110 protein-coding genes and 3 tRNA genes (2 of these 113 running past the window's edge) are annotated in these 111,472 nt (G+C 65.3%); 54 read left to right on the top strand and 59 right to left on the bottom strand.

Features of this window, described 5'->3' with window-relative positions:
* On the bottom strand, positions 1–395 hold the 5' portion of the coding sequence (locus tag ACP15I_RS07310; RefSeq protein ID WP_424974540.1) for an outer membrane protein. It extends 202 nt beyond the left edge of the window; the window shows 395 of its 597 coding nt (coding positions 1–395); the start codon lies at positions 393–395; its stop codon lies beyond the left edge, outside the window.
* 295 nt (positions 396–690) lie between these two features.
* Between ACP15I_RS07310 and ACP15I_RS07305 the strand changes: the two genes are divergently transcribed.
* On the top strand, positions 691–1,446 hold the full coding sequence (locus ACP15I_RS07305; protein WP_424974539.1) for an SDR family NAD(P)-dependent oxidoreductase: 756 nt from the start codon (positions 691–693) through the stop codon (positions 1,444–1,446).
* A 51-nt stretch (positions 1,447–1,497) separates the two neighbouring features.
* Here ACP15I_RS07305 and msrB read toward each other — a convergent pair whose 3' ends face one another.
* Positions 1,498–1,890 carry a peptide-methionine (R)-S-oxide reductase MsrB gene (gene msrB / locus ACP15I_RS07300; RefSeq protein ID WP_424967630.1) on the bottom strand — a complete coding sequence of 131 codons (393 nt, stop codon included), beginning with the start codon at positions 1,888–1,890 and terminating at the stop codon, positions 1,498–1,500.
* A gap of 123 nt (positions 1,891–2,013) precedes the next feature.
* On the opposite strand from msrB, the gene ACP15I_RS07295 reads away from it, so the two are divergent.
* Positions 2,014–2,772: a GNAT family N-acetyltransferase gene (locus tag ACP15I_RS07295; RefSeq protein ID WP_424974538.1), complete on the top strand. Its 759-nt coding sequence runs from the start codon at positions 2,014–2,016 to the stop codon at positions 2,770–2,772.
* A 416-nt stretch (positions 2,773–3,188) separates the two neighbouring features.
* Here ACP15I_RS07295 and ACP15I_RS07290 read toward each other — a convergent pair whose 3' ends face one another.
* From ACP15I_RS07290 to purL, 6 genes are all read right to left on the bottom strand, one after another.
* Positions 3,189–4,628, bottom strand: a complete 1,440-nt coding sequence (locus ACP15I_RS07290; RefSeq protein ID WP_424974537.1) for an exopolysaccharide biosynthesis polyprenyl glycosylphosphotransferase — start codon at positions 4,626–4,628, stop codon at positions 3,189–3,191.
* A 191-nt stretch (positions 4,629–4,819) separates the two neighbouring features.
* A complete protein-coding gene (locus ACP15I_RS07285; protein ID WP_424974536.1) occupies positions 4,820–5,326 on the bottom strand; it encodes a GNAT family N-acetyltransferase in 507 nt (168 codons plus the stop codon).
* A 61-nt stretch (positions 5,327–5,387) separates the two neighbouring features.
* Positions 5,388–5,750: a Grx4 family monothiol glutaredoxin gene (gene grxD / locus ACP15I_RS07280; protein ID WP_424974535.1), complete on the bottom strand. Its 363-nt coding sequence runs from the start codon at positions 5,748–5,750 to the stop codon at positions 5,388–5,390.
* Positions 5,743–6,018 carry a hypothetical protein gene (locus ACP15I_RS07275; protein ID WP_424974534.1) on the bottom strand — a complete coding sequence of 92 codons (276 nt, stop codon included), beginning with the start codon at positions 6,016–6,018 and terminating at the stop codon, positions 5,743–5,745. The genes grxD and ACP15I_RS07275 overlap by 8 nt, the downstream gene beginning before the upstream one ends.
* Positions 6,018–6,254: a BolA/IbaG family iron-sulfur metabolism protein gene (locus ACP15I_RS07270; RefSeq protein WP_424967733.1), complete on the bottom strand. Its 237-nt coding sequence runs from the start codon at positions 6,252–6,254 to the stop codon at positions 6,018–6,020. Before ACP15I_RS07270 ends, ACP15I_RS07275 begins: the two co-directional genes overlap by 1 nt.
* A gap of 165 nt (positions 6,255–6,419) precedes the next feature.
* The gene (gene purL, locus ACP15I_RS07265; RefSeq protein WP_424974624.1) at positions 6,420–8,579 is read right to left on the bottom strand and encodes a phosphoribosylformylglycinamidine synthase subunit PurL; all 2,160 of its coding nucleotides are present in this window, start codon (positions 8,577–8,579) and stop codon (positions 6,420–6,422) included.
* A 256-nt stretch (positions 8,580–8,835) separates the two neighbouring features.
* Here purL and ACP15I_RS07260 point away from each other — a divergent pair, with 256 nt between their 5' ends.
* Positions 8,836–10,677, top strand: coding sequence for an ABC-F family ATP-binding cassette domain-containing protein (locus ACP15I_RS07260; RefSeq protein WP_424974533.1), 1,842 nt, complete (start codon positions 8,836–8,838; stop codon positions 10,675–10,677).
* Between the two features lie 81 nt (positions 10,678–10,758).
* Positions 10,759–11,592 (top strand): sulfotransferase family protein, encoded by an 834-nt coding sequence (locus ACP15I_RS07255; RefSeq protein WP_424974532.1) that lies wholly within the window; start codon positions 10,759–10,761, stop codon positions 11,590–11,592.
* A gap of 19 nt (positions 11,593–11,611) precedes the next feature.
* Here the strand turns inward: ACP15I_RS07255 and ACP15I_RS07250 are convergent, their stop codons facing one another.
* Positions 11,612–12,070 (bottom strand): outer membrane protein assembly factor BamE, encoded by a 459-nt coding sequence (locus ACP15I_RS07250; protein ID WP_424967622.1) that lies wholly within the window; start codon positions 12,068–12,070, stop codon positions 11,612–11,614.
* A gap of 214 nt (positions 12,071–12,284) precedes the next feature.
* On the opposite strand from ACP15I_RS07250, the gene ACP15I_RS07245 reads away from it, so the two are divergent.
* The 10 genes from ACP15I_RS07245 (at position 12,285) to ACP15I_RS07200 (ending at position 19,129) form a co-directional block, all read left to right on the top strand.
* A complete protein-coding gene (locus ACP15I_RS07245; protein ID WP_424974531.1) occupies positions 12,285–12,878 on the top strand; it encodes a YceD family protein in 594 nt (197 codons plus the stop codon).
* Between the two features lie 218 nt (positions 12,879–13,096).
* On the top strand, positions 13,097–13,303 hold the full coding sequence (gene rpmF / locus ACP15I_RS07240; RefSeq protein WP_424967620.1) for a 50S ribosomal protein L32: 207 nt from the start codon (positions 13,097–13,099) through the stop codon (positions 13,301–13,303).
* A 33-nt stretch (positions 13,304–13,336) separates the two neighbouring features.
* Positions 13,337–14,488: a phosphate acyltransferase PlsX gene (gene plsX, locus ACP15I_RS07235; RefSeq protein WP_424974530.1), complete on the top strand. Its 1,152-nt coding sequence runs from the start codon at positions 13,337–13,339 to the stop codon at positions 14,486–14,488.
* Positions 14,481–15,455, top strand: a complete 975-nt coding sequence (locus ACP15I_RS07230) for a beta-ketoacyl-ACP synthase III (protein WP_424974529.1) — start codon at positions 14,481–14,483, stop codon at positions 15,453–15,455. The genes plsX and ACP15I_RS07230 overlap by 8 nt, the downstream gene beginning before the upstream one ends.
* Positions 15,456–15,568: 113 nt before the next feature.
* Positions 15,569–15,874, top strand: a complete 306-nt coding sequence (gene ihfA / locus ACP15I_RS07225; RefSeq protein ID WP_424967617.1) for an integration host factor subunit alpha — start codon at positions 15,569–15,571, stop codon at positions 15,872–15,874.
* Positions 15,875–15,913: 39 nt separating this feature from the next.
* On the top strand, positions 15,914–16,561 hold the full coding sequence (locus ACP15I_RS07220; RefSeq protein WP_424974528.1) for a MerR family transcriptional regulator: 648 nt from the start codon (positions 15,914–15,916) through the stop codon (positions 16,559–16,561).
* 99 nt (positions 16,562–16,660) lie between these two features.
* Positions 16,661–16,737 (top strand) — tRNA-Pro (locus tag ACP15I_RS07215).
* Between the two features lie 57 nt (positions 16,738–16,794).
* Positions 16,795–17,898 carry a 2'-deoxycytidine 5'-triphosphate deaminase gene (locus tag ACP15I_RS07210; protein ID WP_424974527.1) on the top strand — a complete coding sequence of 368 codons (1,104 nt, stop codon included), beginning with the start codon at positions 16,795–16,797 and terminating at the stop codon, positions 17,896–17,898.
* Positions 17,899–17,931: 33 nt separating this feature from the next.
* Complete coding sequence (locus tag ACP15I_RS07205; protein ID WP_424974526.1) at positions 17,932–18,222, top strand: hypothetical protein; 291 nt, start codon at positions 17,932–17,934, stop codon at positions 18,220–18,222.
* A 349-nt stretch (positions 18,223–18,571) separates the two neighbouring features.
* On the top strand, positions 18,572–19,129 hold the full coding sequence (locus ACP15I_RS07200; RefSeq protein ID WP_424974525.1) for a hypothetical protein: 558 nt from the start codon (positions 18,572–18,574) through the stop codon (positions 19,127–19,129).
* A gap of 165 nt (positions 19,130–19,294) precedes the next feature.
* On the opposite strand, the gene scpB is transcribed toward ACP15I_RS07200, so the two are convergent.
* From scpB to ACP15I_RS07170, 6 genes are all read right to left on the bottom strand, one after another.
* Entirely contained in the window at positions 19,295–19,963 is a 669-nt protein-coding gene (scpB, locus tag ACP15I_RS07195) for an SMC-Scp complex subunit ScpB (protein WP_424974524.1), read from the bottom strand.
* Positions 19,963–20,757, bottom strand: coding sequence for a segregation and condensation protein A (locus ACP15I_RS07190; protein ID WP_424967611.1), 795 nt, complete (start codon positions 20,755–20,757; stop codon positions 19,963–19,965). Before ACP15I_RS07190 ends, scpB begins: the two co-directional genes overlap by 1 nt.
* Positions 20,758–20,781: 24 nt before the next feature.
* Complete coding sequence (locus ACP15I_RS07185) at positions 20,782–21,789, bottom strand: glycoside hydrolase family 3 N-terminal domain-containing protein (RefSeq protein WP_424974523.1); 1,008 nt, start codon at positions 21,787–21,789, stop codon at positions 20,782–20,784.
* Positions 21,786–22,715, bottom strand: a complete 930-nt coding sequence (locus ACP15I_RS07180; protein WP_424974522.1) for an SPOR domain-containing protein — start codon at positions 22,713–22,715, stop codon at positions 21,786–21,788. Before ACP15I_RS07180 ends, ACP15I_RS07185 begins: the two co-directional genes overlap by 4 nt.
* A gap of 80 nt (positions 22,716–22,795) precedes the next feature.
* Positions 22,796–24,541: an arginine--tRNA ligase gene (argS, locus tag ACP15I_RS07175; protein WP_424967608.1), complete on the bottom strand. Its 1,746-nt coding sequence runs from the start codon at positions 24,539–24,541 to the stop codon at positions 22,796–22,798.
* A 103-nt stretch (positions 24,542–24,644) separates the two neighbouring features.
* Entirely contained in the window at positions 24,645–25,808 is a 1,164-nt protein-coding gene (locus tag ACP15I_RS07170; protein ID WP_424974521.1) for a deoxyguanosinetriphosphate triphosphohydrolase, read from the bottom strand.
* Positions 25,809–25,893: 85 nt separating this feature from the next.
* Between ACP15I_RS07170 and ACP15I_RS07165 the strand changes: the two genes are divergently transcribed.
* Positions 25,894–26,220: a HesB/IscA family protein gene (locus tag ACP15I_RS07165; RefSeq protein ID WP_424974623.1), complete on the top strand. Its 327-nt coding sequence runs from the start codon at positions 25,894–25,896 to the stop codon at positions 26,218–26,220.
* A gap of 69 nt (positions 26,221–26,289) precedes the next feature.
* Here the strand turns inward: ACP15I_RS07165 and ACP15I_RS07160 are convergent, their stop codons facing one another.
* From ACP15I_RS07160 to ACP15I_RS07130, 7 genes are all read right to left on the bottom strand, one after another.
* Complete coding sequence (locus ACP15I_RS07160; RefSeq protein ID WP_424974520.1) at positions 26,290–26,985, bottom strand: DUF4167 domain-containing protein; 696 nt, start codon at positions 26,983–26,985, stop codon at positions 26,290–26,292.
* 257 nt (positions 26,986–27,242) lie between these two features.
* Positions 27,243–28,067, bottom strand: coding sequence for a peptide chain release factor N(5)-glutamine methyltransferase (gene prmC, locus ACP15I_RS07155; protein WP_424974519.1), 825 nt, complete (start codon positions 28,065–28,067; stop codon positions 27,243–27,245).
* Positions 28,064–29,119: a peptide chain release factor 1 gene (gene prfA, locus ACP15I_RS07150; RefSeq protein ID WP_424974518.1), complete on the bottom strand. Its 1,056-nt coding sequence runs from the start codon at positions 29,117–29,119 to the stop codon at positions 28,064–28,066. Before prfA ends, prmC begins: the two co-directional genes overlap by 4 nt.
* Positions 29,120–29,182: 63 nt before the next feature.
* Positions 29,183–29,641: a DUF1499 domain-containing protein gene (locus ACP15I_RS07145; protein WP_424974517.1), complete on the bottom strand. Its 459-nt coding sequence runs from the start codon at positions 29,639–29,641 to the stop codon at positions 29,183–29,185.
* Between the two features lie 64 nt (positions 29,642–29,705).
* The gene (gene speB / locus ACP15I_RS07140; RefSeq protein WP_424974516.1) at positions 29,706–30,668 is read right to left on the bottom strand and encodes an agmatinase; all 963 of its coding nucleotides are present in this window, start codon (positions 30,666–30,668) and stop codon (positions 29,706–29,708) included.
* A gap of 3 nt (positions 30,669–30,671) precedes the next feature.
* Positions 30,672–31,082 (bottom strand): cell division protein ZapA, encoded by a 411-nt coding sequence (locus ACP15I_RS07135; protein WP_424967601.1) that lies wholly within the window; start codon positions 31,080–31,082, stop codon positions 30,672–30,674.
* A 2-nt stretch (positions 31,083–31,084) separates the two neighbouring features.
* On the bottom strand, positions 31,085–31,525 hold the full coding sequence (locus ACP15I_RS07130) for a hypothetical protein (RefSeq protein ID WP_424974515.1): 441 nt from the start codon (positions 31,523–31,525) through the stop codon (positions 31,085–31,087).
* A gap of 328 nt (positions 31,526–31,853) precedes the next feature.
* Here ACP15I_RS07130 and tkt point away from each other — a divergent pair, with 328 nt between their 5' ends.
* Positions 31,854–33,869 (top strand): transketolase, encoded by a 2,016-nt coding sequence (gene tkt, locus ACP15I_RS07125; RefSeq protein ID WP_424974514.1) that lies wholly within the window; start codon positions 31,854–31,856, stop codon positions 33,867–33,869.
* Positions 33,870–33,941: 72 nt separating this feature from the next.
* On the opposite strand, the gene ACP15I_RS07120 is transcribed toward tkt, so the two are convergent.
* Complete coding sequence (locus ACP15I_RS07120) at positions 33,942–34,892, bottom strand: DUF808 domain-containing protein (RefSeq protein ID WP_424974513.1); 951 nt, start codon at positions 34,890–34,892, stop codon at positions 33,942–33,944.
* Between the two features lie 260 nt (positions 34,893–35,152).
* On the opposite strand from ACP15I_RS07120, the gene gap (ACP15I_RS07115) reads away from it, so the two are divergent.
* Together gap (ACP15I_RS07115) and gap (ACP15I_RS07110) are read left to right on the top strand one after the other, a co-directional pair.
* A complete protein-coding gene (gap, locus tag ACP15I_RS07115) occupies positions 35,153–36,154 on the top strand; it encodes a type I glyceraldehyde-3-phosphate dehydrogenase (protein WP_424967597.1) in 1,002 nt (333 codons plus the stop codon).
* Positions 36,155–36,368: 214 nt separating this feature from the next.
* The gene (gene gap, locus ACP15I_RS07110) at positions 36,369–37,370 is read left to right on the top strand and encodes a type I glyceraldehyde-3-phosphate dehydrogenase (protein WP_424974512.1); all 1,002 of its coding nucleotides are present in this window, start codon (positions 36,369–36,371) and stop codon (positions 37,368–37,370) included.
* On the opposite strand, the gene ACP15I_RS07105 is transcribed toward gap (ACP15I_RS07110), so the two are convergent.
* The gene (locus ACP15I_RS07105; protein WP_424974511.1) at positions 37,367–37,975 is read right to left on the bottom strand and encodes a GNAT family N-acetyltransferase; all 609 of its coding nucleotides are present in this window, start codon (positions 37,973–37,975) and stop codon (positions 37,367–37,369) included. The two genes, gap (ACP15I_RS07110) and ACP15I_RS07105, sit on opposite strands and share 4 nt — an antisense overlap.
* A gap of 195 nt (positions 37,976–38,170) precedes the next feature.
* On the opposite strand from ACP15I_RS07105, the gene ACP15I_RS07100 reads away from it, so the two are divergent.
* Complete coding sequence (locus ACP15I_RS07100) at positions 38,171–38,335, top strand: hypothetical protein (protein ID WP_424967594.1); 165 nt, start codon at positions 38,171–38,173, stop codon at positions 38,333–38,335.
* Here the strand turns inward: ACP15I_RS07100 and coaD are convergent.
* The 3 genes from coaD to ACP15I_RS07085 all read right to left on the bottom strand — a co-directional run bounded on the left by coaD (position 38,329) and on the right by ACP15I_RS07085 (position 40,309).
* Complete coding sequence (gene coaD, locus ACP15I_RS07095; protein WP_424967593.1) at positions 38,329–38,844, bottom strand: pantetheine-phosphate adenylyltransferase; 516 nt, start codon at positions 38,842–38,844, stop codon at positions 38,329–38,331. The genes ACP15I_RS07100 and coaD overlap by 7 nt on opposite strands.
* 83 nt (positions 38,845–38,927) lie before the next feature.
* Positions 38,928–39,362, bottom strand: a complete 435-nt coding sequence (locus ACP15I_RS07090) for a CBS domain-containing protein (RefSeq protein ID WP_424974510.1) — start codon at positions 39,360–39,362, stop codon at positions 38,928–38,930.
* Between the two features lie 53 nt (positions 39,363–39,415).
* A complete protein-coding gene (locus ACP15I_RS07085) occupies positions 39,416–40,309 on the bottom strand; it encodes a LysR family transcriptional regulator (protein ID WP_424974509.1) in 894 nt (297 codons plus the stop codon).
* A 98-nt stretch (positions 40,310–40,407) separates the two neighbouring features.
* Between ACP15I_RS07085 and ACP15I_RS07080 the strand changes: the two genes are divergently transcribed.
* Positions 40,408–41,907 carry a CoA-acylating methylmalonate-semialdehyde dehydrogenase gene (locus ACP15I_RS07080; RefSeq protein ID WP_424967590.1) on the top strand — a complete coding sequence of 500 codons (1,500 nt, stop codon included), beginning with the start codon at positions 40,408–40,410 and terminating at the stop codon, positions 41,905–41,907.
* A 139-nt stretch (positions 41,908–42,046) separates the two neighbouring features.
* Here ACP15I_RS07080 and ACP15I_RS07075 read toward each other — a convergent pair whose 3' ends face one another.
* Entirely contained in the window at positions 42,047–42,652 is a 606-nt protein-coding gene (locus ACP15I_RS07075; protein ID WP_424974508.1) for a VPLPA-CTERM sorting domain-containing protein, read from the bottom strand.
* A gap of 429 nt (positions 42,653–43,081) precedes the next feature.
* Here ACP15I_RS07075 and ACP15I_RS07070 point away from each other — a divergent pair, with 429 nt between their 5' ends.
* A complete protein-coding gene (locus ACP15I_RS07070) occupies positions 43,082–44,209 on the top strand; it encodes a carboxylate-amine ligase (protein WP_424974622.1) in 1,128 nt (375 codons plus the stop codon).
* Between the two features lie 38 nt (positions 44,210–44,247).
* Here the strand turns inward: ACP15I_RS07070 and ACP15I_RS07065 are convergent, their stop codons facing one another.
* A complete protein-coding gene (locus tag ACP15I_RS07065) occupies positions 44,248–44,850 on the bottom strand; it encodes a VPLPA-CTERM sorting domain-containing protein (protein WP_424974507.1) in 603 nt (200 codons plus the stop codon).
* A gap of 214 nt (positions 44,851–45,064) precedes the next feature.
* Here ACP15I_RS07065 and ACP15I_RS07060 point away from each other — a divergent pair, with 214 nt between their 5' ends.
* The 4 genes from ACP15I_RS07060 (at position 45,065) to mmsB (ending at position 48,415) form a co-directional block, all read left to right on the top strand.
* Complete coding sequence (locus tag ACP15I_RS07060; protein ID WP_424974506.1) at positions 45,065–45,262, top strand: hypothetical protein; 198 nt, start codon at positions 45,065–45,067, stop codon at positions 45,260–45,262.
* Between the two features lie 98 nt (positions 45,263–45,360).
* Complete coding sequence (locus tag ACP15I_RS07055; RefSeq protein WP_424974505.1) at positions 45,361–46,506, top strand: acyl-CoA dehydrogenase family protein; 1,146 nt, start codon at positions 45,361–45,363, stop codon at positions 46,504–46,506.
* Positions 46,503–47,546 carry an enoyl-CoA hydratase/isomerase family protein gene (locus ACP15I_RS07050; RefSeq protein WP_424974504.1) on the top strand — a complete coding sequence of 348 codons (1,044 nt, stop codon included), beginning with the start codon at positions 46,503–46,505 and terminating at the stop codon, positions 47,544–47,546. Before ACP15I_RS07055 ends, ACP15I_RS07050 begins: the two co-directional genes overlap by 4 nt.
* Positions 47,543–48,415, top strand: coding sequence for a 3-hydroxyisobutyrate dehydrogenase (gene mmsB / locus ACP15I_RS07045; RefSeq protein ID WP_424974503.1), 873 nt, complete (start codon positions 47,543–47,545; stop codon positions 48,413–48,415). The genes ACP15I_RS07050 and mmsB overlap by 4 nt, the downstream gene beginning before the upstream one ends.
* A 55-nt stretch (positions 48,416–48,470) precedes the next feature.
* Here mmsB and ACP15I_RS07040 read toward each other — a convergent pair whose 3' ends face one another.
* The 10 genes from ACP15I_RS07040 to ACP15I_RS06995 all read right to left on the bottom strand — a co-directional run bounded on the left by ACP15I_RS07040 (position 48,471) and on the right by ACP15I_RS06995 (position 57,910).
* Complete coding sequence (locus tag ACP15I_RS07040; RefSeq protein WP_424974502.1) at positions 48,471–49,247, bottom strand: enoyl-CoA hydratase-related protein; 777 nt, start codon at positions 49,245–49,247, stop codon at positions 48,471–48,473.
* 100 nt (positions 49,248–49,347) lie between these two features.
* Positions 49,348–49,755, bottom strand: coding sequence for a hypothetical protein (locus tag ACP15I_RS07035; protein ID WP_424974501.1), 408 nt, complete (start codon positions 49,753–49,755; stop codon positions 49,348–49,350).
* Entirely contained in the window at positions 49,748–49,954 is a 207-nt protein-coding gene (locus tag ACP15I_RS07030) for a hemolysin XhlA family protein (RefSeq protein WP_424967581.1), read from the bottom strand. Before ACP15I_RS07030 ends, ACP15I_RS07035 begins: the two co-directional genes overlap by 8 nt.
* Positions 49,951–50,466, bottom strand: coding sequence for a holin family protein (locus ACP15I_RS07025; protein WP_424974500.1), 516 nt, complete (start codon positions 50,464–50,466; stop codon positions 49,951–49,953). The genes ACP15I_RS07030 and ACP15I_RS07025 overlap by 4 nt, the downstream gene beginning before the upstream one ends.
* Complete coding sequence (locus ACP15I_RS07020; RefSeq protein WP_424974499.1) at positions 50,457–51,068, bottom strand: holin-associated N-acetylmuramidase; 612 nt, start codon at positions 51,066–51,068, stop codon at positions 50,457–50,459. The genes ACP15I_RS07025 and ACP15I_RS07020 overlap by 10 nt, the downstream gene beginning before the upstream one ends.
* Before the next feature lie 109 nt (positions 51,069–51,177).
* A complete protein-coding gene (gene ccmE, locus ACP15I_RS07015; RefSeq protein WP_424967578.1) occupies positions 51,178–51,657 on the bottom strand; it encodes a cytochrome c maturation protein CcmE in 480 nt (159 codons plus the stop codon).
* Positions 51,658–51,683: 26 nt separating this feature from the next.
* Complete coding sequence (gene argC / locus ACP15I_RS07010) at positions 51,684–52,709, bottom strand: N-acetyl-gamma-glutamyl-phosphate reductase (RefSeq protein WP_424974498.1); 1,026 nt, start codon at positions 52,707–52,709, stop codon at positions 51,684–51,686.
* 26 nt (positions 52,710–52,735) lie between these two features.
* A complete protein-coding gene (murI, locus tag ACP15I_RS07005; protein WP_424974497.1) occupies positions 52,736–53,566 on the bottom strand; it encodes a glutamate racemase in 831 nt (276 codons plus the stop codon).
* A complete protein-coding gene (locus ACP15I_RS07000) occupies positions 53,566–54,444 on the bottom strand; it encodes a lysophospholipid acyltransferase family protein (protein WP_424967575.1) in 879 nt (292 codons plus the stop codon). The genes murI and ACP15I_RS07000 overlap by 1 nt, the downstream gene beginning before the upstream one ends.
* Positions 54,445–54,502: 58 nt before the next feature.
* Entirely contained in the window at positions 54,503–57,910 is a 3,408-nt protein-coding gene (locus ACP15I_RS06995; protein ID WP_424974496.1) for an indolepyruvate ferredoxin oxidoreductase family protein, read from the bottom strand.
* Between the two features lie 154 nt (positions 57,911–58,064).
* On the opposite strand from ACP15I_RS06995, the gene ACP15I_RS06990 reads away from it, so the two are divergent.
* Positions 58,065–58,967 carry a LysR family transcriptional regulator gene (locus ACP15I_RS06990; protein ID WP_424967573.1) on the top strand — a complete coding sequence of 301 codons (903 nt, stop codon included), beginning with the start codon at positions 58,065–58,067 and terminating at the stop codon, positions 58,965–58,967.
* Between the two features lie 260 nt (positions 58,968–59,227).
* On the opposite strand, the gene ACP15I_RS06985 is transcribed toward ACP15I_RS06990, so the two are convergent.
* Both ACP15I_RS06985 and ACP15I_RS06980 read right to left on the bottom strand, forming a co-directional pair.
* The gene (locus tag ACP15I_RS06985; RefSeq protein WP_424974495.1) at positions 59,228–61,060 is read right to left on the bottom strand and encodes an ABCB family ABC transporter ATP-binding protein/permease; all 1,833 of its coding nucleotides are present in this window, start codon (positions 61,058–61,060) and stop codon (positions 59,228–59,230) included.
* Positions 61,061–61,102: 42 nt separating this feature from the next.
* Entirely contained in the window at positions 61,103–62,542 is a 1,440-nt protein-coding gene (locus ACP15I_RS06980; RefSeq protein WP_424974494.1) for a LysM peptidoglycan-binding domain-containing protein, read from the bottom strand.
* A 192-nt stretch (positions 62,543–62,734) separates the two neighbouring features.
* Here ACP15I_RS06980 and ACP15I_RS06975 point away from each other — a divergent pair, with 192 nt between their 5' ends.
* The gene (locus ACP15I_RS06975) at positions 62,735–63,283 is read left to right on the top strand and encodes a TIGR00730 family Rossman fold protein (RefSeq protein WP_424974493.1); all 549 of its coding nucleotides are present in this window, start codon (positions 62,735–62,737) and stop codon (positions 63,281–63,283) included.
* 218 nt (positions 63,284–63,501) lie between these two features.
* Here ACP15I_RS06975 and eda read toward each other — a convergent pair whose 3' ends face one another.
* Both eda and edd read right to left on the bottom strand, forming a co-directional pair.
* Positions 63,502–64,143, bottom strand: a complete 642-nt coding sequence (eda, locus tag ACP15I_RS06970) for a bifunctional 4-hydroxy-2-oxoglutarate aldolase/2-dehydro-3-deoxy-phosphogluconate aldolase (RefSeq protein WP_424974492.1) — start codon at positions 64,141–64,143, stop codon at positions 63,502–63,504.
* Between the two features lie 10 nt (positions 64,144–64,153).
* Complete coding sequence (gene edd / locus ACP15I_RS06965; protein ID WP_424974491.1) at positions 64,154–65,959, bottom strand: phosphogluconate dehydratase; 1,806 nt, start codon at positions 65,957–65,959, stop codon at positions 64,154–64,156.
* 258 nt (positions 65,960–66,217) lie between these two features.
* On the opposite strand from edd, the gene ACP15I_RS06960 reads away from it, so the two are divergent.
* The 3 genes from ACP15I_RS06960 to ACP15I_RS06950 all read left to right on the top strand — a co-directional run bounded on the left by ACP15I_RS06960 (position 66,218) and on the right by ACP15I_RS06950 (position 68,206).
* Entirely contained in the window at positions 66,218–66,376 is a 159-nt protein-coding gene (locus tag ACP15I_RS06960; protein WP_424967567.1) for an RSP_7527 family protein, read from the top strand.
* 91 nt (positions 66,377–66,467) lie between these two features.
* Positions 66,468–67,670, top strand: a complete 1,203-nt coding sequence (locus tag ACP15I_RS06955) for an RSP_2647 family RNA methyltransferase (RefSeq protein ID WP_424974490.1) — start codon at positions 66,468–66,470, stop codon at positions 67,668–67,670.
* Positions 67,667–68,206, top strand: coding sequence for an RSP_2648 family PIN domain-containing protein (locus ACP15I_RS06950; RefSeq protein ID WP_424974489.1), 540 nt, complete (start codon positions 67,667–67,669; stop codon positions 68,204–68,206). Before ACP15I_RS06955 ends, ACP15I_RS06950 begins: the two co-directional genes overlap by 4 nt.
* Here ACP15I_RS06950 and ACP15I_RS06945 read toward each other — a convergent pair.
* The 4 genes from ACP15I_RS06945 to ACP15I_RS06930 all read right to left on the bottom strand — a co-directional run bounded on the left by ACP15I_RS06945 (position 68,203) and on the right by ACP15I_RS06930 (position 72,279).
* A complete protein-coding gene (locus ACP15I_RS06945) occupies positions 68,203–68,895 on the bottom strand; it encodes a M48 family metallopeptidase (RefSeq protein ID WP_424967564.1) in 693 nt (230 codons plus the stop codon). The genes ACP15I_RS06950 and ACP15I_RS06945 overlap by 4 nt on opposite strands.
* A 39-nt stretch (positions 68,896–68,934) precedes the next feature.
* On the bottom strand, positions 68,935–69,264 hold the full coding sequence (locus ACP15I_RS06940) for a hypothetical protein (protein WP_424974488.1): 330 nt from the start codon (positions 69,262–69,264) through the stop codon (positions 68,935–68,937).
* Entirely contained in the window at positions 69,261–72,137 is a 2,877-nt protein-coding gene (locus ACP15I_RS06935; RefSeq protein ID WP_424974487.1) for a glutamine-synthetase adenylyltransferase, read from the bottom strand. Before ACP15I_RS06935 ends, ACP15I_RS06940 begins: the two co-directional genes overlap by 4 nt.
* 67 nt (positions 72,138–72,204) lie before the next feature.
* A tRNA-Val gene (locus ACP15I_RS06930) sits at positions 72,205–72,279 on the bottom strand.
* A gap of 298 nt (positions 72,280–72,577) precedes the next feature.
* Here ACP15I_RS06930 and ACP15I_RS06925 point away from each other — a divergent pair.
* Entirely contained in the window at positions 72,578–73,162 is a 585-nt protein-coding gene (locus ACP15I_RS06925; protein WP_424974486.1) for a lectin-like protein, read from the top strand.
* Between the two features lie 89 nt (positions 73,163–73,251).
* On the opposite strand, the gene ACP15I_RS06920 is transcribed toward ACP15I_RS06925, so the two are convergent.
* Positions 73,252–74,295, bottom strand: coding sequence for a hypothetical protein (locus ACP15I_RS06920; RefSeq protein ID WP_424974485.1), 1,044 nt, complete (start codon positions 74,293–74,295; stop codon positions 73,252–73,254).
* A 234-nt stretch (positions 74,296–74,529) separates the two neighbouring features.
* A complete protein-coding gene (lon, locus tag ACP15I_RS06915) occupies positions 74,530–76,938 on the bottom strand; it encodes an endopeptidase La (protein WP_424974483.1) in 2,409 nt (802 codons plus the stop codon).
* A 383-nt stretch (positions 76,939–77,321) separates the two neighbouring features.
* Between lon and ACP15I_RS06910 the strand changes: the two genes are divergently transcribed.
* The 6 genes from ACP15I_RS06910 to ACP15I_RS06885 all read left to right on the top strand — a co-directional run bounded on the left by ACP15I_RS06910 (position 77,322) and on the right by ACP15I_RS06885 (position 82,995).
* A complete protein-coding gene (locus ACP15I_RS06910; protein ID WP_424974482.1) occupies positions 77,322–78,134 on the top strand; it encodes a hypothetical protein in 813 nt (270 codons plus the stop codon).
* An 18-nt stretch (positions 78,135–78,152) separates the two neighbouring features.
* Positions 78,153–78,746 carry a VPLPA-CTERM sorting domain-containing protein gene (locus tag ACP15I_RS06905; RefSeq protein WP_424974481.1) on the top strand — a complete coding sequence of 198 codons (594 nt, stop codon included), beginning with the start codon at positions 78,153–78,155 and terminating at the stop codon, positions 78,744–78,746.
* A gap of 323 nt (positions 78,747–79,069) precedes the next feature.
* On the top strand, positions 79,070–80,827 hold the full coding sequence (locus ACP15I_RS06900) for an acetolactate synthase 3 large subunit (RefSeq protein ID WP_424967556.1): 1,758 nt from the start codon (positions 79,070–79,072) through the stop codon (positions 80,825–80,827).
* A gap of 96 nt (positions 80,828–80,923) precedes the next feature.
* Positions 80,924–81,496 carry an acetolactate synthase small subunit gene (gene ilvN / locus ACP15I_RS06895; RefSeq protein WP_424967555.1) on the top strand — a complete coding sequence of 191 codons (573 nt, stop codon included), beginning with the start codon at positions 80,924–80,926 and terminating at the stop codon, positions 81,494–81,496.
* A gap of 127 nt (positions 81,497–81,623) precedes the next feature.
* Positions 81,624–82,772 (top strand): aromatic ring-hydroxylating oxygenase subunit alpha, encoded by a 1,149-nt coding sequence (locus tag ACP15I_RS06890; RefSeq protein WP_424974480.1) that lies wholly within the window; start codon positions 81,624–81,626, stop codon positions 82,770–82,772.
* Complete coding sequence (locus ACP15I_RS06885; RefSeq protein ID WP_424967553.1) at positions 82,759–82,995, top strand: hypothetical protein; 237 nt, start codon at positions 82,759–82,761, stop codon at positions 82,993–82,995. Before ACP15I_RS06890 ends, ACP15I_RS06885 begins: the two co-directional genes overlap by 14 nt.
* A gap of 53 nt (positions 82,996–83,048) precedes the next feature.
* On the opposite strand, the gene ACP15I_RS06880 is transcribed toward ACP15I_RS06885, so the two are convergent.
* Positions 83,049–83,294, bottom strand: coding sequence for an EF-hand domain-containing protein (locus ACP15I_RS06880; protein WP_424974478.1), 246 nt, complete (start codon positions 83,292–83,294; stop codon positions 83,049–83,051).
* A 237-nt stretch (positions 83,295–83,531) separates the two neighbouring features.
* Here ACP15I_RS06880 and ACP15I_RS06875 point away from each other — a divergent pair, with 237 nt between their 5' ends.
* On the top strand, positions 83,532–84,077 hold the full coding sequence (locus ACP15I_RS06875) for an RNA polymerase sigma factor (protein WP_424974477.1): 546 nt from the start codon (positions 83,532–83,534) through the stop codon (positions 84,075–84,077).
* A gap of 118 nt (positions 84,078–84,195) precedes the next feature.
* On the opposite strand, the gene ACP15I_RS06870 is transcribed toward ACP15I_RS06875, so the two are convergent.
* From ACP15I_RS06870 to ACP15I_RS06860, 3 genes are all read right to left on the bottom strand, one after another.
* On the bottom strand, positions 84,196–84,672 hold the full coding sequence (locus ACP15I_RS06870) for a VPLPA-CTERM sorting domain-containing protein (RefSeq protein ID WP_424967550.1): 477 nt from the start codon (positions 84,670–84,672) through the stop codon (positions 84,196–84,198).
* 367 nt (positions 84,673–85,039) lie between these two features.
* Complete coding sequence (locus ACP15I_RS06865; protein ID WP_424967549.1) at positions 85,040–85,483, bottom strand: hypothetical protein; 444 nt, start codon at positions 85,481–85,483, stop codon at positions 85,040–85,042.
* Positions 85,484–86,191: 708 nt separating this feature from the next.
* Complete coding sequence (locus ACP15I_RS06860; protein WP_424974476.1) at positions 86,192–89,860, bottom strand: vitamin B12-dependent ribonucleotide reductase; 3,669 nt, start codon at positions 89,858–89,860, stop codon at positions 86,192–86,194.
* 672 nt (positions 89,861–90,532) lie between these two features.
* Between ACP15I_RS06860 and ACP15I_RS06855 the strand changes: the two genes are divergently transcribed.
* Entirely contained in the window at positions 90,533–91,006 is a 474-nt protein-coding gene (locus tag ACP15I_RS06855; protein WP_424974475.1) for a hypothetical protein, read from the top strand.
* A gap of 150 nt (positions 91,007–91,156) precedes the next feature.
* Here the strand turns inward: ACP15I_RS06855 and ACP15I_RS06850 are convergent.
* The 4 genes from ACP15I_RS06850 to pdxH form a co-directional block, all read right to left on the bottom strand.
* A tRNA-Pro gene (locus ACP15I_RS06850) sits at positions 91,157–91,233 on the bottom strand.
* 65 nt (positions 91,234–91,298) lie between these two features.
* The gene (locus ACP15I_RS06845) at positions 91,299–91,796 is read right to left on the bottom strand and encodes a DUF192 domain-containing protein (protein WP_424967546.1); all 498 of its coding nucleotides are present in this window, start codon (positions 91,794–91,796) and stop codon (positions 91,299–91,301) included.
* Positions 91,797–91,810: 14 nt separating this feature from the next.
* Positions 91,811–92,317, bottom strand: a complete 507-nt coding sequence (locus ACP15I_RS06840; RefSeq protein ID WP_424967545.1) for a cold-shock protein — start codon at positions 92,315–92,317, stop codon at positions 91,811–91,813.
* 140 nt (positions 92,318–92,457) lie between these two features.
* Complete coding sequence (pdxH, locus tag ACP15I_RS06835; protein ID WP_424974474.1) at positions 92,458–93,063, bottom strand: pyridoxamine 5'-phosphate oxidase; 606 nt, start codon at positions 93,061–93,063, stop codon at positions 92,458–92,460.
* A 119-nt stretch (positions 93,064–93,182) separates the two neighbouring features.
* Between pdxH and fabI the strand changes: the two genes are divergently transcribed.
* From fabI to trpE, 8 genes are all read left to right on the top strand, one after another.
* On the top strand, positions 93,183–94,001 hold the full coding sequence (fabI, locus tag ACP15I_RS06830; RefSeq protein WP_424974473.1) for an enoyl-ACP reductase FabI: 819 nt from the start codon (positions 93,183–93,185) through the stop codon (positions 93,999–94,001).
* Between the two features lie 3 nt (positions 94,002–94,004).
* Positions 94,005–94,616: a LysE family translocator gene (locus ACP15I_RS06825; protein ID WP_424974472.1), complete on the top strand. Its 612-nt coding sequence runs from the start codon at positions 94,005–94,007 to the stop codon at positions 94,614–94,616.
* Positions 94,613–95,224, top strand: coding sequence for a LysE family translocator (locus tag ACP15I_RS06820; protein ID WP_424974471.1), 612 nt, complete (start codon positions 94,613–94,615; stop codon positions 95,222–95,224). Before ACP15I_RS06825 ends, ACP15I_RS06820 begins: the two co-directional genes overlap by 4 nt.
* A gap of 82 nt (positions 95,225–95,306) precedes the next feature.
* The gene (gene gpt / locus ACP15I_RS06815; RefSeq protein WP_424967540.1) at positions 95,307–95,810 is read left to right on the top strand and encodes a xanthine phosphoribosyltransferase; all 504 of its coding nucleotides are present in this window, start codon (positions 95,307–95,309) and stop codon (positions 95,808–95,810) included.
* Positions 95,811–95,843: 33 nt separating this feature from the next.
* Positions 95,844–96,860: a hypothetical protein gene (locus ACP15I_RS06810; protein ID WP_424974470.1), complete on the top strand. Its 1,017-nt coding sequence runs from the start codon at positions 95,844–95,846 to the stop codon at positions 96,858–96,860.
* Positions 96,857–98,050 carry an aminotransferase gene (locus ACP15I_RS06805; RefSeq protein ID WP_424974469.1) on the top strand — a complete coding sequence of 398 codons (1,194 nt, stop codon included), beginning with the start codon at positions 96,857–96,859 and terminating at the stop codon, positions 98,048–98,050. Before ACP15I_RS06810 ends, ACP15I_RS06805 begins: the two co-directional genes overlap by 4 nt.
* 185 nt (positions 98,051–98,235) lie before the next feature.
* A complete protein-coding gene (locus ACP15I_RS06800) occupies positions 98,236–100,080 on the top strand; it encodes a SurA N-terminal domain-containing protein (RefSeq protein ID WP_424974468.1) in 1,845 nt (614 codons plus the stop codon).
* 61 nt (positions 100,081–100,141) lie between these two features.
* Positions 100,142–101,659, top strand: coding sequence for an anthranilate synthase component I (gene trpE, locus ACP15I_RS06795; RefSeq protein WP_424974467.1), 1,518 nt, complete (start codon positions 100,142–100,144; stop codon positions 101,657–101,659).
* Between the two features lie 22 nt (positions 101,660–101,681).
* On the opposite strand, the gene ACP15I_RS06790 is transcribed toward trpE, so the two are convergent.
* Positions 101,682–103,469: a divergent polysaccharide deacetylase family protein gene (locus ACP15I_RS06790; protein ID WP_424974466.1), complete on the bottom strand. Its 1,788-nt coding sequence runs from the start codon at positions 103,467–103,469 to the stop codon at positions 101,682–101,684.
* A 268-nt stretch (positions 103,470–103,737) separates the two neighbouring features.
* Here ACP15I_RS06790 and ACP15I_RS06785 point away from each other — a divergent pair, with 268 nt between their 5' ends.
* The 6 genes from ACP15I_RS06785 (at position 103,738) to lexA (ending at position 108,660) form a co-directional block, all read left to right on the top strand.
* Positions 103,738–104,319, top strand: a complete 582-nt coding sequence (locus ACP15I_RS06785) for an anthranilate synthase component II (protein ID WP_424974465.1) — start codon at positions 103,738–103,740, stop codon at positions 104,317–104,319.
* Complete coding sequence (trpD, locus tag ACP15I_RS06780) at positions 104,316–105,335, top strand: anthranilate phosphoribosyltransferase (RefSeq protein ID WP_424974464.1); 1,020 nt, start codon at positions 104,316–104,318, stop codon at positions 105,333–105,335. Before ACP15I_RS06785 ends, trpD begins: the two co-directional genes overlap by 4 nt.
* Entirely contained in the window at positions 105,332–106,147 is an 816-nt protein-coding gene (gene trpC, locus ACP15I_RS06775) for an indole-3-glycerol phosphate synthase TrpC (protein ID WP_424974463.1), read from the top strand. The genes trpD and trpC overlap by 4 nt, the downstream gene beginning before the upstream one ends.
* Positions 106,144–106,623 (top strand): cyclic pyranopterin monophosphate synthase MoaC, encoded by a 480-nt coding sequence (moaC, locus tag ACP15I_RS06770; protein ID WP_424967531.1) that lies wholly within the window; start codon positions 106,144–106,146, stop codon positions 106,621–106,623. The genes trpC and moaC overlap by 4 nt, the downstream gene beginning before the upstream one ends.
* Complete coding sequence (gene glp, locus ACP15I_RS06765; RefSeq protein ID WP_424974462.1) at positions 106,616–107,809, top strand: gephyrin-like molybdotransferase Glp; 1,194 nt, start codon at positions 106,616–106,618, stop codon at positions 107,807–107,809. Before moaC ends, glp begins: the two co-directional genes overlap by 8 nt.
* Before the next feature lie 158 nt (positions 107,810–107,967).
* Positions 107,968–108,660, top strand: a complete 693-nt coding sequence (gene lexA, locus ACP15I_RS06760; protein ID WP_424974461.1) for a transcriptional repressor LexA — start codon at positions 107,968–107,970, stop codon at positions 108,658–108,660.
* A 72-nt stretch (positions 108,661–108,732) separates the two neighbouring features.
* Here the strand turns inward: lexA and ACP15I_RS06755 are convergent, their stop codons facing one another.
* Positions 108,733–110,802: a ComEC/Rec2 family competence protein gene (locus tag ACP15I_RS06755; protein ID WP_424974460.1), complete on the bottom strand. Its 2,070-nt coding sequence runs from the start codon at positions 110,800–110,802 to the stop codon at positions 108,733–108,735.
* Between the two features lie 115 nt (positions 110,803–110,917).
* Here ACP15I_RS06755 and gltX point away from each other — a divergent pair, with 115 nt between their 5' ends.
* Positions 110,918–111,472: the beginning of a glutamate--tRNA ligase gene (gene gltX / locus ACP15I_RS06750; protein ID WP_424974459.1), read on the top strand. 858 nt of this gene lie beyond the right edge of the window; only the first 555 of its 1,413 coding nucleotides appear in the window; its start codon is at positions 110,918–110,920; the stop codon falls past the right edge of the window.

Here is a 111,472-nt window from a genome sequence, read left to right as displayed (position 1 = left end):
GCATAGATCAGGGCCGGCCCCGCCTCGACACCGGCGCGCAGTTTCAGGCGCAACACATCCTCGAGCGTTGCGGCACTGCCGAGATCGATATCGGCGATGTCGTAATCGAGCCCGGCGCCCAGCACATAGGACCCGAAATCATAGTCATAGCCGAGGATCAAACCGCCAATCGCGCCGTCCCCGTCCACGCCGGATGCCGAGCTGTCCACATCGCCATAGCCAAGCTGCACACCGCCATAAAAGCCGGTCCAGTCCGCCCCGGCGGGCACGATCACCGGCGGTGCGGGCGGTGGTGCGATCACCGGATCTTCCAAACTGCCTGCGAGGACGGGCGCGCTGCCCATGCCAATCACCAGAGCGCCGATCAGCGCGGGCGATGAATACTGCGGTTTCATGCAAGTCTCCTTTGCCTCTCCGGGTCCTTGTGCCCGGTCTGTCTGTCGAGCTAGGCAGGCCCGCGGCCCGATCCAAGATGCGTCAGAAGATCGTGACCGGATCGGCTGCTTCCGGCTGAGCATCGCAGAAATAACGGCGCTTTTTCAGCGGCTTCCCGCCGATACCCTCACGCGCCGTTCACGTTTTGCGGCGCTGTGTGACCCGCGGTTGATCGCGGGTGGCGCCTGACGGGGCTGGACAGGGACGTGCAGATCGGGAATGAATTGAACAAGCGTTCATATCCCGGAGGACCCCATGGACATTCAAGATCACAAAGTGCTTGTCACCGGCGGCGCCTCGGGCCTCGGAGAGGCCACGGCGCGCCATCTCTGCGCCCAGGGGGCCGCGGTGGCCGTGCTCGACCGGGATGCCGCGCGGGGCCACCAACTTGCGGCAGAGACCGGTGCAGTCTTCGTCGAGGTCGATGTCAGCGATGAGGACAGCGCCGCCGCCGCCGTGACCGCGGCAAGCGCCGCGCTTGGGGGACTGAGCGCCTGTGTGACCTGCGCGGGGATCGCGACCAGTGTGAAGACCATCGGACGGGACGGGCCGCATCCGCTGGAGGCGTTTCAGCGCACGATCGACATCAACCTTGTGGGAACCTTCAACATCGCACGTCTGGCGGCGGCGGAGATGGCGCGCAATGCGCCCGATGAAGACGGGGCGCGCGGCGTGATCGTCACGACAGCCTCGATTGCGGCCTTCGATGGCCAGAAGGGTCAGGCGGCCTATGCGGCATCCAAGGCCGGAGTGGCCGGGCTGGCCCTGCCCATGGCGCGGGACCTTGCGCGCGAAGGCATCCGCACCATGTCCATTGCGCCGGGGATTTTCCGAACCCCGATGCTGATCGGGCTCGGCGAAGAGGTCATGGATGCGCTGGCCGCCGATGTGACCTTTCCCAAGCGTCTGGGCGACCCGGTGGAGTATGCCCGCCTCGTGGCCTTCATCCTCACCTGTGGCTATCTGAACGGCACGACCATCCGGCTCGACGGCGCGTTGCGCATGCCGTGACCTCGGGGCCATGGCGCCGGACATATATGCCCGGCGCGGACCCGCGCGGTGTCAGTCCTCGGGCTCGAAGGTCAGGGCCACGCCATTGATGCAATAGCGCAGCCCGGTGGGCTGCGGCCCGTCCGGGAAAACATGGCCCAGATGGGCTTCGCAGCGATTGCAATGCACCTCGGTCCGGGTCATGAACCAGCTCTTGTCGATGCTCTCGCCCACCATATCGCCGTCCAGCGGCTGGTAGAACGAGGGCCATCCGGTCCCGCTTTCGAACTTGTGGGACTGGTCGAACAGGGGTGCCTCGCAGCACACGCAGCGATAGGTGCCCGGATCCTTGGGAAAGTCCTCGTGGGTCCCGGCCCGCTCCGTTCCGTGCTTGCGCGTCACCTTGTAGGCCAGATCACTGAGCTGATTGCGCCACTCTTCTTCGCTTTTCACGACTTTTTCCATCGGTCCTCCTGCGGGGTCATCATGGGGTCACGTCGCGGGGCCAAACCTGCGCGCAACCGGGATTGAAGGTTACGCCCATAGATATACTCTGGACCGCGACCGCCAAGGCCCCACGAGGTGACGATGTTGCGATTGACCAAAGGCCGCTATGCCGCGCGCCATGCCGAGACCGAGGCCGAGATCGCGGCCTGTCAGCGGTTGCGGCATCTGAGTTTCGTGGATGGCACCGGGGCGGCGGCGCGCAAGGACGGTCGCGATTGTGACGCGTTCGATGCGGCCTGCAGCCATATCATGGTCGAGGAGGTCGCGACGGGCACTCTCGTCTGCTGTTTTCGGATCCTGCCCCTGGCCCATGGGGCGGATATCGCGCGCAGCTACTCCGCGCAGTTCTATGAGCTCTCGGCGCTGGAAAGCTTCGAGGGACCGATCATCGAGCTGGGCCGGTTCTGCATCCACCCGGACCATACGGATCCCGATATCCTGCGGATCGCCTGGGCCGCGCTGACCGCCTATGTGGATGCCCATGATGTGAAGCTTCTCTTTGGCTGCTCTTCCTTCCAAGGAACCGACAGCGCGCGCTACCGGGATGCCTTTGCCCTGCTGACCGAAAAGCATCTTGCCCCGCCGCGCTGGCTGCCCCGGGTGAAGGCGCCGCGTGTCTTTCCCTTTGCCACGGGTCTTGCGCGGGTCAAGCCGGACCTCAAACGCGCGATGCAGGCCATGCCACCGCTCTTGCGGACCTATCTGTTGATGGGGGGCTGGGTCAGCGATCATGCAGTGGTCGATCGGGACCTCAACACGTTGCATGTTTTCACGGGGCTGGAGATCGGCGCGATCCCCCCGGCCCGGGCCCGCCTGCTGCGGGCGACGACGACCGCCTGAGCGAAGGACGGCGCGCGCCCAGTGAGATCCGAGGGGGTCCGGAGCTACAGGAGTTGATCGGTTCTGCCCTCCGCAGGGAAAGCCGGGGCCATCCCGAGAGGGGTCGTCTTCAGACCGATGCCACCCGTTGCGCGCTGCTTGAAACTGCGCGGTCCTACGGGGCGCTCCGGGTCACCAAACGAAGCAGAGGCGCGCATTCGCGAAGCCACGTCCCCAAGCCAAGGCTCGCATCTTCGGTCTTGCCCCAGGATCAGTCCGCGACAGCCGCGACATGCGGTATGCCCACCGGCCCAATCGCTCCGCCACTGTCGTGACATCACGCGTGGTCCCGTCGGGATCGGCACGAGTGGCGCGCAGCGCGTCTGCCGTCCTGCGCCGTCACGCGCTAGGCGCGTCACACACCGCGTCTTATGCGGTCAATACGCGCCCTTGGAACTCAACAAGCTGAGAGGCGTGCGCAGGAGGATCTGAAGATCCAGCCAGATCGACCAGTTCTCGATGTAATAGAGATCATGGGCATAGCGCGCCTCGAGCTTGTCGGCGCGGTCGATCTCGCCGCGCCAACCGTTGATCTGCGCCCATCCGGTGATCCCGGGGGGGAGCCGGTGCCGGGCGGAATATCCGTCCACGATCTGGGTAAAGAGATCCTGCTGGCTCGATTGCGCCCTGATCGCATGCGGTCGGGGGCCGACGAGAGACAGATCCCCCCGGAGCACATTGAACAGTTGCGGCAGCTCATCAATCGAACTGCGGCGCAGGAAACGACCGACCTTGGTGACCCGGGGATCCCCCCTGGTCACGATCCGCTCGGCCGCGGGATCGCTATCCTCGGCATACATGGAGCGGAACTTCAGCACCTCGATCGTGCGGTCATTGTAGCCATGGCGCAGCTGCCGGAACAGGGTCGGCCCCTTGCTCTCAAGGCGAATGGCGAGAGCTGCCGCCAGCATCACCGGCCACAGCACCCCAAGCGCGACCAGCGCAAAGACGATATCGAAGATCCGCTTGGTCAACCGGCATTCCGGCGCGAAACTGCGCCTGAGCTTTTGCAGATAGGGCCCGCCCCCCTGGTCAAACGCGTAATCCTTGCTGTGGGTAGACAGGCCCACTTCCACCGGCAGCACGCGGAACTCATCCAGCAACCACTTGATCCGCGCCTCGGCGGTATGGGGCAGCGCGATGATTACCAGATCAATGGCTGAGGCGCGCACGAAGGCGATCAGGTCATCATAGCCCCCGATCTTGGGCACCCCCAGCACCTGAGGCGGGGATCGGGCATCATTGCGGTCGTCGAAAATTCCGTAAAACCGGATGTCATTGCCTGTCCGCGCATGCACGCCGCGGATCAGTCGGGCAGCTTCCTCGCCGCCCCCGGCAATCACCGTGCGGCGCGCGATCAGACCGGTGTCGATCACCCAGCGCAGAATGGCCCGCGCGCCGATCCGCGTGGGCAGAATCGCCACGAGCAGGCTGAGCCCAAAGGCCCAGAGCGCAGGTCCGAGCCCCGTCACCGGCGCGAGGAGCAGCAGTCCCAAACCCGGCACAAGAACCGCGAGCAGCGTGGCGCTGAGAAAGGCCGGCAGATTGGCCATGGTTTTGTTGCGATAGGCGCCACTGGCCGCGAGAGCCACCGCAACCAGAACCGCGCCCGATGCCGCCTGAGCCGCCGCGACCAGAGGCGCGAATTCTGTCGCCGGAACAGAACCATAGAGGGCGAACCAGAATGCCAGGGTGAAGACGGGCACATCAACCGCTATCGCCACGCAGAGCAGCCAAAGCGGCTCCAGCGCGCCGCGGCGCACGGTCAAGGCCACGCTCCGCGCCGCTTCGTTCAGCTCAATTGATTGTCCGTCCATCACTCGCACGCCGAAAGGTCCCGAAGACCGGCCAGAAACTGGTCGATGCCCCGGCTCCGGCATAGGTGCGAAGGATTAAGGTCGCGTAAGGAAAACCCGGCTTTCACCGCGCATGCGGCAGAATGCGCGGGCCCGATGCCGCGCAAAACTCTTGCGCGCCTCAGGGCGCATTCACTTTGGCCGGGTCCGGGTCACCCCCTGCCCGTCTCAAGCCGGAACTTGAGAAACACCGCACCCTCATACGCGATTTCGCCCAAGGGGCGCGCGCCCAGCCGTGTCAGCGCGCCCAATGCCTTGCGGGTGGGGGGCAGCAGAAAGGTCACGAAAGGAATGCGCGGGTCGGCGCGCGCAAAAGCCAGCGCCTGCCGCGCGATACGGGTGCCCAGACCGAAGGCACCGGGCCGCAGGACGAGGCCGAAATCCCATTCCGCGCCCTCCTTCTGAAACCCGCCCCAGCCGACATAGCGCCCGTCGCAGAGGAACGCCCAATGGCCCAGCCCGTCCCGTGTCCAACAGGCGTCTTTCTGGCGCACAAACTCCGCCACCGTCGCCTTGTCCCAGGCACCGGTCAGAAGGGGCATATGCTCGGCCACGCGGGGGTCGGACATGTGGCGGACGATCTCATGCGGGTCGATCTCGGACAACCGCACAAAGGTGATCTCGGGCGGCACCTGGGTCTGCTCAGAGTGCCGGTCCATGGCGCCTCCAATGGAAAAGGCGCCCCGCAACCGGAGCGCCCCGTATCTCTCGTGCCGGAGATCAGGCGTTGGCTTCGCGGATCTTGTCGGCAGCGTCCTTGTTATAGGCGACGGCATTGTCGTCGAACATGGTGTCCAGTTCGCCCGAAAGGGTCATCTCGGTGATGATATCGCAGCCGCCCACGAACTCTCCCTTGACGTAGAGCTGCGGGATGGTCGGCCAGTCCGAGTAGTCCTTGATGCCCTGGCGCAGCTCTTCATCGGCGAGCACGTTCACATCCGTGTACTCGACCCCCATGAAGTTCAGCACCCCCGCCACGCGGCTGGAGAAGCCACATTGCGGCATCGACTTGGTGCCCTTCATGAAGAGAACCACGTCGCTTCCGGCTACGGTCTCTTTGATGCGCTCGTTTGCGTCACTCATCATTTTGTCCTTTGGCATGGTGAGGCACGAAGGATCGTGCATATTCCTGTGGGTCTCTGGGAACGCGGATGATGGTCGAATGACCTCCGCCCGGTCCGCCAGAATGATAATTCGCTTCGATCTCTGTGAAGCCCGCGCCTGGCTCGCTCCCTCTCGGCGGCGGGTGACGGTCCTCGGCGCGCACGACCCAGATGGCCCGGATCAAAAGCACGCCGACCAGCGCGCCCGACAAGACCACGATGGGTGTGGTCCAGACGAACTCGAACATCATCCAGGCGCTTTGGTGGTCAGGGCCAGGGCATGAAGGTCTCCGGCAGAGCCGTCCATCTTGCCCTTCAGGGCCGCATAGACCGCGCGCTGCTGCTGGACGCGATTCTTGCCGCGAAAGCTCTCATCGACGACCATCGCGGACATGTGGACGCCATCGTCGCCCTGAACGTCAATTTGCGCATCGGGAAAGGTTTCTCGCAGGAGCGCTTCGATTTCATCGGCATGCATCGGCATGGGCTTAATCCTGATTTTTTCGTACATGTATAGTAAGCTTCTGACCCCGATCCTGCAAGGTCACGGCCCGGGCGTCCAGAGGTGGCGGCCCCTGAGACCGGGTGCAGGCGCAAATTTCATGCGCCCTGCCTTTTTCGTCACGCCTCGGTTCGAAGCCGCGCGGGCTCAGGCCACGGCGTCTTCGAAAGCCCCGCGATAGAGCGTGCTGAGTTCTGCCAGCGACGCTTTCGCACCGCCAAGCGCAATCTCGTCCCCGCCGAACCGGCCCACGGTCTCGATCGGCACGCTGGCCTGTCCCGCAGCCACCATCAGGGCCTCGGCCGCGTCATAGCTGCAGGCGATCAGGTAGCGGCCCTGATCCTCGCCAAAGAGCGTGCCCATCTCCGTGGCATCCAGCGTTAGGCCGAGCCCCGCGGCCTCCGCCATCTCGAAAGCTGCCAGCGCAAGCCCGCCATCGGCCAGATCCGTGCAGGCCGAGATCCAGTCGCGATTGTCGAGGATGAACTGTCCCGCCGCCCGTTCGGCCTCCAGATCCACGGAAGGCGCGTCGCCATCCTCGCGGTGGAACACTTCGGCCAGAAGCGCCGATTGCCCCAGATGCCCCTCGGTTGCGCCCACCAGCAAGGCGAGCTCCCCCGCTGCCGGCTGGCCGGCAATCGCCTGTTCGGTCTCGGCGATCAGCCCCACCGCGCCAATGGTCGGGGTCGGCAGGATCCCCTGCCCGTCGGTCTCGTTGTAAAGGCTGACATTGCCCGACACGATGGGCATGTCGAGCGCCGCACAGGCCTCGCCGATCCCCTGAATGGCCCCCACGAACTGTCCCATGATCTCGGGTTTTTCCGGGTTGCCGAAGTTCAGGTTGTCGGTCGTGGCCAGCGGGGTCGCGCCCACGGAGATCAGGTTGCGATAGGCTTCGGCCACGGCCTGGCGCCCGCCCTGCACCGGGTTGGCGCGCACATAGCGCGGGGTCACATCGCTGGTGAAGGCCAGCGCCTTGTCGGTGCCATGGACCCGGATCACGCCCGCGCCCAGACCAGGCGTGCGCAGGGTGTCGGCCATCACTTGCGTGTCATATTGCTCCCAGACCCAGTGCTTGCGGGCGTAGTTCGGGCTGGCCAGCAGCGCCTTGAGCCCGTCAATCGGATCCACCGCCGGGACCGGGTCCATCTCCGCCGCCTCAGGCGTCGGCACCCAGGGGCGGTCATATTCCGGCGCGCTGGAGGCCAGTTTCGACAAAGGCAGGTCCGCTTTCGTCTCGCCGTTCAGCACGATCAGGAAGCGGTCCTCGGCAATCGTCTCACCGACGATGGCGAAATCCAGATCCCACTTGTCGAACACCGCCTTGGCCTCGGCCTCAAGCGCGGGGTTGAGCACCATGAGCATCCGCTCCTGGCTCTCGCTGAGCATCATCTCATAGGCGGTCATCGCCGCCTCGCGCACGGGCACGCGCTCCAGATCGAGGCGGATGCCAAGGCCCCCCTTGTCCCCCATCTCGACCGCGGAACAGGTCAGGCCTGCCGCCCCCATATCCTGGATCGAGATCACGGCCCCGGTCTGCATCAGCTCCAGCGTCGCTTCCATCAGGCGCTTTTCGGTGAAGGGGTCGCCGACCTGCACCGTGGGGCGCTTTTCCTCGATCGTGTCGTCAAACTCGGCGCTGGCCATGGTCGCCCCGCCAACGCCGTCGCGCCCGGTCTTGGCCCCGAGATAGACGACCGGCATGCCCACACCGGAGGCCGCCGAGTAAAAGATCTTGTCCGCATCCGCGAGCCCCGCGGCAAAGGCATTCACCAGGCAATTGCCGTTATAGGCCGCGTGGAACCGCACCTCGCCGCCGACAGTCGGCACGCCGAAACAATTCCCATAGCCGCCGATCCCCTCGACCACACCGGCCACGAGGGATTTGGTCTTGGGATGGCTGGTCTCGCCAAAGCTGAGTGCGTTCATCGCCGCCACGGGCCGCGCGCCCATGGTGAAGACATCGCGCAAAATGCCCCCGACCCCGGTCGCCGCCCCCTGATAGGGCTCGATATAGGACGGGTGATTATGGCTCTCCATCTTGAAGACCACCGCCTGTCCGTCGCCGATATCGACCACGCCCGCGTTCTCCCCGGGCCCGCAAATCACCTGCGGCCCCTCGGTCGGCAGGGTGCGCAGCCACTTCTTCGACGACTTGTAGGAACAATGCTCATTCCACATGGCCGAGAAGATCCCCAGCTCGGTGAAACTGGGCGCCCGCCCGATGATCTCGAGAATGCGAGCATACTCGTCTGGCGACAGCCCGTGGGCAGCAATCAGATCAGGGGTTATCGCAGGCTCTGAGATAGGGGCAGTCATGGGCGCAATCCTCCGGCTTCGGACTGCGCGCGTCTTAGTCCAAGCAGCGCTGAGGTGAAAGGGGGCATAACCGGTCCCACCCCCACAGCACGCGCCAAGGCCCGCCTTGCAGGCATTTGCCCCGACTTAAGTCTCCAAATATCCCCGCCGGAGGCTCCTGCCCGCGCCACAAGCGCCGCCCGCAGATCCGGTCTGCGCCACGATCCCCATTGACCCCGCGCCCCGTGCCCCATACCTCCGCGCCATGGCACGTCCCCCTCTTCTTCAGCTCAACGACATCCGCCTGGGATATGGCGGCAACCCGGTCTTTACCGGACTCGATCTGGTGATCCAGCCCGGTGACCGCGTCGCCCTTGTGGGCCGCAACGGATCGGGCAAATCCACCCTGATGAAGGTCATGGCCGGTCAGGTCGAGGCCGATACAGGCACCGTCACCGCCGCCCCCGGGACCTCCGTTGGCTATATGGAGCAGGACCCGGATCTTTCGGGCTACGCGACCTTGGGCGATTTCGCCGGTGCAACGCTCGATCCGTCCGAAGCCTACCGGATCGATATCGCCGCCGAAGGGCTGAAGCTCGATCTCGACATCGCCACGGAGGCCGCCTCGGGGGGCGAACGCCGTCGCGCCGCCCTCGCCCGGCTTCTGGCCGAAGCGCCGGAGCTGATGCTGCTCGACGAGCCGACCAACCATCTCGACATCCAGGCCATCGCCTGGCTCGAAGACCACCTGCGCTGCACCCGCGCGGCTTTCGTGCTGATCTCCCATGACCGGGCCTTTCTGACGGCCTTGACCCGCGCGTCCCTGTGGATTGATCGCGGCGTGGTGCGGCGGCAGGAACGGGGCTTTGCGGATTTCGAAGCCTGGCGCGACAAGACCTGGGAAGAAGAAGACCTCGCCCGCCACAAGCTCGACCGCAAGATCAAGGCCGAGGCCCGCTGGGCGGTCGAAGGCATCTCCGCGCGCCGCAAGCGCAATCAGGGCCGGGTCCGCGCCCTGGGCGAGCTGCGCCAGCAGCGCGCCGACATGATCCGCCGCCAGGGCACGGCCGAGATGGCACTCGAGGCGGGCAAGAGCTCGGGCAAACGGGTGATCGAGGCGCGCGGCATCGCCAAGGCCTTTGGCGACAAGACCATCCTGCGGCCCTTCGATCTGCGCGTGCTGCGCGGCGACCGGATCGCCTTTGTCGGCCCCAATGGGGCGGGCAAGACGACGCTGCTGAAGATGCTCACGGGCGAGCTGGCCCCTGATAGTGGCAGCGTGACCCTGGGCACCAATCTCGAAACGGCGGTGTTCGATCAGCGCCGGGAGGGGCTCGACCCCGATGCCTCGCTCTGGGAGAACCTGACCGGTGACAAGGAGATGCGCGTGGCCGGGCGCGCCGATCAGGTGATGGTGCGCGGCACCCCGCGCCATGTGGTGGGCTATCTCAAGGAATTCCTCTTCACCGATGATCAGGCCCGCAGCCCGGTGCGCGCCCTGTCGGGGGGCGAGCGGGCCCGGCTGCTTCTGGCGCGAATCATGGCGCGGGAAAGCAACCTGCTGGTGCTCGACGAGCCGACCAACGATCTCGACATCGAAACGCTCGATCTGCTGCAGGAGATCCTGTCGGACTACCCCGGCACCGTCCTGCTGGTCAGCCACGACCGGGATTTCCTCGACCGGGTCGCCACCACCACCATCGCCATGGAGGGCGACGGGCGCGCCACGGCCTATGCCGGCGGCTGGAGCGATTATCTTAGCCAGCGGGCCGAAGCGGACACCGCTTCGGCGGGACCCGCCCAGACCAGACCGGCGGCGAAACCGGCCTCAAAACCCCAGAGCAAGACCGAGGCGCCGGGCGCGTCCGCCCCGTCAAAGACGGGGCTGTCGTTTACCGAGCGGCACCGGCTGGAGGCCCTGCCCGACGAGATCGACCGGCTCGGGGCCGAGATCGCCAAGCTCGAAGAATTCCTCGCAATGCCCGACCTCTACACGCGTGAGCCGGTGAAGTTCCAGAAGGCCACCGAGGCCCTCGTGGAACGCCAATCCGCGCTGCAGGCCGCAGAGGATGAATGGCTCGACCTCGAAGAGCGCGCGGGCGGCTAGCCCCGGACAAAGGCCCGAGGCGCCGCTCTTGCCCTTAGGCGCGGGACGGGTACCCTGCGCCCATCCCATCCGGAGCCCCCCATGATCGGCCGCAAACCCGACCTTGTCTGCATCGGCGCGCAAAAGGCGGCCACGAGCTGGCTCTACCGCGTCTGTCAGGCGCGCTCGGATATCTGGGTGCCGCCCTTCAAGGAGGTCCATTTCTTCGACCACAAATTCTGTCCGGAGAACCGCGACTGGATCCGCGCGGGCCTCGTGCGCGGTGTGGATGCCTCGATGCGCCGCCACCTCCGGAACCAGCCCGAGCCGGACCCGGACTACATCGCCTATCTCGACCGGCTGATCGCCCAGCCCACCCATAACGGCACATGGTACAAGGCCGTCTTCTCCCGCGCCCCGGCACGGCAGCTCTGTCTCGATGTGACCCCGGAATACTCGACCCTCCCCGAGGAGGGCGTGGATTTCCTCGCGAAGTTCCTGCGCGAGGCGCGGTTCATCTACATCCTGCGCGACCCGGTCACCCGCGCCCTGTCGCAGCTGCGCATGAACCTGTCGCGCCGCAAGATCACCCCGTCCAGCACCCGCGCCTGGATGCGCCACGCGCAGGATCCGGCGATCCTGAACCGGGGTGATTACAAGACCTATATCCCGCGCTGGGACGCGCAATTCGATGACCGCCGCCTGCTCTACCTGCCCTATGGTCAGATCAGCGCCGATCCTGAAGGCGTCATGCGCCAGATCGAACGCTTTGCCGGGCTGGAGCGCGAGGATCCCTGGGGGCTACGCCGCAAGGTGCATGTGAGCCAGCAGATGGACGTGCCCGAGGCAGTTCACGCCCATTTCCGCGAGGTGTTCGCGCCGCAATACGCGTTTCTGACCACGCGCTTCGACGCGGCCTTCACCGCGCAGCTGTGACAAACGCCCGGTCGGGCATCTAGTTCAGGAAGTTGCCCGCGTCGAAATTGCCGATATTGCCGAGCAGCTGACGAATCAAGGACACCCCTTCGATATTGCTGTCGGTGACCCGGCGATTGAGCGGGATGACCTCGCCATCGGCCAGGGTGAACCGCTCGATATTCTCGACCGTGCCGCCGTCATCGAAGGAGATCGCCACGACCTGCCGGTCGATCTGCTGCGGCGCGCGATAGGCGAAATACTCCCAGCGGGTGCCCACGAAATACCAGGCCTGATCGGCGATCACCCCTTGCGAGACAGGGCGGCCCACGGTCTCTTCGACCGAGCTGCGATCATCGATCCCCACGGCGATTTCGGCCAGTTCATCCTCGGTGGGCACATAGCCCGAGTTGCGATAGGTCGCGGAACAGCCCACAAGGGACAGAACGAGAATCACGCCCGCAAGGCTTTTGCCGAGCCGAGAGCCGACATATTTCATGTTCTGGCACGTCCCCATGTGCAAATCGCGTCAACAACCCTGAGCAGATGTTACAAGCAGCCCCCGTGCGATACCGAACTCTGCCCGCTGGATCAAGCGCTCCTCCCCGGGAGGTGATCGATCCGCGCGGAAGTTCACCCAGCCCGGAGCCGGACGCTCCGGGCGCTGTCCGCCGGACCATGCCAACAGACGACCCCGCCGAAAGGAGCCCCCGATGACCGAGCATCCGCATCCGTCCCCCAGCCCGGAGACCGACACGCCGCAATTGCGTCCCCATGTGCTGCGCCTCGCGGATCTGTCGTCGCGCAAGCCGACGCGGTTTTCCCTGACACCGGAGGAGGCCGATCTGGCCGCGCTTGCCAGGGAGATGGACCTGACCGATCTGCGCAAGGTGCGCCTGACCGGTGCCCTGCAACCGCTGGGCAAGGCGGACTGGATCCTGCAGGCCGAGCTGGGCGCGACGGTGGTCCAGCCTTGCAGCGTGACCCTCGCCCCGGTCAGCACCCGGATCGAAGAGACGATCGAGCGGCGCTTTCTGTCGGACTGGTCCGAGCCCGATGGCGCCGAAATCGAGATGCCCGAGGATGACAATGCCGGGCCCGTGCCCGCGACCCTGGACCTCGCGGCGCTGTTGGCCGAAGAGCTGGCTCTGGCCCTGCCCCTCTATCCGCGCGCCGACGGGGTCGAGCTGGGCGAGGCGGTCTTCACCGAGCCGGGAAAGGCCGCAATGACAGACCAGGATGCCCACCCGTTTGCCGCCCTGCAGGGCCTGCGTGTGGTGTCGAAACCCGACAGCTCGGAGCAATAAGCGCCCTGCGGCGCATCGGCAGGGCGAAATAGGCTTGCGACACCCCCATGTCACGGTTTAAACGCGGCGCACAAAACACTTGCGCCCTATCGGAATCACAGTATGTTCCGCGCCTCGCTCTGAGCTTGCGCTGAACACCCGACGCGCGAGCGGATCGTATGGCGCAGAGCGCCACCCAAGAACACCGGGGCACTGCCCCCAGAACCCGAGGTTGAGACATGGCAGTCCCTCAGAATAAGATCACAAAGTCCCGTCGCGGTCAGCGACGGTCCCATGACGCGCTTGTCGCGGGCAACCCGAACGAGTGCCCGAATTGCGGTGAGCTGAAGCGTCCGCACCACGTCTGTGCGTCCTGCGGCCACTACGCCGAGCGCGAAGTGATCGCGCAGGCCGACGAGATCGATCTCGACGACGACGCGGCATAAGCGGACGAAATGCGCAAACCGGGGTAAGAGCGCATGGCCTCAGTCACCTCGCAGGGCAGAACGCCCGATGAGACAGGGGGCCAAGCGGACCCGGCCCCACATGGGCTGACGGGCACCGTCATCTCTGTGGATGCGATGGGCGGCGACCAGGGACCGGCGGCAATTGTCGCCGGGTTATCCATCGCCGCCGACAAAAATCCAGACATCGCCTTTCTGCTGCACGGCAATGCCGATGAGCTCGCGCCCCTTGTCGCCAAGCGCAAGGAGCTGCTCAACCGTGTCGTGATTCGTGCCACCGAGGATGTCGTCACGATGGACGACAAACCGAGCCAGGTGATGCGCAACGGCAAGGCCACCTCGATGTGGAGCGCGATCGACGCGGTCCGCAACAGAGAGGCGACGGTCTGCGTTTCCTGCGGCAATACCGGCGCGCTGATGGCGCTCAGCATGGTGCGCCTGCGCAAGGCCCCCGGGGTCAACCGCCCGGCGATTGCCTGCCTGTGGCCCTCCCGCGCGGCCTCGGGGTTCAACGTGATGCTGGATGTGGGCGCGGATATCAAAGCCGACGAGCAGGACCTGCTGGCCTATGCCCTGATGGGGGCGTCCTATGCCCGCAACGGGCTGGGCCTCGCCCATCCGCGGATCGGCCTGCTGAATGTGGGCACCGAAGAGCATAAGGGCCGGGCCGAGCTCAAGGCCGCCCATGACCTGATCGCGAATGCCGCCGAGGACAACCGGTTTGACTTCGTAGGCTTCGTCGAGGGCGGCGATATCCCGTCGGACCGGGTCGATGTGATCGTCACCGACGGGTTCACGGGCAATGTGGCGCTGAAAACCGCCGAGGGCACCGCCGCTCTGATCCGCGACTTTCTGACCGAGGCCTTCAAGAAGACCCCCTGGTCTCAGATCGCCGCCCTGCTCGCCTATACGTCCCTGCGACGCCTGTCCAAACGGATCGACCCGCGCCGGGTCAATGGCGGCGTGTTTCTGGGCCTCAATGGCACTGTGGTGAAATCGCACGGTTCGGCCGATGCCACAGGTGTCGCAGCGGCCATTAAACTGGCCTTCATCCTTGCTCAGTCAGGGTTCACGGAACGTCTTGCCGCACGGGTTGCCTCCGCGGGCCGCGCGCGCGACACTGAACAGATTGAGCGCAAAGAGGTTTCAGGGTCCGCGAATGGGTAAACGCGCAGTAGTGATTGGCGTCGGGCATTATTTGCCGGAACGCATTGTAACGAATACCGAGCTCGAAAAGACGGTCGACACCACCGATGAGTGGATCCGCACACGCTCCGGGATCGAGCAGCGGCATTTCGCGGCCGAGGGAGAGAAGACCTCCGATCTGGCCACCCACGCGGCCGAAGCCGCGATTGCCCGGGCCGGGATCGACGCGGGCAGCATCGACGCGATCATCGTGGCGACCTCGACCCCCGATCTGACCTTTCCCTCCGTGGCCACCATGGTGCAGGCGCGACTGGGCATGACCAAGGGCTATGCCTTTGATGTTCAAGCGGTTTGTGCCGGTTTCGTCTTCGCGCTGGCCAATGCCAACGCGCTGATCCTGTCCGAGCAGGCAAACCGCGTGCTGGTCATCGGGGCCGAGACCTTCAGCCGGATCATGGACTGGTCGGACCGGAGCACCTGTGTGCTCTTCGGGGATGGCGCCGGCGCCGTGATCCTGGAGGCGCGCGAGGGCGCAGGCACCTCCGCGGATCGCGGGATCCTCGCCACGGACCTGAATTCCGACGGGCGCCACAAGGATATCCTCTATGTGGATGGCGGCGTTTCGGCCTCCCAGACCACCGGATATCTGCGGATGGAGGGCAAGGAGGTCTTCCGCCACGCCATCGAGAAACTCGCCCAGACCGCCGAAACCGCCCTGGAAAAGGCCGGGCTCGGGACCGGCGATGTGACCTGGGTCGTGCCCCATCAGGCGAACCTGCGCATCATCGCCTCCACCGCGCGCAAGATGGGCGTGGGCATGGACCGGGTGGTCGTGACCGTGCAGGAACACGGCAATACCTCCGCCGCCTCGATCCCGCTCGCGCTCTCGGTCGGGGTGGCCAATGGCCAGATCACCGAAGGCGATATCGTCGTCACCGAGGCGATCGGCGGCGGATTGGCCTGGGGATCGGTGGTTCTTCGCTGGTAAGTGTCTTTGCGGGCCGGTTTTAACGGCTTCTCAAGGCCAATCTGCAACCCCTTGATATTGACTCGAAAACCGCGCCGGGCATACTGCTCGTACTGAGATGGATGGGGGGACGTATGACCGACAAGACACTGACACGCATGGACCTGAGCGACGCGGTATTCCGCGAAGTGGGTTTGTCGCGCAACGAATCCGCCCAATTGGTCGAGAGCATTCTGACCCATATGTCCGACGCCCTTGTGCGCGGCGAGAGCGTCAAGATCTCGTCCTTCGGCACCTTCAGTGTCCGGGACAAGTCCGCCCGAATCGGCCGCAACCCCAAGACCGGGGAGGAGGTTCCGATCCACCCGCGCCGTGTTCTGACCTTTCGCCCCTCTCACCTGATGAAAGAGCGGGTCGCGAATGGCAACCGGGCCAGCTAAGGCCGGACCGGACCAGGCCCGGGACCTCTCGGAGGGATGATGGAGAAATCTGCCGACGCGTTTCGGACCATTAGCGAGGTCGCCGACTGGCTCGGCGTGCCCACCCATGTGCTGCGGTTCTGGGAGAGCAAGTTCTCGCAGGTCAAACCGGTCAAGCGCGCGGGTGGACGGCGGTACTACCGCCCCAACGATATGGCGCTGCTGGCCGGGATTCGGGTGCTTTTGCACGATGATGGCATGACCATTCGCGGTGTGCAGAAGCTCCTGCGCGAAAAAGGCGCCAAGCATGTGGCCGAGCGGTGCGACCGCAGCCTGACCGAGGCGCCCGCCGCGCCCGAACCCGCCGCGCCCGAACCCGCAGCACAGGCCCAAGCGCCTGACGATACGGTTGTCGAGCTTTCGGCCAGCACATTTGCGACCCCGGACAACGCGCCCGCCGAACCCGCCGCCGAGAGCGAGCCTTTGCCGCTTTTCTCGTCCCGGGCGGCACCGGCCCCCGCAAAACCCACCTTGCCCGGGGCCAGCCCGCAGGCACCGTCCGGGCTCAGCAAGGTCGCGGCACAGCTCCGCGCGGCCCCGCCCACGGCCAAGGCTGTCACCCGCGAACAGGCCCAGCAATCGGTCTCGGCCCTGCTCGCGCTCAAGGCGCGGCTCAGCGGTGGCCACGCGGATGCCGAGACGGGCTAGGCCACGCCGCCTGCGCGCCACCGCGTCGCAATTCTTGCCCCAAAAGCCGCGAAATACGGGTTGCCCCCGGCGCTCAAACGGGTAAACACGCGGGAGTGTCGGGCTATGGCGCAGCCTGGTAGCGCGTCCGTCTGGGGGACGGAAGGTCGCAGGTTCGAGTCCTGCTAGCCCGACCATTTCGACACTGCTCCGGCGCGCGCCGTCCGCCGCAGGACGCTGCGACGGAGGCGACCATGTCCGTGCCGACCCTGCCCAGCCCGGGCGTCCTACCCTGCCAGACCCTGTCCGAGATGATCGCCGCCGGTGCGATCTCTGCCGAGCCCGCCATCACCGAGGGCCAGGTCCAACCGGCCAGCCTCGACCTGCGCCTGGGCACCGTGGCTTACCGGGTCCGCGCGTCGTTTCTGGCGGGCGAAGGGGCCACTGTCGCCGACCGACTCGCCGATTTCGAGATGCACCGGATCTCGCTTCAGGACGGTGCCGTTCTGGAGAAGGGCTGCGTCTATGTCGTCCCGTTGATGGAGCATCTGAACCTGCCCGAAACGGTGCAGGCCGTGGCCAACGCCAAGAGCTCCACCGGGCGGCTCGACCTGCTCACGCGGACGATCTCCGATGGGGGCACCGAGTTTGACCGTATCCCCGCGGGGTATTCCGGGCCGCTTTATGCCGAGATCTGCCCGCGCTCTTTTTCGGTGCTGGTGCGGCCGGGCATGCGGCTGAACCAGATCCGGTTTCGCACCGGTCAGGCCGTGCTCGACGACACGGATCTGCGCGCGCGCCATGCGGAGACGCCGCTGGTCTCCGGCCCGGCCCATATCGATCAGGGGCTCGGGTTCTCGGTCGATTTGCGCCCCGAGCGCGGCACATTGGTCGGCTACCGGGCCAAACCCCATACGGGCGTGATCGATCTGGAAAAGATCGACCATTACCCGCCCGCCGAATACTGGGAAGAGGTTCACAGCGATCAGGGCCGCATCATTCTCGACCCCGGTGCCTTCTACATCCTCGTGAGCCGAGAGGCCGTGCATATCCCCCCCGATTGCGCCGCCGAGATGGCGCCCTTCCTCGCCATGGTCGGCGAATTCCGCGTCCACTATGCCGGGTTCTTCGACCCCGGGTTCGGCCATGCGGCGGCCGGGGGGGCCGGGTCGCGCGGCGTGCTCGAAGTGCGCTGTCACGAGGCGCCTTTCGTGCTGGAACACGGCCAGATCGTCGGACGCCTGGTCTATGAACGCATGGCAGAGGTCCCGACCCAGCTGTATGGCGCGGGGATCGCCTCGAATTATCAGGGCCAGGGGCTGAAGCTGTCCAAGCATTTTGCCACGCCGGACCGCTAGGCCGCCCTGCTCCATGCCATGCGCGGTCCCGCAATGAGCCAGCCGGTCCCGGCCCGAGCGGTGCTGACTCTTATGGCCGCCGTGGGCGTGATCGGCGCGAACGGGTTGCTGCTTTCCCCCATTGCCAGCGCGATTGCGGCGGATCTGTCCGAGACGGCGGATGCGGTCCTGCTGGCCTCGGCGAGCTACGGGCTTACGACGGCGCTCTCCGCCCTTTTGCTTGCGCCTCAGTCGGATCGGGTTGGCGGTGATCGGGCCTTGCGACTGGCCTTTACCGCGCTTACGGGCGTGGCGCTGCGGGTCCGCCGGTCCTCTGATATCTGATACGAAGTGCTGCTGGCGCGTCTCGCCCCGGTTGCCCCCCAGAGTGACGGATGGCTGGCAGTAGCTTTGACGGCTGAGATTGTTGCGACCGGGCTTTCGCGAGATGCTCTCACTCGGTCCGGGAGAGAGGCCGACTGGCGCGGAGCTTCCTCGCGGGCATCTGGCCATATGACAGCCGACCAGAACGTCTGACACTCGAAACGATCGGCGCGGCGATAACCATACTTGTGCGAAATTTGATTGATTTGCCAAAGAATCTTGCCGACATATTAATTTCCGCCTAACCATAAGACGTAGGTCTCTCCATGTTGGAGAGAGTCAATAGTGCACCTTTTTTGAGGACAACAACATGAAAGCTTTAACTACTCTCGTCATTCTTGGCATGACGGCTACCGCTGCGTCTGCGGCCAGCCTCGATTTTAGTGGCGTGCAAGGCACGAACGTCGGGAGTTTTTCCGTCCCCGGCGCAACCGTGACCCAGGAGTCCGGTGGAAACCTGCTGGTCGGCACCTTCTGCGCGGGTCAAGTCGATGGCTTCTGCTTCGTGAGTCCTTTTGGGTCGGGCGCCGCCGCCGGTGGAACAATGGATTTTACGTCTGCGGTCACCAACCTGACGTTCGACATTGACGGCTGGAATCCCGGAGACAGCGTCACCATCACCGCCTTCGACGACTTGGTCGCCTTAGGGTCGTCAACCTTCACCGCGAACGGTGTTGTCGATTTCACCGGCTTTGCAAGCATCACGAGTCTCTTGTTCGTTGATAATGCATCCGCTGGGGCTGGTGTTGGCTACTCGACTTTCGAATTTGATCTCGCCGATACGGCACCGATCCCGCTGCCTGCGGGCGGTCTGCTGCTCCTGACGGCGCTGGGTGGTTTGGCGCTTCGGAAGTACAAAGCTGCATAAAGCAATCCGACGTCTGGTCGGTTGATGCAACAGAATTCACCGCGTCCTTTTCGGCTGGGAAGGGCGCGGTTTTTTTGTGGGTAAGCATAGAATTCGGTGCAATAGTTGAGGCAGTAGGCCAGCCGGATCAGTCGGCGGCGCCCCGCACCAAGATCCTTTGGTCGTCTATTCCTCGAACATATCGCTCTGGTCCTCGTCTCCATCACCGGGTTCGTCCTCGGGATCCCCTCCGGGAAGCGGACGGCTCTCGAGCAGTCCTGCGGCGCGCAGGTCCGACAATCCGGGTAGATCTCGTGCGTTTTCGAGGCCGAAATGGTCGAGAAAACTCTGGGTTGCGACAAAGGTGGTCGGACGCCCCGGGGTCATACGACGACGACCGAAGCGCACCCATTCCAGCTCGATCAGCTGGTCCAGCGTGCCGCGGCTGACGGACACACCGCGGATCTCTTCGATCTCGGCGCGGGTGACCGGCTGGTGATAGGCGATGATGGCGAGGGTCTCGATGGCGGCCCGGCTGAGCTTGCGGGTCTCGACCACCTCGTTCTGCATCAGGAACCCAAGGTCCGGCGCCGTCCGCAGGGCCCAAGCATCCCCGACCCGCACCACATGAACCCCGCGCCCCTCGTAGCGCTTGCGCAGACGCGTCAGCGCTTCGGCCGCATCGCAGCCATGGGGCATGCGCGCCTGCAGCCCGCGCACGGTCATCGGCTCGGCGGTCGCAAAGAGGATGGCCTCGACCATCCGCTCCTGATCGCCCATGGGCGGGGCCTCGAACAGGCTCTCTTCCGGGCCGTCCGGGGCCATTTTCGGCGCGTCCGCGCTGTCGTCCTGCATCACGTCTCCGGCTTTCGCTTGATCTGGATCGGGGCAAAGGTGTCGCCCTGCCGCAGCTCGATCTTGCCCGCCTTGGTCAGCTCCAGCGAAGCGGCAAAGGTCGCCGCCGTGGCCGAGCGCCGGCGTTTGGGGTCCATCACCCAACCCTCGGGCAGATAGGCCGACAGGTCCGTCCAGTCCCCGGCAAACCGCACCATGGTCTTCATCCGGTCGAGCGCTTGTTCCATGGTCAGCACCGAATCCCGGTCAAAGACGAAGGGGCGGAAATCATCCTTGGTCCGGATCCGCGCATAGGCCTGCATCAGATCCATCAGCGTCGCGGAATAGGTCACCCGGCGCGAGCGGGTCACCTGCTCGGGGATGCCGCGGGCGAAGAAATCCTTGCCCAGCCGGTCCCGCGCCATGAGCTTGGCCGCGGCCTCGCGCATGGCCTCGAGCCGCTCGAGCTGGAACGCCAGATGCGCCGCAAGATCCTCACCGGAGGGCCCCTCATCGGACGGATCCGGCGGCAAGAGCAGCCGAGACTTCAAGAACGCCAACCAGGCCGCCATGACGAGATAATCCGCCGCCAGCTCGATCCGCAGCTCCTTGGCCTTCTCGATGAAGGTGAGGTATTGCTCGGCCAGCGCCATGACCGACACCTTGCGCAGATCGACCTTCTGGGTCCGCGACAGGGACAGCAGCAGATCGAGCGGCCCCTCGAACCCGTCCACATCCACGATCAGGGCTTCGGCCGCGAGCCGGTCCTCGACACTGGCCGGGGCCAGGGAAATCTCACCTTGGGGGTCTGTCATCGGCTCTTTCGGCCCTCAGCGCGCTCAGGACGGCTCCAGGGCCTTACGTTCGGCGTCCAGCGCCGGGATGTCAACGGGCGCAGGGGTATGGCGCTCGGCCAGGGCCCGCTCCGCCCGGCGGCAGGCCGCCGCGCTCATGGGCGGCAGCGCCTTGTGCAGGCGCACCATCTCGGCCAGATCGCCATTGCAGTGCAGGATCAGGTCGCACCCGGCATCGAGCGCGGCCAGCGCCCGCCAGGGCAGATCGCCGGACAGCGCCTCCATCGAGATGTCGTCGGTCATCAGAAGCCCGTCAAAGCCGATCTCGCTGCGGATGAGATCCATCATCACGGGCGAGACCGTGGCCGGGCGGTCCTTGTCGAACGCCTCGAACACCAGATGGGCGGTCATGCCCATGGCCATGTCATTCAGGGCCACGAAGGGCGCGAAATCCGTGGCGCGCAGGTCTGCGGCCCCGGCCGAGACACGGGGCAGGTCCAGATGGCTGTCCACCGTGCCGCGGCCATAGCCCGGCAGATGTTTGAGCACCGGCAGCACCCCGCCCGCGCGCATCCCATCCGCCATGGCCCGGGCATTGGTGACCACCTGCGCGACCTCGGTCCCGTAGCAGCGGTTGCGCAGCACCGCATGGGTCTCGTCCAGCGCGATATCGGCCAGCGGCGCGCAGTTCACATCGATCCCGACCTCGGCCAGATCGAGCGCGATGGCCCGCCCCCGCAGCCAGAAAGCCCGCTCGGCATCGGGCGCTGCGGCCTGATCCAGTGCCGGGGGGAAGCCGCGCCAATCCGGCGGGGCCATGCGCGCGACGCGCCCGCCCTCCTGGTCGATCATGATCGGCGCGTGCCAGCCCACCGCCGCCCGCAGGTCCGCCGTCAGCTTGGCGATCTGCGCGCGGTCCCGGATGTTGCGGGCAAAGAGGATGAAGCCCCAGGGCTGGCAGGTTGCAAACAGCGCCGCCTCTTGCGGGGTCAGCTCAAGCCCCGCGCAGCCAAAGATGACCGCGGTCGGACGCGGCGCGTCAGCTTGCGTCACTTATAGACCACCGGAATGCAGGCCATGTTCTCGGCAAGAAAGAGCGAGCAGAACTGGCGCGCATCGGCCAGATCCTCGAACCCGGTGGCGCGGAGGCGGTAGAACACCTGCCCGGCGCGCTCGGCCTGCTGGATCACCGGGGCCTTGCCCACAAGATAGTCCGCGAACTGGCCCGAGATCCGGTCCCATTCCGACCGCGCGGTCGCATCATCATCAAAGGCCCCGAACTGCACCATCCGGGTGCCGAGCGCGATCGTCTCGGGTTCGACAAAGCTCGCTGGCACGGGCGCGGAAATGGCGGTGAAATCGACCCCGGCCCCGGCGCGGCTTGCAAAGGCCATGGCCGCCGGACGGGCGGTCGGACGCGGCGAGCGGGCGACACCGGGCTGGCTTGCGGGCACGATCTGCAGGCGGTTGGCTTCTTCCTCGGCCACGAGATCGCGGATCAGGTTGTCCACGGCAAGCCCGGTCGTGTTGGCCGCCGGCGCTTCAGGCGCCTCCTCGCCCGCGGGCTGGGCCACATCAATGGCCGGTGCGGCCACGGCCTGCCCCTCGGGGATGGCGGGGGTCGCGGTGCTCAGGTCGATGGGCGATGGCGCGAGGATGATCTGGTTGGGCGGCGCTTCGGCCACGCCCTCGGCCTGCACGGCGTTTACGGCCAGGCCCTGATGCTCGGCCTGACGGCCACCGGGATCGTCCGGCTGCACGCGCATGGGCCCTTCGAGCGCGCGGATCACCGGCACCCCGGCCACATCGCGCATGGCCAGATCGTAGCCCCACATGCCAAGCCCCGCCACCAGCGCCAGAGACGCCACCGCGCCCATGCTGGTGACAAGCGGGCCCATTGCGCGGCCCAGCGGGGCCGCCCCCTCGACGGACTCGCGCCCATCATACGCCCCGTAGGCGTCGCTCTCGTACACGGTCATTGTCCTGCCTCTCACATCCCTCCGCAGCGCAGGAGGGTCGTCGACTGCTCAGATCCCGAGGCGGCGCGCTTGGTTTTTGATCAGCGCATCTCTTCCACGGGGGCCACCCCAAGGATACCAAGACCGGTCGAAATAACAACGGCGCAGGCTCGCGCGAGTGCGATTTTCGACTGTGTTGCCTCTGCGTCACTCTCCTGGAAGAAGCGCAGCTCCGGCGTGTCATTCCCCTTGTTCCACAGCGCGTGGAGGTCAGAGGCGATGTCGTAAAGCGCGAAAGAGATTCGGTGCGGCTCGTTCGTGCGCGCCGCGATCTGCACGAGGCGCGGCCATTCCGCGAGCGATTTCGCCAGCGCCAGCTCGGCCGGATCGCGCATCCCCGACAGGTCCGCGCCCGCCAGCGTGGCGTCATCCACATCGATCCCGGCCTCGCGCGCCTTGCGCAGCACCGAGCAGACCCGGGCATGGGCGTATTGCACGTAAAACACCGGGTTCTCGCGCGACTGCTCCAGCACCTTGTCGAAATCGAAATCGAGCGGCGCGTCGTTCTTGCGGGTCAGCATCACGAAGCGGGTCACATCCGGGCCCACCTGTTCGACCACATCGGCAAGGGTGACAAAGGTCCCGGCACGCTTGGACATCTTGAACGGCTCGCCATTCTTGAAGAGCCGCACGAGCTGCGTCAGCTTGATGTCGAGCGGCGTCTGCCCCTCGGACAGGGCCGAGACCGCCGCCTTCATCCGCTTCACATAGCCGCCGTGATCCGCACCGAAGACATCGATCAGCGCGTCATAGCCCCGCTCCACCTTGTCGAAGTGATAGGCGATGTCGGGCGCGAAATAGGTCCAGCTGCCGTCCGATTTCTTGATCGGACGATCCACGTCATCCCCGTGGGAGGTTGAGCGGAACAGCGTCTGCTCCCGCGGCTCCCAATCCTCGGGGACCTTGCCCTTGGGCGGCTCCAGCGTACCGCGATAGATCAACCCCTTGGCGTCGAGATCGGCAATCGCCGCCTCGATCCGGCCCGTGCCATAAAGGCTCTTTTCCGAAAAGAACGCGTCCATCTTGACGCCGAGACTGGCCAGATCCGTGCGGATCAGGTCCATCATCGCGTCGGTGGCAAAATCGCGGACCTCCTGCAGCCAGAACTGCTCGCCCTTGCCCACAAAGGCATCCCCGACCTTGGCCTTGAGCGCCTCGCCCACGGCGATCAGGTAGTCGCCGGGATAGGTGCCATCCTCGAAGGCGACCTCCTGCCCATGGGCCTCGAGGTAGCGCAGATACACCGAGCGCGCGAGGACATCGACCTGCGCACCGCCGTCGTTGATGTAGTATTCCCGCGTGACCTCGTAGCCCGCGAAATCCAGCAGGCTCGCCAGCGCATCGCCAAAGACCGCGCCCCGCGTATGCCCGACATGGAGCGGACCGGTCGGGTTGGCCGAGACATATTCCACATTGACCTTCTTGCCCTGCCCCATATCGGACCGGCCAAAGCCCGTGCCCGTCTCGAGGACGTTGCGCACGAGCCCTTGCCAGATCTCGGGCGCGAGCCGCAGGTTCAGAAAGCCCGGCCCCGCCACCTCGGCACTGGCCACGCGCGGATCGGCGGCCAGTTTGGCCGCCAACGCATCGGCTATGTCGCGCGGCTTCATTTTGGCGGGCTTGGCCAGCACCATCGCCGCGTTCGTGGCCATGTCCCCATGGGCCGCATCGCGCGGCGGCTCCACCGCCACATTGGCAAAGTCCAGCCCCTCGGGCAGAACGCCCTCGGCTTGCATCTCGCTCAGCGCGGTCAGAACGCCCGCGCGCAGATCGGTAAACAGGTTCATGGTCGGTCTCGGATTAGGGTCGGCTGGGGTGTAGCAACAAGCCCCGCCGGGTCCAACCGAAATCACCAGACCGGGTTGAGAAGACCGGGGCGAGAACCAGCGCTCACAAGGCGGCGGCGGCGCTGTCCTCGGTCTCGCCAAGACGGGCGTGAGCCTGCAGGGCATAGCGGTCGGTCATCCCCGCGATGTAATCGGCCACGATCCGGGCCAGATCCGTGCGCGTGCGGGTGGCGAGGATGTCCGGCTGCCAGCGGGCGGGCAGCCGGGATGGGTCGGCCATATAGGCCGGGAAGAGCTCGTTGACCACGCAGGTCACCTCGGCCCGCTTGGCCATGACGCTTGGGGCGCGGTACATGCGGGTGAAGAGGAAGGCGCGGATCTCGGTCAGGCTCTGCCACATCTCGGGCGAGAAGCGGATGATTGCGCGGCCCAGCTCCCGCACGGCCTGCGCATCCTTCGGCGCGGCCTCTGCCAGCCCCGCGCGACTGGTGGCGATCACATCGGCCACCATCATGCCAAAGACCCGGCGGAGCGCCTCATGTTTGCGGCGCGACGGCTCGAGCCCGGGCCATTTTGTATCCACCTCGGCATAGGCCGGCCCCACGAGAGGCAGATCGAGGATATCGGCCTGCGAGAACAGCCCCGCCCGCAGCCCGTCCTGCAGATCGTGGTTGTTATAGGCGATGTCATCGGCAAGGGCCGCGACCTGCGCCTCGGCGCTGGCATGGGTGCCAAGTTCCAGATCGTGGCGCGTCACATATTGCGCGAGGGAATGGGGCAGCTCGCCGATCACCGGGCCGTTATGCTTGGCGATCCCCTCCAACGTCTCCCATGTCAGGTTCAGCCCGTTGAACTCGGCATAATGCCGTTCGAGATCCGTGACGATCTTGAGCGCCTGCGCGTTGTGATCAAACCCGCCATAGGGCGCCATGAGCGCGTCCAGCGCATCCTCGCCCGTATGGCCAAAGGGCGTGTGACCCAGATCATGGGCCAGGGCGACCGCCTCGGTCAGCTCCTCGTTCAGCCCCAGCGCGCCCGAGATTGTGCGCGCCACCTGAGCCACCTCGATGGAATGGGTCAGCCGGGTGCGAAAGAAATCACCCTCATGCTCGACGAAAACCTGGGTCTTGTGCTTGAGGCGCCGGAACGCGCTGGCATGGATGATCCTGTCGCGATCCCGCTGAAAGCAGGAGCGAAAATCGCTCTCGGGTTCGCCATGGAGCCGTCCGCGCGAGCCGTTGGGGTCGCACGCAAAGGGCGCTCTCATATGATCTGCCTGTTCTTGTTCTCTGTTTTGCTGCATCTTATATGGCAAGATGACCCTCAAGAACAGATGAAGCGATGCTATGGATCTGACCCTGCCCCCCACCGTGACCGAGCGCGCCTTTGCGCGGCTTGCCGAGATCAATGCCGATGGGGATGCGGTGAAAGCCCTGCGCGTCGCCGTCGAAGGCGGCGGTTGTTCCGGGTTTCAATACGAGATCAAGCTGGACGACCCGGCGGAGGATGATCTGATCCTCGAAGGAAAAGGCCAGAAAGTGGTGGTGGACGCCGTGTCCCTGCCCTTTCTCGAAAATGCCGTGATCGATTTCACCGAAGAACTGATCGGCGCGCGGTTTACCATCGACAACCCGAATGCAAGCTCGAGCTGCGGCTGCGGGACCAGTTTTTCGATGTAAACGCGCCGGGCCACCCCATGGGCTGGCCCAAACCTGCTTTGACAGCGTCGCCCGACGGGCCGCGCCGCCTTACTCGGCGGCGGGGGTGTCCGATGCCGGGGCTTCGACGGCGGCCGCTGCGGGGGCCTCGCCGGATTGCTCGGCCTTGGGGGCCTTTTTCGGAGCGGATGCCGGAGCGTCCTCGCCACCCGCATCGGCCGGTGCGGCTGCTGCCGGGGCATCCTCGGGCTTCTTGCGCCGCGAGCGGGTGCGCGGCTTGCGGGCCGGTTTGCTCTCGGGCGTCTCGACCAGACCGGTATCGGCATCAGCGCCCGCATTCAGGTCGATGACATCCGAGGATGAGCTGTCGCTCTGAGCCGGGGCCTTGGGCTGTGCGGCGGCGTCGGGCTGCGGCGCATCACCCGGATCCTGCGACCGCGCTTGGCCCTGATCCCCGCGATCGGACCGGTCGCCCCGCTCCGAATTGCGCTGATTGTTGCGCTGTTGCTGCTGCTGTTCCTGCTGCTCGCGGCGGGCTTCCTGCTCGCGCATCGCCTCGCCCAGCATGCGGGTGTAATGCTCGGCATGCTGCTGGAAGTTTTCGACCGCCACGCGGTCATTGGCCAGCTGCGCATCCCGCGCCAGGGTCTGGTACTTGTCGATGATTTGCTGCGGCGTGCCGCGCACCTTGCCTTCGGGACCAGAACTGTCAAAGACGCGGTTGACGATGTTGCCAACGCTGCGCCGATTATTCTTATTCCGCGACCGGGACTTAGATGATCTCATATCAGGTTTTTTCCGCCTTTGTGGCAGTCGGAGATACCGCCCAAGGGGCCTATCCAGCTTTATCCGTCATTGCAGCGAAGCTTCTGCCTGCGCCACGGATATCGGTGATGATTTGGGTTATACGAGCGGCCCTCGCCGTGCGAGGTCGCGCTACCCGTGCGGTTCAGTAAGCATGTGCGCGCGCGTGGGGCAAGCAAAAAACGGCGTTTTTTATGCCAAACCCATGTGGAAATGCGATTTCCCCGGGCGAACGCGATTCAGATCAAGTTTGCAACGACCACACGGTCCTTGCCGTTAAGATCCTTTAACAGGTTCACCGTTTCAATTCCGGCACCGGCCAGCAGCTTTGGAACGGATTGTCCCTGATCATGGCCGATCTCCAGCAAGAGCCGCCCGCCCGGTTTCAAGGCCTTGGGCGCCTGAGCCGCGATGGCGCGATAGGCGTCGAGCCCGTCCGGCCCCGCCTCAAGGGCGCTGCGCGGCTCCCATTGCCGCACTTCGGGCTCCAGCGCGCTGTAGCTCGCCGCGTCGATATAGGGCGGGTTCGACACGATCAGGTCGAATTGCTCGGGCACCTCCGCAAGCCAGTCCGAGCGGCGAAACACCGCCCGGTCCGTCAGCTCCAGCGCCGCGGCGTTGCGGCGGGCCACGGCCAGCGCGGGCTCGGAGATATCCACGCCGATCCCGCTTGCCGTGGGGCGCGCCGCCAGCAGCGACAGCAGGATGCAGCCGGACCCCGTCCCGATATCGAGCACATGGTCAAACGGGCGCGCCAGCGCCGCCTCGACCAGCGTTTCGGTATCCGGGCGGGGGTCGAGCACATCTGGCGTGACCTCGAATTCATGCTCCCAGAAGGCGCGGGTCCCGATGATCTGCGAGACCGGCTGACGCGCAACGCGCGCATCCACGGCGTCCTTCAGCAGGTAGAGGGTCCAGTCATTGGGCGCATCGCGGGTCTGCGGCTCGGGATCTTCCTCGCCCTTGGCATAGGCCCACTCATAGAGGCGGCGGAAATCCCCTGACGGGTCCGCCACCCCGGCCTCGGCCATGGCCCGAAGCGCCTCTGCCTGCCCGTCGATCATCCATCCACCTCCGCCAGCAGCCGCGCCTGATCATCCGCGATCAGCGCATCGATCACCTCGGTCAGATCGCCCTGCATGACCTGATCGAGCTTGTAGAGCGTCAGGTTGATCCGGTGATCGGTCATCCGGCCTTGCGGGAAGTTGTAGGTCCGGATCCGCTCGGAGCGGTCGCCGGAGCCCACCTGCCCCTTGCGCGCGGCGGAGCGTTCCGCATCGGCGCGCTGGCGTTCCAGATCATAGAGTCGCGCGCGCATGACCTGCATGGCGATCTCGCGGTTGCGGTGCTGGGACTTCTCGGAGCTGACAACGATGATCCCCGTGGGCAGATGGGTGATCCGCACCGCCGAGTCGGTAGTGTTCACATGCTGCCCGCCCGCGCCACTGGCCCGCATGGTGTCGATCCGCAGATCGCTGGCGGGAATGTCGAGATCGACCTCCTCGGCTTCGGGCAGAACTGCGACCGTGGCGGCAGAGGTGTGGATCCGCCCCCCGCTTTCGGTGACGGGCACGCGCTGAACCCGGTGCACGCCGCTTTCATACTTCATCCGCGCAAAGACCCCCGGCCCCGCCACATTGGCGATCACTTCCTTGATGCCCCCAAGTTCGGTCAGGCTTTCCTCGACGATCTGAAAGCGCCAGCCCTGCCCCTCGGCATAGCGCTGGTACATGCGCAGCAGATCCCCGGCAAAAAGTGCGGCCTCCTCGCCGCCCGTGCCCGGGCGGATCTCGATTATCGCCGGGCGGGCATCGGCGGCATCCTTGGGCAGGAGTGCCAGGCGCAAAGCATGTTCCATCTCGGGAATGCGCGCCTTGAGCTCAGGCAGCTCCTCTTCGGCCAGCGCGCGCATCTCGGGATCGTCCATCATGGCCTCTGCCTCGGCCAGATCCTCCAACGCCTTGTGATAGGCGGAGATTTCCTCGACCACGGGCTTGAGCTCCGCGTATTCGCGCCCAAGGGCTGCGATGTCATCCCCGGCTGTGCCAGAGGCCATGCGCGCCTCGATATATTCGAAACGTTCGGTGATCTGGGCGAGTTTATCCGTGGGAACCATGGCGCGGGTTGTGCCGCCCGGCCCCGCCGGGGTCAAGAGGCCCCGGTCCCGGCCCGGACGCGCTCAGTCGCCGAGCTGGGTCAGCCAGCCCTCGAGTCGCTCCTTGTTAACGCCCATATCCGAGCTGCCAAAGCGCAGGCGACCATAGGCGACAAGCTCTGCGCCCGCGCCCGAGGGGATGGTGGTCACGGTGGTGAAATCGGGAAAGCCGAAGATCAGCGAACGGGTCATGTAGGTGATGCGCCCTGCGTCCACGCTGCCGGCGATGCGCCGGGTGCGCGGGGTCTCCAGCGCGACCGCATCGACCCGCGCCAGAAGCGCCTCGGGGGTCTCGTCGAAGACCGGGCTGCTGAGCGCGCCATCCGCCCGCACCAGCGCCGCGCCCTTGCCATCGCTCAGGCTCAGATCGGTCGGGTCCACATGCCAGCTTTCGGCATCGGTGGGCGCCAAACGGAAATACCCCATCACACCGACCACGGCGAACATCGCCACGATGATCAGCACGCCTATCCAATTGCCCATTCTGCGGCTCCCTTGCTTGCTCTGCCTCAAGACTTAAGGAGACAGACCCATTGCGCAAGGGCACTCACCCCCGCCGCGTCCAGGCCCAGAGGCAGAGGATCTCGGTCAGCACATGCGCCCCGGCCACGGCGGTGGCCCCGGACGGATCATAGGGCGGCGAGACTTCGACCACATCGCCCCCGACCAAGTGGATCCCCGCCAGATCGCGCAGCAGGATCGCCGCCTGACCTGCGCTCAGCCCGCCCCAGACCGGCGTCCCCGTGCCCGGCGCCGTGCCCGGGTCCAGGCAGTCAATGTCAAAGGTGAGGTATGTCTTGTGAGTGCCTAATATCGCACGGATTTTCTCCGCTGCGGCGGCTGGTCCCGCCTCATGCACCTCGCGGGCGTCGATCACGTGAAACCCGAGATCGGTCTCGTTCGTGGTCCGGATCCCCACCTGCACCGAGCGGCTGGGGTCGATCAGCCCCTCCTTGACCGCCTTGTAGAACATCGTGCCATGGTCGAGCCGGTCGAAATCCTCGTCCGGCCAGGTGTCGGAATGGGCGTCAAACTGCAAGAGCGACAGGGGCCCGTGCTTGGCCGCCATGGCCCGCAGGATCGGATAGGTGATGTAGTGATCCCCGCCCATGGTGAGCGGCGCGACACCCGCCTCGAGGATCCCGGCGATATGCGTGGTCAGCGCGGCGGGAAAGCCCGCCGCCTTGCCATAATCGAACGCCAGATCCCCGTAATCCACCACCGACACCTCGGTCATCGGGTCAAAGCCCCAGCCATAGGGCGGATCGAAGGGCTGCAGGCTGGACGCTTCGCGGATCGCCCGCGGCCCCAGCCGACAGCCGGGCCGGTTCGTGACCGACAGATCGAAGGGCACGCCGGTGACGGCCACATCCACCCCGGTCAGGTCCTTGGTATAGCGCCGCCGCAGGAAGCTGAGCGCGCCGCCATAGGCCGCCTCATAGCTGAGCCCGCGCGCCTCGCGCCGGGTGAACGCATTGTCGACCTCGCCCGACGCGTCTTCGAGCGCCATGGATCAGGCCGTGTCCGCACGCTCGGCGGCACGCGCCTCGACCGCATCGGCCATGGCCTCAGCCCGGGCGGCCAGCTCGGCCATGCCCTCGGCCACGCTGGGCGGGATCATCGGCACCTCGATGCGCTCGGGTTCGGGCGCCGGCGCGTTGCGCAGCGCCTCGAGCGCGCCCATCGCCTCGGCCAGCTTGGCTTCGGCGGCATTGGCCTTGTCTTCCATGGCCGCTGTCTTGTCCGCGAGCATCAGCCCCGCCATGAGCAGCATACGCGATTCCGGCATCCGGCCCAGCTGGTCCGACAGAACCGACGCCTCGGCATTGAGCATTTCGGCCGCCGATTGCAGATAGGGCTCTTCGCCCGGCTGACAGGCCACGGCGAAATCCCGGCCGCCGATGGAGATGGTCACTTCGGGCATGATCAGGCCTCCTGTGCGATCGGGGCCAGCTCGGCCAGCAGGGTTTCGATATCGCGCAGGTCCGCGGCGCGCGCGGTTTGCAGCGCCTCGAGATCGGCGACCAGCGCCTTGTTGATCACATCGGGATCCGACAGCCCCTCCGCCGCCGCCGCCCGCAGATCCGCATTCACGCCCTGCAGCGACTGGATTGTCGTCAGAAGCTCGCCCTTCTCGGCATCGGCCTCGGCCAGCTTGGTGCGCAGGGCGGTGACCTCGGCCTCGATCTCGCGCGCCGCGCCCAGTTGCGACTTCACCCCGGCCAGCTCGGCGGCAAGCGCATCGGCCCGGGCCTCGGCCGCGACCAGTTCGGACATGTCCTGAGGGGCCGCCAGGGCGTCCACCCCGGCCCGTATGCGTTCCAGGGCAACGGCAATACGTTGCTCCAACTGAGGGATATCGCTCATGGCGCGCCTCTCCTGTTCTTCTTTTTGTCCGTTCTCGGTCATGTGTTCCCGGCCTGAGCGGTCCTGACCTGAGCGCGCTGCGCTTTTCGGACCCGCCGCGCCGATCCCCCGCTGCCCCGCGCCGGGCGATTCGATGGGTTCGGCGTGCGCACGTTACCAAGCAGGTCGCGCAAATGCGCCCCCCCATTTCGGGGGGAGGCCCGTCCCCGCCCGCTTCGGGCCGCCCAGATCGCCCGCAAAGGTTGCACTTTGCCCACCGATGGTTAAAGAGCGGCCCACGGCGTCGCGCCGACCCGTTGAAATACGAGCCGAGAAGGACGAAGCCTCCGTGGATATTGCTGCCCTGCGCTCTGCGCACCCTGAACACTGGATGAAAGCGACCGCGATCCGGAGCCTGACCCTCGACGCGGTGGCTGCCGCGAATTCGGGGCATTCGGGCATGCCGATCGGGATGGCCGATGTGGCCACCGTGCTGTTTGAAAAGCACATGAAGTTTGACGCGAGCGCCCCGGACTGGGCGGACCGTGACCGGTTCATCCTGTCGGCGGGCCATGGCTCGATGCTGCTCTACTCCCTGCTCTATCTCACGGGATACGAGTCCATGCCCCTGTCGGAGATCAAGAATTTCCGCCAGCTCGGCGCCTCGACCGCCGGTCACCCGGAGTTTGGCCACGCCGCCGGGATCGAGACCACCACCGGCCCGCTCGGCCAGGGGATTGCCACCGCCGTGGGCTTTGCCATGGCCGAGGAAGTCCTGCGCGCGCGCTGGGGGGCCAAGATCATGGATCACCACACCTGGGTGATCGCGGGCGATGGCTGCCTGATGGAAGGCGTCAGCCAGGAGGCGATCGCCTTTGCCGGGCGTCAGGAGCTGAGCAAGCTCATCGTGCTCTGGGATGACAATGGCATCACCATCGACGGCAAGGTCGACCTGTCGGACCGCACGGATCAGCTTGCGCGGTTTGCCGCCTCCGGTTGGGACGTGTTCTCCTGCGATGGGCATGACCCCGCCGATATCGACCGCGCGATCACCGAGGCCAAGGCCAGCGCGCGCCCGGCAATGATCGCCTGCAAGACCCATATCGCCCTCGGCCACGCGGCCCAGGACACCTCCAAGGGCCATGGCGCGCTGACCGATGGCGACCAGAACGCCGCCGCCAAAGAGGCCTGGGGCTGGTCCGCCGCCGCCTTCGAGGTTCCGGCGGATGTGAAATCCCAGTGGGAGGCCATCGGGGCGCGCGGCTCCGACGAGAAAGCCGCATGGGAGGCGCGCTTTGCCAAGCTGTCGGGCGCCAAGCAGACTGAGTTTGCCCGCACGTTCTCGCGCGAGCTGCCCAAGAAGCTGAGCGCGACGATCAAGGCGCTGAAAAAGCAGACCTCCGAGGATGCGCCCAAGGTAGCCACCCGCAAGGCGTCCGAAATGGCGCTTGGGGCGATCAACCCGATCATGCCCGAGACCGTGGGCGGCTCGGCGGACCTCACCGGGTCGAACAACACCAAGACGGCCGATCTCGGGACCTTCATGCCCGAGAGCCGCGACGGGCGTTACGTCTATTACGGCATCCGCGAGCATGGCATGGCGGCGGCCATGAACGGCATGAGCCTCCATGGCGGTATCCGCCCCTATGGCGGCACCTTCATGTGCTTCACCGATTATGCCCGTGGGGCCATGCGTCTGTCGGCGCTGATGAAGCAGCCGGTGGTCTATGTGATGACGCACGATTCCATCGGTCTTGGCGAAGATGGCCCAACCCACCAGCCGGTGGAACATCTGGCCATGCTGCGCGCCACCCCCAACACGCTTGTCTTCCGTCCGGCGGATGCGGTCGAAACCGCTGAAGCCTGGGAGCTGGCCCTGCAACAGACCGAGACGCCCTCGGTGCTGGCCCTGTCGCGTCAGGGGCTGCCCACGGTGCGGACCGAGCACAAGACCAAGAACCTGACCGCCCAAGGCGGCTATGTTCTGGCCGAGGCCGAGGGCAAGCGTCAGGCAATCCTGATGGCGACCGGCTCCGAGGTGTCCATCGCCATGGCGGCCCGCGACCTGCTGCAGGCCGAGGGGATCGGCACGCGCGTCGTCTCCATGCCCTGCTGGGAGCTTTTCGAGGAGCAGCCCGACGCCTATCGCCGCCGCGTCCTGCCCGCAGGCCCGGTCCGTGTCGCCGTCGAGGCCGCCATCCGCTTCGGCTGGGACCGCTGGCTCTATGGCGAGCGCGGCAAGCGCGAAAAGGGCGGCTTTGTCGGCATGCATGATTTCGGTGCCTCGGCACCGGCAGGCGAGCTCTATGCGCATTTCGAGATCACCGCCGAGGCGACCGCCGCCAAGGTCAAGGAGATGCTCTGACCCATCGCGGTCCGCGCAAGAAAAAACGCCCGTTGGAGAGATCCGGCGGGCGTTTTGCTTTGGAGGTGGCTGTCAGCTGCGCAGCTGATGCATCAGCGCCGTTGCCCGGGTCACCACAGGGACGATGACAAGGCCCAGCACGAGCCCAAAGATCCCGTCCAGCGTGGCGGTCACGAACCACTCCACAAAACCCTGCGCGACGTTGAGGGTATGGGCCACACCCGCTGCGATACCATGGATCAGATGGACCGGGCCGCCGACGCCAAGCTCCTCAAGGCTGTGCAGGATGATCGAGCCCCCGACCCACAACATCGCCGCCGTGCCCACAATCGTCAGAAGCTTCATGAAGGCGGGCATCCAGCGCACGATCCCGCGCCCCAGTGCCCGGGTGGCCGAGAGCCGCCCTTCGCCCGCCAGATGCAGGCCCACATCATCGGCCTTCACGATCAGCGCCACGCTGCCATAGACCAGCACGGTGATCCCGACTGCGACCAGCGCGAGGGCGACGGCCTGAAACGCCACGCTGTTCGGCGGCAGGGCGGCCAAGGCGATGGTCATGATCTCAGCCGAGAGGATGAAATCCGTTTTGATCGCGCCCGAGACCTTGGCCTCCTCCAGATGCGCGGCCGTCGCGGGCAACTCCTTCTTCTCTGTATGGCCATGGTCACCGGGAAAGAAGACATGGAGGATCTTCTCCGCCCCTTCGAAACACAGATACGCGCCGCCCAGCATCAAAAGCGGGGGAATCATCCACGGCGCGAAGGAGGCCAGCAGGAGCGCGACCGGCAAAAGGATCAGGAGCTTGTTCTTGATCGAGCCCTTGGCGATCCGCCAGACAATGGGCAATTCCCGTGACGCTTCAAAGCCTTGGACGTATTTGGGCGTGACCGCCGCATCGTCGATCACCGCGCCGGCAGCCTTGGCACCCGCCTTGCTTGCTTGGGCCACAACATCGTCCAGAGACGCCGCCGCCACCTTGGCCAGGGCTGCCACATCATCCAAAAGGGCTATCAGTCCGCTCATCGCTCTCTCCTACCTGCCTCTTGTTAACGCATTCCGCCCAGAGGAGTTGCGAAATTTCTCCACGGCGTTAGCGCCAACAGCTTATGTTTTCGCTAACATATTAATGTAGCGACATTTTTTCTCTTTTTTCTGCACCTGCAACAGGCTAGGTGAATGACAGAATACGACGGAATACCGTGGCCCATATCCCCGGGCCCCCGCGATCCGACCGGCGCAATTTGCCCGAGCCAGAGATCGCCAATGCTTGAGGAGCGTGTGAGATGACGATTACTGTAGGGATCAACGGATTTGGCCGCATCGGGCGCTGCACGCTGGCGCATATCGCGGAAAGCGCGCGCAACGATGTGCAGGTCGTAAAGATCAACGCCACCGGCCCGATCGAGACCAACGCGCATCTTCTGAAGTATGACAGCATCCACGGCCGCTTCGGCGGGACCGTCAAGGTGGATGGCGACAACCTGGATCTGGGCCGCGGCCCGATGAAGGTGTTCTCGACCTATGACCCGACCGAGCTTGATTGGTCCGGGGTGGATGTGGTTCTGGAATGCTCCGGCAAGTTCAATGCCCGCGACAAGGCGGCGGTCCATCTCGATCACGGTGCCAAGCGCGTGCTCGTGTCGGCCCCGGCCAAGAATGCGGACAAGACCATCGTCTACGGCGTGAACCACCGCAGCCTGACCACCGAGGACCATGTGGTCTCCAACGCCTCCTGCACCACGAACGGCCTCGCACCGCTCGCCAAGGTGCTGAACGACGCCATCGGCATCGAGCGCGGGATCATGACCACGATCCACAGCTACACAGGCGACCAGCCGACCCTGGACCGCCGTCACAGCGATCTCTACCGCGCCCGCGCCGCAGCCATGGCGATGATCCCGACCTCCACCGGGGCGGCCAAGGCCATCGGCGAGGTGATCCCCGAGCTCTCCGGCAAGCTCGACGGCACCGCCCTGCGCGTGCCGACGCCGAATGTCTCTGCCGTGGACCTGACCTTCGAGGCGGGCAAGGACGTCACGGTCGAGGATGTGAACGAGATCGTGCGCGAGGCCGCTCAGGGCCATATGGGGGCCGTGCTCGCCTATGATCCGGAGCCCAAGGTCTCTATCGATTTCAACCACACAACCCATTCCTCGATCTTTGCCCCGGACCAGACCAAGGTCATCGGCGGCCGGACCGTCCGCGTCCTGGCCTGGTATGACAACGAATGGGGCTTCTCCTGCCGGATGGCCGACACCGCCGCAGCGATCGGTCGCCTGATCTAACCGCGGCCCCACCAAGACAGCTTGCCAAAGGGCGCTCCAACCGGGGTGCCCTTTTTCATGCCGCGATTCACGGATCCCCGGGCTGATGCGCGCCGGTCACGCCTGCGCCGAGGGGCCACGCCCCGGCCCCAGCCGCTTGCAACCGCCAAATGTTAGCGGTACCATTCGCGCGACCCCCGCATGGCGAGGGACTTTCAGCAAACGGGGGGCGCAGATGGCTGTGCAAGTGGCGATTAACGGGTTCGGTCGAATCGGACGGAATGTCCTGAGGGCGATCCAGGAATCCAGCGATTCCGATGTCGAGGTGGTCGCGATCAACGATCTCGGACCTGTGGAAACCAACGCGCATCTGCTGCGCTATGATTCCGTCCATGGCCGGTTTCCCGGCGAGGTCACCGTCTCGGGCAATACCATCGATGTCGGCTCGGGCCCGATCGAGGTGACCGCGATCCGCGAGCCCAAGGACCTGCCCTGGAGCCATGTGGACATCGTGCTGGAATGCACCGGCATCTTCACCGCACGGGACAAGGCGGCGCTGCACCTGGAGAACGGTGCCAAGCGTGTTCTGGTCTCGGCCCCGGCCTCCGGCGCGGACAACACCATCGTCTTCGGCGTGAATCACAAGACCCTGTCGGGCTCGGATATCGTCGTCTCCAACGCCTCCTGCACCACGAACTGCCTCGCGCCCGTGGCCTCGGTCCTGCAAGAGGAGATCGGGATCGTCAAAGGCTTCATGACCACGATCCACAGCTATACCGGGGATCAGCCGACGCTGGACACGATGCACAAGGATCTCTACCGCGCTCGGGCGGCGGCGATGAACATGATCCCCACTTCCACCGGGGCCGCGCGCGCCGTGGGACTGGTGCTGCCCGAGTTGGACGGCAAGCTGGACGGCGTCGCGATCCGCGTGCCCACGCCGAATGTCTCGGTCGTGGACCTGACCTTCGAGGCGGCGCGCGAGACCACCGCCGAAGAGATCAACGCGGCGATGAAATCCGCCTCCGAAAGCCGCCTCGCGGGCGTTCTGGGCGTCACGGATGACAAGCTCGTCTCGATGGATTTCAACCACGACCCGCGCTCGTCGATCTTTGCCACGGACCAGACCAAGGTGCTCGAAGGCACCATGTGCCGGGTCCTGAGCTGGTACGACAATGAATGGGGCTTCTCGAACCGGATGGTCGATACCGCCAAGGAAATGGCGAAGTTCCTCTAATCTGACGGCGCGATGACCGGGATATGCGGGGCCGCGTCCCGCGGCAGCAGCCCGGTCAGGCGCGGATCGTCAAAGACCTCGACCTGCTGGCGCACCGGGCGAAACCCCGCGCGCCGGTAGACCCCAAGCGCCCCGGGGTGATCGAAGGTGCAGGTATGCACATGCATCCGGCGTAAAGGCCGTGACCACGCCATCTCGATAGCGCGCCCCACCAGTGCGGGGCCCAGCCCCTGCCCGGTCAGCCCCGCCTCGAGCCCCAGAAAGGCGAGCTCGCAGGCCCCCTCCTCCCGGAAATCCAGCTCCAACAGGCCCACGGCGCGCCCGTCCTGACGCAGTTCGTGCACCTGCACCTCGGGGCTATGGAGAATATCGGAGAGCTCGGCATCCTGCATCTTGAGCCGCGAACACCAGAGCCAGCCTGTCCCCCCCACACGCAGAAACAGATCGCGATAGACATCGAGATCCGGGCGCGTCACATGCACCAGAGCCAGATCGCCCATGTCCCGCGTGGCGCGCGGCAGAGGGCGGGCGGTCATCTCCAGATGGGTGACGATCGCCGCCACCTTGCCCGCGGGGATATCAGTAAAGCCGTCCGGCTGGCTCATGCGCTGTCCTTCCGCGTGACAAAAGGGCGAGGAAAGATGCAGCTGCAGCAATGGGTAAACACCCCATGAATCACCTTGCAGAAAACGCATAACGGACAGTCCGAAATGTGCGTTGTTCTGCAGCGCGGCATAGCCCATCTATTCCGTGTGAGCGCTAACGCTCGCAAGAAACCCTTATCTCCCTGGAGTGTCTCTATGACCAACATTCTGCACACGATCCGCTCCGCCGCCGTCAAGCGTATGGCCTATGCCCGCACGGTTTCGGAGATTGAAGCCATGCCTTGGGAAACAGCGCATGACCTGGATATCGACCGCACCAATGCACGGGCCATCGCCCGCAAGACCGTCTACGGTTACTGAGCGGCCCGCATCATCTTGGACCCGAAGCGGTCCAGTAACGCAGCCTTAACCGGGGACGTCACGAATGGCGTGACGTCTCCGCCCAGTCGGGCGATCTCCTTGACCAGTTTCGAGGCGATCGCCTGATGCTCGGCTTCGGCCATGAGAAACACGGTCTCGATGGAATCGTCGAGCCGCCGGTTCATCCCCACCATCTGAAACTCGTATTCGAAATCCGCCACGGCCCGCAGGCCGCGGATGATCATGCTCGCCCCCACATCGCGGGCGCAATCGATCAGCAGGTTCTCGAACGGATGGGCCACGATCTCGATCCCGAGATCCTTCGAGATCTCGGCGCATTCCGCCTCGAGCATGGCGACCCGCTCGTCCAGCGAGAACATGGGCCCCTTGTCACGGTTGATGGCAACACCGATGACAAGGCGATCCACAAGGGTCGCCGCGCGGCGGATGATGTCCAGGTGACCAAGCGTGACCGGGTCGAACGTGCCCGGATAAAGACCGATACGCATGGCTGTCTCCTTAGAAAATGACCGCCCGGGGCAGCAAGTGCGCCCGGGATAGATCGCTGTGCGTGGGTTTGCAATCGCGGGGCTCAGAAGCCCATGATCATGCCTTCGAGCGCTTCTTTTTCCATGCTCACCTCTTGCAGGCGCGCCTTGACCGCGTCGCCCAGGGTGATCACGCCGACCATGGCGCCGCCCTGAACCACGGGCATGTGGCGAAAGCGCCCTTCGGTCATCTTGCGCAACACCATGTCGGCGCTGTCTTCGGGCTCGCAGGTGACCGGGTCCTTGGTCATCATCTGGCCTACGGTGTCATCCATGCAGGTCGCGCCCCGCGCGCCCAGTTCGCGCACGATGTCCCGCTCGGACAACACGCCCTCGGCGGTCTTGCCATCACTAGACACGACCAGCGTCCCGATCTTGCGCGCCGACAGGGTCTTGGCCGCCTCGGTCACGCTCGCATCCGGCGCGATGGTCACAACCTCCGAACTGGCCTTGGACTTCAGGATTTGATGTACCAGCATGAGCGCTCCTCCAGATATTCTGTCTCAAGGGTCGCCGGGGGCACGGCGCTCTGTCAAGCGCTGCGCTCCAGTCGGGCGAGTTCGTCGCGGAAAAAACCCGCGAAAACACGCGCGATCCGCTGAAGGGCTACGACTTTTTGGTCATCCGCATGGCGCACAAGGTAAAAACTGCGGGTGAGCGAGATCCGTTCGGGCAGCACCCGGACCAGCTCCGGCGCGGCCGGGGTGGCGAAATCATGCACGATCCCGAGCCCTGTTGCAGCCTTCAGCAGGTTGAGCTGCACCGCGACGGAGTTCGAGCCGAGATCCGGGCGATCCAACCCGACCTCCGACAGGTAGTCCAGCTCCCGGTCGAACACCATGTCCGGAATGTAGCCGACAATACGGTGGTGCCGCAGGTCCTCGGGGCTGGAGACGGGCGCGCGCGCCAGCAGGTCCCGATGCCCCATCAGGTGGAGTCGGTAATCGCTCAGCTTCTGCACCGTCAACCGACCGGTCTCCGGCGGCGATACGGTGACGGCGAAATCCGCCTCGCGCTTGGACAGATTGATCACCCGGGGCAGCGCGATGATCTGCAGCTCGAGCCTTGGGTGCTGGTCCAACATCCGCGCGCAAACCGCCGGCAGGAGGTAGTTCGCGCAGCCATCAGGCGCGCCGATCCGGACGGGACCGGCCAGATCCTCCCCCTGCCCGCCGAGCGCATCGCCCATGGCCCGCGCCGCGCGCTCGGCCGCCTCCGCATGGGGGAGATACCGCGCGCCCGCCTCGCTGAGGCGGTAGCCCTGGGGGGATTTGACGAAGAGCACGGCGTCAAGCTCTGCCTCGAGCCGGGCGATGCGTCGCCCGACCGTCGCCGGATCCAGCCGCAGCGAGCGCGCAGCCGCCGTCAGCCCCTCTCCCCGCGCCACATGCAGGAAAATCCGCAGATCATCCCAGTTCAATGCCATGCCGTACCTACAAAAATGCAAAACCTATTTGGCAATCTGCCGCTTCTGCGGGCAAAATTGCAAGCTATGATGGGGGCAATCGGAAATGGGAGAGCGTTATGGAAGAGCTTAGTCACTATATCAACGGGGCCCGCGTGGCCGGGACCTCGGGCCGGTTCGCCGATGTGATGAACCCCGCCACGGGCGAGGTGCAGGCCAAGGTCCCGCTGGCCAGCGCCGCCGAGCTCGACGCCGCCGTGCAGGCCGCCGCCGCCGCGCAACCGGCCTGGGCCGCGACCAACCCCCAGCGCCGCGCCCGGGTCCTGATGGAATTCGTGCGCCTTCTGAACCGCGACATGGACAAGCTGGCCGAGGCCCTGAGCCGCGAGCATGGCAAGACCCTGCCCGACGCCAAGGGCGACGTGGTGCGCGGGCTCGAAGTGGTCGAGTTCTGCATCGCCGCGCCGCATCTTCTGAAAGGCGAGTTCACCGACAGCGCCGGTCCCGGGATCGACATGTATTCCATGCGTCAGGCGCTCGGCGTCGTGGCCGGGATCACGCCGTTCAACTTCCCCGCCATGATCCCCATGTGGAAGATGGCCCCGGCGCTGGCCTGCGGGAATGCCTTCATCCTCAAGCCGTCCGAGCGCGATCCCTCGGTGCCGCTGATGCTGGCCGAGTTGCTGACCGAGGCGGGCCTGCCCGATGGTCTGCTGCAGGTCGTGAATGGCGACAAGGAGGCCGTCGACGCGATCCTCGACCATGACACGATCCAGGCGGTGGGTTTTGTCGGATCCACGCCGATCGCGGAATACATCTATTCGCGCGGCTGTGCGAACGGCAAGCGCGTGCAGTGTTTCGGCGGTGCCAAGAACCACATGATCATCATGCCCGACGCGGATATGGATCAGGCCGCCGACGCGCTGGTCGGCGCAGGCTACGGGGCCGCGGGCGAGCGCTGCATGGCGATCTCGGTGGCTGTGCCCGTGGGCGACGACACGGCCGACCGGCTGATCGAGAAGCTCGTGCCGCGGATCGAGGCGCTCAAGGTCGGGCCCTACACCGCCGGGACGGATGTGGATTACGGCCCCGTGGTCACCGCCGCCGCCAAGGCGAATATCGAACAGCTGGTCCAGTCCGGCGTCGATCAGGGCGCCAAGCTGGTCGTCGATGGCCGCAACTTCAGCCTGCAGGGCTATGAGGATGGCTTCTTCGTCGGGCCGCATCTGTTCGACCACGTCACCAAGGACATGGACATCTACCGCAAAGAGATTTTCGGCCCCGTCCTGTCGACCGTGCGCGCGCAGAGCTATGAAGAAGCGCTAGGCCTCGCCATGGACCACGAGTATGGCAATGGCACCGCGATCTTCACCCGGGACGGCGATGCGGCACGGGACTTCGCCAACCGGATCAATATCGGGATGGTCGGGGTCAACGTACCGATCCCCGTGCCGCTGGCCTACCACACCTTCGGCGGCTGGAAGAAATCCGGCTTCGGCGATCTCAATCAGCACGGGCCGGACGCGTTCAAGTTCTACACCCGGACCAAGACGGTCACAGCGCGCTGGCCCTCGGGCATCAAGGAAGGCGGCGAGTTTTCCATCCCCGTGATGGAGTAATCACAACGCCGCTTGAACATTCTCACACTCACGGAACGGGGCAGCTCTGCGGAGCTGCCCTTTTTCGTGCCGCGCCCGGGTCCCGGGCATGAAAAAAGCAGCCCGGAGGCTGCTTCGATCCTTTGCCAATGTGCTGGGCTTAGCGCTGGCGACGGCGCCGCGCGAAGCCCAGACCGCCCAGACCCGCCAAAAGCAGACCCGCCGAAGCCGGCAGCGGAATGATCGTCGGATCATCGATGACCGAGACGGTGAGGCTCTGGATGTTGAAGTCATCGAACTCGCCAAGCACCAGATCCGCCGGGAACTCGAAGAACGCACTGATGGTCAGCGTCGTCCCCGTGACCCCGCCGAAGGAGATGAAGGGATCCTCGTTGTTCATGTCGACAAGCGTGTCGCCATCCACGGTGATCGACCAATCGTCATCCGCATCCACGAAGCCGAAATCGATCGCCTCGAAAATCACCTCTTCATCGAAGACGAAGGTAATTGCCTCGGCCTGAAAGGCGTCGATGGCCGGATCATCGAACGCGTTGCGGGCAATGCCGATCCCCTCAGATGCGTCCTGGGTCAGAACCGGACTGCACAGCGCACCACAGAACCCTGCGGTAAAGGCCTCGACCGTGCCGGACACGGTGCCATTATCAAATGTCCCGACCTTGGAGCCGATCCCAAGGACCTCTCCACCGGTTAGATTGATCACCGTCGACGCGGCGGCAGGTGCGGCCAGCGTGGCGAAGGCCAACATGACCCCTGTGTAAATCGACGTTTTAAACATAACCCAAACCTTACTCTGCTCCGTATTTTCATTATGCCACGGCTTGTGTGTCATTTGTGAAAAAATGACCCTACGTCACCCCGGCTTCCGCGGGCCTATCCCGGGATTGCTTAAGGCATAGCTAACAACGGCTTAAACTCTGTGCACTTGGCGAAGAAAATAAGGGTGTGCGGGTGAGTCGCACCACCTCAGAGCGATTCGAATTGCGACCACTCTCCTTGGCGGGTGGACCCCGAGACGCTTAATTTCTTGATGTCGGCGCCCGGGCAGGACAGTCTGCCGGATACATCTGCGGATGCCAGGTTTTGACCCGGACCGCGTCCGCCCGCCCTCGCCGCCCGGCCCGCAAGGAGGCCCCGCCCCATGTCCACGCCCACGTCCAGCCCCGCATCCGGCACCATGTCGAGCCCCGCCTTCTCCCTCGGCATCGAGGAGGAATACCTGCTCGTGGACCGCGACAGCCTGCGGCTTGCCGAAGCCCCCGAGGCCCTGATGGAGGCCTGCAGCGCCAAGCTCGAAGGACAGGTGAGCCCGGAATTCCTGCAATGCCAGATCGAGATCGGCACCGGGGTTTGCGCCACCATCGCCGAGGCGCGCGACGACCTGCGCCGCTTGCGCAGCACCGTGGCCGCCGAGGCCGCGCGGTTCAACCTCGCCCCGATTGCGGCCTCCTGCCATCCCAGCGCGGATTGGGCCGAGCAGCACCACACGGACAAGGAGCGCTACAACGCCCTGCAGAAGGATCTGGGGGGCGTGGCCGAGCGGTTGTTGATTTGCGGCATGCATGTCCATGTGGGCATCGAGAGCGATGACACCCGGATCGACCTCTTGCCGCAATTCTCGTATTTCCTGCCGCATCTGCTGGCGCTGTCGGCCTCGTCCCCCTTTTGGAAGGGGCGCGATACCGGGCTCGCATCCTACCGGCTGACGGTGTTCGACAACCTGCCGCGCACGGGTCTGCCGCCGGTCTTCAACTCCTGGGCGGAGTATCAGCGCGCGGTGGATGTGCTGGTCAATCTCGGCCTGATCGAGGACAGCACCAAGATCTGGTGGGACCTGCGCCCCTCGCACCGTTTCCCGACCCTCGAAAGCCGGATCTGCGATGTCTGCCCCCGGCTGGAGGACACGCTCAGCATTGCCGCCGCGACCCAGGCCCTGATGCGGATGCTCTGGGGGCTCAAGACCCGCAACATGCGCTGGCGCGCCTATGACCGGTTCCTGATTGCCGAGAACCGCTGGCGCGCGCAACGCTATGGGGCCAAGGGCAGCCTGATCGATTTCGGCCGGGGCAGCGTGGTCGAAAGCCGCGATCTGGTCGAGGAGCTGATCGAGCTGGTGGGCGAGGATGCCGATGCGCTTGGGGCGCGCGCCGAGGTGGAGCGCCTGCGCGAGATCGCCCGGGACGGCTCCAGCGCGGATCGCCAGCGCGCGGTGCGCGACGATGCGCTGGCACAGGGGTCCAGCAAGGCCGAGGCGATGGATGCGGTCACCCGCCACCTGATCGAAGAGTTCCACCGGGATCTCTGAACCCGGTCCCCCCTGGGCTGGTTTTCAGCCGCTGCGCGTCAGGTGCGGGCCCAACGCTTGGCGGACCCTAGTATGCCCAGCCCCCCCAGCAGCAACCATGCGGCCGCCGGTAGAGGCACCTGCGACGGAATATCGGGGATCGGCGGTGCATTGGGGTCGGACACCGTGGTGAACACCCGGAAATTCGACAGTCCCTTGTCGAGCATCCAGTCGCCGGACGTCTCGCCCGAGGTATCCATCCGGAACAGCGCAAAGCCGCTGCCGCCTTTGAAGGCAAAGGCCACATCGTCGTAGTTCGTCGGCCATGCGTTCACCGACCACGTCCCCGACTTGGTATCCCCGGCAAAGGACGCACCGTCATTGGGCGAAATGATCCAATCGCCAAAGGTGATCTCTGTCTCACTGCCCTCGAGCTGCGGATCGCCCACGCGCCAATCGAAGACAGTCCACTCTTTGTTATCGCCGAAGGGATTGACGTAGCTGTCCTGTGGGTTGCCTCCGGGGCCGGACCCTAAAACTCCACTGTCAATGCAGGCGTTGCTGCCGGTGACCATTGAGTCGGTGCAGGTGATGGCCCAGGATGGCCCGAAAGCAAACAGGCCCGCCAGAAGGGCGGCACCCGCAGGGATGATTTTGCGCATCTCGATTTCCTCTGCCACTATAACGCGTGCAAACTCAATTTGGAAAAAGCGCGTTACTTCAGAGCGCAAGCGTAGCAGATGTATGAAGCATTGGCAAAACAACCACGGACGCGCGGCGCGACCTTGGTATCTACATGGCTGGTCTGGGAACAAAGATGGCGCGCCCCCGTTCCATGCACGTCCAGCTTGCTGCACCGGTTCATCTCTTGCAGTCGTGTCCAGTCGCCTTGCCGCCGCGGCCCTTGGCGGGTTGGCAGAGGTGGAGCGGCTGCGCCAGGTTGCCCAGAGTGGCTTCGACTCCGATCGGCAGCGCGCGGGACGACCACAGGCTCTGGACCATGGCGCGTCAACGTCAGGAGCGATTGACGGCGTGGTCCGCCACCTGATCGACGAGCTCCATAACGATCTCTGAGGACCCTCTGACGCAGAGGTTATCAGCCCAGCCCGGTTGCATGATCGGCTCGGATGGCGTTAAGTGAACAAGTGTTCAATTCACCAGGGAGGGGTGAGATGGATTTTGCCTTGAGCGAAGAGCAATCCGCGATCTTTGACATGGCGCGCGATTTCGGCAGCGATCGGATCGCCCCGAACGCCCTGGCCTGGGAAAAGGACGGCACGATCCCCAAGGAGCTCTGGCCCGAACTGGCCCAGCTCGGCTTTGGCGGGCTTTATGTTTCCGAGGAAAGTGGCGGTGCGGGCCTGACCCGGCTGGATGCGACACTGGTCTTCGAGGCCCTCAGCATGGCCTGCCCCTCGGTCGCGGCCTTCCTGTCGATCCACAACATGTGCGCAGCCATGCTGGACAAGTTTGGCGCGGACCCGATCAAAGAGAAATTCCTGCCCCGCGCCCTGAGCATGGAGACCTTCTTTTCCTACTGCCTGACCGAGCCCGGCTCGGGCTCGGATGCAGCCGCGCTGAAAACCCGGGCCGAGCGCACGAATGAAGGCTACCGGATGACCGGGACCAAGGCCTTCATCTCCGGCGGCGGATACTCGGACGCCTATATTGTCATGGCGCGCACGGGCGATGCCGGCCCCAAGGGGATCTCGGCGCTGGTGATCGAGGATGGTACCGAGGGCCTGTCCTTTGGCGGGCTCGAAGACAAGATGGGCTGGCGGTCCCAGCCGACGCGGCAGGTCCAGATGGACGATTGCCCGGTCCCCGCCGACCACCTGCTCGGCGAAGAAGGCCACGGGTTTCGCTATGCGATGATGGGGCTCGATGGCGGGCGGCTGAACATCGCGGCCTGCTCGCTCGGCGCCGCGCAAGCCGCGCTGGACGCGACACTCGCCTATATGGGCGAGCGCAAGGCCTTTGGCAGCTCGATCGATCAGTTTCAGGGTCTGCAATTCCGCCTCGCGGATATGGAGATCGAGTTGCAGGCAGCCCGCGTCTTCCTGCGCCAAGCCGCATGGAAGCTTGATACCGGCGCGCCCGACGCCTCGACCCATTGCGCCATGGCCAAGAAATTCGTGACCGAATGCGGCAGCAAGATCGTGGATCAATGCCTGCAACTCCATGGCGGCTACGGCTATCTGGCCGATTACGGCATCGAGAAGCTGGTGCGCGATCTGCGGGTCCATCAGATCCTCGAAGGGACCAACGAAATCATGCGCGTCCTCGTGGCGCGCGCCCTGCTCTCGGCCCGAGCATGAGCGATATCACCATCCGCCAGGACAGGGTCGCCGGGCGGATCACGCTGCAACGGCCTCAGGCCCTGAACGCGCTGACCTACGAGATGTGCCGCGCGATCGATGCCGCGCTGCTCGGCTGGCAGGAAGATCCGGAGATCACCCTGGTTCTGATCGAAGGGGATGGGCCCAAGGCCTTCTCCGCCGGGGGGGACATCGTCGAGATGTACGAGACCGGCACCAAGGGTGATTACAGCTACGGCCGCACCTTCTGGTACGACGAGTACCGGATGAATGCCCGGATCGCGGAATATCCCAAGCCGGTGATCTCGTTCCTGCAGGGGTTCACCATGGGCGGCGGCGTCGGCGTGGGTTGCCATGGCAGTCACCGGATCGTCGGCGAGAGCAGCCAGATCGCCATGCCGGAATGCGGGATCGGGTTGATCCCGGATGTGGGCGGGACCTATCTGCTGGCCCGGGCGCCGGGGCATCTTGGCGCGTATTACGGCATGACCGGCGCACGGATGGGGCCCGGCGACGCGATCCTGACCGGGTTCGCGTCCCATTACATGCCCGAGGCCGATTGGGAGGCCGCCAAGGCCGCGCTTGTGGCCGGCGGCGATGTGGCTGCGCTTGTCGCTGCCTGCACCTCCCCGCCAGAGCCACGGATCGCCCCCTATCAGGCCGAGATTGACGCCGCCTTCGATCAGGAGAGTGGCGCGGCCGTGGCCGAAGCCTTGCGCGCGCAGGGCACGGAGTTTGCCGAGAACGCGCTGCTCGGCCTTGGCCGGGCCGCGCCCCTCTCGGCGGCCTGTGCGCTGGCGCTGATACGGGCCGCCAAGGGGGGCAGCCTGCGGGCCGCCTTGCAGGCCGAGTACCGCTGGACCTGGCGCGCGGCCGAGCACGGGGATTTCCTCGAAGGGATCCGCGCCCAGGTGATCGACAAGGATCGCAATCCGCGTTGGCAGCATGACAGTCTGGACGCCGTGTCCGAGGCCCGCGTGGCCGAGATGATCGCCCCGCTCGGCGCAAACGAGCTCACATTTGACGGAGAGACCCCATGAAGATCGGATTTATCGGCCTCGGCAATATGGGTGCGCCCATGGCCCAGAACCTCGCGGCGGCGGGGCATACGGTGACAGGCTTCGACGTGGCGGGCACGGTCCCCGAGGCGCTCAGCGCGGCGGCCAGTGCCGCCGAAGCGGCCAGCGGAGCAGAAGTGGTGATCACCATGCTGCCCAATGGCGCGATCCTGCGCGCGGTTGCCGCCGAGATCCTGCCCGCGATGACCAAGGGGGCGGTTCTGCTGGATTGTTCCACCGTGGATGTGGCCTCGGCCCGGGCCGTGGCGGCACAGGCGGCCGAGGCCGGGCTCGGGGCGCTGGACGCACCGGTCTCGGGCGGAACAGGCGGGGCCAGTGCCGGGACGCTGACCTTCATGGTGGGCGGCGATGAAGCTGCCTTTGCCACGGCCGCACCGCTCTTTGACATCATGGGCCAGAAGGCCGTGCATTGCGGGGCGGCGGGCAATGGCCAGGCCGCCAAGATCTGCAACAACATGATCCTCGGCGTGACCATGATCGCCACCTGCGAGGCCTTTGCCCTGGCCGATAAACTGGGACTCGACCGGCAAGCGATGTTCGACGTGGTCTCGACCTCTTCGGGCTACAGCTGGTCGATGAACGCTTATTGCCCCGCCCCCGGCGTGGGCCCCGAAAGCCCCGCCGATCGCGACTACGCGCCCGGCTTTGCTGCCGCCCTCATGCTCAAGGATCTGCGCCTGAGCCAGCAAGCCGCCGAGGATGCGGAGGCCGACACGCCCATGGGAGCTGCGGCCACGGCCCTCTATGGGCAGTTCGTCGAGGAGGAGGGTGCGGGCGACAAGGATTTCTCCGCCATGCTGCCGCGCTTTGCTGGCAAGGGGCGCGACTGAGCGTCTCGCCAGCCGGGCCGGAAGGCGCCCCCGGAACCGGGGGCGCGGGCGCGGCTCAGCGCCCTTCGAAGGAGGCCGGGCGTTTTTCGAGGAAGGCGAGCACCCCTTCGCGGAAATCACGGGTATGGCCCATATTGCCCTGCAACCGCGCCTCGAGCGCGAGCTGGCCTTCGAGGTCATTGTTGAAACTGTCGCGCAGGGCTTCCTTCACCGCCCCATAGGCCGCGGTCGGCCCCTTGGCGAGATGGGCGGCCCGCCCGCGCCAGAGGGCGTCGAATTCGTCATCGGCCACGGCTTCCCAGATCATGCCCCAGTCATCCGCCTGACGGGCAGTGATCTTGTCGGCAAACAGCGCCGCGCCCATCGCCTTGGCGAACCCCATCTGACGCGGCAGCCAATAGGTCCCGCCCGCATCCGGGATCAGGCCGATCCGCGTGAAAGCCTGCAGGAAGACCGCCGACTCGGTCGCGATCACCACATCCGCCGAAAGCGCGAGATTGGCCCCTGCCCCCGCCGCAGGCCCGTTCACCGCCGAAATCGTCGGGACCGGGCAGTCAAAGATCGCGCGCAGCATCGGCACGTATTCGTCGCGCAGGGTCCGTTCCAGATCGAGATTGGCCGCCGTGGCCCGGTCGCCCAGATCCTGTCCCGAGCAGAACGCCTTGCCCGCCCCGGTCAGCACCAGAACCCGCGCCTCGGTGCCCGCCAGCTTGACCGCATCGGTGATCTCGGCGCGCATCTGCGAATTCAGCGCGTTCATCACGTCGGGCCGGTTCAGGGTCAGCACCCCGATCCCGTCCTCCAGGGTCAACTCGATGGTCTGATAGGTCATGCCGCGCTCCTCGAAGGCTCTGTGTCGCGGCGCAGAGTATCAGCCCGGGCGGCACGGGGAAGCGGGACGCTGGGTCATTTTTGCCGCGCCCCGGTTCCGGTCACTCGGCCATGGGCCAGAAGATGGTCTCTGTGGTCCAGAGCGGGTGACAGCGATGGACCACGGTGGCGAAACTGCGGTTCAGCACCTGATCCGGCGTCGCATGCACCTTCCAGGGGCCGAAATCATAGCCCCCGCCCTCGCCCAGCTCCGACGCATCCAGAAAGACCACATCAACCACCGCGTAATGTGCCGGTGTCCCGATCCGCCATTCCAGCCGCACGAAGGAGCAGTCGCGCAACCGCATGGCATGGCCCCAGACCAGGCTGCGGTTATGAGCGTCCTGCTCCACATGGGTGAGCACGGTCTGTTCGATCACCGGAAAAAGCCGGCCTTCGATCTGCCCACCGAAATAGCTGAAAAACAGAAACAGCATGCCGAAGAAGACGGCCATCAAGCTCCTAGCCATGGAGAAACCCTCCCTTCAGGGCATAAGCCAACAGAGCCAACAGGAACGCCCCGATGATCAGCCGTACCAGCCATTTCAGCGTGTCCTCTATGGCCGTGAGGCGGCTCTCGACATTGATCCGGTGCACCTCTTCGACCGCGTTGCGCGTCTCGAGGATGTTGAGCCGGTTCTCGATGCTGCGCGCCCAATCCTCGTTCATGACTGGGCCCTCCACTCGGCGAGGGCGGCGTTGCCCTCGGGCTCTGCGGCCTCTTGCGGGGCCGCCGGCGCGGGCGGGCGCGCTGCCTTGGCGAGCGCCACGGTCTTGGTGATAGATTTCTGGAAATCCTGGGATTTCGACTGATGCCGCGCGCCGAAATAGAAGGACACGATCGCCCCCAGCAGCCACCAGAGCGGCTCGGGCACAAGCGCCATCCCCTCCATCCGGGCGGCGAACCACGCGGGATCCGCCATGGCCGACACAAAGAGCCCCAGCGTTCCGAAGGCCAGCGCCGGACGCGGCACCCGGTTGAGACCGTCAATCACACGGTCAAACCGGCTCGCGCGGCTATGGGCGAACTCCGAGGCGAACTGCGCCAGCGCACCGGTGGTCAGGGCATGCTCGCGCTCTGCTCCGGCCTCGGCATTCTCGCGAAAGATCTCGATCGTCTCTTTGACGGCCTTGCTGCCATCGCCGAAGACGAAGCTGAACAGCCGCTCGATCACGCCCATGCCGCGACCCGAGCGCGATGCTCGGCCTCCGTCAGGTGAAAGCGCGGCGAGATGAACTCTTCGGCGCGGGTGATCCAGCCGCCCTTGCCGCCATCCCGACGCCGCGCGTATTTCCGCGAGGCCGCGCGCCCGTCGCCAATCCGGTAGTAATAGTTCCGCCGGGCAATCCCATAGGCATCGACCAGATGGGACGGGGCCGCGTCATGGGCCGCATGGGCAGCCTTGGCCGTCTGGGGCCCCATCACGCCATCCACAGCCACATCAAGCCCCATATCCCGCAAGAGCCGCTGGAGGATCTTGATCGCGTTGCTGCCGGCGTTGACATACATGTCAAACACCGTCGCATGCAGTGCCTCGGGCAAGAGCCCCAACCGCGGCGCGTTGAAATAGCGGGTGATGAAGATCTCGATCGCCTGCGCCTCGCTCAGGGCGCGCACATCGGCGGCGGTCACCGCCCCGTCACCCGTCAGGTCGAGCCCGAGACGGCGCATGGTGTGGATCGTGACCCCGAAATTTGTGGCCCCGCCCGGATCATCGGGGTCGTTTACATAGCCCCCTTCGCGGGAGACGATCTCGCGGGCGAGTTGTTGGACATCGCGCACAGCATGCCCTCCTGCACTTGTTAAAACTTGCAGGAAGAGTCAGCGAGAGTGGTTAATTTCTATAAACCTCTCCGCGCGCTGGCCGTTGCACAGGCGCGCGGAGCGAGGGTCAGGAGCCGCTGGTCGTGCCGTAGCCCTCACCGCTGCTGGCGGTGGGGTCCTGATAGACGCCCTGCTCTTTCAGCGCGTCGATCACCTCTTTGGGCATGTAGGTCTCGTCATGGCGCGCCAGAACCTCGGTCGCGACGAACACCCCGTCTCGCAGCGAGCCTGTGGCCACGGTGCCCTCGTTCTCACCAAAGAGATCCGGCAAAACGCCCGTATAGCTCACCGGCACCGAGGCGCCGCCATCGGTCACATTGAAGGTGATCGTCTCGGAGGTGCCGCGCACCAGCGTGCCCACTTCGACCAGACCGCCGATGCGGAACACCTCGCTCTCGGGCGGCGGGGCTTCGGCCACCTGACTGGGCGACCGAAAGAAGTTGATCCCGTCGCGCATGGCATAGCCGATCAGCGCCGTCGACACGGCAAGGGCCACCGCCGCGATGGCGAGAATCTGGATCCGGCGCTTCTTCTTCAATCCACGCATGGTGGCCTCCGCTGATCAGGGGCGCGTCAAGGAAAGACGGGCGCCAGCATGAGGCCCGTCGTCTCTTCAATATCTAACATCAGGTTGGCGTTCTGCAACGCCTGCCCCGAGCTGCCCTTGGTCAGGTTGTCGAGCGCCGCGATGACCACGACCCGCCCCGGCAACCGGTCCGCGACCACGCCGATATGGACGAAATTCGAGCCGCGCACATGGCGTGTGGACGGATGCTCCCCCTCCGGCAGAACCACGACAAAGGGTTCGTCCTCATAGGCGTCAGCCAGCGCGTCATAGACCTCGGACGCCTCGCCCTTTACATAAACAGTGGCCAGTATCCCCCTGTTTGCGGGCAACAAATGCGGCGTAAACTGCACATGGATAGGGCGCCCCGCAATCTCGGAGAATTCCTGATCGAACTCGCCCAGATGCCGGTGCGTGCCCCCCACCGCATAGGCGTGGGAGCCTTCGGAGAGCTCTGCATGCAACAGGTTCTCCTTGAGGGAGCGCCCCGCCCCGGAGACCCCGGTTTTCAGGTCGATGATGATCTCGTCGAGGTCGATCACGCCAGCCGCGATAAGGGGTCGCAGGGCGTATTGGCCGGTCGCCGCATTGCACCCCGTCCCCGCCACGAGCCGCGCATCGCGGATCTGGGACCGGTAGAACTCCGTGAGGCCGTAGACCGCCTCCTTCTGCAGATCGAGCGCGTCATGGGCCCCGCCATACCATTTGGCATAGGCCTCCGGGTCGCGCAGCCGGAAATCCGCCGACAGATCCACGATCTTCACGGTGGTCGGCAATGTCGCGATCACCGCCTGGCTGGTGGCGTGGGGCAGTGCGCAGAAGACGAGGTCCACGGCCGCGAAATCGATGGCGTCGATCTTGACCAGATCCGGCAGATCCAGATGGCGCAGATGGGGAAAGACCGTCCCCATGGCCTGCCCCGCCTTGCGGTCCGCGGACAGGGCCGTGATGCGCATTTGCGGGTGGGTGGCGATCAGACGAACGAGCTCGGCGCCGGTGTAACCGGACGCCCCAAGGATAGCGATATTGAACATGGGTGGTCTCTGACTGGCGATAGGACTTAGATGGAGGCTGCGGGCTCAGCCGCGCGAAACTCGATCTTGCGTCGGAGGAATTGCGTGGCCTTGTTGGACACCGATTGGATGTCCCCGGTGGTCAGGAAGCCCGACGCCTGCCCCGCGCCCAACATCTCGGGACGCCGCTGCAGGTAGTCCGCAAGGCTCTCGGCCACAAGGTTCGCCTGGCTATAGACTTTCACATCTGCGCCCAGAGCGTCCTGAAAAATCTCCTGCATGAGCGGGTAATGGGTGCACCCAAGGATCGCCGCCTCCGGATGGGGCATACGCCGCTTGAGCGCCTCCACATGGGACCGCACCAGCGCCTCGGCGAGGATCATGTCCCCGTCTTCGATGGCATCGACCAACCCGCCGCAGGGCTGCGCCTCCACATCCACGCCGATGGCGCGAAAGGCCAACTCCCGCTGGAACGCCCGGCTCGACACGGTCGCTGGGGTCGCAAAGAGCGCCACATGCTTCACGGCCACCTCGCGCGGGGGGGAGTTGTCGCCCCATTGACGCTCGGTCAGGGCCTCGATCAGCGGAACAAACACGCCCAGCACCCGCTTGTCCTCGGGGATCCAGCCCTCCTGCATCCGGCGCAGAGCGGCCGCCGAGGCCGTGTTGCAGGCCAGAATGACCAGATCGCAGCCCTCATCCCACAGCTTTTCCACCGCATGGGTCGTCAGGTCATAGACATTGTCCGCGTCGCGCACACCATAAGGCGCGTGCTTGTTGTCGCCGAAATACACGAACGGCACCTCCGGCAGACGCCGGGACACGGCGTCCAGCACCGTCAGCCCTCCAAGGCCGCTATCGAATACACCGACTGCCATCAGATCCTGTGCTTGTCTTCGAATTCATGCCCATAGCCGTGCTCCAGCAACGGCTGTGGCGACAAGCGATAGGTCTCCTCGCGCAGAAAGTCCATCATTCCCTTGGGATTTGACAGATACGGCGCCAGTGCGTCGCGCCCCAACGGCTCGCCCACCACGATCCGCACCGGGCCGCCGACCCGGGCCTTGAACTCCTTGATCAAAAGGGCCGTGCGCAGATTTGCATGCAGATGGCTCGCCAGCTGGAACAGCCGCGAGTTGTGCCCCTCGAAAAAGATCGGGACCACGGTCGCCTCGGATTTCGCGATCATCCGCGCGGTGAAGCTGCGCCAGCCCGGATCCATCGGATAGCCAAAGGGCGTGGCCGAGGTGCTGACCGTGCCGCCGGGAAAGATCCCGATGGCCCCGCCGCCATCGAGGAACGAGAGCGCCTCTTTCCGCGTGGCGATGTTGAGCGCGATGGCTTCCTTCGTCTCATCGAAGCTGATGGGAAGGATGATCTTTTCGAGGTCGCGCGCCTTGCGAAATACCTGATGGGCCAGGATCCGATAAGCGTCCCGCCGGTGGCTCAGGATCTGGCCGAGGATCAGCCCGTCGAGAATGCCGTAAGGATGGTTCGCGATCAAAACGAGCGGCCCCTCGGACGGGATGTTGCTCAGACTGCCGCCGATCACCTCAAGCGACAGCTTGTAACGTTCGGCCATCACATCCCAGAAATTGCGCCCCGCCGCGACTTCGTGCTCATAGCCCGCCGCCTGTTCGATCAGACGCAGCCGCCCCGTGGCATTCTCCGTCACACGGATCAGGGCCCGCCCCACTTTCGACTGGGCAGAGGACGCATAACTGATTTCACGGGCCACTTCGCGCGATGTGGACATGGCAGGCTCCACTGGATCTGACGTTTCCTGTACCGCAACTGGGCGGACAGCTCCAAGCTTATTCCGCAGCCTGGGCCATCCCGGTTTCCGCCGCCTCGAAAGCCAGCCAGAGCTCTTCGCGACGGGTACGCATGGCGGTCTCGGCCTGCGCCTTCACCGGGCCGAAACCGCGCACCATATCCGGCCAGCCCAACAGGGCCGCCGCCGCATCGGCCCGCGCCGGGCTCAGCCCCGCCTGCACCTTGGCCAGATCCGCCTCGTAAAGCTTGATCAAGGCCCGCTCCCGCCGCCGCTCTTCGGTATAGCCGAATGGATCCAGCGGTGTGCCCCGCAGGATCTTCATCGCCGCAAGCGGCCCATAGAGCTTTTCGATCCACGCCCCCAAGGCGCGCTTGACCGGGCGCCCATCCTTGCCCGTCCGCGACAGGAGCGGCGGTGCCAGATGATAGGTCAGCTTGAGATCCCCGTCGAAGCTGTCCGCCGCCTTGGCGGCGGTCTCGCGCAGAAGCCGCGCGACCTCGTATTCATCCTTGTAGCTCAAGACCTTGTGGTAGTTGAGCGCGACAACCTCCTGCAGTGTGGGATCGGCAACCGCATCGACCGCGCGGCGGTATTTCCGGGCCAGACGCGCGGACTGATAATGGCGCAGATGCTCCTCGCGAAAGGCGATCTTTTCGGCGAGGGTCTTGGGCCGCGCCACCACCTCTGCGCTCAACAAGCGCGCCGCCGCGTCGGGGTTCAGCACCGCCCAGCGGCCATAGTCGAAAGCGGTTTTGTTCCGCTCCACTGCCGCACCGTTGAGCTCGATCGCCCGAAGGATCGCGTCCCGGCTGAGCGGGATCAACCCGCGCTGCCATGCGGCGCCCGTCATGAGCATGTTCGAAAAGATTGAGTCCCCCAGAAGCTTGCGCGCCAATGCGGAGCTGTCGAAGAAGTCCACGCCCTCCGCCCCCAGCCGAGCCTGCAACGAGACCTGCAGGTCCGCGCCGGGGATGCGGAACTCCCGATCCCGGGTGAAATCGCCGGTCACAATCTCGTGGCTGTTGACCACCGCGCGGGTCCGGCCCTGGGTCATCATGCCCTGCACCTTGCCGCTGGCCGTGACCACCAGATCGCCGCCAATCACACCGTCCGCTTCGCCCACCGAGACGCGCACCGCCGTGATGTCTTCGGGGCGGTCCGCGATCCGGCAGTGGATCTGTACCGCGCCGCCCTTCTGGGCGAGACCGGCCATCTCCATCATGCCTACGCCCTTCCCCTCGAGCCGCGCGGCCATGGCGAGCGTGGCCCCGATGGTCACCACGCCCATGCCGCCAACCCCGGTGATCAGCAGGTTATGGGTCCCCGAGATCGCGGGCAGTACCGGCGCGGGCAGCACGCCGATCTCGACCTCGGCAGTCGCCGCCTTGCGCAGGGTGGCACCTTCGACAGTGACAAAGGAGGGGCAGAACCCCTTGAGGCAGCTGAAATCCTTGTTGCAGGCGGATTGATCCACCGCCCGTTTGCGGCCCAGCTCGGTCTCTTCCGGGACGATGGCCACGCAGTTGGACTGCACCCCGCAATCGCCGCAGCCCTCGCAGACATCCGTATTGATGAAGACCCGCTTGTCCGGATCGGGAAAGAGCCCGCGCTTGCGACGCCGACGCTTTTCGGCGGCGCAGGTCTGGATATAGAGGATCGCGGAAACGCCCTTGGTCTTGGCAAGATCCTCCTGCACCGCCATCAGGTCGTCCCGGCCGCTGCGGGGCAGATCGCCGGGAAAGGCCGAGAAATCGATCTCTTCCTTCTCATCATAGACGATGTGGATATGGCGCAGGCCGATCCCCTTGAGCTCCCACGCGATGCGCGCGGCATCGAGCCCACCATCATTGGTCTGCCCGCCGGTCATCGCCACCGCGTCGTTGAACAGGATCTTGTAGGTGATGTTGGCATGGGCCGCATGGGCGGCACGGATCGCCTGAATGCCCGAATGGTTATAGGTTCCGTCGCCGATATTCTGGAACACGTGATCGCGGGTCGAGAATTTGCCCTCTCCGATCCAGTTAGCCCCCTCGCCGCCCATATGAGTGAACCCGGCCGTATCGCGATCCATCCAGAGCGCCATGTAGTGACAGCCGATCCCGGCAAAGGCATGGGCCCCCTCGGGCACCTTGGTCGAGGTGTTGTGCGGGCAGCCTGAGCAGAAATAGGGCGTCCGCTGGGCCAGGTCCGCTGCATTGTCCGCGCGCTTGGCCTCGGTCAGGCGGGCGAGCGCGCTTTCCAGCGGTTCCGAGCCGCGCCCCTCCTCGATCAGGACCTGCCCGAGGGTCTCGGCAATCGTCACCGGGTCGAGCGCGCCATAGGCCGGGAAGAGAACCTCGCCCGGGGCCTTCTCGCCGCCATAGACCCGCCGCCCGCGCCGGTTGTTGAAGATCGTCTCCTTGACCTGCACCTCCAGCAGCTTGCGCTTCTCCTCGACCACCACGATCAGGTCCAGCCCCTCGGCCCAGTCGAGGAACCCCTTGCGATCGAGCGGCCATGTCATGCCGACCTTGTAGGTGGTCACGCCGAGCGCCTCGGCCCGCGCCGCATCGATGCCCAGAAGGTCCATGGCATGGCTCAGATCGAGCCAGTTCTTGCCCGCCGCCACGAACCCGATCTTGGCCCCGGGCTTGCCGAGCACCCGCTTGTCGATCCGGTTAGCATGGCCAAACGCCTCGGCGGCATAGCGCTTTTGCGAGATCAGCCGTTCTTCCTGCTGAGTCCAGCCATCCACCAGCCGAATGTTCAGGCCACCCTCGGGCATGGCGAAATCCGGCGTCACGAAGCGCATCCGATCCGCGCGGCCATCCACCACCGCCGTTGCCTCCACCGTGTCCTTCATGGCCTTCAGCCCGACCCAGACCCCGGCATAACGGCTGAGCGCCCAGCCGAAGAGGCCGTAATCCAGGATCTCCTGCACGCCCGCAGGTGACAGGACCGGCATATAGGCGTCGAGCAAGGCGAATTCCGACTGGTGGCAGGTGGTGGAGCTTTCGCCCGTGTGGTCATCCCCCATCACGAAAATCACACCGCCATTGGGCGACGTGCCGGCGAGATTGGCGTGCTTCATGACGTCGCCAGTGCGGTCCACGCCGGGCCCCTTGCCATACCACATGCCAAAGACGCCATCATGCCGCCCCTCGCCGCGCAGCTCAGCCTGTTGGGTGCCCCAAACCGCCGTGGCGGCCAGATCCTCGTTGAGACCGGGCTCAAATTCGATCCCGGCCGCACGCAGCGTGTCGATATTCTGGCCCATCTGTTGGTCCACCGCGCCCAGCGGTGAGCCGCGATAGCCGGTCACGTAACCCGCGGTGTCGAGCCCCGCGGCGCGGTCCCGGGCGGCCTGCATCAGGGTCAACCGGACCAGCGCCTGCGTGCCATTCAGCAGCACGGGCGACGCCTCCAGATCCAGACGATCGGACAGGTGAACCTCAAGCAAACTCATCGCGAACCCTCCCAGACGGTCAAAGCTGATCTTAATGTAGGTCAAAATTCCTGACCTACAAAATCAATTTCGCGCCAAAGACTTCATTGCGCGCAGAGCCCCCTTGCGGGTAACTGTTAGCGCAAAATGCAACTCACAGGGACATTATCGGACCATGGATTGGGACAAACTGCGGATCTTCCACGCGGTCGCGGATGCGGGCAGCCTGACACATGCGGGCGATTCCCTGCATCTGAGCCAATCGGCCGTCAGCCGCCAGATCCGCGCCCTTGAGGAAAGCCTCAACACGATCCTCTTTCACCGCCATGCGCGTGGTCTGATCCTGACCGAACAGGGCGAGCTTTTGTTCGATGCCACGGCGGCCATGTCCAAACGGCTCGAAGCCGCCTCGGCCCGGATCCGGGACAGCGAGGAGGAGGTCTTTGGCCAGCTCCGTGTGACCACCACGATCGGGTTTGGCTCTCTTTGGCTCGCTCCGCGCCTTTCGCGGCTCTATGAGCGCTACCCGGACCTTAACGTGGATCTGATGCTCGAAGAGCGCGTGCTCGACCTGCCCATGCGCGAGGCCGATGTGGCCATCCGCATGAAGGAGCCAAGCCAGGCGGATCTGATCCGCAAGAAGCTGATGACGATCCGCATGCGGCTCTATGCGTCGCCGAGCTATCTGGCGCGCAATGGCCGCCCGTCAAAGATCAGCGACATCTCGGACCACCGGATCATCTGCCAGAACAGCGACAGCGCTCAGGTCAGCGCGGGCGGGCTGCTCGTGCGCGAGATCTTCAACAACGATGTCACCCACTCGTTGATGGTGAACAATTATTTCGGAGTGCTGCAGGCGGTGATCAACGATCTCGGGATCGGGGTTCTGCCGGATTACCTCGTCACCGACTTTCCGCAGCTCGAACAGGTCATCCCGGACTTTGAAAGCAGCGATGTCCCGGTCTTTCTCGCCTATCCCGAGGAGCTTCGCCACTCCAAGCGAATCGAGGCGTTTCGCGACTTCGTGGCCGAGGAAGTCATCGCCTATCGGCGCGCAAAACGGGATGTCGACGAGTAGCTATGCAATTCCGTCATAGCGGAATTGCGCACCTGCGGCATTTTTCATTCTTGATCGAAAATGAGGCGCGTCCTATCTGATGTGCATAGGACAACGGCATGTTGTTCTATACCTCCCTGTTGGACTTAGGCCGAGCTTATGCTCGGCCCTTTTTTTTGCCGGTTTCTCAAACCCATACCGCCCGGAGATGCAAGCCCCCGTTCCGGCATTTGCAGACCCGCGCGCGCTTGGCCGCCCAGCAAACCGACCTGCGCCCACGCTTACGCTGCATCCGCATCCGGCTCTGACAGCTGCCGCGTCCACATGGCGGCGTAGCGCCCGCCAGCGCCCACAAGGGCCTCATGGGTGCCCTGTTCCACCACCACGCCGTTTTCCAGCACAATGATCAGATCCGCCTCGACCACCGTGGAAAGCCGGTGCGCGATCATGATCACGCTACGCCCCTCGCCCATGGCGGCAAGGCTGTCCTGAATATCCCGCTCCGTTTCGCTATCAAGCGCGGAGGTCGCTTCATCCAGCAGCAGGATCGGCGGATCCTTGAGAAGCGTCCGCGCGATGCCGACCCGCTGCTTCTCTCCACCGGACAGTTTCAGTCCGCGCTCGCCCACCTTGGTCTCGTAGCCCTCGGGCAATGTCTGGATGAAGTCATGGATCTTCGCGGCCCGCGCCGCCGCCTCGATCTCGGAACGGCTCGCGTCGGGGCGGCCATAGGCGATGTTGTAGTAGATCGTGTCGTTGAAGAGCACCGTGTCCTGGGGCACGACGCCGATCTGTGCGTGCAGGCTCTCCTGCGTGATGTCGCGCACATCCTGTCCGTCGATCCGCAGCGCGCCCTCCGAGACATCGTAGAACCGGAAGAGCAGCCGTCCGATGGTCGATTTGCCCGATCCCGAGGGCCCGACAATGGCGATGGTCTGCCCGGCCCCCACGCGCAGGCTGACTCCCTTGAGGATGGGCCGCGCGGCGTCATAGCCAAAGACCACGTCCTCCAGCACCACCTCGCCGCCCGTCACGCGGATCTCGGGGGCGTCCGGCTTGTCCTGAACCTCGGCGGGCTGCTCCAGCAGGTCGAACATGTCGCCCATATCGATCAGCGCCTGCCGGATCTCGCGATACACCGTGCCAAGGAAGTTCAGCGGCTGGGTGATCTGCAGCATATAGGCATTCACCATGACGAAATCGCCCACGGTCAGATCCCCGCGCTGCACCCCGAACGCGGCGAGGACCATTACCCCCACCAGTCCCGAGGTGATCAGGACGGACTGGCCGAAATTCAGAAAGCCCAGCGTATAACTCGTGCGCAGGGCGGCGGCTTCATAGCCCTCCATGGCGCCGTCATACCGCTCCGCCTCACGCCGCTCGGCCCCGAAATACTTGACGGTCTCGAAATTGAGCAGGCTGTCGATGGCCTTCTGGTTCGCGTCGGTGTCCTGCCGGTTCATCTCGCGCCGGATCCGCACGCGCCATTCCGTGACCTTGAAGGTGAACGCCACATAGAGCGCGATGGTGGCCGCCACGACCAGCAGGTAGCTCGCATCGAAATAGACGAACAGGATGATCGAGATGAGCGAAAGCTCGAGGATCAGCGGCCCGATCGAGAACAGCATGAACCGCAAGAGGAACTCGACCCCTTTCACCCCGCGCTCGATGATCCGGCTGAGCCCGCCGGTCTTGCGCGTGATGTGATAGCGCATGGACAGCCGGTGAATATGGGTAAAGGTCTCGAGCGCGAGCGTGCGCAGCGCACGTTGCCCGACCTTGGCAAAGATGACATCGCGCAGCTGCTGGAAGCCCACGGTCATCAGCCGGGCCATGCCATAGGCCACGGTCAGCCCGACCGCCCCCACCGCCAGCAGCATCGGCCCCGAAGGCGCATCCCCCGCGAGCGCATCCACGGCGAGTTTGTAGAAAAAGGGCGTGCCCACGGCGATCAGCTTGGCCATGACCAGCGCTGCCATGGCCAGCACCACCCGGCGTTTCACCCAAGGCATGCTGTCGGGCCAGAGATAGGGGGCCACGCGGCGGATCACCATCCAGCCGGAACGTCGTGTTTCACTGTCACTGGGATCGTCAGAAAGTCGGGCACCGCGCATGGGCGGCAACCTAGACAGTGCGCGGGCGGAAGGCCAGAGGGCTTAGGGCTCGGGCACCGTAAAGACCTGACCGGGATAGATCAGGTCCGGATTGCGGATCCGGTCGCGATTGGCGTCGAACACCCGGACGAACTGGGTGCCCTCGCCGTAATTCTCCCGCGCGATCTGCCACAGGGTGAAGCCCGGCTGCACGGTCACGATCCCCGCGACGGAGCGCGCAGTCTCGGTGCCCTCGGGCTCGGTGGGTGCGGCATCTGCGGGGACGACGGTGCTCTCGTCTGCGGGTTGCTCGGCGGATTGGGTAGCGGCGGCGGCGCGCACCGCATCTTCGGGGATCGCCCGCTCGAACGGCGTTTCGAACCGGGACAGCACGGCGCCATTGGCGTCCACCTCATCGGCGCGCAAGGTGTAGAGCCCACTCTTGATGCCTGTCACCCGCGCCTGCCAGATCCCGGCCTCGGCGACGGAGGCCCGGTGGGCCAGTGCATTGTTGAGATAGATCCGCACCTCGCGTCCCGGCACGGCCCGTCCCAGCAGGATGACCTCGCCCCCCGCATCATAGGAGATCGTATCGATCACCACGTTGCGCGATTGCGGCACTCCCGGGCGCGCGGGCTGCGCGCGTGGAGCGGCGGGGCGCGCAACTCCGGCCTCGGAGACGATCACCACCTGCGGCGCTTCGGCGACCAAGGTTTGCTCCGGCGCGGTTTCGGGGGTCGTGGCGCTGTCCGTATCGGACAGCGCGGACGCGCTCTGTCCCGCCGTCCGGGGACGCTCGGTCTCGATTGACGGGGGCAGCGTGGCATCGGCGCGCAGGATCGCCTGCGGGGCCGCAGGCGCTTGGGCGATGGGCCCGGCAAAGGGCGACACCAGCGCGGTTTCCTTCGAGGCCATCACAGCCCCCGACGTCCATTCGGCCTCGAGCGTCATGGACCGCGCCGCTTGCGACGGGGCGAGATCGAACAGAGCCACGAAATTGCCGCGACGGTCCGCCGTCGTTTCGGCCACCATCTCGCCATCCACAAGGACGCGGACCGTCTCTCCGGGCGCGGCACTGCCGGCCACCACGGCCCCACCGGCCGGGTCCACGCGGATCACGTCAAAGGCCGGTGCATCGTCGACGGCTCCGGCGGTATCAGATGGGGCGGGTTGCGGGTCCGGCGCGGGGGTTGCCAACTCAGGCTCTGCTGGCTCGGGAGCCGGATCCGCGAGGGCGACCGCGCTCTCGGTGGGGGCCGGTTGCGGCGCCTCTTCAACTTTTGCGGGCGGAGCGGGGGGCCTAACAGGTGTCGTGTCAGTGACGGCCTCGGACCTCGTCTCGGGTCTTACCTCGGGGGCGGGGTTAGACGCGGTTTCAGGCGCCGGATCCAACGCTGCCGTCTCAGGCGCGTCCTCCGGATCCGGGCTCAGCACGCCCCAGGCCAGCAGCCCCGCCAGCACCAGAACGGCCGCCGTCAGACCTCCGGACAGGATCTGGCTCATCCCGCCGCCTCGCGCTGTCCGTGAATGGCTTCTGCCCATCTCCGCTCTCCGGTTTTGCATGCGCATCCCCGGTGATGACGGGCAAGGCATATGCGTTTTGCGAGATACGGTACCTTATGCACATGTTTACAAAGGGGAAAGGGTCAATCACACAGGCGTGTAACAGTGCAGACAGCCCCGGAGATGAAAAATATGGCCTCGATATGTGTCTTTTGCGGGGCCCGCCCGGGCCGCGACCCTGCCTATGAAGCCGCCGCAACGGCGCTTGGCGGCTGGCTGGCCAAGGCGGGCCATCAGCTGGTCTACGGTGCCGGAGATGTGGGGCTCATGGGCCATGTCGCCCGCGCCTGTCAGGAGGCCGGGGGCGACACGTTCGGGGTCATTCCAACCCATCTTCTGGAGATGGAAGTGGGCAAAACCGACCTCAGCCGCTTCGTCATCACCGAGACCATGCATGAGCGCAAGAAGGTGATGTTCACCAACTCGAACGCCATTGTCGTGCTGCCGGGCGGGGCCGGATCGCTCGACGAGTTTTTCGAAGTGCTGACCTGGCGACAACTCGGCCTGCATGACAAACCTCTGTATCTGCTCAACATTCAGGGATACTGGGATCCGCTGATCGATCTGGTGGATCACGTGATCGCCCAGGGCTTTGCCAATCCGAGCCTGCGCGAGATGATCACGGTCTGCACGGATCTCGGCAATCTGCAAACACGTCTGGGGGCGGATCTGGCGGGCTAGGACGGCCTTTCGGGCAGATTGCAGACCAGCAGCCCACTGATAAGCGAGGCGGGAACACACATGAAATAGCCTCGGGCAACGAAACGCACCGTAGCCACTGATCTGCCCGGCTGTGATGCCAGAGCCCCGTTAACGTTCCGTGAGTGAAAAACGACTTTTTTGTAACGCGCGCGGGGATCGGACGGATTTTAGCGATTTTGTCGCAGCCGGATGCCGGATCAGCGTGGCAATTCTGCCGCTTCTGCCGCCAGTTTCGTGATCCCGTCCCAGTCGCCGGCCTCCATCAGCGCCGCTGGTGCCACCCAGGAGCCGCCAACGCAGAGCGTATTGGACAGGCCCAGATAGGTCGGCGCATTGGCCAGAGACACGCCCCCAGTGGGGCAGAACGACACCTGCGGCAGGGGCGCGCCTATGGATTTCAGCGCGGGCGCGCCGCCATTGGCCTCGGCGGGAAAGAACTTCTGCACCGTGTAGCCACGCTCCAGCAAGGCCATCACCTCGGTCGAGGTCGCCGCGCCGGGCAGCATCGGCAGATCCGCAGCCTCGGCCGCGTCCAGCAATGTCGGCGTCGCCCCCGGCGAAACCCCGAAGAGCGCGCCAGCCGCCTTGGCCGCCGCCACATCCGCAGGGGTCAGCAGGGTCCCTGCCCCGACGACCCCGCCTTCGACCGCTGCCATCTCGGCAATCGCCTCGAGCGCCACGGGGGTGCGCAGCGTCACCTCCAAAGCGGGCAAACCGCCCGCGACCAGCGCCTCGGCCAGGGGCCGTGCGTGGGCCAGATCATGGATGACCAGCACCGGGATGACCGGCGCCAGACCACAGATATCGCGCGCCTGGGCGCTTGCTTCGCTCGGGGTCATGTCGCTCTCCTTAAACCACCACGCCAGCACCGCTGCTCGCCGGGCCGACGCTGCCGCGGAACACTTCGAACAGCTCGCGTCCGATGCCGTGGGAATTCGCACTGAGATCCGGCGTGGCCGGGGCGCGGTCCTCGATGCCATCTTCCAGCACTTCCAGCACACCGTTCACCGCATCCACGCGCACCAAGTCGCCGGTCTGCACCTTTGCCATCAGCCCGCCATCCAGCGCCTCGGGGGCGACATGGATCGCCGCCGGAACCTTGCCCGACGCGCCGGACATCCGGCCATCGGTGACCAGCGCGACCTTCAGCCCGCGGTCCTGCAACACGGCCAGCACCGGGGTCAGGGCGTGCAGCTCGGGCATGCCATTGGCCTTGGGCCCCTGGAACCGCACGATGACGACCGTATCCTCGGTGAATTCACCCGCCTTGAACGCCGCCTTCACCGCGTCCTGGCTTTCAAACACCCGGGCGCGGGCCTCGATCAGATGGCGCTCAGGGGCCACGGCAGAGACTTTCATCACCCCGCGTCCCAGATTGCCCTTTAGCTCCTTGAGACCGCCGCTCGCCGCGAAGCCATCGCTCGCCGGGCGCAGGATCTTGGCGTTCAGGCTCTCGCCCGGCCCGTCTTCATAGCGCAGCTGCCCATCGATCAGCTTGGGCTCGCGCGCGTAATCGGCCAGCCCGTCCCCGGCGATGGTCTTGGTGTCGGGATGCAGCAGGCCTTCATCCAGCAGCTCGCCGATCATGTAGGACAGACCGCCTGCCGCGTGGAAATGGTTCACATCCGCCAGACCGTTCGGATAGACCCGCGCCATGAGCGGCGTGACCTCGGACAGATCCGCGAAGTCCTGCAAGTCGAGCAACACGCCCGCGGCCCGCGCCATGGCAGGCAGGTGGATCACGAGGTTGGTCGAGCCCCCGGTGGCCATCAGCCCCACAAGCCCATTCACAAACGCCTTGGCATCCAGCACATCGCAGACCGGGCGGTAATCATTGCCCAGCATTGTCACCGCCGCCAGCCGCTCGGTCGCGGCGTCGGTCAGGGCCTCGCGCAAGGGCGTGCCCGGATTGACGAAGGACGCGCCCGGCAGGTGGAGCCCCATGAACTCCATCAGCATCTGGTTCGAATTCGCGGTCCCGTAGAAGGTGCAGGTGCCCGGCCCGTGATAGGAGGCCATCTCGGCCTCCATCAGCTTGTCGCGCCCGATCTCGCCCGTGGCAAATTGCTGGCGCACCTTGGCCTTCTCGTCATTGGGCAAGCCGCTGACCATGGGCCCGGCCGGAATGAAAACGCCCGGCAAGTAGCCGAAGGTTGCCGCCGCGATCACGAGCCCCGGCACGATCTTGTCACACACCCCGAGATAGGCCGCCGCGTCAAAGGTGTTGTGGCTGAGCGCCACGCCCGTAGCGAGCGCGATCACGTCGCGCGAGAACAGGCTGAGTTCCATGCCGACCTGACCTTGGGTGACCCCGTCGCACATGGCCGGCACACCGCCTGCAACCTGTGCCGTGGCGCCGACGCGGCGGGCGGCCTCCTTAATCCGGTCCGGATAGGTCTGGAACGGCTGATGCGCGCTGAGCATGTCGTTATAGGCGGTGACAATCCCGATATTGGCGCTGCGCTCGGCGACGAGGGCATCCTTGTCTCCGCCCATGGCCGCATAGGCATGGGCCTGGTTGCCACAGCTCAGATGCGCGCGGCGCGGCCCGTCTTCGGCGGCACGCCGCATCCGTTCGAGATAGGTCGCGCGCGCCTCTGCACTGCGCGCCTCGATACGGGCGGTGACCTCGTGAACAGTGTTATGGAGTGCCATGGATGTCTTCCCTCCGCATCACGCGACTATGGGGCGCGTCTTAGACCGTTAGCGCTAACTTCGCAATGGCCATGAGACTGAAACAACGATAGCGCCGCGCGCGCAGGGGGCAACGGTCTGCGCGGGCTTGAGCGCAGCACCCCGGAACGGGCCGGGACATGCCATTGCACAAACGCCATAGCGGGCATGCAAAGACCACCCCTACTCGAATGCGGCACTGCAGCGTAAATCAAGGACAACCAAGCCGGAGTAGATGATATGAAAACCGTTGTTGCCCATCGCGAACCCGTCGACCTGACCGCAGTCGAGCGTCAAGCACATGACCTGCGTGCCCAAGCCACTGCAGCTGCCTTCCGCAGCGCCTGGACCTGGCTCGGCGACCACCTGCATTTCGGCAAATCCCCCAGCGCCAGCTGATCGGGTGTCGCGCGGCTGACCGCGCGACATGCCACGCGGGCCAAGTCGCTTGCGCCCTTTCCCAGACTTGCGAGGCAGGATAGGGAAGCGCATGTCCGACTTCTCCTCCCTGCCCCGCATTCGCCTGAAACCCAAAGCCGACGCCCGCGCCCTGCGCCATGGCGCGCCATGGGTCTATGCCGACGATCTGGTCACGGACCGCCGGACCAAGGCCCTCACCCCGGGCAGTGTCGCCATTCTCGAAGATGCAGAGCGCACGCCGCTGGGGCTCGCCGCCGTCTCGCCCGGATCCAAGATCATCGCACGGATGCTGGACCGCGATCTGGAGGCCCGGATCGACCGGGACTGGTTCACCGCGCGCCTCGGCGCAGCCCTGCGCCTGCGCGAGCAACTCTATACCACCCCCTATTACCGGCTCGTCCACGCCGAAGGCGATGGCCTGCCCGGGCTGATCATCGACCGGTTCGGCGATACCTGCGTGCTGCAACCGAACGCCGCCTGGCTCGAGAGCCGGTTGGAGGATCTGACCGCCGCGCTGCAAGCCGTGACCGGCGTGCGCCACATCCTGAAATCCGCCTCGGGCCGGACCCGCAAGCTCGAAGGGCTCGACGATATCAGCCTGCCCTTGCTGGGCACCCCGCCCGACCGGGTCGAAGTCCCGATGAACGGCGCGATCTACATCGCCGATCTGGCAGCGGGTCAGAAAACCGGCCTCTTCTATGACCAACGCCCGAACCATGCCTTTGCGGCCAAGATGGGCCGGGGCGGTCGCGTGCTCGATGTGTTCAGCCATGTGGGCGGCTTCGGGCTTGCCGCGCTCGCGGCGGGTGCCGAGACCGCGCTCGCGGTGGATGGCTCCGCCGCCGCGCTGGAGCTGGCCGCCGAGGGGGCGGCTGCCATGGGCGTGGCCGATCGGTTCGAGACCCGGAAATCCGACGCCTTCGCCGCGCTCGAAGCGCTGAATGCCGAGGGCGCGCAGTTTGACCTGGTGGTCTGCGACCCGCCGGCCTTTGCCCCGTCCAAACCCGCGCTGCAGCAAGGGCTGCGGGCCTATGAACGGGTCGCCCGCCTCGCCGCACCATTGGTGGCCCCGGGCGGCGCGCTGATGCTGTGTTCCTGCTCCCATGCGGCCGAACTGCCGAAGTTTCGGTCTTCGTGCCTGCGGGGCATCGGGCGCGCCGGGCGCAGCGCGCAGATCCTCTATACGGGCGGGGCGGGCCCTGACCACCCGCTTCATGCCCAGCTTGGCGAGACGGGTTACCTCAAGGCGATCCTCGTCCGCCTCCTGCCATGACCGCACGGATCCTGCTCGATGCCTGCGTGCTTTATCCGACGCTCATGCGTCAGATGCTGGTGGCCGCGGCGCGGGCGGGGGCGTTTCAGCCCCTCTGGTCCCCTCGGATCCTCGATGAATGGCGCCACGCCGCGGCTCGCTCTGGCCCCGTCGAGGCCGAGATCGTGCGCGCCGAGATCGCGCTGCTGACCTCCGGGTTCCCGGGCGCGATGGTCGCCCCCGACCCCGACCTGATCGACCGCCTGTCCCTGCCCGACCCGGATGATCGGCATGTGCTGGCCGCCGCCCTTTCCGGGCGCGCCGAGGCCATCCTCACGGCCAATCTCAAGGACTTCCCCACCCGCACGCTCAGCCGCCACGGGGTCCTGCGCTATGACCCGGACGGGTTTTTCTGCGATCTGCTGACCGAGGACGGAGAGTTGGCGGGCACGCTCCTGCCACCGATCACGCTGGCGGCAGAGCAGCTGGGCCAAAGCCCGAAATCAATCCTGAAGAAATCCCGCCTGCCCCGGCTGGCCAAGCGCCTCGGGCTCTAGCGCGGCACGACCCAACGCTCTTCCAACGCCTCGATGGCGCGGATCCGCTGCTCGGTTTTGGGATGGCTCATAAGCCAGGCCGGTGCCTGCGCCCGCCCACCCCCTGTGGTCAGCTCCTCGAGCTTGCGAAAGAGCGACTTCTGGGGCGCCGTACCGATCCCGGCCTTCGTCAGCAAGGCCGAGGCATAGGCATCCGCCTCATACTCATCGCCCCGGGACAGGCGCGCCGCCAGCAAGGTGACCAGCATATTGGCAATCGGGACGCCGACGAAGGGAATGAACCGCCCCAGCACCGTGGCCAGCGCCACCCGGATCGCATTCTGGCCGGAAAAGTCGATCATCCGGCGGCGCGAATGGCCGAGGGCCACATGGCCGAGCTCATGGGCGATGACCGAGGCCATCTCGGCGGCGGTCACCTCACCCGTCTGATACTTGCGGAAAAAGCCCCGGGTGATGAAGATCCGGCCATCGGGCGCGGCCAGACCGTTCACCGGATCGACCTCGTAGATATTGACCTTGATCTCCTTGAGGTCGAGCGACTCCGCCATCCGCGCGGTCAGCTTGCCCAGCTCCCGGTCCCGCAGGGGCGTCGAGCGCTTGTCGAGCTCGCGCGCGGTGCGCTTGGCCCCGATCAGATAGAGGCCAAGACCATAGAAAATCGCCAGCAGCAGGGGGGTCAGTTTCAACATGACTAAGATATGGGGTGACCCCGCCCGGCAACAAGAGGTTTAGCGCGGCGCGCGCTCGGCCCGGCCCGCACGCCCCCCCTTGCGACGCGGCGCGGGCGGCTCCTCCATCGCGGCACTGAGCACGGCTGTCATCGGATGTTGCGGCGCGTCCGGGCCGTAATGGGCCAGCAGGATCGAGACATCCTCGCGCGGATCGGCCGGGGATTTCGACCCCAGCGCCCAGTCGAGAAAGATCGAGCGGCAATCCCAGATCGTGATCCCCTCGATCCGGTAGGCCTCGCGGATCAGGTGCCGCGGGTCGAGCCGCGTCAGCACCGCCGGGTCGAACAGCGCAGGATCCGGCATCGGTCGGTCATCGGACTGGGTCACGGTTTGGGCTCCTCTGCAGTCTCGGGCGTGTGCTTGGGCAAACTAGCGGCACCCGCCAGCCGGTCGAGCACGGTTGCGACCACCTCGGCACTTTCGGCGGCCCCGTCGGCCATGGCCGCCGCCAATGCGGGCATATCCGGGTCCTCGGTCTGGCGCAGCACGAAATCGCGCCCGCCCGCGCCGACCACCTCCGGATCGAGCGCCTTGTCGCTGAGCAGCCGCGTCGCCTGCTGCACTTGCCGCAAGCGTGTAACCTGCGCGGTCAGACAGCCCGCCTCATCCTCGGTCAACAACCCGGCCGCCGCGCCCGCGCGCAGTTGTGCGCCGGTCTCCGCCCCCGGAGATCCGGACACCAGCGCGACGGTCTGCGCCAGAAGTTCGATATCCTGCAGACGTCCCGGACCAAGCTTGGCCTCATAGGCGCTCTCGGCGGGTGTGGCCGCATCAAGACGCGCGCGCATGTCTTTGACATCCTGCGCGATTTCACGTCCCCGCCCCGGCCCCTTGCGTTGCAGAAGGGCACAGCGGAACACTTCGAAATCCGCGGCCAGAGTATCGGGATGCTCACCAGCCTCGGCCACCACCCGGGCGCGGGTCAGGGCCAGATGCTCCCACGTCCAGGCGTCGCGGTCCTGATAGCTCTGGAACGCCTTCCAGGAGGTTGCCACCGGCCCCTGCCGCCCGGAGGGGCGCAGCCGCATGTCGATCTCGTAAAGCCGCCCCTCGGACATCGGTGCCGAGAGCGCGGTGATCATCGCCTTGGTCAGCTTGGCGTAATAGGGCCCGGGCGCGAGCGGTCGCGGCCCCTCGGACATCTCTTGGCCCTGCCCGTCATAGACCACGATCACATCCAGATCCGACTGCGCTGTCAGCGTGCGCGCGCCAAGCGAGCCCATCCCCACCAGCACCGCACCGCGGCCGGGGGGCGGGCCGTGCCGGCGCGCGATCTCCTCGGCCACGAGGGGCCAGAGGCAGGCGAGGATCACCTCGGACAGGTCCGTATACTGATGCGCGACCACCGGTTCCTGTATGAGCCCGCGCAGATGATGCACTCCGATCCGGAAATGCCATTCCTTCTGCCAGCGGCGCGCGGTGTCGAGCTGGCTTTCATAGTCGCGCGCCCTGTGCAGCCGCCAGGCGAGATCCGCGCGCAGCGCAGCGCGTCCGGGCCATTCGTCGAAGAACGGGCCTGCGATCACCGCATCCAGCACCGAGGAATTCGCGGCCAGATAGCCAGAGAGCAACGGCGCGGTGGCGCAGATATCCACGATCAGGTCAATCAGAGACGGGTTTGCCTCGAACAGCGAAAACACCTGAACACCGGCAGGCAGACCCTTGAGAAACTTGTCGAAATTTCCAAGCGCCTCATCCGGGCGCGCCGCCGCATCGAGCCGCGAGAGGATCTCGGGGCGCAGCCGGTTGAAAATCTCCACCGCGCGCGGCGAGCGCAGGGCCGGATAGCTGGGCCAGCGGTCCAGCACATCCTGCATGCCCGGCGCGATCTCGGGCCCTGCCGGTGCGCGCGCCCCACTGCGTTCGGGGGCGAAGAAGGGCTCGGTCAGGGCAGCCACCTCCTCCAGCCGCTCTGTCAGGTGCCTGCGCAGGACGGCGGTGTCGCCCTCGCCCATCAGGCAGGCCAGACGCCGGAACCCGTCCGCATCCTTGGGCAGGGCGTGGGTCTGGGAATCGAGCACCATCTGCACCCGATGTTCCACCTCCCGGTGATCGCGGTAATGGGCGCTCAGGACCTCGGCATCTTCGGGCCGGACCCAGCCCTTGGTGGCCAGAACCGCTAGACCTTCGACCGTGCCCCGCACCCGCAGATCCGGGTCGCGCCCGCCCGAGATGATCTGCCGGGTCTGGGTAAAGAACTCGATATCGCGAATACCGCCGCGCCCGAGCTTCATGTCATGCCCTTCCAGCGCAATCCCGCCATCGCGCGCCACGAAGAGCCCCTTATGGGCGCGGATCCGCATCCGCATGTCATGGGCATCCTCAATCGCCGCGAAATCCAGATGCTTGCGCCAGATGAACGGGGTCAGATGGTCGAGATACCGCGCCCCCGCCGCCAGATCCCCCGCCGAGGGCCGCGCCTTGATATGGGCGGCACGCTCCCATGTGCGCCCGAGGGATTCGTAATAGCGTTCCGCCGCCTCCATGGCGATGCAGACAGGCGTGACCGAGGGGTCGGGACGCAAGCGCAAATCCGTGCGAAAGACATAGCCATCCCCGGTGTGATCGGCCATGAGCGCCACGGTCTTGCGCGTCACGCGGACAAAGGCGGCGCGCGCCTCGGCATAATCCGGCGGATCGAACCGGGTCTCGTCAAAGAGGCAGATCAGATCGATATCCGAGGAGTAGTTCAGCTCATGGGCCCCCATCTTGCCCATGGCCAGCATCACGAGACCCGCCGCCTCGGGCAGCGCATCCTCGTCCTGCCCGGGCACCCGGCCCCGCCGCAGTTCCGGCAAGAGCGCGCTGCGCAGAGCGGCCCCGAGTGCCTGATCGGCAAACTGTGTGAGGGAGCCCGTGACCTCTTCGAGAGACCAGACGCCGGTCAGGTCCGCGAAGCCGATCAGCAAGGCGATCCGTCGCTTGGCCACACGCAGCGCGAGCTTGACCTCATCCAGCGGGCCCGCCGCCAAACCGGCGATCAGGGCAGCGCGCGCGCCTTCGGGATCCTCGAGCGCACTGGCCAGCCAGGTCGCCTCGCGCGCAAGCAAGCCTTCGAGATAGGGGCTCGACCCCGCCATCCCCACAAGCGCTTCGCGCAGGGCCCCCGAGGCGTCGGGCATATGGCGTGCCACGGCCTCCGCCCCGCGCGCAGGGTCATAGGGCAGCGGCGCGCGCGTGATCCGGGTGTCCATCGTCATGGCGCGAGCCTGCGACTGCAACGCCGGAGCGTCAAGGCGCGGTCGCACAGACAGTCAAAAAGAAGAATGGTGGGTGATAAGAGATTCGAACTCCTGACATCTTCGATGTGAACGAAGCGCTCTACCACTGAGCTAATCACCCGTGGGCGTGGGTTTAGCGAGACTGCGCAGCCTGTGCAAGCGCACAAATGCACCTTGGGCAAATCAGTCGGGATCCGGCAAAACCCCTGCGCCCGAAGGGGGGTGCGCGGTTGCGGTTTGGCGGGTGCGGGTCGTGTCGATTGCGGGCCGCGCCTCGCATCTGGCCCCCCACCATGCGCCGTGACCGCAGGGCGTGGGGCGCTTTGCGGAATGCCTTGGGACAGCCCACTGAGCGCCACGATTTCGCCATGGCCCCTCGATAGTTCAAATTCATCGCAAGTTTGTACCGAGTATCAGCCATGACCCGTATCGCACTGACCGCCGCCCTGATCGCTGGGCTTCCCCTCGCCGCAACCGCCGCCCCCGTCCAGTGGAGCACCGCCGATGGCGGCAATGGCCATTACTACGAACTGATCACGACGAAGAAGACCTTCGCCGACGCCTCGGCCGCGGCCCAGGCCTCCACCCATGCCGGGCTGAGCGGTCATATCGTGACGATCACCTCCGCCGAGGAGCAAGCCTTTCTCGACGATCTGAACACCAACCAGATGGAAGCCTGGATCGGCGCGTCCGATACGGATGAGGAAGGCGTGTTCGCCTGGATCACCGGCCCCGAGGCGGGCACCGTGTTCTATACCACCACCGATGGCGCCCAGACCTATGCGAACTGGAACCCGGGCGAGCCGAATGACTGGGGCTCGGGCGAGGATTACGTCGAAGGCTGGTTTGGCGGCGCCAAGGACTGGAACGACATCAAGGCCAGCAACAAGAACGCCTATATCGTGGAATACTCGGTCGTGGCCCCGATCCCGCTGCCCGCGGCGCTGCCGCTGATGCTGCTGGGTCTCGGCGCTCTGGGCTACGCGCGCAAGCGCAAGGGCTGAGCCGCCCTCGCCCGAGTTATACCGGGCGCCCATCTCAAGCCAATGCCGTGACCCCGCCGGGCCATGGCGCAAACGCCAACCGGCGGAACTTACGGGCGCGGGCCAGCCACAACAGTGACGGGCCGCGCTTCGATCCGGGTATCGTCGGCATTTGTCAGCACACGATCCCCGATCATCAGAACCCCGTCATCCGACACGGAAAGCGGTTCGGACAGGCTGGTCCCGGGCAAGGGGGCGACGTCCTCCAGACGGGCATCGCAATCACTGATCCGCCAGACACCATCCCCGCCCTGGGCAAGGGCAACGATCACGCCCGCCGTGCCGCTGACCTCCATTGGCAAGTCCGGCAATGTCGAGAGCGTGAATGACGCCGTATAGGACAGCTCGTACCGCACCAGGAACCGCTGATCGGCGGTGAAGCCGGGTAGACCCGGATCGAGGAAATAGGACTGATCCAGCATGTCCAAAGTGTAGCTTGCATCGCTGCCACTTGCGGCGAGGCCCGCGTCGATCTCTGCGCGGGCCAATGCCGTGGCGGGTGCGCATCGGGTTTCAAGCGCCCGCGGCAGGGCCACATGGTCCCAATTGCGTGGATTCACCCAGTCCGTGTTGGGGTCTCCCGAAGGTCCGGCAAACTCGGCCTCGATCTCGGCCAGCCGTCGCGACCGTGCGTCTCCGATCAGAAGATAGCCGAATTCTGAATGCAGGTTGCGACCGGGGATCTGATCGAACACCGAGAGGTAAACCGACACGGCAAAAAGATCTCCATCCGCGCTTTGCACGGCATCAAACACCCAGCCCTGGATGGTCCGCGCGATCGGGACATCCGCGGTCACCGGCGTCTGGGACACCGTTTCGTAGGGCAGCCGCGCCACTTGAACGCCCTTGGTGATCGGGTCCCGGATGGGGATGCCCAGAACCACTTCGCCCCGTTCGAATTCATCTCCGGGGTTCTGGCGGAACCGCGTTCCATAGACAAAGACCGGCCCCTCGGTCGGACGATTGACCAACGCATCAAAATCGATGGGGGGTCGGATAATCTCGCGCCCATCCGGTCCCAACAGACGTTCTCCGAGCCTGCCGATGGCGTCCAGATCGACAATGACGTCCTGCGCCCAAAGGGGCAGTCCCATGGCAAGCGTCAAGGACGCGGCGCAGGCGCATAACCTGAAATTCATGGGTAAGAACTCCTTCAACAGGCAAAATGGTGCGTAAGCGGCCTGCCACGCCACTGCGGCAGCGCCATCGAAAAGGACGTGCGATCTTGAAATATCTGACGCTACGTTAGCGGCACGTCAGTTGACCGCTCAAGAAAAAAGCCCCCCGGGACATCCCGAGGGGCTTTGTGAGCTCGAAAAACCGTCAGGTCAGTGCGCGACGGCGCCCTGCCCTTGCTTCTCGGCCATGGCCTTCTGGGCGGCGGCGGCCTCTTCGGCCTCCTCATCCCATTCGATGGCTTCCGGTGTCGCGACCAGCGCCTGCTTGAGCACCTCGGAGACATGGGACACCGGAATGATGGTCAGACCATCCTTCACATTGTCCGGGATCTCCGGCAGGTCCTTCTCGTTTTCCTGCGGGATGAGCACCGTGGTGATCCCCCCGCGCAGGGCCGCGAGCAGCTTTTCCTTCAACCCGCCGATGGGCAGGACATTGCCGCGCAAGGTGACCTCGCCGGTCATGGCGATGTCCTTCTTGACCGGGATCTGTGTCAGCACCGAAACGATGGAGGTCACCATCGCGATGCCGGCACTCGGCCCGTCCTTCGGGGTCGCCCCCTCGGGCACGTGGACGTGGATGTCCCACTTGTCAAAGCGCGGCGGCTTCACCCCGATCTGCGGGCTGATCGAGCGGACATAGCTCGAGGCCGCATCGATGCTCTCTTTCATCACGTCGCCCAGCTTGCCGGTGGTCTTCATCCGACCCTTGCCCGGCAGGCGCAGCGCCTCGATGCTCAGCAGATCCCCACCGACAGAGGTCCAGGCCAGCCCGGTCACGACACCGATCTGATCCTGCTCTTCCGCGAGCCCATACTTGAACCGCTTCACGCCCAGCATGTCCTCGAGGCTGTCCTCGGTGACCTCGACCGTCTCGGCCTCTTTCTTGACGATCTGCGTCACGGCCTTCCGGGCGAGCTTGGCAATCTCGCGTTCCAGGTTCCGCACGCCCGCCTCGCGGGTATAACGGCGGATGATCTCCTGCAGGGCCTCGTCGGACAGAGAGAACTCGTCCTTCTTCAGCCCGTGGTTCTTCACCTGCTTGGAGATCAGGTGCTGCTTGGCGATCTCGGCCTTCTCGTCCTCGGTGTAGCCCGCGAGCGAGATGATCTCCATCCGGTCCAGAAGCGGACCCGGCATATTGTAGGAGTTCGCCGTGGTCAGGAACATCACGTTCGAGAGGTCATACTCGACCTCGAGATAGTGATCGACAAAGGTGCCGTTCTGTTCGGGATCGAGAACCTCCAGCATGGCGGAGGCCGGGTCGCCCCGGAAATCCTGTCCCATCTTGTCGATCTCATCGAGCAGGATAAGCGGGTTCGTGGTCTTGGCCTTTTTCAGCGCCTGGATGATCTTGCCGGGCATGGAGCCGATATAGGTCCGGCGGTGACCGCGGATCTCGGACTCGTCGCGCACGCCACCCAGAGAGATCCGGATGAACTCGCGCCCCGTCGCCTTGGCCACGGATTTCCCCAGAGAGGTCTTGCCGACGCCCGGAGGCCCCACGAGGCACAGGATCGGCCCCTTGAGTTTCTTCGAGCGCTGCTGCACCGCGAGATACTCGACGATCCGCTCCTTGACCTTTTCCAGCCCGTAGTGATCCGCGTCGAGCACTTCCTGTGCCTTGTTCAGATCCTTCTTCACCCGGGATTTGGTGCCCCAAGGGATCGACAGCATCCAGTCGAGATAGTTCCGCACCACCGTGGCTTCGGCGGACATCGGGCTCATGTTCTTGAGCTTCTTGATCTCGCCATCGGCCTTTTCGCGGGCTTCCTTGCTCAGCTTGGTCTCAGAGATCCGACCTTCGAGCTCGGCCACCTCATTGGCACCGTCCTCACCATCGCCGAGCTCCTTCTGAATGGCCTTCATCTGCTCATTCAGATAATACTCGCGCTGGGTCCGCTCCATCTGGCTCTTGACCCGGGACTTGATCTTCTTCTCGACCTGCAGAACGCTCATCTCGCCCTGCATCAGGCCATAGACCTTCTCCAGACGCTCGGCGACGCTGAGGGTCTCGAGCAGATCCTGTTTCTGCCCAACCTCGATGCCGAGATGGCCGGACACCATATCCGCCAGCTTGGCCGGCGCTGTGCTGTCGGCGACGGCAGTCAGGGCTTCTTCGGGGACGTTCTTCTTGATCTTGGCATAGCGCTCGAACTCGGCACTGACCGAACCGACCAGCGCGCGCAAGGTCTCGGCATCGCCCGCATCTTCTTCCAGAAGGATGGCGTTGGCCTCGAAGAAGTCCTCGTTGTCGGTGTAATCGGTGATCTCGACCCGCTGACGTCCCTCGACCAGCACCTTCACGGTGCCATCGGGCAGTTTCAGCAGCTGCAGCACATTGGCGAGCACGCCGAAGGTGAAGATCCCGTCCGGGGTCGGATCATCCACGCTGGGATCGATCTGGCTCGACAGCAGGATCTGCTTGTCGTCCTTCATGACCTCTTCGAGCGCACGCACGGATTTCTCGCGGCCAACAAAGAGCGGAACAATCATGTGGGGGAAGACCACGATATCACGCAGCGGCAATACCGGGTAACTTTGGTTGAGTGTCTCAGACATGCTCGGTCCTTATATTGGGCAGACAGCCCGGGTCCCTGACGGCAACCAAGGGGCGTCTCCTGATCTGGGTTCCTTACGTGGGGCAGTCCGCGCGGCTTTTCAATGCACGCCTGTCCCGACGAAGGTCTTCTGCCAAGGCTGAGGGGGGACACCGCCCGGGCGACTCAGGTCGTCCGCCAGAGCATGCCTCCCCCTGTCCGTACCTGCAAGCCGCAGGCCCGGGCCGATCGCATAGAAGCTGTGGATATCCCCCGAATTTTAGCGAAACAGACCCCTGAGCGGGCAAAATCGAGCGCTTTGTTAAGATTTGCCCCATTTCCGCCCGGTTTGCGCCTGTTCCGTGACAGGCGGTGGCCTTTCTCTGGTGGGCAGAGGGTATTCGCATGATCCAGACGCTCTACCGGCAGCGCAGGCGCATTCTCGTCTGCGCGACACTCTTTACCTTAACGGCGATGGTCGGAGCCATGACAGATGGCCGGGCCCTCGCCCATGTGCCGTTCTGGGCGCCCCCAGTGGCGACACTGCTGTTCTTTGCCCTCTCTGCGGCGGGGATTGCGGGGCTGATTGCGCTAGCGCCGCAGCTTCGTCGCCTGTGCGAGGTGATTGCGCTGTTCACGCTGATCGAGACGCTGTTCATCTGGATCCAACCGGAGGCCAATGCCGCGCTGTCCAACCCCGTACTCCGGTTGGCCATAGCGGCGGCGATGATCGCATTGCTCTACCTGATCCTCTACGGGCGCCTGCTTGACCAGGTCCCTGCGCTCTTTGCCTTTGGCGCGCGCCACAAGACCCTGATCGCCGCGCCGCCCGAGCAGGTTTGGCCCGCCGTCGCGCCAAGCCCGGTTGCCCCGGCCGACCCCGATGAGAAGGACGGTGCAGGTCCCCGCCCCACCGAGCCCCCGTATCTGTGGAGCCATACCCCCGAGGCAGTGACCGTGATCCTGCTGGAACGGCCCTGGCGCTGCCGCTTTGCGGTCAAGCCCGAGGCGACGGGCCCGGGACGCGCTGCAGGGATCTTCGACATCCGCTTGCGGCCTTGCGCGCAGGGTGTGCAGCTCGAGATCGGGCTTTATCAGACCGGGATCCCTCTCGGAGAGGTGCTCCGGCTCTGGCTCGACGATGTTCTGGGCAGCGAGGGCGACCGGCTACGCGCTTGCCACAAGCGCAGGATCAGCGGTAGGTTTAATCCTTGTTAAAATCCGGAGTTATTTACCATGTTCTTTCGCATTTGCGCCACCGCACTGACCCTCGGCCTCGCGACCCCGGCTTTCGCCGCCGTCACCCCCTATTCAGACTACACTGACTTCGCCTCGCTCACGACCATCGGCGCGACCGGATTCGACATCGATACGTCCACGGATGTCTCTGGAAATACCACATTAGCGTCAAATACTGGCGAGCAAGGCGTCAGAAGCGATCCGAACGGTGGTCCCTTGGAGTTCACCGGTATTAACGGCTTCGAGGTCGGCATGACCTTCGGCAATGACCAGATGGGCAATCCCGGAACCTCCGGGATCTTCGATGTGGTGCTGGAGGCCTATTCCGGCGCAATCCTGCTCGGCAGCGTGACCGTAACCTCGAACGGAAATGACCTGTCGGACCAGTTCATCGGCTTCGGCACCACGACCGCCTTCGACCGTGTGGTTCTGGACTACAAGGCACCGGCGGACCCAAGACTGGCCCGCTTCATCACCGAGGTCCGCTTCGGTCTCGACGCACCTGCCCCGATCCCACTGCCCGCGGCCCTGCCGCTCCTGCTTCTGGGCCTTGGCGGACTGGGCCTCGCCCGCGCGCGCAAAGCCGCCTGAGCCGCAATCCCGGCACCTGCGGCGGAAAATCTTTCGCCGCAGGCTCGTGCTGCGCAACAAAACACCGCGAAAAGCCGTCCGCACGTCACTTTCTTGGCCGTTTGTCTGTTGACGCCCGTCAAACAGGCACCTAATGTCCCGCGCACGGACGGAAAGGACGCAGGAAATGCCCGCTATTGTCGTACTTGTTGGAATTTGGCGCATGGGCCGGTAACGGAAACCCTACCGATCCCCTTGCGCCCCCGAGTAAGACCGGGGGTTTTTTTATGCCCGACCGCACGAATCCAAGGCCCTGAGGCCCGCGTGAAGCAAAGGAAAAGACGATGAGCACGCAGATGACCGGCGCACAGATGGTGGTTCAAGCCCTGAGAGATCAGGGTGTCGACACGGTATTCGGCTATCCGGGCGGGGCTGTCCTTCCGATTTATGACGAGCTTTTCCAGCAATCCGACATCAAGCATATTCTGGTGCGCCACGAACAGGCCGCGACCCATGCCGCCGAGGGTTATGCCCGCGCAACCGGCAAGCCGGGCGTTGTTCTGGTGACCTCTGGCCCCGGTGCCACCAATGCAGTGACCGGGATCACGGACGCCCTGATGGACAGCATCCCCATGGTGGTGCTGTCGGGTCAGGTGCCGACCTTCATGATCGGCAATGACGCCTTTCAGGAAGCCGACACCGTGGGCATCACCCGCCCCTGCACCAAGCATAACTGGCTGGTCAAAGAGACCGACATGCTGGCCGATACCATCCATCAGGCCTTCCACGTGGCGACCCATGGCCGCCCGGGTCCGGTGCTGGTGGACATCCCCAAGGATGTGCAGTTCGCCGAAGGCAACTACACGCCACCCGCCAAGGCGGACACCCGGCATTACCAGCCGCGCGTGAAGGGCGATATCGAGGCGATCACCGCCATGGTCGAGCTGATGGAGACGGCAGAGCGCCCGATCTTCTATACCGGCGGCGGCGTGATCAATTCCGGCCCGGCGGCGAGCCAGCTTCTGCGGGAATTCGTGGCCGAAACGGGCTTTCCGATCACCTCGACCCTGATGGGGCTCGGCTCCTACCCGGCATCGGGCGAGAACTGGGTCGGCATGCTGGGGATGCACGGGCTTTATGAGGCCAATCTGGCCATGCATGGCTGTGACCTGATGCTGAATATCGGCGCACGGTTCGACGACCGGATCACCGGGCGCGTGGCTGATTTCTCGCCCAATTCTAAGAAGGTGCATGTCGACATTGATCCATCCTCGATCAACAAGGTGATCCGGACCGACGTGCCGATCATCGGCGATATCGGCCATGTGCTCGAAGACGCCCTGCGGATCTGGAAGGCGCGCGGTCGCAAGACCAACAAGGCCGGCCTGCAGAAATGGTGGGCGCAGATCGAGGAATGGCGCAAGGTCCGCTGCCTCGACTTCAAGAACTCCGAGACAACGATCAAGCCGCAATATGCCCTGCAGCGGCTCGAGGCCCTGACCAAGGACCACCCCAAGCGGTATATCGCGACCGAGGTGGGCCAACATCAGATGTGGGCCGCGCAGTATCTGGGCTTTGACGAGCCGAACCGCTGGATGACCTCGGGCGGGCTGGGCACGATGGGCTATGGCTTCCCGGCCTCGATCGGGGTGCAGGTGGCCCATCCGGACGCGCTGGTCATCAATGTGGCGGGCGAGGCCAGCTGGCTGATGAACATGCAAGAGATGGGCACTGCGATCCAGTATCGCCTGCCGGTCAAGCAGTTCATCCTGAACAACGAGCGCCTGGGAATGGTGCGCCAGTGGCAGGAGCTGCTCCATGGCGAGCGCTACAGCCATTCCTGGTCCGACGCCCTGCCCGACTTCGTGAAACTGGCCGAAGCGTTCGGTGCAAAGGGCATCCTCTGCAAGGATCCCAAGGATCTGGACGACGCGATCATGGAGATGCTGGACTATGACGGCCCGGTTCTCTTCGATTGTCTGGTCGAGAAGCACGAGAACTGCTTCCCGATGATCCCGTCGGGCGCGCCCCATAACGAGATGCTGCTGGGCGAAGCCGAGACCCAGGGCGTCATCGGCACCAAGGGCGCCGTTCTGGTGTGATCCTTTGGCTGCGGGGGCGCAATGCCCCCGCGGCCCCACCCAATTTTACGTTTCAAAGAAAAGATCAGCGCCACGCGCTGCAATGAAAGCGAACAGATGTCCCCGCTGAAGATTGAACAAGGCTCCTCGAAGCATTCCGCCTATGACCTGCGCTCCACCTTTGGGGACCATCAGGAGACCCACACGCTGGCCGTCGTTGTCGACAACGAGGCGGGGGTTCTTGCGCGGGTGATCGGGCTGTTTTCCGGGCGGGGCTACAACATCGAAAGCCTCACCGTGGCCGAGATCGACCATGAGGGGCACCGCTCGCGCATCACCATCGTGACCACGGGCACGCCGCAGGTGATCGAACAGATCAAGGCGCAGCTGGCGCGTATGGTGCCGGTGCATGAGGTCCATGACCTGACCGTCGAGGGCGCGAGCGTCGAGCGCGAATTGGCGCTCTTCAAGGTTGCGGGGACGGGCGACAAGCGGATCGAGGCCCTGCGTCTGGCAGAGATCTTTCGCGCCAATGTGGTCGACAGCACCCTCGAAAGCTTCGTCTTCGAGATCACCGGGACCCCGGCCAAGGTGGACGCCTTTGGCGATCTGATGCGCCCGCTCGGCCTGACCGAGATCGCCCGGACCGGCGTTGCCGCCCTGTCCCGCGGCCCCGGCATCCCGGACTGATCACGCCTGAGCGCGGCCGCGCTTGGGCCCGGAACATGTCGCTGTGAGAAAACCCTGGTCGGGAATTCACGCGAATTGCGCCCTTTTGAGGTTCTAAGCTTCTCCCAATCCTTGGGAGGAGCCTCTGATGACCGATTCTCTGAGCGCCGTGTGCCAGCCGATCACCTCGGCCCGTGGCCTGCCCAACGCCCATTACACCGATACGGCGCTTCATGCGCGCGAAACCGAGATCCTGCTGGCCGGGCAATGGGCCGGGCTCGCCGTGGCCTCGGATGTCCCGACCCCCGGCGATGCGGTCCCGCTAAGCTTTTGCGGTCAGCCGCTGCTGCTGATCCGGGACAAGGCCGGGCGCGTGCGCGTCTTTCAGAATGTCTGCCGCCACCGGGGCATGATCCTCGTGGATCAGCCGCGCAGGATCGAGGGCGCGATCCGCTGCCCCTATCACTCCTGGTGCTACGGCACGGATGGTCGGCTGGTCACAACACCCCATGTGGGCGGCCCCGGTCAGAACACCCATGATGCCATCGACCGCAGCCTGCTGGGTCTGATCGAGGTGCCCAGCCATATCTGGATGGACGTGGTATTCGTCAATCTCAGCGGCACCGCCCCGCCCTTCGAAGAGGTCCATGCCGATCTGATCGCCCGCTGGCGCGCGTTCGACCAGCCCCTCGCCCCCGGCGGGGCCGAGAGCCGCTTCGCGCTCCAGGTGAACTGCAACTGGAAGCTGGCCGTCGAGAATTATTGCGAAAGCTATCACCTGCCTTGGGTCCATCCCGGGCTGAACGCGATCTCGCGACTGGAAGATCACTACAATATCGAGGCGCCCGGGGCCTATTCCGGACAGGGCACCGAGGTCTATCAGCAGTTCCGTGCCCCCGATGGCACCCCCGCCTTCCCGGATTTCGAGGGTCTGTCGACGGCCTGGGACACGGCGGCGGAATACATCGCGGTCTATCCAAATGTCCTGCTGGGTGTGCACCGGGACCATGTGTTCTCGATCCTGCTGATCCCCGAGGATTGCGCGACAACCACCGAACGCGTGGCCCTGTCCTATGCGCGCCCGGATACGGCCCCGGAAATGCGGGCCGGGAATGCCGCCCAATGGAAGGCCGTCTTCGAAGAGGACATCTTCGTGGTGGAGGGGATGCAGCGCGGGCGCATGGCCAGCGGATTTGACGGCGGCGCCTTTTCTCCGGCGATGGATGGGCCCACCCATTGCTTCCACGCCTGGGCGGCGGCGGCCCTGCAGGAAGGATCGCGCCATGCTGCAGAATAAGCCCGCCTATCGTGAAGACCGCGCGCTCGACCTGGCGTTGCAGGCGGCCCATGCCCGCTCGGACAAGAAGATGCTGATCGCGCTTTATGCGGCGGCGGCTACGCGGCGGCCCGAAGCGGCGGCGTTCTTTCTGACACATGCCTATGTCTATGCGCTGGAAAGTGGCGCGGGCGATGCCGGGCCCCTGCGGGCGCGGCTCGTGGCAATGGGGGCCGAGGTCTGAACCCCGGCCCCCGCTGTGCCCCGTATGTGTGAAGTCCCGTGAGTGAGGGTGCCTTAGCCGCCTGCGGGATAGAGACCGCCATCCTGGGCCACCGCCAGCTCTGCGGCGTCGATCGCGCCATCGGCATTGGTGTCCATGGTGGTGTAGGTCTCTTCCGTCAGCGTCGGGAAACCGACGAGCAGTTCGGCGAAGGAATACATGCCGTCGCCATCCGTATCCATCTCTGTGCTCGCGCTCACGGCGGTTGCCGTTGCAATCAGAGCCGACGACGCGATCAGTCCGAGGATCATGGATTTCATTGTGTGTGTCTCCTTGAGATCAGTTTTCGAAGACCGCGTTCACCGCGCCCTTCACGTCCCTAGAGCCATTTGAGCCGCCCTTTATCCGGGCCCGGACCGCGCGCGGCCGGTGTCAGCATGGCACCGCCCAATCCCGTAGGGCGCGCGCGCAGATCTCTGCCGATCAAGCCCTGCAGAAACCCGCTCGGCAGGTTTCCTCGTATTGAGAGCCGCCCGGACAATGCGCAGCTTTGACCCATGACACAGTTAACCGCCCCTCCCCCCGCCACCACCGAGGCCGCGCTCGTGGCCCTGATCCCTGGCCTGACCCGGGCCGCCCGGGCGCTGGTGCCGTCCCAGAGCGATGCCGAGGATCTCGTGCAGGAAGCCCTGTTGCAAGTCTGGAGCCAGCAGCGCGCCGGCGCCGAGATCGAGGCCCTGCCCGCCTATGCCCGCGCCACCCTGCGCAACGCGACGCGCCGGCGCGGACGCCTGCCCGCGACCGATGCCCTGATCGAAACCGACTGGGTGAATGAAGCCGCTGAAACCGGACCGCGCCGCGTCGCCTTTGCGGATGTCATGCAGGCGATCGCCACCCTGCCGCCGGAGCAACGCACTGCGCTCACCGCCGTGGTGATCGAAGGACAGGAACCCGAGGATGTGGCGCGCCAAATGGGCGTGGCCCATGGCACGGTGCTGTCACGGCTCGCCCGGGCGCGGGCCAAGCTGCGCACCTTGTGCGAGCTCTCGGACGGCGCAGAGGCCAGCAGCCTTCTGCCGCGGCAAAGCGATGGGGATTTCTAGACGGGTCTTTTCTGTGCGCGACGACAGGCGGCTTTGCCAACCCATACCCTGAAACGAAAAACGCACCGCTCTGGGTTAACCCCAGTGCGATGCGCCTTTGTCACTTGTGGTCCTTGGATCACGCCAGCGCTTGTTGTCTCCGGCGGCGTGCCAATGTCAAACCACCTACAGCGACCGCAAGCAGCGGGAGCGACGCAGGCAGAGGAACCGGGGCGACGGTGAGAGCTTCGCCGACTAGGTAGTAGTCGTTCTCGCCGTCAGACAGGTCCGCGAAAGGTGCGGGCGTGCCATCGTTGGGTGCCGCGATAAAAATCGCGTCCTCGGTATAGAGGAAAGTCGTGTCGCCGAACACAGCCGCGACAGCGCTGCTGTCAAAGCTGAGGCCGGGACCCGCGGGCTGACCAAAGAAGACGAACCCCACCGTAAATTCTTCGACGGAGTCTGTCGCTTTCGCGAGCCCAATCGTTCCGTCGGACGTGATAGTCCCGCCGACGCCGACGGTCGCGCCGCCGACAAAAAACGAATAGGTTTTGGCTAGTGCAGGTTGCGACAACAACAACCCGACCACCGTTGCGAGTACAGAGAGTAGTTTCATGGTAGTCCTACTGGATAGTAACACATGCGACCGCCATGGTCCCCCACAACGCTCGCACACACACCTTTCATTAACCAAAGCGGCAGCTCAACGAAAGCTTTTATTTTATTGGGGAATTCAGAGCCTGAGAGCGGTAAACGCCTTATTTTTAAGCGCCTTGCGGGCAAATCCAGCCTCGGTTTCATCGCCTGTCCCCGGCGGCGAGTTCGATTGTTTCTCAGGGAATTCCCGCCCAAGGAGTGCACCTGCTACAACAGTACCGTCTAAGTTGTGTCGGCCGTCCCAACGCGTCAGGCCCCGCTCGCCCCGACTCGCTGTCCCATCATGCGCCGCAAGACGGTGCATGATGGCTGATTTCGGACAGCCCTTACTTGCTGATAGTGATCCGGCGCGCGGTCATTTCGATCCGTTCCCCGGTCATCGCCTCGGTCCATGCCACCCGCGTGGCGATACAGGGCACCTCCGTATCGCGGGCCGCGTCGACCCCTTTGACATAAGCGAATTTCACCGTGGAAAAACGCAGGCTTTTTCCGGCGAGGGAATAGCTGATCTTCCGCGTAATTTCCCGCAAGTCAGACATGACGGAACTGCTATAGCCGCCATTTTCAAAGGGCTCGACCCAGGCAATTCCGCAGACCGCAACCCGGCCCTGGTAATTCATTGCCTTTGTACCAACGACGAGCGATCCAAGATGCCCACCGTTCAACCCCATGTAAGTGAAGGTATCATCGATCTTTTCTGCGAGCGCGGGCGCAGACAGCGAAACGGACACAGCGAGCGCAGCAGAGAGTTTTGTGAGACAGTGTTTCATGGGCATCCTCAAGGAAATCTGAATTACGCAATTTCCCATCAGACCGGGGATATATTCCGACGGGATTCCATATTGAGCGCAATTCAGAATTGAAACACCTGCCCTTTTGCCGCAGGTCAAGAAAAAAGGCGACCCGAAGGCCGCCCATTGAGTTTCGCAAGTCAGGCTCGTCGTTATTACCGCCCGTGTTTTCTGCCTGCGGCCTGACCGCGTCAAAGGCGAGCGCACCCGCCTTGGATTCCGGTGGACCAAGAAGGATCCACCTAGCGGGGTGTAGCGTGTTTCCCAGAAATCACGCGGGCCCCGCCCGATTCAATTCGGCGAACTGTTCGCCAAAAGCTTACTTCTTTCTGTTCGGGCGCTGAGTCAGCGCCGAAGCAGCAGCTGTCTTTGCTGCCTTGGACGACCGCGGGTTTCGTAGAACCTTAGACGCCGCGGAGGCAGCCTTTGCGCTGGTGACTTCAGAGTTTTTTCTTCGAGACATGGTGGTCTCCTCTGTTATCCACAGACTGCTCCGAAAACTTGTGGGTAAACCCCTGAGCAAATCTGTATAAATCAGCACGCTATTGATCGCTCTGTCCGGTCATGCTCCATTTCGTTCATCGACCCGTTAGGGCCGAACAAGCTTTCCCTGCAGCGTGCTAGGCGAATGCAGGATGAGCTGGGGGGTGGTGTTGCAGCACCGCTCCCCACCAACTCTCAATTTCTTTAGCTGCAGCCCGAGGTGGCGCCGCAGGTGTTGCACTTCATGCAGGTGCCATTGCGGACCAGCGTGTAGTTGCCGCATTCGCCGCAAGCTTCGCCCTCATAGCCCTGCATCTTGGCCTTGGCTCGAGCATCCATCCCGGTGGAGACCGAGGTTACCGCGCGCACGGCCGTCATAGTGGCCACTTCGCCGCCGCCGATCGTGCCGGTCACCGGGATCTCAGCGACCGCAGGCTGTCCACCACCCTGCAACACGACCAGTTCCTGGGGCATGCGCTTGCGCAGGTAGCCGGTCGAGCTGATCTGCTTGAGCACTTCGAGTGACTTGCTCGCCGCGTTGTCGGACATCTGCTTGACGTTGGAGACGCCCTCTTCCTCGCCGCGCCCGAGATCGTCGAAGCTGGCACCGGTGGGCTGGACATGGGCCAGATCGGTCCGGTCCAGATAGCTCACCGCCAGTTCGCGGAAGATATAGTCCAGGATCGAGGTCGCATTCTTGATGCTGTCATTGCCCTGAACCATGCCGGCCGGCTCGAACTTGGTGAAGGTGAAGGCGTCCACGAACTCCTCCAGCGGCACCCCGTATTGCAGGCCGACCGAGACCGCGATGGCGAAGTTGTTCATCATCGCCCGGAAGCCCGCGCCTTCCTTGTGCATGTCGATGAAGATCTCACCGAGATTGCCGTCGGAATACTCGCCCGTCCGCAGATAGACCTTGTGGCCCCCGACAACCGCCTTCTGGGTGTACCCCTTGCGACGCTCGGGCATCTTCTCGCGATGCGAGCGGATGATCTCCTTGACCACAACCTTTTCGATGATCTTCTCGGCGACCACCTGGGCTTTCTCCATGGTGTTGCCGGTCTCGAGGATCTCGGCGGCCTCTTCATCATCCTCGACCAGGGCCGCGGCGAGCGGCTGGCTGAGCTTGGAGCCATCGCGATAGAGCGCGTTGGCCTTGGTGCCGAGCGACCAGCTCAACTCATAGGCCTTCTGGCAATCCTCGATGGTTGCGTCATTGGGCATGTTGATCGTCTTGGAGATCGCGCCCGAGATGAAGGACTGGGCCGCCGCTATCATGCGGATATGGCTGTCCACGCTGAGGAACCGCTTGCCGGTCTTGCCGCAGGGATTGGCGCAGTCAAAGACCTTGTAGTGCTCGGTCTTCAGGAAGGGCGCGCCCTCCAGCGTCATGGTCCCGCAGACATGGTTGTTGGCCGCATCGATATCCGCCCGGGGGAAGCCCAGATGGCGCAGCAGGTCAAAGGTCGGATCGTTCAGCTTCTCGGCGGGAATGCCGAGGGTCTGGGTGCAGAACTCTTCGCCCAGGGTCCACTGGTTGAACACGAAGCGGATGTCGAAGGCCGATGGCAGGGCCGCCTCGATCTTCTCGATCTGCGCCGGGCCGAAGCCGTGGCCGATCAGTGCCGTGTGGTTCACACCGGGCGCATTGCCAAGTGTGCCGTGGCCCACCGCATAGGCGATGATCTCTTCGATCTGGGCCGAGCTGTAGCCGAGCGTTTCGAGCGCTGCGGGGACAGACCGATTGATGATCTTGAAATAGCCGCCGCCGGCGAGCTTCTTGAACTTCACCAGCGCGAAGTCCGGCTCGATCCCGGTGGTGTCGCAATCCATCACGAGACCGATGGTCCCGGTCGGGGCGATCACCGTGGCCTGCGCATTGCGGTAGCCATGCTGCTCGCCCAACTCCAGCGCCTCGTCCCAGGCGGATTTCGCGAGCTCAACCAGGGTCTGGTCCGGGCAGCTTGCATGGTCCAGCGCCACCGGCTTGGTCGCCAGCGCGTCATAGCCCTCGGTCTTGCCATAGGCCGCCGTCCGGTGATTGCGGATCACGCGGAGCATGTGATCGGCGTTCTTGGCATAGCCCGGGAAGGTGCCGACTTCGGAGGCGATCTCGGCGGAGGTGGCATAGCTCACCCCTGTCATGATCGCGGTCAGCGCCCCGCAAAGTGCGCGGCCCTCATCGCTGTCATAGCCGTAGCCCATGTTCATCAGCAGGCCGCCGATATTGGCGTAGCCGAGACCAAGGGTCCGGAAGTCATAGGAGCGTTGTGCGATTTCCTTGGAGGGGAACTGCGCCATCAGCACCGAGATTTCCAGCGTCAGGGTCCAGAGACGGGCCGCATGCATGTAGCCCTCAGCGTCGAACTTGCCGTTCTTGTAGAAGGTCAGCAGGTTCATCGACGCGAGGTTACAGGCCGTATCGTCCAGGAACATGTATTCCGAGCACGGGTTGGAGCCGCGGATCGCGCCGTCTTCGGGGCAGGTATGCCAGTCATTCACCGTGTCGTGGAACTGAATGCCGGGATCGGCGCAGGCCCAGGCCGCATGACCAATCTTCTCCCACAGCTCGCGCGCCTTGATCGTCTTGGCCACCTTGCCATCGGTACGGCGCAACAATTCCCAATCCGCGTCATCCTTGACCGCCTTCAGGAAGGCATCGGTCACCCGCACGGAGTTGTTGGAATTCTGGCCGGAGACCGAGTTATAGGCCTCGCTGTCCCAATCCGTGTCATAGGTCGGAAACTCGATCGCGGCATAGCCCTGCTTGGCATAGTCGAGCACGCGCTTGATATAGGTCTCGGGGATCGACACCTTCTTGGCACCACGGATCGCCGTCTTGAGCGCTGCGTTCTTGGTCGGATCCACGGCATCCTCGCCCAGACCGTCCCATTCGCCGATGGCCGCGAAGATCTCGTTCAGCTTGGCCTCGTGCATCTTGGAGCCGGCGACGATGGAGGCAACCTTCTGCTCTTCCTTCACCTTCCAGTTCACGAACTCTTCGATATCCGGGTGGTCCGCATCGCAGATCACCATCTTGGCCGCGCGGCGCGTGGTGCCGCCCGACTTGATCGCGCCCGCAGCCCGATCGCCAATTTTGAGGAAGCCCATCAGGCCCGACGACTTGCCGCCGCCTGACAGGGCTTCCCCTTCGGCACGGAGGGAGGAGAAGTTGGTGCCCGTGCCGGAACCGTATTTGAAGAGCCGCGCCTCGCGGACCCAGAGGTCCATGATGCCGCCGTCATTCACCAGATCGTCGGCGACGGACTGGATGAAGCAGGCATGGGGCTGCGGATGCTCGTAGGACGAGGTGGATTTCGTCAGCTTGCCCGTGGCGTGGTCGACATAATAGTGACCCTGCGCCGGACCATCGATGCCGTAGGCCCAGTGCAGGCCCGTGTTGAACCACTGGGGCGAGTTCGGGGCGGCCATCTGCTTGGCCAGCATCAGCTGCATTTCGTCGAAATAGGCGCGCGCATCGGCCTCGGAGGTGAAGTATCCCCCCTTCCAGCCCCAATAGGCCCAGGCACCGGCCAGACGGCGGAACACCTGCTTGGCCGAGGTCTCGCCGCCATAGCGCTTGTCCTCGGGCATCTTGGCAAGCGCCTTGTCATCGGCCACGGACCGCCACAGGAAGGACGGCACGCCCTTCTCACGGACGGGCTTCAACGCGGCCGGGACCCCGGCCTTGCGGAAATACTTCTGCGCGATCACGTCGGAAGCCACCTGGCTCCAGGCGCTCGGCACCTCTACTTCGTCGAGCCGAAAGACGACCGTGCCGTCAGGATTGCGGATCTCCGAAGCGGTAATCGCGAAGTCGATGCCCGCGTATGCGTCTTGTCCGTCTTTGGTGAAATGGCGTTCGATTTTCATGTCTGCCCCATGCTGGCCATTTGAGTGTCGGCCATGCGGTTGTTCCGCCGTGCCGGTGATGTGTTCGTGCGAAGGAGGTCCAAGCAAATCTGTCCCTGGCCCCGAAACCGCTATGCGCCTGCAGGGTCGTATGTTGGGTCTTTGGTCTGTCTTGGAAGTGACACCAGATGTGGTGTTCGCCTCCTCCGCATACACAAACTGGCGTAGGCGGAGGGGGCCGGTCAACTACATTTTGTGACGTTTCCACGACAAAACACTATTGACGGTGGATTAACCTAGATTCGTTTGGGGCTGTGTTTGAGGGGGCAAAAATCGTTAACCGGAACACAGGGAGAATATTCATACATTCTTCACACAGGTTAACCAAAACGCCCGGTTTATCCACAGGTTGAGACCGAATCCTGGGGGCGACTCGCCCGGGGCGCGCTCGATTCGTGTGCCGCTGGCACAAGCGCCCTGAGTTCCAAGATCCAGCGGCTTAACCACGCTTGTTAACGAAACGCCCAAAAAAAACGCAACGTCACGGGAGTTGTGTGAACTAGTACCTTAAAAAAAACACAAAGTTTTACTAAATCCTGTATCCAGAGCGCCGTGTATTGGTTCGCACGGTCTCAGTTTTGTAACGAGTGAGACTGTTTGATGACTCTTAACCCTCTCCGCCCCCTGGCGGTCATGGCGATGTGCGCCCTGACCAGTCCAGCCTCTGCCGTGGTGGTCGCCCATGACGCGCAGGGGGCTTATCTCGCGGTGACCAAGGACGCCTATATCGGGGGCAAGTATGCCTTTCCGGTTGCGGCGCGGGCTCCGGCCCCTGTCCCCGTGGCAACACCATTGACGCCCGCGCCCGCCGTGCCGGCCATCGACCCCGTGGTCGTGGCCGTTCTGGCCGGCATCCTGATCGCCATTCTCGTGCTGAATGGTGGGGATGACGATGGCTCCACCAGCGTGGCCGACACGATCATGCCCGATCCGACGCCGCCCGCCGAGGAGCCGCCCTTCTTTCCGCCCTTCGAAGAGCCCCCCACGCCCGCGAGCCAGGAAGAACGCCCGACGCCCGAGGTGCCCCCGGTGCCGCTGCCGCCTGCGCTGCTGCTGCTGCTCTCGGCACTTGGCGGCTTGGCCTTGCGCAAACGCCTGTCCGCCTGATCCCCGGGGGCGGTGTTTGCCGCCTCGGATCAGGCCGTCGCTCAAACCGTCGAAGGACCACCATCGCGTGAAAGGCGCACGTGCCGAGGCCCGGTCCATCCATATTACCGGATGTGCCGTTAGAAAGGCCGTTGCGGTGGAGTTTGCTGATGGTCGGGACGGCAAGATTCGAACTTGCGACCTACGGTACCCAAAACCGTCGCGCTACCAGGCTGCGCTACGCCCCGACGAGGCAGTGCTTAGCTTCCTTGACCGGGATTGAAAAGCGCGATTTCGCCGGGATGCAGCGGGATCAGTCGTCGCATGGCCAAGCGGCCGTACTCTGGTCAAAGGACGGATGCTGCAGCAGCGTGCCCGCCGCGATGCCGTATTGCAGCGCGAGCCCGCCATTGATCTCAAGCACCGCAAGGATGTTGTCGCCGCCAAAGATCGGGGTTTCATCCAGCGGCACGGCGTTGGAATGCACCCGCTGCACGATCCCGGTTTTGTCGACAAAGATCATGTCGAGCGGGATCAGAGTGTTGCGCATCCAGAACGACACCGATTGCGGCCGCTCATAGACAAAGAGCATGCCAGCGCGCTGGGGCATACTTTCGCGGAACATCAGTCCCCGGCCCCGCTCCGCATCGTCATCGGCCAGCTCGATCGTGAACTGCGCCTGCCCCCAGGGCCCCTGCAGGGTCACGCGGTCCGGCGCACAAGCCGCATGGGCAGCCCCGCCCAGACACAGCGCGGCACAGATCGCCACATACCGCAAAGCCCGCGCGCCAAAGGCACCCAGGTCCGGCATTGTCAGATACGAGATCATTCGGATTGCGCGGCGTCCCAGCTCAGCACCTCGAGCGCGAGGCTCCCGCGCTCGCTTTCGCCGATGCGCACGGCCACGGCTTCGCCCGCCTGCAGGTCCGAAAAACCGCAACGGCGCAGCACGTCCATATGCACGAAGATGTCTTCATCCCCGCCAAAGACGTTCAGAAAGCCGAAGCCCTTGACCTTGTCGAACCATTTGACTCGGCCCGGCACCATGGGAACGTCATCGAAGTTCTGCGCAGCCCCCAACGGGCCCGAGACATCCTCATCGAGTTCCGGCGGGGTGATTGCTACCACTTCCACGGCTTGAACGCCGCGGGGGGTCTCCTGCACACGGATCTGGATCTGCGCACCGTCGGCGACCGAGCTTTGCCCGAAATTCCGCAAGACATTGGCATGCAGCAAAATATCGGGGCCATCCGCCTCGCCAACCACAAAGCCGAAGCCCTTTTTAGGGTCAAACCATTTGACGGTCCCGTAAACAACTGGACTGCTAGTCATAGGCTTCTGCACGGCAGTGATCCGGGTTACGCAAGGTTAAGTCAGGGAGTGGTCCTGATTTGTTAATGGTCACATGTGTTAACGGTGCGTGCAACAAAAACTTTGTCTTTCAAAGGGGTTGCGCGGGGTGCGCCGCCAAGTTACGGGTTCAACCGGTTGATTTTCCAAGTTTTTTCATCATTCTCGCGGACCCACCGAAAACGATCATGTAACCGGAAATCGCCATCGGCCCAAAACTCCATTTCGACCGGGCGCAACCGATACCCGCCCCAGAAGGGAGGCCGTTCCGGAGAAAGCCCCTTTTCAAGACCGATTTTCGCAACTTTCGCCATCAGACTGCCGCGGCTCTCGAGGGGCTTGGATTGCTCGGAGGCCCAGGCGCCGATGCGGCTCTGCAGCGAACGGCTGTTGTAATAGGCGTCGGCCTTGGGCCCGTCCTCGCGGGTGATCGGTCCGCGGACGCGGATCTGCCGGTGCAGGGACTTCCAATGCATGACAAAGGCCGCCTGCCCCGCGCTGTCGATCTCCTGCGCCTTGGCCGAGCCGTAATTGGTGTAGAAGACGAAGGCATCCGCCTCGATCTCTTTCAGCAGAACCATACGCACATTGGGCAGGCCGGCGGCGTCGACCGTGGCCAGAGCGATGGCGTTGGGATCGTTGGGCTCGCTCGCCTCGGCCTCGGCCAGCCAGGCGCGCGCCAGAGCAAATGGATCCTCTCCTGCAAATATCCCGGTGCGTTCCGCCATCTCAGCCTCTGTTGCCTTGCTGCAGTGTTCCGCTGGTATGTGGCACAGCGTTCCCTTGAAGCAAAGAACTTGATCGCCTAAACGGTGCCGAATTGCATGCGGCGGACAAGGGACGACAGATGTCAACGGGATTGATGCACGGAAAACGCGGCCTGATCATGGGGCTCGCCAACGACAAGTCGATCGCCTGGGGCATCGCAAAGGCCCTGGCCGACCAGGGTGCCGAAATGGCCTTTACCTATCAGGGTGATGCGTTTCGCAAGCGGGCCGAGCCTTTGGCGGCCGAGCTGGGGGTGACCGAGCTCTTTGACTGCGATGTGAGCGATCCGGCCTCGCTGGACGCGGTGTTCGACGGTCTGGCCGAGCGCTGGGGCAAGCTGGACTTCGTGGTCCACGCCATCGGGTTCTCGGACAAGTCCGAGCTGCGCGGGCGCTATGTCGACACCAGTGCGGACAATTTCCGCATGACCATGGATATCTCGGTCTATTCCTTCACCGCCGTGTGCCAGCGCGCCGAGAAGCTGATGACCGACGGCGGCTCGCTCCTGACGCTGACCTATTACGGTGCCGAGAAGGTGATGCCGCATTATAATGTGATGGGCATCGCGAAATCCGCGCTGGAAACCAGCGTGCAGTATCTGGCCGAGGATCTCGGCAAGCAGAACATCCGCGTCAACGCCATCAGCGCGGGCACGATCAAGACCCTGGCTGCCTCGGGCATCGGCGATTTCCGCTACATCATGAAGTGGAACGAGCTCAACGCCCCCCTGCGCCGGACGGTGACACAGGATGAGGTCGGCAAATCGGCGCTCTATTTCCTGTCGGATCTGTCGAGCGCGGTGACCGGCGAGGTGCATCACGTGGATGCAGGCTATCACGTCGTCGGCATGAAGGCGGTGGACGCCCCGGATATCGATGCGGTGACAGGCCGGAAGTAAGCGATGGAGCTGTCCCAGTTCCTCGCCTTCAACGCCGCTTTGCTGGTGGCGATGGCGAGCCCGGGGCCGGCCCTTCTGGTGCTGACGCAGACCGCCATCTCGGTGGACCGGCGCAGCGCGATCTGGACAGGCATCGGGCTGGGCAGCATGGCCGCGCTCTGGACGCTGGCGGCCCTTCTGGGGCTCGACCTTCTCTTTGCGCTCTTTCCGGCCTCCTATCTGGTGATGAAAACCCTCGGGGCGCTCTACCTGATCTGGATCGCCTGGGGGACCTGGAAGACCGCCAAGGCCCCACTCGGCGCCGTGCCCCGCGTGACGCCGCGCCGGGCCTTTCGCCGGGGGGTCACGGTGAATTTCGCCAATCCGAAATCCGTGCTCTTTGCGTCAGGCGTTCTGGTGGTGATCTTCCCGCCCGACCTCGGCGCAGCCCAGATCGCCTTTGTCGCGCTCAACCACCTCATGATGGAGATCGCGGTCTATAGCGTGCTGGCGGTTGCGCTCAGCCGACCGCGGGCGCGCCGCGCCTATCAGGCGGCAAAAACCCATCTCGACCGGCTGACGGCGGCGGTGCTGGGCGGGCTTGGTCTGCGCCTCTTGCTGGACAGGACGCCATGACACTGGCGGCCTTTGCCTCTATCGCATTGATCCATCTGATGGCCGCGATTAGTCCCGGCCTCTCTTTCGTGGTGATCACACGCGTGGCCGCCGCCGAGGGTTTGAAGTCCGCCCTTGCCCTTGCTGTCGCCTTTGGTGCGGGTGCGATGATTTGGGCGGGTACCGCGCTCTTCGGTCTGGCCCTCGTATTCCAGGTCATGCCCGTCCTCCTGACCGTTCTGAAATTTGCCGGCGCGGGGTTCCTCCTCTTTGTGGCCTTCATGATGTGGCGCCACGCGCCCGACCCGCTGCCGGCGCTGTCGAGCGGACGCGCCCGCTCCCTCTGGTCGGTGTTTCGCTTCGGGCTCGTGACCCAGTTGTCGAACCCCAAAGTGCCGGTCTTCTTCGGCGCGGTTTTCATCGGCATCCTGCCTGCCGATGCGACCGGGCTCGAGATGGCGCTGGTGCTCCTCTCGGTCTTCGTGGTCGAAACCGGCTGGTACATGATCGTGGCGCGGCTCTTTTCCTTGCCTGCGCCCCGGGCGCTCTATCTGCGAATGAAATGCGTCTCGGACCGGGTGCTGAGCGTGGCGCTGGCCACGGTTGGCGCCCGCATCGCCCTGACCTGAGGCCGGACCGCGCCAAGAGCAGTGGCAACTTCACGCAACCTGTCATAGAGACACAACAAGAGCACTGGGGACGGAGAGGGATATGACCGACCAACTGCCGCATGAAAAAGGGTTTCACGTCAGCTGGGACCAGATCCACCGGGACAGCCGGGCGCTGGCCTGGCGGCTGGACAAGCGCGGCCCGGGCGAGGATGGCGCCTGGCGCATGATCCTTGCGATCACCCGTGGCGGCATGGCTCCGGCGATGATCGTGGCGCGTGAGCTGGACATCCGGCAGGTCGGCACGATCTCGGTGCAGTCCTATCACCACCAGACCCAGGGCCAGACCACCGTGCTCAACGAGCCCGATGCCGGGCTTATGGGCGATGGCACCGGCGTGCTGGTCATCGACGATCTGGTCGATAGCGGCCGCACCCTCGAAGTGGTGCGCGCCAAGTATCCCAAAGCGCATTTTGCCACCGTCTACGCCAAGCCCAAGGGCGAGCCCATGGTGGACACCTTCATCACCGGCGTGAGCCAGGATACGTGGATTTTCTTTCCCTGGGACATGGCCCTGCAATATGTTGAGCCCTATCGCGGCGCATAACAGCGCCGCAGACCAGAGGAGCTTGCAACACCCATGGCCCCCTATACGCGACGCCAGATGATCCAGGCCACTGCGGCTGCCTCCGTGGCGGGGCCCGCCATGGGGGCCGCGACAGTCTATCCGGATTGCAGCGATCTTTACGTGATCATGGCGCGGCTGCACCCCAGCCTGCCTGCGGACACTCCGGACACGGTTGCCGAGTTCTCGGTCACCGGGGACAAGGATGATGAGGATATCCTGCGCAACACGCGCCTGTCCCATTACACCCTGCGCCGGAGCAGTATCTCGCGCGACTTGCTGTTTGAGGGGCAACGCCCGAATGTCGATGTCTCGCAGGCCTCGCTGTCCTACGAGTTTCAGCCCGATGCCGCGACGCCCGAGATGATGGTGATCAGCTGGCCCTCCGCAGGATCCGAGGAGCTGTCCGAAAAACGGGCCGCGCTGCGGGGAAAATTCCCTGTGACCGTCAGGGTCGATGACGGAGCGGTGCAGACGATCACGGCGGCCACCCGGAGCGGGAGGAGCCACATTCCCTTGCCCTGGGACGGAACGCACCTGGTGGATGGCCGAAAGCTTGAGGTACGGATCGCGGCCATGGGCTTCGAGATGACTGCTCTGTTCGACACGCGCCACCTGTCACCGACCATTCCCATTGCCCGCCAGAAGGCCAATGCCCACGCGGTTTTTGCCGCAACCGCCGGGGGCTGCAAGCCCGCCTGCGTGATGACCTCGGCGGCCGTGGACCTGCTCGGGCGCCCGGATGACTGCTTCGAGTTGAGCCAGATGCGTGCCCTGCGCGCGCGCTTTCCGGAGCGTTCGGATGTGGTCGAGGCCTATATCCATGCCTCCAACGATCTTCTGGCGCGCGGTCAGGGCGTCGCGCTGCGCAGCGCCATCCTGATATTCTACGCGCTGATCGTCTGGCCCACAGCCCTGCTCATGGCCGCGCGCCTCTATCGCGGTGCCGGGCTCTACTATCTGGCGGGCTTCACATGTCTCTGCCGCCTCTTCCGCGTCGCGCCGCCCCCACCCCCCGGGTCACTGCCATGACCCACGCGCATCTCGCCCCGAGCATGACCGCCACCCAGTCCCCGCCTGTGATGGAGGCGCGGCGCTGGCTCGCCGCTGCCAGCCTGCCGGCAGGTCTGGAACTGCTCAATGTCAGCCAGGCCGCCCCGGTGGCACCGCCGCCCGCCCCCCTGCGCGCCGCCATGATCGCGGCCATCGAGGACGATGATGGCAGCCACCTCTACGGCCCCGTCCTCGGTCTGCCCGCGCTGCGCGACACCCTCGCCGCGTCGATGACACGGCGCTATGGCGGCCCCGTCTCGGACCAGCAGATCGGCATCACCTCGGGCTGCAATCAGGCTTTCGCCGCCGTGATCTCCACCCTGGCCGCGCCGGGCGACAATGTGATCCTGCCGGTGCCATGGTATTTCAACCACCAGATGTGGCTGCAGATGACCGGGGTGGAGCCTCGGGCGCTCGATACCGGACCGAGCCTTCTGCCGGACCCCGAGGCCGCTGCCGCGCTCATCGATGCGCGCACCCGGGCCATCGTGCTCGTCAGCCCGAACAATCCCTGCGGCACCGAATATCCCGACATCCTGCTCGCAGCCTTCCGCGACCTCGCCGCCGCCCATGGGCTGGCCCTGATCGTGGACGAAACCTATCGCGACTTCGACAGCCGCGCGGGCGCGCCCCATAGCCTGTTGCAGGATCCCGACTGGGACGAGACGGTGATCTCGCTCTACTCCTTCTCCAAGGCCTACCGGCTGACCGGCCACCGCGTCGGGGCCATCGCCACCTCCCCCGCGCGCCTCGCCCAGGTCGAGAAATTTCTGGATACGGTGCAGATCTGCGCCCCGCAGCTGGGACAGCGCGCCGCCCTCTGGGGGCTGCAGCATCTCGATGACTGGCTCGCCGGGGAACGGGCGGAAATCCTCGCCCGCCGCGCCGCGATGGAGGCCGCCTTCCGGGACTTGCCGGATTGGGACCTGCCGGGCTGCGGCGCCTATTTCGGCTATGCCCGCCACCGGCTGGGGATCGCCTCGGATGCGCTGGCGGAACGCATGGTCTCGGATATCGGCGTTTTGGCCTTGCCGGGCACCATGTTCGCCCCCCAAGGCGCCGCGCGCGGCCGGCAGGAAATGCGCTTTGCATTCGCCAATATCGACGCCCAGGGCATCTCCGCCCTCGCAGACCGGCTCGCCGGTTACGCGCCCGTCTCCCGATCTTAAGTCCGGAAATATCCCGGGGGTTTGGGGGCTGGCCCCCAATCCGCCCGTCCCACGCGTCTTTGCCGCGGAATTGACGCGCCACGCCCGCCATCCGCTTGCCGCCATCGGCGCAACCCCCTAAACACATCGCACCACGTTATCTGCGCCGACCCAACGCCGGATCCGCTCGAGGAGAGACCAACGCCATGAAGGGTAAAACCTCCAACATCTTCATGTTCATTCTGATGGGCCTTCTGATCCTCGGGCTTGCGGGCTTCGGTGTCTCCAGCTTCGGCGGCTCCAACTCGCAAGTGGCCAGCGTGGGCGATACGGAGATCACCGTCACCGATTACGGCCGCGCCCTGCAGAACCAGCTCCGCTCGGCGGCGCAGCAATCGGGCCGCGCGGTGCCCATGGCCGAGGCGCGGCAGATCGGGCTCGATCGACAGGTTCTCGCCCAACTCGTGAACACCGCCGCCATCGACAACGAAGCCGCCAAGATGGGAATCTCCGTCGGGGATGAACGGGTGGCTGAACGGGTCCAGCAAATCCCGGCCTTTTCCGGGCTGAACGGCGCCTTTGACCGCGAGGCCTATACCTTCACCCTGCAATCGAGCGGCCTGACACCCGAGCAGTTCGAGGCCCGCATCCGCAACGAGGCCGCCCGCAACCTGCTGCAGAATGCCGTGGCGGGGGCGCTGCGCGTGCCCGAGACCTATACCGAGACGCTGTTCGACTTCATCGGCGCGCGGCGCGATTTCACCTGGGCCGTGCTCGCGGCCGAAGACGTCACACTCGACATTCCCGAACCGACCGACAGCGACTTGCAGGCCCATCACGAGGCCAATGCGGCGGAGTTCACCCTGCCTGAAACCCGCGAGATCACCTATGTCCTGCTCAGCCCCGAGATGATGCTCGACGAGGTTGCCCCCAGCGAGGCAGACCTGCGGCAGGCCTATGACGCGGCTGCCAGCATCTACCAGCGCCCGGAACGGCGCCTGATCGACCGGCTAGTTTTCAACTCCGACAGCGAGGCGGCGGAGGCGCTTGCCGCGATCACCGATGGCAGTCAGGACTTCGATGCCCTGCTCGCCGCGCGCGGTCTGAGCCTCGATGATGTGGATCAGGGCGAAGTGACCCGCGCCGATCTGGAGGACGAGGTCGCCGAGGCCGTGTTCGGCCTGACCCAGACCGGCGTTGTCGGCCCCCTGCCCTCGCCCCTCGGTCCCGCGCTCTACCGCGTCAATGCCCTGCTCGCCGCCCAGATCACCAGCTTCGAAGAGGCCCGCGAAGAGCTGACCGCGACCCTTGCGGGGGATGCGGCTCGCCGCGCCGTGGCCGACGAGATCGAAGCGCTCGATGATCTGCTGGCCGGTGGGGCCACCCTCGAAGAGCTTGCCGCCGATACCCCGGCGGAGCTGGGCTCTCTCTCGCTGGCCGCGGGCAGCACCGAAGGCATCGCCGCCTATCCGGAGGTCCAGGAGGCGGTTCAATCCCTGCGCGATGGCGACTTCCCGGAAATCTCGATCCTCGATGACGGGGGTGTCTTCGCCCTGCGTCTTGATGGGATCACCCCGCCCCGGCTCCAGCCGCTTGAAGAGATCCGCGATACCGTCGCCGAGCATTGGCGCGCCGCGCAGATCGACGCCGCCCTGATGACCGAGGCCGAGGCCTTGGCCGAGCGGTTGCGCGCGGGCGAGAGCTTTGCCGCGCTGGGTCTCACCCCCCGGGTCGAGGACGCCCTCACCCGTGAGGCCTTCATCGAAGAAACGCCGCCCAGCCTCGTGACCGAGGTCTTCGCGCTCGACGCCACCGATGCGGTCGCCCTCGTGCCCGGCAATGGCGCGGTCTATCTGGCTCAACTCGATGGCATCCTGCCCCCGGATGACGCGGATCCCGATGCGGAGTTCCTGCAAGGCGTGCTCGGCCAGAGCATCAACCAGGGCCTCGTCGAGGACATCTTCACCGCCTATGCCACCGCGCTTCAGATCGAGGCGGGCATCACCATCAATCAAGCCGCCATCGACGCGGTGCAGGCCCAGTTCCCCTGACCCTGCTGCGGCGGGCCCGGCCCGCCGACCGCCCGAGCCCCTGCCAGAACGAGACCGCGCCATGGCCCTGATCCCAGATTACGACGCCTTCGAGGCCGCCTATGCCGAGGGCCGCAACCAGGTGGTCTATACCCGGCTGGCCGCTGATCTCGACACGCCGGTCTCGCTGATGCTCAAGCTCGCCGGGGCCCGCAAGGACAGCTTCATGCTGGAATCCGTGACGGGCGGCGAGGTGCGCGGACGCTATTCGGTCGTAGGGCTGAAGCCGGATGTGATCTGGGAATGCCGGGGCGAGACCGCGCGGATCAACCGCTCGGCCCGGTTTGACGCCGACGCCTTCGAGACGCTGGAGGCCGATCCGCTGACTGCCCTGCGCAGCCTGATCGCCGAGAGCCGGATCGACATGCCCGATGACCTGCCCCCGATCGCTGCCGGGCTGTTTGGCTATCTCGGCTATGACATGATCCGGCTGGTGGAGCATCTGCCCAATGTGAACCCTGACCCGCTCGGCCTGCCCGATGCGGTGCTGGTGCGCCCCTCGGTCGTCGCCGTGCTGGATGGGGTGAAGGGTGAGGTCACCGTGGTCTCGCCGGTCTGGGCGAGCTCCGGTCAATCGGCCCGCGCCGCCTATGCTCAGGCCGCCGAGCGGGTGATGGACGCGGTGCGCGACCTCGAACGGGCCGCCAGCAGCGAGAGCCGCGATCTGGGCGAGACCGCCGAGCTGGGCGCGCCCGTGTCGAACTTCACCCATCAGGGTTATCTGGACGCGGTCGAGACAGCCAAGGACTATATCCGCGCGGGCGACATCTTTCAGGTCGTCCCATCCCAGCGCTGGACGCAGGACTTTCCCCTGCCGCCCTTCGCGCTCTATCGCAGCTTGCGGCGCACCAATCCGTCGCCGTTCATGTTTTACTTCAATTTCGGCGGGTTCCAGATCGTCGGCGCCTCGCCCGAGATCCTTGTCCGGGTCTTTGGGCGCGAGGTCACGATCCGGCCCATCGCCGGCACCCGTCCGCGTGGCAAGACACCGGCCGAAGACAAGGCCTTTGAGGAGGATCTGCTGGCAGACGCCAAGGAGCTGGCCGAGCACCTGATGCTGCTCGATCTGGGGCGCAACGATACGGGCCGGGTCAGCAAGATCGGCACCGTGCGCCCGACCGAAGAGTTCATCATCGAGCGCTACTCCCACGTGATGCACATCGTCTCGAACGTGGTCGGGGAGCTGTCCGAGGATCACGACGCGCTCTCGGCCTTGCTGGCAGGCCTGCCCGCCGGGACCGTCTCCGGCGCCCCCAAGGTCCGCGCGATGGAGATCATCGACGAACTGGAGCCGGAAAAGCGCGGCGTCTATGGCGGTGGCTGCGGGTATTTTGCGGCCAATGGCGACATGGATATGTGTATCGCCCTGCGCACGGCGGTGGTGAAGGACGACAAGCTCTACATCCAGGCTGGCGGCGGCGTCGTCTTTGACAGCGACCCCGAGGCCGAGTTCCAGGAAACCGTCAACAAGTCCAAGGCGATCCGCACGGCAGCCGAACAGGCCGGGCTCTTCGCCAACGGCGCGCAGGGCAACGGCTAGGCCACCCGGTCGGCCCGCGCGGCTAGGGCGTGCCCACCCGCTGAAGGAAGGCCGAGACCGGCGCGACCGCGACCTCGTTTGCGGGCAAGCCTGCGCTCCATCCCGCCAGCATACGCAGCACATCCGGGCCGCCAAATGCCTGCACCACGCCGCCCTGTCCCGTCCGCGCCCGCAAGGCAATGCGGTCCAGCGTGCGGCGCAGGGCAAGCGCGTCCTGTGCCGCGACCTCGGCAAAGCTGGCGGCTGCCGGGACCCCGGCACGCCGTGCTTCCTGCACCGCCGCATCCAGCCCGCCGCCCGGCGTGATCAGGCCGTGCCCTGTCTGGGCCAGAACCTCCGAGAGGTGGCGCAGCAACACCCGGTCCGACAGGACCGGGCTCGTGCGCGGCACCCAAACCCCGACCGCCTCGGGCAGACGTGCGATATGCGCTGAGAGCGCCACGTCGATATCGCGCGGCTCGGGGCGGCTTGGCAGGCCCGTCAGAGTGATCAGAACATCATGCCCGGCAGCCCGCATCCCGGTGGCAAGGCGGGCCGCCTCGGGCAGGCTCGGGTCGATTGCCACGGAGAGCGGAAGGCGCCGCGCGGTCAGGTCATCGGGATCGAGGCCGCCATCCGACGACGCCTCCACCAGGATCGACAGGAGGGATGCAGTGCTCGGCGCTGCGAAGTCCTGACCATTGCGGGTCAGCGCCCCGACCGGCGCCCCCGCTTCGGCGCGGGGCGTGTCGGGGAGAGCGCTCGGAGTGGTCCCCGCACCGCCGATCCGCGGGATCCGGCCGGAGATCCCCGGCCCGGCCATGGCAAACCGCTCACTGTCCAGCACCAGACGCCGGGGCAAGACCCCGCTGGGCGGCGCGACCTCTTCCGTCGCCGGAACGGCGAAGTCAGGCTCCGGCGCGGGCGGTTGCGGCGGGGGTGCGGGGCGGCTCACGGCGCGCGGCGCGACCGGAGGCAGGGGCAGATCCGCGGGCGCAAGATCCGGGCTGGGCGCGGCGATGCCCTGCTCCGCGATTTGCGGCGCTGCTTGCACGGGGGCCGCAAGGCGGAGCGTTTCCGGCGCGGCGCTGACCTCCGGGGCGGTGCGCATCGGGGCGTCAGGCGCGCGCGGGGCGGCCGCGTCTTCGGACGGCATTGCTATGGCCACGGGCGACAGGGGCGCTGTTTCGGCCTGCTGCGCCATCGGAAGACGCGGCGCTGCCGCCCCCGCAACCTCGGGGGCAGTGGCAACCGGCGCGGCACTTGCCACCACCGGCACGTCCGTGGCCGGCGCGGGCAGCGCGGTCGGAACCCTGTCGCCGCCTGTGTCGGGCGCGACCAGAGCCGGGGCAGCGCCGCCGGGCATGGCAGTTGCCGGAGACGGGCGCGCAAGCGTCAGATCTGGTCCCGGCGCCGGTGAGGTCACTGCCTCCGGCTCTGCCGGGGCGGCGCTTTCCACGGCCACATCACGCTCTGCAGCGGCCACGGGCGGCAGCGGGTCGAGCCCTGCGGGCGGCGCGTCGACCACCTGCCGCAGGCCGGGGGCTTGCGGCGCGGTGCTCTGCGGTACGGATCCCGATGCGCGCTGGGACAGTCCCGCATCATCCGCCCCGGCCTCGGGGGCGGCGGCAAGATCCGGTGCGGTTTCCTGCAGTTCGGCCCCGGGCAACGCCTCGGGCGGATCGGCAAGCAGGCTGCGCTCCCCCGAGACAGGCCCGCGGGTCATGGCATCATTGAGGTCGCGCAGCGGAAAATAGAGCGATGCCGCCACGAGCAGGATCATGCTCGCCGCGCCGCCCCAGAACAGCCCTGATAAAAGCCCCTTGCCCATGCCATCCGCTCTTGCTTTGCCAAACCGACGTCTGCGCCGCCTGTGGCGCGATGCGTCTTGTCCCGATCATCGCGCCCCCCGCCGTGATTGCAAGCGGATCCCGCAGCCCTGCCCCAGGATCAAGCCCGGATCAGGCACGGATCGCGCCCGGACGCTACCCATCGCGCATCATTGCAGCAGGACCGGGCCTTGACCCTCCTCCCACGCTGGGGGATCAAGGGGCTGTTCCGATGAAGCGGCCCGTGGCCGGGAAACAAAGGCTCGAGACATGCTGCTCCTGATCGATAACTACGACAGTTTCACCTATAACCTTGTCCATTATCTGGGCGAGCTGGGCGCGGATGTGCAGGTGCACCGCAATGACGCGCTGAATGTGCAGGAGGCCATGGCCCTGCGCCCGGATGCGATCATGCTGAGCCCCGGCCCGGCGGATCCGGATCAGGCGGGGATCTGCCTTGCCCTGACCGAAGCCGCCGCCGAGACCGGTACGCCGCTCATCGGGGTGTGCCTCGGGCACCAGACCATCGGGCAGAGCTTTGGCGGCAAGGTCCAGCGCCATTCGGATATCGTCCATGGCAAGATGGGCGTGATGCACCATTCGGGTAAAGGGCTCTTTGCCGGGTTGCCCTCGCCGTTCAAGGCGACGCGGTACCATTCGCTGGTCGTGGACCGCGACAGCCTTCCCCCCGAGCTGGAGGTGACGGCCTGGCTTGAGGATGGCACGATCATGGGTCTGCAGCATCGCAGCCTGCCCATCCACGGCGTGCAGTTCCACCCTGAATCCATCGCCTCGGAGCATGGCCACAAGATGCTGCAGAACTTCCTCGAGACCGTGCCGGTGCCCGCATGAGTGACGCGCTCAAACCCCTGATCGGGGCAGCCGCCGAACGCGCCCTGACCCGCGCCGAGGCCGAAGCCGCCTTCGAGATCCTGTTCGAGGGCGAAGCGACCCCGTCCCAGATGGGTGGGCTCTTGATGGCCCTGCGCACCCGGGGCGAAACGGTCGAGGAATACGCCGCCGCCGCCGCGGTGATGCGCGCCAAGTGCAACGCGGTCCGCGCGCCCCAAGGGGCGATGGATATCGTCGGCACCGGCGGCGACGGCAAGGGCACCCTGAACATCTCGACCGCCACGGCCTTTGTCGTGGCAGGCGCGGGCGTGCCCGTGGCGAAACACGGCAACCGCAATCTCAGCTCGAAATCCGGCGCGGCGGATGCGCTCGGCCAGATGGGCGTGAATGTCATGGTCGGCCCCGAGGTCGTCGAACGCGCCCTGTCGGAGATCGGCATCGCCTTCATGATGGCCCCGATGCACCACCCGGCGATCCGCCATGTGATGCCGACCCGGGCCGAGCTGGGCACACGCACCATGTTCAACATTCTGGGCCCGCTGACGAACCCGGCCGGGGTCGCGCGCCAGCTGACCGGCGCCTTCTCGCGCGACCTGATACGGCCCATGGCCGAGACGCTCGCGGCGCTTGGCAGTGACGCGGCCTGGCTCGTCCATGGCTCGGACGGCACCGATGAGCTGACGATCACCGGCACCTCCTGGGTGGCCGGTCTGGAAAACGGCGCGGTGACCGAGTTCGAAATCCATCCCGAGGAGGCCGGCCTGCCGGTCCACCCGTTCGAGGCCATTCTCGGCGGCACGCCCGAGGAAAACGGCGTGGCCTTCCGCGCCCTGCTCGCCGGAGAGCCCTCGGCCTATCGCGACGCGGTTCTGCTGAACGCGGCGGCGGCGCTCAAGGTCGCGGGCAAGGTCACCGCCCTGCCCGAGGGCGCGGCGCTGGCAGCCGAAAGCCTCGATAGCGGGGCGGCACTGGCCAAGGTTCAGGGCCTTGCACAGATCACATCGGAGGCGGCATGAGCACCACCATTCTCGACAAGATCAAAGCCTACAAGCTGGAAGAGGTCGCCGCCCGCAAGGCCGCGCGTCCCCTGGCGGAGGTCGAGGCCGCTGCCAAGGCCGCCAGCCCCCTGCGCCCCTTTGCCGGAGCCTTGCAGGAGGCCGCGCGCACGGGCTACGCCCTTATTGCCGAGGTCAAAAAAGCCAGCCCGTCCAAAGGGCTGATCCGGCCCGATTTCGACCCGCCCGCCATCGCCCGCGCCTATGCCGAGGGCGGTGCGACCTGTCTGTCGGTGCTGACCGACGCGCCCAGCTTTCAGGGGCATGAGGACTACCTTGTCGCCGCCCGCGCGGCCTGCGACCTGCCGGTGCTGCGCAAGGATTTCATGTACGACACCTACCAAGTGGCCGAGGCCCGGGCCATGGGCGCAGATTGCATCCTGATCATCATGGCCAGCGTTTCGGACGCGCAAGCCGCCGAGCTGGAGGATGCGGCCTTCGGCTGGGGCATGGACGCGCTGATCGAGGTCCATGACGGGCCCGAGCTGGACCGCGCCTTGCGGCTGAAATCCCCGCTCATGGGGATCAACAATCGCAACCTCAAAACCTTCGAGACGACGCTCGACACCACCCGGACCCTCGCACCGCGCATCCCCGAGGACCGGCTGATCGTCGCGGAATCCGGTCTGAGCGGCCCGGCCGAGCTGGCCGATCTCGCGGGCTATGGCGCGCGCACCTTCCTGATCGGCGAGAGCCTGATGCGGAAGGACAACGTTGCCGCCGCCACGCGCGACCTGCTGGCCAACCCCGTCCCAATGGAGGGCGCAGCATGAGCGGTCTGACCCATTTTGACGCCCAAGGCGCGGCCCATATGGTCGATGTCTCCGACAAGGAGGTCACGGACCGTATGGCGATCGCCCAGGGCGCCGTCCGCATGGCGCCCGAGACGCTGGCCATGATCACCGAAGGCACCGCCAAGAAGGGCGATGTGCTCGCCGTGGCCCGGCTCGCCGGGATCATGGGGGCCAAGAAGACCGCCGATCTGATCCCGCTATGCCATCCGCTGCCGATCACCAAGGTTGCGCTGGAGCTGACCCCCGATGCGGATCTGCCGGGCGTGCGGATCGAGGCGACGGTCAAGACCTCGGGCCAGACAGGCGTCGAAATGGAGGCGCTCACGGCGGTCTCCGTCGCGGGGCTGACGATCTACGACATGGTCAAGGCCGTGGACAAGCGGATGCAGATCACCGACACGCGGCTGGTCTTCAAGGATGGTGGCAAATCGGGGCGGTTCACAGCCGATGAGTAACCTCGTGCCCGTGGCGGAGGCGCTTGAGGCGCTCTTCGCCCTTGTTGCACCGCTGGAGACCGAAGAGGTCCCGCTGATCACCGCCGCCGGGCGCGTGCTGGCCCATGACGCAGTGGCCGCGCGGACCCAACCGCCCTTCGCCGCTTCGGCCATGGATGGCTACGCTGTCCGGGCAGAGGACGGCGCGGCGGGGCTAACGCTCGACGTGGTGGGCGAGAGCGCTGCAGGCCATGGCTGGGACGGGATTGTCCATCCGGGTCAGGCCGTGCGGATCTTTACCGGCGCGCCGGTGCCCGAGGACGCCGGAACCGTCGTGATCCAGGAGGATGTGACCCGCAGCGGCGACCGCATCACTCTGGTCGAGACGACCGCGCCCGGCGCGAATATCCGACCCGAAGGCAATGACTTCAAGATCGGCGACCGGATGTCCGCGCCCCGCGTGCTGAGCCCGGCGGATGTGGCCCTCGCCGCCTCGATGAACCTGCCAATGCTCAGCGTGTATCGCCGCCCCCGTGTGGCGCTGATCGCAACCGGAGATGAGCTGGTGATGCCGGGCGAGACCCCGGCCCCGGACCAGATCATCGCGTCCAACAGCTTTGGCCTGAAGGCCCTGTTCGAATCTGCCGGGGCGGAGGTTCGTCTTCTCCCAATTGCGCCCGACACATCCGAGGGGCTGGCCGCCGTGCTCGACCTCGCCGGGGATGCGGACATGGTGGTGACCATCGGTGGCGCATCGGTCGGCGATCATGATCTCGTGGCGCGCGTCGCGGGGGATCTGGGGCTGGAGCGCGCCTTCTACAAGATCGCCATGCGCCCGGGCAAACCGCTCATGTGCGGGCGCTTCGGAGCTGCGCTGCTGATCGGGCTGCCCGGCAATCCGGTCTCGTCCATGGTCTGCGGCACGCTATTCGTGGTCCCGGCCCTGCGGGCTCTGCAGGGCCTGCCTGCCGAAGCGCGCGCCCAACGGGCCGGCAAACTCGCCCGTCCGCTCGGCAAGAACGGCCCGCGCGAGCATTATATGCGCGCGCAGCTGACATGGCGCGACAGCATCGCCTGGATCGACCCGGCCCCGCGTCAGGATAGCGGGCTGATGTCCGTGCTCGCCTTAGCCGATTGCCTGCTGGTGCGCGCCCCCCATGCGGATCCCGCCGCCGAGGGTGCGGATGTTGCCTATATTCCCCTCTGACACCCTCGGCGCGCCACTCTTTTGCAGCATGATTGACACAAATCAGGAACAGGTTTAGAACACTACAGGAACTCGCAGCAGGTTAAGACCTTGTTTACCGGTTTTAGCAACTCTGCGAGCGGTGCCGGGCGACAGGTGCCCGAAGAGGGAGAGCAGATATGCTGACCAAGAAGCAAATCGAGTTGCTGGAATTCATCCACAAGCGTCTGCAGCGCGACGGTGTACCGCCTTCGTTCGACGAGATGAAGGACGCGCTCGACCTGCGGTCGAAATCCGGGATTCACCGTTTGATCACGGCGCTGGAGGAGCGCGGCTTCATCCGCCGTCTCGCGCACAAGGCCCGCGCCATCGAGATCGTCAAATTGCCGGAGGCGCTGATGTCGCAATCCACCGGGTTCGCCCCGCAAGTCATCGATGGCGACCGCGCGGATCCGCCCCGAGGCGCGATGCCCGTGGCCGAGATCCATGCGGTCGAACTGCCGGTCATGGGCAAGATCGCCGCCGGTACGCCGATCGAGGCGATCAGCGAGGTGTCCCACACGGTGGCCGTCCCCGGCCAGATGATGCGCCAGGATGCCGAGCATTACGCGCTGGAGGTCAAGGGCGACTCGATGATCAATGCCGGCATCAACAGCGGCGATATCGTGGTGATCCGCGAGACCAACGCCGCCGAGAGCGGGGATATCGTGGTCGCGCTGGTCGATGGGCACGAGGCAACGCTCAAGACCCTGCGCAAGCGCGGCAACGCCATCGCGCTGGAGGCGGCGAACCCGGCCTATGAGACCCGTGTCTACCCGGCCGAGATGGTCCGGGTGCAGGGCAAACTGGTCGGGCTGATCCGCTCCTACTAAGCACGCGCCACGGCGCAGAGATTTCGAGGGGCCGTGCAGAACTTGCGCGGCCTTTTGCGTTGCAAACTCGGGTTATTCCCCCAGCAGGCGCGCCAAAAGCCGGGGCTCGGATCGCGGTTTCGCCCCCTGCCAGGGCCGCGCGGGATCAGCCTCCTGCGCGGTGGTGATCTCGAGACCACCCTCCCCCACCGTGACCGCCAGCGCCCCGGTCCGCCGAAAGGCCCGGGCATCGATGACCTCGCAAGCGGTGCTGCGCGGCAGGTCCACATTCCCCACGATCAGATCCGCTGCCGCGCAGGCCTCGTTGAACTGTGCCGCGCCGGTTTTGCCGCGCAGCTGCGTGACCGCATAAGCGCCCAACGTGACATCGACCCGGCCCTTGCCATGGACGATCCCCTCCCGGGCATAGGCGGTGTCCTGCGCCACCCCATCCCCGTCATTCTCGAGCCAGCTGCGCGCCGCGAAGCCATCGCCCCTCGACTTGCTGAGGCTCCGACCCTCCGGCGTCAAAACGCCCAGCAACCCGCCACTGCCCGAGACCAGCAGCACGGGCCGCTCGGTCTGCGTCCAGAGCAGCAGCGCCACGAGACAGGGGGCCACCCCGATCCAGCGCGCCCGGAACGGTGTCAGTGCCACGATCAACGCGCCAGCCACCACCAAGGGCAGCACCACGGGCATGGGGCGCACCACATGGCCCACGGCCCCCTCGAGCCCCGAAACCGTGCCAGCGACCCAGAGGATCCAGCGGATCCCGATCTCCATCGCGTAGAGCCCGATCCATTCAAGCCCCAGCGGCGCGCCCGCCAGCGCCACCAGCGCACCGGGCATGACGAGCGTGCCCATGACCGGCACCGAGGCGAGGTTCGCGATCAGCCCGTAATGGGCGATGATGTTGAAATGGGCCGCCGCGATGGGCGCGGTCGCCGCCCCTGCCACGAACGAAGACAGCAAGAGCGAGGCCGGCCCCTTGGACCAGCGCGGCAGGGCGTACCACCATTTGACGTCGCGGAGCGCGGCATAGGTGATCACCAGCGCGGTCGTCGCCGCAAAGGACATCTGGAAGCCCGGGCCCATCACCGCCTCGGGCCTGAGCGCCAGCACGATCAGCGCAGCCCAGGCCACCGATCGCAGGGACAAGGCCCGCCTGTCGAAACAGACCCCGATCAGGATCATCGCGACCATGATGAAGGCGCGCTCGGTGGCCACACTCATGCCCGAGATCACCAGATACACCGCCGCCGCAACAAGGGCCGCGACCGCCGCGACCTTCTTGACCGGCACCCGCAGCGCCAGCCACGGCCAGAGCGCAAAGAGCGAGCGCAACCCGAGAAACACCGTCCCGGTCAGAAGCCCCATATGCAGCCCCGAAATCGCGAGGAGATGGGCGAGGTTGGAGCCGCGCAGATCCTCGACATAAGCCCGGTCGATGGCCGCGCGGTCGCCGGTGATGATCGCCGCCGCAAAGGCCCCGGGCTGACCCGGGATGCGATCCCGGATGGCCTGGGACAGGGCAAGGCGCAGGCTGTAGACCCGTTCGCGCCATGTCAGCGCCTGAGGTTCGGACCACAACAGCACCGGCACCCGCGTATAGCCCACCGCCCCGAGCCCCTTGAACCAGGCGTGGCGGCGGAAATCGAAGCCGCCCGGCTCGGTCGGCGAGGATGGCGGCGACAGATGTCCAGTAGTCATGACGATCTGGCCCGGGGTCGGCGCGATCTCGGGGGGCGGGCCGTGGAGCGAGAGGCGCACGCGCTCGGGCCGTTTTTCGGGCGCGATGCCCCGCAACCTCACCTGATCCAGGGTCAGCCGCGTTGCCCCCGCATAGGAGGCGTCGATCGCGACCACCCGCCCCTCGATGGGGCCGTAATAGCGAAAGGACAGGACCGGCGCGGCCACATCCGCCGTGCGAAACGCCGCCAGCGCATAGCCCCCTGCGGCGAAGGCCAGCAGCCAACCCAACGGGCGCCAGACCCAGGGCGCACAGAGCCCGGCCAGAAGCCCCAGCCCTGCCAGCGCCCAGACCGCGAACAGCACCTGTTCCGACGGTTCCTGATCCGCCAGAAAATAGGCAAGTGCCCCGCAGCCGAACACGACCGGGGCCCAGGGAAAGAGGGCGTGGCGTGCCTCTGCGAAGTCGGTCACTTGTCCTGCCTTGCCGCGTTGGGTAAGTCCTGCGCAACCTTATCGAAACCTTGGTTGCCAATTGGTTAATCCCGCGGGATCCCGCGCCGGAGGCCTGGCACAGGAGACCACCCTCATGACCTCGACCCCGACCGCCCCCGTCGTCACCCGCTTTGCCCCCTCGCCCACCGGGTTCCTCCATATCGGCGGGGCGCGCACGGCACTGTTCAACTGGCTCTATGCCCGGGGGCGCGGCGGCAAGTTCCTGCTGCGGATCGAGGATACGGACCGGGCACGCTCGACCCAGGAGGCGACGGACGCGATCTTTGCCGGGCTGCGCTGGCTGGGTCTCGACTGGGATGGTGACGCCACCAGCCAGTTCGAAGCTGCGGCGCGCCATGCGGAGGTGGCCCGGCAGCTTCTGTCCGAGGGCAAGGCCTATAAGTGTTTCTCGACCCAGGACGAGATCGCAGCCTTCCGCGAGGCTGCCAAGGCCGAAGGCCGCTCGACCTTCTTCCGCTCGCCTTGGCGCGATGCGGATCCGGCGACCCATCCGGACGCGCCCTTCGTGGTGCGGATCAAGGCCCCGCAAGAGGGCGAGACCGTGATCCGCGACCAGGTGCAGGGCGATGTGACCATCCGCAACGGCCAGCTCGATGACATGATCCTGCTGCGCTCGGATGGCACGCCG

This window comes from Dinoroseobacter sp. S124A, assembly GCF_049801015.1.
Lineage (GTDB): Bacteria > Pseudomonadota > Alphaproteobacteria > Rhodobacterales > Rhodobacteraceae > Dinoroseobacter.
The sequence above is the reverse complement of the archived record's forward strand: the minus strand, read 5'-3'. Positions and strand labels throughout refer to the sequence as shown.

Excerpts from the sequence above, each read along its gene's own strand:
- ACP15I_RS07305 (WP_424974539.1), top strand. The coding sequence starts at position 691 with ATGGACATTCAAGATCACAAAGTGCTTGTCACCGGCGGCGCCTCGGGC.
- msrB (WP_424967630.1), bottom strand. The coding sequence starts at position 1,890 with ATGGAAAAAGTCGTGAAAAGCGAAGAAGAGTGGCGCAATCAGCTCAGT.
- ACP15I_RS07295 (WP_424974538.1), top strand. The coding sequence starts at position 2,014 with ATGTTGCGATTGACCAAAGGCCGCTATGCCGCGCGCCATGCCGAGACC.
- ACP15I_RS07290 (WP_424974537.1), bottom strand. The coding sequence starts at position 4,628 with ATGGACGGACAATCAATTGAGCTGAACGAAGCGGCGCGGAGCGTGGCC.
- ACP15I_RS07285 (WP_424974536.1), bottom strand. The coding sequence starts at position 5,326 with ATGGACCGGCACTCTGAGCAGACCCAGGTGCCGCCCGAGATCACCTTT.
- grxD (WP_424974535.1), bottom strand. The coding sequence starts at position 5,750 with ATGAGTGACGCAAACGAGCGCATCAAAGAGACCGTAGCCGGAAGCGAC.
- ACP15I_RS07275 (WP_424974534.1), bottom strand. The coding sequence starts at position 6,018 with ATGTTCGAGTTCGTCTGGACCACACCCATCGTGGTCTTGTCGGGCGCG.
- ACP15I_RS07270 (WP_424967733.1), bottom strand. The coding sequence starts at position 6,254 with ATGCCGATGCATGCCGATGAAATCGAAGCGCTCCTGCGAGAAACCTTT.
- ACP15I_RS07260 (WP_424974533.1), top strand. The coding sequence starts at position 8,836 with ATGGCACGTCCCCCTCTTCTTCAGCTCAACGACATCCGCCTGGGATAT.
- ACP15I_RS07255 (WP_424974532.1), top strand. The coding sequence starts at position 10,759 with ATGATCGGCCGCAAACCCGACCTTGTCTGCATCGGCGCGCAAAAGGCG.
- ACP15I_RS07250 (WP_424967622.1), bottom strand. The coding sequence starts at position 12,070 with ATGAAATATGTCGGCTCTCGGCTCGGCAAAAGCCTTGCGGGCGTGATT.
- ACP15I_RS07245 (WP_424974531.1), top strand. The coding sequence starts at position 12,285 with ATGACCGAGCATCCGCATCCGTCCCCCAGCCCGGAGACCGACACGCCG.
- rpmF (WP_424967620.1), top strand. The coding sequence starts at position 13,097 with ATGGCAGTCCCTCAGAATAAGATCACAAAGTCCCGTCGCGGTCAGCGA.
- plsX (WP_424974530.1), top strand. The coding sequence starts at position 13,337 with ATGGCCTCAGTCACCTCGCAGGGCAGAACGCCCGATGAGACAGGGGGC.
- ACP15I_RS07230 (WP_424974529.1), top strand. The coding sequence starts at position 14,481 with ATGGGTAAACGCGCAGTAGTGATTGGCGTCGGGCATTATTTGCCGGAA.
- ihfA (WP_424967617.1), top strand. The coding sequence starts at position 15,569 with ATGACCGACAAGACACTGACACGCATGGACCTGAGCGACGCGGTATTC.
- ACP15I_RS07220 (WP_424974528.1), top strand. The coding sequence starts at position 15,914 with ATGGAGAAATCTGCCGACGCGTTTCGGACCATTAGCGAGGTCGCCGAC.
- ACP15I_RS07210 (WP_424974527.1), top strand. The coding sequence starts at position 16,795 with ATGTCCGTGCCGACCCTGCCCAGCCCGGGCGTCCTACCCTGCCAGACC.
- ACP15I_RS07205 (WP_424974526.1), top strand. The coding sequence starts at position 17,932 with ATGAGCCAGCCGGTCCCGGCCCGAGCGGTGCTGACTCTTATGGCCGCC.
- ACP15I_RS07200 (WP_424974525.1), top strand. The coding sequence starts at position 18,572 with ATGAAAGCTTTAACTACTCTCGTCATTCTTGGCATGACGGCTACCGCT.
- scpB (WP_424974524.1), bottom strand. The coding sequence starts at position 19,963 with ATGCAGGACGACAGCGCGGACGCGCCGAAAATGGCCCCGGACGGCCCG.
- ACP15I_RS07190 (WP_424967611.1), bottom strand. The coding sequence starts at position 20,757 with ATGACAGACCCCCAAGGTGAGATTTCCCTGGCCCCGGCCAGTGTCGAG.
- ACP15I_RS07180 (WP_424974522.1), bottom strand. The coding sequence starts at position 22,715 with ATGACCGTGTACGAGAGCGACGCCTACGGGGCGTATGATGGGCGCGAG.
- argS (WP_424967608.1), bottom strand. The coding sequence starts at position 24,541 with ATGAACCTGTTTACCGATCTGCGCGCGGGCGTTCTGACCGCGCTGAGC.
- ACP15I_RS07170 (WP_424974521.1), bottom strand. The coding sequence starts at position 25,808 with ATGAGAGCGCCCTTTGCGTGCGACCCCAACGGCTCGCGCGGACGGCTC.
- ACP15I_RS07160 (WP_424974520.1), bottom strand. The coding sequence starts at position 26,985 with ATGAGATCATCTAAGTCCCGGTCGCGGAATAAGAATAATCGGCGCAGC.
- prmC (WP_424974519.1), bottom strand. The coding sequence starts at position 28,067 with ATGATCGACGGGCAGGCAGAGGCGCTTCGGGCCATGGCCGAGGCCGGG.
- prfA (WP_424974518.1), bottom strand. The coding sequence starts at position 29,119 with ATGGTTCCCACGGATAAACTCGCCCAGATCACCGAACGTTTCGAATAT.
- ACP15I_RS07145 (WP_424974517.1), bottom strand. The coding sequence starts at position 29,641 with ATGGGCAATTGGATAGGCGTGCTGATCATCGTGGCGATGTTCGCCGTG.
- speB (WP_424974516.1), bottom strand. The coding sequence starts at position 30,668 with ATGGCGCTCGAAGACGCGTCGGGCGAGGTCGACAATGCGTTCACCCGG.
- ACP15I_RS07135 (WP_424967601.1), bottom strand. The coding sequence starts at position 31,082 with ATGCCCGAAGTGACCATCTCCATCGGCGGCCGGGATTTCGCCGTGGCC.
- ACP15I_RS07130 (WP_424974515.1), bottom strand. The coding sequence starts at position 31,525 with ATGAGCGATATCCCTCAGTTGGAGCAACGTATTGCCGTTGCCCTGGAA.
- ACP15I_RS07120 (WP_424974513.1), bottom strand. The coding sequence starts at position 34,892 with ATGAGCGGACTGATAGCCCTTTTGGATGATGTGGCAGCCCTGGCCAAG.
- gap (WP_424967597.1), top strand. The coding sequence starts at position 35,153 with ATGACGATTACTGTAGGGATCAACGGATTTGGCCGCATCGGGCGCTGC.
- gap (WP_424974512.1), top strand. The coding sequence starts at position 36,369 with ATGGCTGTGCAAGTGGCGATTAACGGGTTCGGTCGAATCGGACGGAAT.
- ACP15I_RS07105 (WP_424974511.1), bottom strand. The coding sequence starts at position 37,975 with ATGAGCCAGCCGGACGGCTTTACTGATATCCCCGCGGGCAAGGTGGCG.
- ACP15I_RS07100 (WP_424967594.1), top strand. The coding sequence starts at position 38,171 with ATGACCAACATTCTGCACACGATCCGCTCCGCCGCCGTCAAGCGTATG.
- coaD (WP_424967593.1), bottom strand. The coding sequence starts at position 38,844 with ATGCGTATCGGTCTTTATCCGGGCACGTTCGACCCGGTCACGCTTGGT.
- ACP15I_RS07090 (WP_424974510.1), bottom strand. The coding sequence starts at position 39,362 with ATGCTGGTACATCAAATCCTGAAGTCCAAGGCCAGTTCGGAGGTTGTG.
- ACP15I_RS07085 (WP_424974509.1), bottom strand. The coding sequence starts at position 40,309 with ATGGCATTGAACTGGGATGATCTGCGGATTTTCCTGCATGTGGCGCGG.
- ACP15I_RS07080 (WP_424967590.1), top strand. The coding sequence starts at position 40,408 with ATGGAAGAGCTTAGTCACTATATCAACGGGGCCCGCGTGGCCGGGACC.
- ACP15I_RS07075 (WP_424974508.1), bottom strand. The coding sequence starts at position 42,652 with ATGTTGGCCTTCGCCACGCTGGCCGCACCTGCCGCCGCGTCGACGGTG.
- ACP15I_RS07070 (WP_424974622.1), top strand. The coding sequence starts at position 43,082 with ATGTCGAGCCCCGCCTTCTCCCTCGGCATCGAGGAGGAATACCTGCTC.
- ACP15I_RS07065 (WP_424974507.1), bottom strand. The coding sequence starts at position 44,850 with ATGCGCAAAATCATCCCTGCGGGTGCCGCCCTTCTGGCGGGCCTGTTT.
- ACP15I_RS07055 (WP_424974505.1), top strand. The coding sequence starts at position 45,361 with ATGGATTTTGCCTTGAGCGAAGAGCAATCCGCGATCTTTGACATGGCG.
- ACP15I_RS07050 (WP_424974504.1), top strand. The coding sequence starts at position 46,503 with ATGAGCGATATCACCATCCGCCAGGACAGGGTCGCCGGGCGGATCACG.
- mmsB (WP_424974503.1), top strand. The coding sequence starts at position 47,543 with ATGAAGATCGGATTTATCGGCCTCGGCAATATGGGTGCGCCCATGGCC.
- ACP15I_RS07040 (WP_424974502.1), bottom strand. The coding sequence starts at position 49,247 with ATGACCTATCAGACCATCGAGTTGACCCTGGAGGACGGGATCGGGGTG.
- ACP15I_RS07035 (WP_424974501.1), bottom strand. The coding sequence starts at position 49,755 with ATGGCTAGGAGCTTGATGGCCGTCTTCTTCGGCATGCTGTTTCTGTTT.
- ACP15I_RS07030 (WP_424967581.1), bottom strand. The coding sequence starts at position 49,954 with ATGAACGAGGATTGGGCGCGCAGCATCGAGAACCGGCTCAACATCCTC.
- ACP15I_RS07025 (WP_424974500.1), bottom strand. The coding sequence starts at position 50,466 with ATGGGCGTGATCGAGCGGCTGTTCAGCTTCGTCTTCGGCGATGGCAGC.
- ccmE (WP_424967578.1), bottom strand. The coding sequence starts at position 51,657 with ATGCGTGGATTGAAGAAGAAGCGCCGGATCCAGATTCTCGCCATCGCG.
- argC (WP_424974498.1), bottom strand. The coding sequence starts at position 52,709 with ATGTTCAATATCGCTATCCTTGGGGCGTCCGGTTACACCGGCGCCGAG.
- murI (WP_424974497.1), bottom strand. The coding sequence starts at position 53,566 with ATGGCAGTCGGTGTATTCGATAGCGGCCTTGGAGGGCTGACGGTGCTG.
- ACP15I_RS07000 (WP_424967575.1), bottom strand. The coding sequence starts at position 54,444 with ATGTCCACATCGCGCGAAGTGGCCCGTGAAATCAGTTATGCGTCCTCT.
- ACP15I_RS06995 (WP_424974496.1), bottom strand. The coding sequence starts at position 57,910 with ATGAGTTTGCTTGAGGTTCACCTGTCCGATCGTCTGGATCTGGAGGCG.
- ACP15I_RS06990 (WP_424967573.1), top strand. The coding sequence starts at position 58,065 with ATGGATTGGGACAAACTGCGGATCTTCCACGCGGTCGCGGATGCGGGC.
- ACP15I_RS06985 (WP_424974495.1), bottom strand. The coding sequence starts at position 61,060 with ATGCGCGGTGCCCGACTTTCTGACGATCCCAGTGACAGTGAAACACGA.
- ACP15I_RS06980 (WP_424974494.1), bottom strand. The coding sequence starts at position 62,542 with ATGAGCCAGATCCTGTCCGGAGGTCTGACGGCGGCCGTTCTGGTGCTG.
- ACP15I_RS06975 (WP_424974493.1), top strand. The coding sequence starts at position 62,735 with ATGGCCTCGATATGTGTCTTTTGCGGGGCCCGCCCGGGCCGCGACCCT.
- eda (WP_424974492.1), bottom strand. The coding sequence starts at position 64,143 with ATGACCCCGAGCGAAGCAAGCGCCCAGGCGCGCGATATCTGTGGTCTG.
- edd (WP_424974491.1), bottom strand. The coding sequence starts at position 65,959 with ATGGCACTCCATAACACTGTTCACGAGGTCACCGCCCGTATCGAGGCG.
- ACP15I_RS06960 (WP_424967567.1), top strand. The coding sequence starts at position 66,218 with ATGAAAACCGTTGTTGCCCATCGCGAACCCGTCGACCTGACCGCAGTC.
- ACP15I_RS06955 (WP_424974490.1), top strand. The coding sequence starts at position 66,468 with ATGTCCGACTTCTCCTCCCTGCCCCGCATTCGCCTGAAACCCAAAGCC.
- ACP15I_RS06950 (WP_424974489.1), top strand. The coding sequence starts at position 67,667 with ATGACCGCACGGATCCTGCTCGATGCCTGCGTGCTTTATCCGACGCTC.
- ACP15I_RS06945 (WP_424967564.1), bottom strand. The coding sequence starts at position 68,895 with ATGTTGAAACTGACCCCCCTGCTGCTGGCGATTTTCTATGGTCTTGGC.
- ACP15I_RS06935 (WP_424974487.1), bottom strand. The coding sequence starts at position 72,137 with ATGACGATGGACACCCGGATCACGCGCGCGCCGCTGCCCTATGACCCT.
- ACP15I_RS06925 (WP_424974486.1), top strand. The coding sequence starts at position 72,578 with ATGACCCGTATCGCACTGACCGCCGCCCTGATCGCTGGGCTTCCCCTC.
- ACP15I_RS06920 (WP_424974485.1), bottom strand. The coding sequence starts at position 74,295 with ATGGGACTGCCCCTTTGGGCGCAGGACGTCATTGTCGATCTGGACGCC.
- lon (WP_424974483.1), bottom strand. The coding sequence starts at position 76,938 with ATGTCTGAGACACTCAACCAAAGTTACCCGGTATTGCCGCTGCGTGAT.
- ACP15I_RS06910 (WP_424974482.1), top strand. The coding sequence starts at position 77,322 with ATGATCCAGACGCTCTACCGGCAGCGCAGGCGCATTCTCGTCTGCGCG.
- ACP15I_RS06905 (WP_424974481.1), top strand. The coding sequence starts at position 78,153 with ATGTTCTTTCGCATTTGCGCCACCGCACTGACCCTCGGCCTCGCGACC.
- ACP15I_RS06900 (WP_424967556.1), top strand. The coding sequence starts at position 79,070 with ATGAGCACGCAGATGACCGGCGCACAGATGGTGGTTCAAGCCCTGAGA.
- ilvN (WP_424967555.1), top strand. The coding sequence starts at position 80,924 with ATGTCCCCGCTGAAGATTGAACAAGGCTCCTCGAAGCATTCCGCCTAT.
- ACP15I_RS06890 (WP_424974480.1), top strand. The coding sequence starts at position 81,624 with ATGACCGATTCTCTGAGCGCCGTGTGCCAGCCGATCACCTCGGCCCGT.
- ACP15I_RS06885 (WP_424967553.1), top strand. The coding sequence starts at position 82,759 with ATGCTGCAGAATAAGCCCGCCTATCGTGAAGACCGCGCGCTCGACCTG.
- ACP15I_RS06880 (WP_424974478.1), bottom strand. The coding sequence starts at position 83,294 with ATGAAATCCATGATCCTCGGACTGATCGCGTCGTCGGCTCTGATTGCA.
- ACP15I_RS06875 (WP_424974477.1), top strand. The coding sequence starts at position 83,532 with ATGACACAGTTAACCGCCCCTCCCCCCGCCACCACCGAGGCCGCGCTC.
- ACP15I_RS06870 (WP_424967550.1), bottom strand. The coding sequence starts at position 84,672 with ATGAAACTACTCTCTGTACTCGCAACGGTGGTCGGGTTGTTGTTGTCG.
- ACP15I_RS06865 (WP_424967549.1), bottom strand. The coding sequence starts at position 85,483 with ATGAAACACTGTCTCACAAAACTCTCTGCTGCGCTCGCTGTGTCCGTT.
- ACP15I_RS06860 (WP_424974476.1), bottom strand. The coding sequence starts at position 89,860 with ATGAAAATCGAACGCCATTTCACCAAAGACGGACAAGACGCATACGCG.
- ACP15I_RS06855 (WP_424974475.1), top strand. The coding sequence starts at position 90,533 with ATGGCGATGTGCGCCCTGACCAGTCCAGCCTCTGCCGTGGTGGTCGCC.
- ACP15I_RS06845 (WP_424967546.1), bottom strand. The coding sequence starts at position 91,796 with ATGCCGGACCTGGGTGCCTTTGGCGCGCGGGCTTTGCGGTATGTGGCG.
- ACP15I_RS06840 (WP_424967545.1), bottom strand. The coding sequence starts at position 92,317 with ATGACTAGCAGTCCAGTTGTTTACGGGACCGTCAAATGGTTTGACCCT.
- pdxH (WP_424974474.1), bottom strand. The coding sequence starts at position 93,063 with ATGGCGGAACGCACCGGGATATTTGCAGGAGAGGATCCATTTGCTCTG.
- fabI (WP_424974473.1), top strand. The coding sequence starts at position 93,183 with ATGTCAACGGGATTGATGCACGGAAAACGCGGCCTGATCATGGGGCTC.
- ACP15I_RS06825 (WP_424974472.1), top strand. The coding sequence starts at position 94,005 with ATGGAGCTGTCCCAGTTCCTCGCCTTCAACGCCGCTTTGCTGGTGGCG.
- ACP15I_RS06820 (WP_424974471.1), top strand. The coding sequence starts at position 94,613 with ATGACACTGGCGGCCTTTGCCTCTATCGCATTGATCCATCTGATGGCC.
- gpt (WP_424967540.1), top strand. The coding sequence starts at position 95,307 with ATGACCGACCAACTGCCGCATGAAAAAGGGTTTCACGTCAGCTGGGAC.
- ACP15I_RS06810 (WP_424974470.1), top strand. The coding sequence starts at position 95,844 with ATGGCCCCCTATACGCGACGCCAGATGATCCAGGCCACTGCGGCTGCC.
- ACP15I_RS06805 (WP_424974469.1), top strand. The coding sequence starts at position 96,857 with ATGACCCACGCGCATCTCGCCCCGAGCATGACCGCCACCCAGTCCCCG.
- ACP15I_RS06800 (WP_424974468.1), top strand. The coding sequence starts at position 98,236 with ATGAAGGGTAAAACCTCCAACATCTTCATGTTCATTCTGATGGGCCTT.
- trpE (WP_424974467.1), top strand. The coding sequence starts at position 100,142 with ATGGCCCTGATCCCAGATTACGACGCCTTCGAGGCCGCCTATGCCGAG.
- ACP15I_RS06790 (WP_424974466.1), bottom strand. The coding sequence starts at position 103,469 with ATGGGCAAGGGGCTTTTATCAGGGCTGTTCTGGGGCGGCGCGGCGAGC.
- ACP15I_RS06785 (WP_424974465.1), top strand. The coding sequence starts at position 103,738 with ATGCTGCTCCTGATCGATAACTACGACAGTTTCACCTATAACCTTGTC.
- trpD (WP_424974464.1), top strand. The coding sequence starts at position 104,316 with ATGAGTGACGCGCTCAAACCCCTGATCGGGGCAGCCGCCGAACGCGCC.
- trpC (WP_424974463.1), top strand. The coding sequence starts at position 105,332 with ATGAGCACCACCATTCTCGACAAGATCAAAGCCTACAAGCTGGAAGAG.
- moaC (WP_424967531.1), top strand. The coding sequence starts at position 106,144 with ATGAGCGGTCTGACCCATTTTGACGCCCAAGGCGCGGCCCATATGGTC.
- glp (WP_424974462.1), top strand. The coding sequence starts at position 106,616 with ATGAGTAACCTCGTGCCCGTGGCGGAGGCGCTTGAGGCGCTCTTCGCC.
- lexA (WP_424974461.1), top strand. The coding sequence starts at position 107,968 with ATGCTGACCAAGAAGCAAATCGAGTTGCTGGAATTCATCCACAAGCGT.